Source organism: Paraburkholderia sp. BGA-UO-ETr-F21 (assembly GCF_059567925.1).
In genome coordinates this window covers 1,086,770-1,200,903 of the sequence record NZ_JCAQOY010000040.1, presented here as the reverse complement: position 1 = coordinate 1,200,903, position 114,134 = coordinate 1,086,770, and the positions used below count along the sequence as shown (strand labels likewise).

Sequence of the window (114,134 nt, the reverse complement as noted above, 5' to 3'; positions counted from 1 at the left end):
GGTCAAGCACCAGCGCGAAGTGGGCACGGGCTACTTCGATGCCGTCACGCAAACGGTCGAACGCGAAGCCTCGACGACCGCGCTGCACGGCTCGACGGAAGACGAACAGTTCTTCGACAAGCGGGTCGCGTAATTTACCCGCAGGCCGATCGCAGCAACAGGGCAACAGACGGACTACGGCTTTCGTCAGAGAGCCGCCGTCACAGGGAGAGCAAGGCCGCCGGGGCGCCGGGTCGTGAACGGTTAGCGCCGACGGCTTGAATCTGGGAGAGATCGCAGCAGTGCAGAGAAAGCCAGCGCAACAGATTGCGCGGCGAACACAGCGCGCGCCGGCCTCACCGCCGGCGCGTTTTTTGTGGGCTTCCGGTTTCGGCTCAGCGATACACGATGACTGGAATCTTGGTATGCGTGAGCACCCGCTGCGTTTCGCTGCCGATCAGCAGGCTGCCCAGACCACGGCGCCCATGCGACGCCATGAAGATCACGTCGCAGCCGCCCTGCTCCGCCGCTTCGATGATGCCGAGATACGGCGCCGGGTGCACGCTGGTCCGGCTGTCGACGGTCACGCCGACACGGCGCGCCGCCATTTCCACTTCTCGCAGATGCACCCGCGCTTCGCGCTCGCTGCGCTGCAGAAATTCGGAGGGCGGCTCGACCACCACGTCGGAGAACGGCGAGTAAGGATATTGCGGCAGACACGCGTAGGCGGTCACGCGCGCGTTGACGGCTTGGGCGAGATCGATGGCGCCGTCGATCGCCTTGCGTGACAGGTCTGAACCGTCGGTCGGAACCAGGATGTGCCTGAACATGATGCCCTCCGTCGCCGGCTTCGCGCAGCGCGGCGTGAGCGTCCAACAAGGCGCGGCGTGAAAGCCGCTTCAATCGATTGTAGGTCGCGGAATTGAGCGTATGAATCTGCCAAGGGTCTGTCCGCATATCGGAAACCCCGTATTGCCGGCGACGCAATCGCCGGGCGCGCCCTCGCGAGCCCGGCCGGCGTCAGCCCCAGTAACCGGGATGCCCGTACGTATGCTTGAGAAAATCCAGGAACAGTCTCACCCGCAACGGCAAATGTCGGCGCTGCGGAAACACCGCATGAATGCCGATGGGCGGTGCGGCGAATTCGTCGAGCACGCTGACAAGCCGTCCGGCCGCGATATCCGTGCCGACCTCCCACCACGAGCGCCACGCGAGACCGTAGCCTTCGAGGCACCACTCGTGCAGCACCGCGCCGTCCGAGCATTCCATCGTGCCGGACACCTTGATCGACACCACCTTGTCGCCCTGCTGGAACATCCAGCCGCGCTGCTGGTTGGCGCTCGCGCCGAGCGCGAGACAGTTGTGATGCGCGAGGTCGGCGAGGCTGTGCGGCGCGCCACGCCGGCTCAGATACGACGGCGACGCCACGCAGACGCGGCGGTTCTCGCCGAGCTTGAGCGACACCAGCGACGAATCCGGCAATTCGCCGAGACGCACCGCGCAATCGAAACCCTCGTTGACCAGATCGACGAGGCGGTCGGACAGGTCGAGCGTGATCGACACGTCCGGATGGGCGACCGTGAACGACGGCACGAGCGGCGCGACGTGCCGGCGCCCGAAGCCCGCCGGCGCGGAGAGCCGCAGATGGCCGCTCGCCTTGACGCCGCCCGCCGACACGCTGGCTTCCGCGTTCTGCATGTCGTGAATGATGCGCTGGCAGTCTTCGAGAAAGGCCGAGCCTTCGAAGGTCAGCGTGAGCTTGCGCGTGGTGCGCACCAGCAATTTGACGCCGAGGCGCTCTTCGAGCGCGTCGATGCGGCGGCCGATGATAGCCGGCGCGACGCCTTCCGCCGTAGCCGCGGCAGACAGGCTGCCTTTGGCCGCGACGGTCACGAAAGTCTCGATCTGCTTGAAACGGTCCATAAGCGATTGAAGCCGCGCCGTCCCAGTACGGAAATTTCGTTGAGAAGCGACGCGCAATGGTGGTCGGTGCGCGTCAGATTAGGTGTATGAAAGTAAAAGATCAAGTGATGTTTAGCCTCTTTTTTAGCACAGAGCATCACTAATACAATCCATCCTGACCTCTGATAGGAGCGCACGGCAATGTCGGCCACAACGACACACTCCCCTAAAGCAGTGATTTTCGACGCCTACGGCACGCTCTTCGACGTGCATTCGGTGATCGCTGCCGCGGAGCAGATGTTTCCGGGCCACGGCGATGCGCTCTCGCAACTGTGGCGCCAGAAACAGATCGAATACACGCAGCTGCGCACGCTTGCCGCCCCGGCTGCCACACCCGGCGCGCACTACCGGCCGTTCTGGGACATCACGCTCGACGCACTGCGTTTCGCCGCGAAAAAACTTCAGCTCACGCTCGGCCGCACGGCCGAAAAACGTTTGATGGACGAGTATGCGTGCCTGTCCGCTTTCCCCGACGCCGTGCCCGCGTTGCGCCTCTTGCGCCTGTCGCGCGGCGAGTCTTTGACCTCGCAGGCATCCGCCAGTGGCGAATCCGCTTCCCGTGCGCGCCTCGCGATTCTCTCGAACGGCAATCCGCAAATGCTCGACGTCGCCGTGAAGAGCGCCGGCATGACGGGCCTGTTCGACCACGTGTTATCCGTCGACGCCGTGCGCGCCTACAAACCCTCGCCTGCCGCTTACGCGCTGGGCACGCAAACCTTCGACGCCGAACCGCGCGAGATCGTCTTCGTGTCGTCGAACGGTTGGGACGTGGCCGGCGCGGCGTGGTTCGGCTTCACGACTTTCTGGCTCAACCGGCAAAACGCACCAGCCGAAGAACTGGGCGTCACGCCGCATGGCGCGGGCGGAGGCATGACCGATCTGCTCGCTTTCCTGAAAACCCTCGCGTCGCCCGGCCGCACCAGCGGCTCCGGCGGCAGCCGCACACGCCACAGCCCTGGCGCGTAACGGCTACTACTGGACTACGCGACGCACACCAACCGCTTTTCAACATTTGCATCTTTGCAATCTGACCGACCAAGGAGAAAACATGGCGAACCCGCAGTCATCGCATTCATCGTTGCAGTTGCCGCAAGGCATGGAAATCAAGGCTGAGATCGAGCCGGGCTATGAAGCGATTCTCACGCGCGAAGCGCTCGAACTCGTCGCCGCGCTGCATCGCACTTTCGAGCCGCGCCGTCAGCAGTTGTTGCAGGCGCGCGCGGAACGCACCGAGCGCCTCGACGCCGGCGAGCGTCCCGACTTTCTCGCGGAAACGAAAAACGTGCGTGACGGCGACTGGAAAATCGCGCCGCTGCCGCAGGACCTGCAATGCCGCCGCGTGGAAATCACCGGGCCGGTCGAACGCAAGATGATCATCAACGCGCTGAATTCGGGCGCGGATTCCTACATGACCGACTTCGAAGATTCGAATGCGCCGAGCTGGGACAACCAGATCACCGGCCATATCAATCTGAAGGACGCGGTACGCCGCACGATTTCGCTGGAACAGAACGGCAAGTCGTACACGCTGAACGACGAGGTCGCCACGCTGATCGTGCGTCCGCGCGGCTGGCACCTCGACGAGAAGCACGTGAAGGTGGACGGCAAGCGCGTGTCGGGTGGCATCTTCGACTTCGCGCTCTTCATGGTGCACAACGCGAAGGAACTGGTCGCGCGCGGCTCCGGCCCGTACTTCTATTTGCCCAAGATGGAGAGCCATCTCGAAGCGCGTCTGTGGAACGACATTTTCGTCGCCGCGCAGGAAGCGGTCGGCGTGCCGCGCGGCACGATTCGCGCGACGGTGCTGATCGAAACGATCGTCGCCGCTTTCGAAATGGACGAGATCCTGTATGAACTGCGCGAACATAGCTCGGGCCTGAACGCCGGCCGTTGGGACTACATCTTCTCGGCGATCAAGAAGTTCAAGGCCGACCGTGACTTCTGCCTCGCCGACCGCTCGCAGATCACCATGACCTCGCCGTTCATGCGGGCCTACGCGCTGCTGCTGCTGAAGACCTGCCATCGCCGCAATGCGCCGGCAATTGGCGGCATGAGCGCGCTGATTCCGATCAAGAACGATCCGGCCGCGAACGAGAAGGCGATGGCCGGCGTGCGCTCGGACAAGGCGCGCGATGCCGGCGACGGCTACGACGGCGGCTGGGTCGCGCATCCGGGCCTCGTGCCGATCGCGATGGAAGAGTTCGTCAAGGTGCTCGGCGACAAGCCGAACCAGATCGGCAAGCAACGCGACGACGTGCTCGTCACGGCAACCGACCTGACGGACTTCCGTCCGGAAGCGCCGATCACCGAAGCCGGTCTGCGCAACAACATCAACGTCGGCATCCACTACCTGGGCGCATGGCTCACGGGCAATGGCTGCGTGCCGATTCACAACCTGATGGAAGATGCCGCCACGGCGGAAATCTCGCGTTCGCAGGTATGGCAATGGATTCGCTCGCCGAAGGGCAAGCTCGAAGACGGCCGCAAGGTCACGGCCGAGCTGGTGCGCGAGTTGTCGGCGCAGGAACTCGACAAGGTGAAGCAGGCCGTGGGCGGCGATACGAAGCCGTATGAGCGCGCGGCGCAGATCTTCGAGGAAATGTCGACCTCGGAACAGTTCACCGATTTCCTGACATTGCCGCTGTACGAAGAAATCTGAGGCCGGCAACAGGCCTCACGCAGCAGATGCATCGATAACGGACGACGCAGTAGCAAGCCCGCCTTCGCGCGTCACGGACAGCGCGCGAAAGCGGCTTGAGTCGCAAGGCTGACCGACCGGGCGGCCCGACAGGCGTATGCTTGCCGGGCCGCTTTTTTTATGTGCGCATGGACGGGTTCAGTCGGCGCTGCGGGCAGCACTGCAGGCAGCACTCAAGTCAGCGCGTGCTGCGGTACTCGACCCAGTCACCCGATCGGATTTCGGGCAAGCCTTTCACCGCACCCGGCGCAACGGGATAGAAGCGGCAGTTCACGACATTGCCGTCGACTTTCACCATCACTTCGCGAGCGAGGAAACGATCCTCGACACCCGGATAGACCGCTTCGATTTCGTCGAGCACGGCGACCAGCTGATCGTCGATCTCATACACGTCGCCGATCACGTCGACACCGGCTTCGTCGACCACGAGGCCCGGGTACAAGCCGAAATCGAAAAGATGGCCGCGGACCGTGGCCGTGCCGAGCAGATTGGGGGCGTCGATCTCGTTGCGCGCCGCCGCCTGGCTGATGTCGTTCACTTCACCGGCGCGCAATGTGCCGTATACAAAGACGGTCTGCATCGTCGTTTGTTCTCCTTGAATGGGGGTTCGGGTGGCCTGTGATTCCGTTCGAGCCTGAGTCCAGCCCGAGGTTCAGTTCAGCGCCGCGCTCGCCACGAGCACGCCGTCGATATCCGCGTAGATCCACTCACCGGGATGCACCAGCGCGCCGGGCAACTGTACCGCCACGTCACGCTCGCCGGTGCCGCGCTTCTGGCCACGCCGCGGGCAGGTTGCCAACGCCGCGATGCCGACGTTGACTTCATTCAGTTCCAACGTATCGCGCACACAGCCGTTCAGGACGATGCCCGCCCAGCCATTCCGTTGCGCAATCTGCGCAAGGTTGCCGCCCACCAGCGCGCACCGCAGGCTGCCGCCGCCGTCGACCACCAGCACACGGCCCGCGCCCTGCTCTTCGAGCGTGGCCCGCACGAGTGCATTGTCTTCGAAGACCTTCAACGTCACCGCCTCACCGCTGAAACACTCGGCGCGGCTGAACAGGTGAAAGACCGGCTCGAGCACGCGCAACGTGCCGAGCGCCAACTGATCCTCGTGCGCGTCGCACAAGTCCGCGATAGCAAAGCTCATGAAGTTCTCCTCGTGTCCGGGTAATCGGGACATTATGCAACGCCGGGTGCCACGCAACACCTACAATGAGAAGCCCGCGGCGGTTTGCCGTAGCGGGCTTCTCATTGCGGCGTCACCGGACTACTTTGCGGGTCCGCGCTTCTCGTGTTCCGTTTTCGGGATCGATCTTCATCATGACTTCGTCCGTCGACTCAGACCTGTCGAGCTTCGTGCGCTTCGCCGACATTCCGCCCGAGTTCCAGCCGACCGAAACGCATCCCATCCGCGTACGCTCCCGGCAAATGCCGTCGGGCTGGCGCATCGCGCGTCACACCCACGCGTGGGCACAGGTGGCCTACGCGTCGCGCGGCGTGCTGCGGGTCGCGACCACCGGCACGACGTGGATGGTGCCGCCATCGCGCGCAATCTGGGTGCCGCCGCACGTGACGCACGAAGTGGTCGCCGTCGAAGACGCCTTCCTGCGCACCCTCTACATCACCGAAAGCACGGTGCCGGCCGGGCTCGATACACCGCGCGTGGTCGAAGTCTCGGACCTGCTGCGCGAAGTGATCGCCGCGCTCGACACGCCCGGCATCTCGGCCACGCGCGAGCAGTTGCTCGGCGCGCTCGCACTCGACGAATTGACACGCTCGGAGCCGTTGCCGCTCTCCGTGCCGATGCCCAACGAAAAGCGGCTGCGCGCGTTGTGCGAAGCGGTCATTGCGGATCCGACGCATGGTGAATCGCTCGAGCAATGGGCGTCCAGCGTGGGCGCGAGTACACGCACCATTGCGCGGCTGTTTCGTCAGGAGTTGGGGGTGAGTTTTTCGCAGTGGCGCCAGCAAGCGATTCTGGCGCGTGCGATTCCGCTGTTGAGTCAGGGGCGCCCGCTCTCGCATGTCGCGTTGGAACTGGGCTATCAGAGTCAGAGCGCATTCTCCGCGATGTTCCGCCGCGCGTTCGGCGAAAGTCCGCGCGCATTCATCGAGCGTGGCTCGGAGCATCGGGTGGAGCATGGAGAGCATCGCGACGCGGAGACGGACAGCGAGACGGCGGCGCAGGACCGCGCGGATGCCTCGCATAATGCCGAACGCTGATTGAGTGAATAAAACGCGCGCATCGAATCCAAGCTTTGCCAACTGCCGCACCTGAGACCGTGCGCCTCACACGCGGCCACTAAACTCGTCGCGCCAGATGACGGATCGCGCCCAGTTGCGCAAGCCGCGGCCCGGTCAGCTTATAGCCTTTGCGTTGATAGAGCCGCGCGGCGGGGTTGTCGACGAACACGCGCAGTTGCAACTCGCGCAACCCACGCTCGCGCGCCCATTGATGCGAGACATCGAGCAGATAGGTGCCGGCGCCGAGCCGGCGATGGCCTTCGGCAATCTGCACGTCGCGGATATGCAGCGAATCGCCCTCTTGCGTGATGCGCAACACGCCGATCGGCGTGCCGTCCACTTCGAGAATGAAATTCTCCGATTCGCGCCAGCTACCGAGAAACAGATCGCCACGCCAGACCAGATGGTGTCGACGGTAATAGCCGCCCATGTTGTTGCGAGTCAGCGCCTCGGCGAACTCGAAATCGTCCATGCTGGCCTTGCGCAGATGAAACGGCAACGGAGCTTCGGTGGGATCGAACATGGCGGAGCGACGAAGATGAGTCGGGTCAACGGTAAAACAGGCCGTGCGCGCTGGCAATGGCTGTTTGTCCCGAGCATACCCAGGCGCAATGGAGAGCGGAATAAAAAAAGCCCACTTCTTTCGAAGTGGGCTTTCTCAAATCTGGCGGAGCGGACGGGACTCGAACCCGCGACCCCCGGCGTGACAGGCCGGTATTCTAACCAACTGAACTACCGCTCCAGATTTTTTGCACCGCGATCAATGAGACTGACTCACTGACCACTGCATCGCTCAAACTTCCAACCGAACGACGCCGATATACTGGCGTCCCCTAGGGGATTCGAACCCCTGTACTCACCGTGAAAGGGTGATGTCCTAGGCCTCTAGACGAAGGGGACAACGTACTGCTTACACCTTTAATGAAAAAGCCCGTTCAAGTTTGGATGAACGGGCTTTGTCTGGCGGAGTGGACGGGACTCGAACCCGCGACCCCCGGCGTGACAGGCCGGTATTCTAACCGACTGAACTACCACTCCAGTCTTTACACCCTAGCTTGCGAGCGTCGGTTATTTCTCTGCAAGCTGCGCTACCTTACTGCCAACCGAGTTGAACTCGGAACACTAAAGCGACGCTGATGTTTGGCGTCCCCTAGGGGATTCGAACCCCTGTACTCACCGTGAAAGGGTGATGTCCTAGGCCTCTAGACGAAGGGGACATAATCTTTTCAGATCTGTCTTTATCTTGCTGCTAATTCACGCTAACTTCTGTTTCGCCAGCAGCAAAGTCCGATATTCTAACTACGTTACAGCCGTTTGTGAAGTCTTTTTTGCTACAAGTTCCAGACTTCGGAACAACTTCACTCTGCTCTGATGGTGGAGGTAAGCGGGATCGAACCGCTGACCTCTTGCATGCCATGCAAGCGCTCTCCCAGCTGAGCTATACCCCCCTTGCAGAACAGAAACGAGATTCTAGAGGCCAATTTGCGCTTTGTAAATACCCTTTGAGCAATTGCATGCGACTTTTTTCACAAGTCGCATGCAAACCCGCTCAAGGCACGCGCGAACGCAGTTAGCCCAGCGCTTTTTCGATACGGCCGACAACGACAGCACGCCCAAACAGCATCAGGACGCTGTCGATCGACGGCGTATGCGTGGTGCCCGCCACCAGCAGACGCACCGGCATGGCCAACTGCGGCATCTTCAGCTTGTGCGCGCCGAGTGTTGCCTTCAATGCCGCAGCGATCGCTTCCTTGGTCCACTCCACGCTCTTCAGCGCGGTGGCCAGATCGGCGAGCGCCGGACGCACGGCGTCGGTGACGTGTTGCGCGACGGACTCGGCATCAGGCGCCGGTGCGCGATAGAACATCGCGGCATTCTCTGCGATCTCCTTCACCGTGGATGCACGATCCTTCAGCAAGCCCACGACGGCTGTCAGATCTGCGCCTTGGGCGAGCGCGGCTTCGTCGATACCCAACTCGACGAAGAACGGCTTGGCCAGCTCCGCGAGACGCGCGTTGTCCGCTTCCTTGATGTAGTGCGCGTTCAGCCAGTTCAGCTTGTCGTGGTCATACTGGGCCGGCGACTTGCCCAGATGCTCCAGATCGAACCACTCGATGAACTGTTCACGCGTGAAAATCTCCGCGTCGCCATGCGACCAGCCGAGGCGCGCCAGATAGTTGACCACCGCCTCCGGCAGGAAACCGGCGTCGCGATAACCCATCACGCTCATCGCGCCGTGGCGCTTGCTCATCTTCTCGCCCTGCTCGTTCAGCACGGTCGGCAAGTGCGCGTAGACCGGCGGCTCGCCACCGAGCGCGCGCAAAATATTGATCTGGCGCGGGGTGTTGTTGACGTGATCGTCGCCGCGAATCACGTGCGTGATGCGCATGTCCAGATCGTCCACCACCACGCAGAAGTTGTAGGTCGGCGTGCCGTCCGGACGCGCGATCACGAGGTCGTCGAGTTCTTCGTTCGAGATCTCGATGCGGCCCTTCACCGCGTCGTCCCACGCCACCACGCCGGTGAGCGGGTTACGGAAGCGCAGTACCGGCTGCACGCCCGCGGGCGGCTGCGGCAGCACCTTGCCCGGTTCCGGACGCCACGTGCCGTCATAGCGCGGCTTTTCGCCGGCTTCGCGCTGACGCTCACGCAACGCGTCGAGCTCTTCCGTCGACATGTAGCACGGGTACACCAGCCCGGCGTCCTGCATCTGCTTGAGCACTTCGCGGTAACGGTCCATGCGCTGCATCTGGTAGAACGGACCTTCGTCGAAATCGAGGCCGAGCCACCCCATGCCTTCGAGAATGGCGTCGACGGATTCGGAAGTGGAACGCTCCACGTCGGTGTCCTCGATTCGCAGCACGAAGGTCCCTTTCATCTTGCGCGCGAACGCCCACGGGTAGAGCGCGGAGCGAATGTTGCCGAGGTGGATGAAGCCGGTGGGACTCGGTGCGAAACGGGTACGAACGGAGGTGGTCATTAGCGGTTACTCGGAAGACAGGCGCCGGCGCCCGGGCGGACATCACCCGTGAAGCGCGGCAGCGGACCGCGCCCATGCGGCAGGCAGGCGCCGCGCATGGACACGAAGGAATTAAATGCGAGAGGCGAATTATACCTTCCGCCAGCGGGTTGCCTGCCCTCGTCCGAACGGCCAATACGCCCGGCATGCCGCGCCTTGCGGGACCCGAGGGCTTCCTCTGCAACGTTTCATTACCACGCCGCCGCATGCGTTGAGCTTTGATTTATGATGTGCGCGCGCTGCGGCCGGAGTTGGATCCACAGCGCATGGAATCGCCGCCGGCGATTCTGTCGTCTGACTATCAGCCTGATCGCGGCCAGGGTGACGTTTTTCGCGTTGCCCAAGCCGTTGCTGGAGAACTCGTTGAAGCCCTCATCGCCCCGCCTCGCCCGCCGCCATTTTTCACTGGCCGCCGCATCCGCCGTGCTGGCCGCCTGCACCACGACCGGCAGTAAAACCGATCTCGCGTCTGTCGCCGCCACCCCTGCCACGCCGACCACGAATACGCCGCCGCTCGACAAGCCGCAGCGGCCGCTGCGCGTCGCGCTCGCCCTCGGCGGCGGCGCCGCGCGCGGCTTCGCGCACATCGGCGTGATCAAGGGCCTCGAGGCGCGCAATATCCAGATCGATCTGGTGGCCGGCACGAGTGCCGGCTCGGTGGTCGGCGCGCTGTACGCGTCGGGCATGAACGGCTTTGCGCTGAACAAGCTCGCCTTGACCATGGACGAAGCGTCGATCAGCGACTGGGCCATGCCGTTTCGCACGCGCGGCTTCCTGCAAGGCGTCGCGCTGCAGAACTATCTGAACACGACGCTCAACAACCGTCCGATCGAGAAAATGGCCAAGCCGCTCGGCGTGGTCGCCACCGACCTGAAGAGCGGCCAGCCGATCCTGTTCCAGCGCGGCAACACCGGCGTCGCGGTACGCGCGTCATGCAGCGTGCCGTCGATTTTCGAGCCGGTGAAGATCGGCGGGCGAGAGTATGTGGACGGCGGCCTGGTGAGCCCGGTGCCGGCTTCCTTCGCGCGCAAGATGGGCGCGGATTTCGTGATCGCCGTGGATATCTCGCAGCGCCCGGAAAGCGGCCTGACGGCCAGCTCGTTCGACGTGCTGATGCAGACCTTCACGATCATGGGTCAGACGATCAAGGCCTACGAACTCGACAAATACGCGGACATCGTGATCCGGCCAAATCTGGCCGCCATGAGCGGCAGTGATTTCTCCCAGCGCAACGCCGCGATTCTGGCCGGCGAAGAAGCCGTGGCGAAGATGATGCCGGAACTACAACGCAAGTTGGCAGCGAGCCGCGCCGCGGTGTAAGCGGACCCGAACCGCGGACCTGCAACGGATTCCGACGCGGAAGCCACCCCGTCAGCCGCTTCGCTCAAATGCAAAAAAGCCTGCTTCATTCGAAGCAGGCTTTTTTACGCAGAACCACCGCGACGCAGGCCGCGTGATCCGCACAATCCGTTACTGATTGCCGCCGATTGCCGCGTTCACGCGCTTGCGCAGATCCTGACCGTCCTGATAGGACGTCTCGATCCGGCGCGCGCCGGTGAAGCGCTTTTCCCAATACCCGCTATCCATGTCGTCGACGCGGATCGTGCTGCCCGTGGAAGGCGAATGCACGAACTTGTTGTCGCCGATGTAGATGCCAACGTGCGAGAACGTACGGCGCATGGTGTTGAAGAACACCAGATCGCCCGGCTTCAGATCGCTCACGCGAACCTTCTCGCCGACACGACTCATTTCCTCGGCCCGGCGCGGCAGCGCCATACCGAGCGTGTCCTGGAACACGTAGCGGACGAAGCCGCTGCAATCGAGCCCGGAATCCGGCGTGTTACCGCCCCAGCGGTAACGCACACCGATCATATTCAACGCACCGACGACCACGTCGCCCGCTTTTCCGGCCATGCCGGAGAGGAACGATTTGGCGCCGCTATCGCTATCGGGAGCGGTGGCTTGCGAATTGGGAGTGGACAAAGAATTCGACCCGTTGAGGGTCGAATATGAGGCATTCTGATTGAAACTGCTTACTTCGTCGGCGAACGCGCCGGGAGCTGCTGCCATCAAGACGCCAATGAACATCCCGGCGACGACGCGCGTGCAAGCCTGGGTTAGGTTTCTATCCTGCATTGGTCGGTATTTTTTGCCTAAAAATCAGAGGGCTACGGAAAAAGTTTGGTCGATACTAGCCAGTAAGTATTCACGTGTCAAAACAAATAGAAAAATTCAATCGGGACACGCACCCAATTGGTGAAAGGGTGAAAAATCAATGGTCAAGGGCTGCTTTCAGTAGCTTTCGAGTGTAGGGGTGGGCGGGGGTCGCAAAAATCTTCTCAACCTCCCCCGTTTCCACGATCGAACCGTTTTGCATGACCGCGACACGGTGCGCCATTGCCCCGATCACAGCCAGATCGTGGCTGATGAAAACGAAGCCCAGGTTGTACTTGTGTTGCAACCCCGCGAGCAGTTTCAGCACTTGCTGCTGGATGGAAACATCGAGCGCGCTGGTCGGTTCGTCGAGGATCAGAATGCGCGGCTCCAGCACGAGCGCGCGCGCAATGGCGATTCTCTGCCGCTGGCCGCCGGAGAACTCGTGCGGATAGCGTTGCAGCACCGTGCGGTCGAGGCCGACTTCGCGCAACACCGCGATCACCTTGTCGCGCCGCGCTTGCGGCATCATGTCCGGCCGGTGCAGCGCGAGCCCTTCACCGACGATCCGCTCGATGGTCTGGCGTGGCGAAAGCGAACTGAACGGGTCCTGAAAGACGACCTGCATGTTCGAGCGCAAGGCGGTCTGTTCGGCGCCGCGGTAGCTGCCGAGCGGCCTGCCCTGAAACTCGATCTCGCCATGCGTGGTGCGTTGCAGACCGAGCAACGCCATCGCCAGCGTCGATTTGCCCGAACCCGATTCGCCGACGATTCCCAACGTCTCCCCCTGGCGCACGGACACATTCGCGTCCGCGACCGCGCGAAACCGCCCCGAGCGGAACCAGCCGCTAAAGCCTGGCAGCTTCGTTTTGAAATCGACCGAGATTTCGCGCGCTTCGAGCAGCACCGGCGAAATCGGCAGCACGGGCACGACCGTGCGTTCAGGGCGGCTCGCCAGCAAACGCTGCGTGTACGCATGCTGCGGCGCCCCGAACACCTGCTCGACCGGGCCGCTTTCCACCAGGACGCCCTTCTCCATCACCGCGATGCGTTGCGCGAAGTGGCGCACCAGATTCAGATCGTGCGTAATCAGCAGGACCGCCATGCCGCGTTTCTCCGCTTCATCGCGTTGCAACTCCAGCAGCAGTTCGACGATCTGCGCGCGAATCGTCACGTCGAGCGCCGTGGTCGGCTCGTCGGCCAGCAGTAGACGCGGGCGGCACGCCAGCGCCATGGCGATCATCGCGCGCTGGCGCTGGCCGCCGGAAAGCTGATGCGGATAGCTGTTCACGCGCTTGCCCGGCTCGGCGATGCCGGTGCGCCCCAGCAGCGCCACCGCGCGTTTGCGCGCCTCGTGTGCGCTCACGCCGTCGTGCACGACGATGGTTTCCGCGATCTGGTCGCCGACCGTATAGAGCGGATTGAGCGCGGTCATGGGCTCCTGGAAGATCATCGCGATGTCCGAGCCGCGCATGCCGCGCATTTCGCGCTCGCTTTTGGCAAGCAGGTCTTCGCCGTCGAAACGGATCGACCCGCTCACCTGCGCGTCGCTCAGGAGGCGCAGGATCGACAGCGCGGTCACGCTCTTGCCTGAACCTGATTCGCCAACCAGCGCGACCCGTTCGCCGCGCTGGATCGCGAGCGTGACGTCGCTCACCGCGACCGTATTGCCGAAGCTCACGTGCAGATGCTCCAGTTCGAGCAGCGGCGCGGTGGCCTGTGGTGCTTCGTTCTGCAAGGAGGCGCTCATTGATTGCCTCCGGCGCGCATGGCATCGGAGATGCGGGTATCGAGCGCGTTGCGCAGCGCATCGCCCATGAAGGTCAGCAGCAGCAGCATCGCCACCAGCACGCCGAAGGTGGACAGCGAGATCCACCAGGCGTCGAGATTCGCCTTGCCTTGCGCGAGCAGCTCACCGAGGCTCGGTGTCGGCGACGGGACGCCCAGGCCGAGAAAGTCGAGGCTCGTCAGCGCGAGAATCGCGCCACTCATGCGAAACGGCAGGAACGTGATCACGGGCGTCAGGCTATTGGGCAGCACATGCCGCCACATGATCTGCCAGTTCGACAGCCCCATGGCGCGCGCCGCGCGCACATAGTCCTGATGGCGATTGCGCAGAAACTCCGCGCGCACGTAATCGGACAGGCCGATCCAGCCGAATAGCGAAAGGAGCACGATCAACAGAATAAAGCCCGGCTCGAAGATCGACGAAAAGATGATCAGCAAATAAAGCTCGGGCATCGCGCTCCAGATTTCGATCAGGCGCTGCCCGATGATATCCGTACGTCCTCCGAAATAACCCTGCACGGCGCCTGCGGCGATACCGAGAATCGTACCGATCAGCGTGAGCACCAGCCCGAACTCCACCGAGACGCGAAAACCGTACAGAAGACGCGCGAACAGGTCGCGCCCGCGGTCGTCGGTGCCGAGCCAGTTGTCGCGCGATGGTGGCGCCGGATTGGGCGCCTTCGAAAAGTAATTCAACGTGTCGTAGTAGTAGCGATTCGGCGGATACAGCGCGAAGTTGCCTGGCGTGTCGAAACGCTGCTTGACATACGGATCGAGATAATCGGCCGGCGTCGGGAAATCACCGCCGAACGTGGTCTCTGCGTACGTCTTGAACATCGGGAAATACAGGTTGCCGTCATAGCGCACCACGAGCGGCTTGTCGTTCGACCACAGCGGACCCGCCAGGCTCGCCGCAAACGCCACGACGAACACGATCAGGCTCCAGTAGCCCAGACGCTGCTGGCGAAAGCGCTGCCACACACGGCGCGCGGGCGAAGGCGAGACGAACGCGCGCGCGGTCTCGGCGCGCGCCGACGCATCGGCGGAAAGACGGGCTCGATTCATCAGCGCTCCAGTTGTTCGAATTGGATGCGGGGATCGACCCACACATAGCAAAGATCGGAAATCAGCTTGGTCGCAAGACCGATCAGCGTGAACAGATACAGCGTGCCGAGCACGACCGGATAGTCGCGCCGCACCACCGATTCGTACGACAGCAACCCGAGGCCGTCGAGCGAAAACAGTGTTTCGATCAGCAGACTGCCGGTAAAGAACGCGCCGATAAACGCGGCCGGAAAACCGACGATCAGCGGCAACAGCGCATTGCGGAACACGTGCTTCCACAGCACACGCTTTTCGGACAGACCTTTGGCGCGCGCGGTCAGCACGTATTGCTTGCGGATCTCGTCGAGAAAGGCGTTTTTCGTCAGCATGGTGACCACCGCGAAACTGCCCACGACCGAGGCCGTGATCGGCAACGCGATATGCCACAGATAGTCGAGCACCTTGCCGGCGACACTCAACTGCGCCCAGTTGTCCGACGTGAGATTGCGCAGCGGAAAGAGTTGCAGGAACGTGCCGCCGCCGAACAGCACGAGCAGCAACACGCCCAGCACGAAGCCCGGAATCGCGTAGCCGATCAGCACCACGAGGCTCGTGGCGACGTCGAAGCGCGAGCCATTGCGGATCGCCTTCGCAATGCCGAGCGGCACCGAGATCAGATAGGTCAGAAAGAACGTCCATAAGCCGATACTGATCGAGACCGGCAGCTTGGAGACGATCAGCGACCACACGCTTTGGTGGCGGAAATAGCTCTGGCCGAGATCGAACGTCGAGAAGCGTTTGAGCATCAACACATAGCGCTCCAGCGGCGGTTTGTCGAAGCCGTAGAGCGCTTTGAGTTGCGCGATCTGCTGCGCGTCGACGCCGCTATGCGCGCGCAGCCCGAACGGCGCGCCGCTCTCCGCGCCTTTGCGCAACTCGTGCTGCATCTGCTCGACCGGGCCCCCGGGGACGAACTGGATCACGGCGAAGGTCAGCGTCAGCACGCCGAGCAAGGTCGGGATCATGAGCAGCAGACGCTTGAGGATGTAGCTCCACATGGCGGCGTTTCCGGTGCGAAGGCGATGAATGAATGATGCGTTAGCGCGGCTGGGCCTGGGCCTGGGCCTGGGCTTGCGGCTGCGGTTGCGGCTGCGCGAACCACCACATCGACGTGATCCAGCCTTCCGCTGAATAGTACAGGGGCAATGTTTTCGGCCACGCAAGCCCGCGCTTGAACGCCACCCGATGCGTCGCGCTGTACCAGTGCGGCACGACATAGTAGCCATGCATCAGCACGCGGTCGAGCGCGTGCGTGGCGTCGATCAGTTGCTCGCGCGTCTGCGCGTGCACGAGCGCGCTCAGGATGGCATCCACGGCGGGCGACTTCAGCCCGATCATGTTGTCAGAACCTGGCGTAGCCGCCGCCTTGCTGCCGAAGCGCTCGATCTGCTCCGAACCCGGCACCTGCACGTCCGGCATGCGAATGGTGGTGGTGTCGAAATCGAAGCTGTCCAGACGCTTCTGATAGACCGCGAAATCGGACACGCGGAACGTGGCCTCGATGCCGAGCTTCTGCAGATTGCGGATGAACGTCGCGACGATCGGCTCCATCTGCGCGGACGAGCCGGAGTCGTCGAGAATCTCGAAGCGGAACGGCTCGCCTTTGGCGTTGCGCAATGCGCCGTCGCGGTAGTTCCAGCCGGCCTGTTGCAACAATGCGCGCGCCTGCAGCAGATTGGCGCGCAGCGAGCCGGGCGGATCCGTGTCCGGCTGCTTCGGTGGCGGGCCGAACACCGCCGGGTCGAGCTTCGCGCGCCATGGTTCGAGCAACGCCAGCTCACCGGGCGTTGGCAGCCCCTTCGCCTGCAATTCCGTATTGGCGAAGAAACTGTCGATACGCGTGTACTGATTGAAGAACAACTGGCGATTGAGCCACTGAAAGTCGAGTGCGAGATCGAGCGCCTTGCGCACGCGAACGTCCTGAAACAACGGGCGCCGCGTGTTCAGCATGAAGCCCTGCATGCCGGTGCCGTTATGTTGCGGAAACACCTGCTTGATCAGCTCGCCGTTATCGAACTTCTTGCCGACGTCACGTCGCACCCAATTGCGCGCCACATACTCGACCAGCGCGTCGTATTCGCCGGCCTTGAAGGCCTCGAGGCGCGCGGTGCTGTCCGAATACAGCTTGTAGACGATGCGATCGAAGTTATTCATGCCGACACGCACCGGCAGCCCCGCGCCCCAGTAATTCGGGTCGCGACGGTACGTAATCGTGCGGCCGTTGTCGTACTGTTCGATCAGATAAGGGCCGCTGCCAATCGGCTTCTCGAACGCGAGTTGGTCGAACGGAATCCGGTTGCCGTCCGACTTCATCCCCCACTTACGCGAGAACACCGGCATGCCGCCCGCGAGTAGCGGCAGCTCGCGATTGCGCTGGTGAAACTCGAAGCGGATCGTGTGTGGGTCGACCACCACCGCGCGGGTGATCTCGCCGAAGATCGATGCGAACTGCGGCGCGGCCTGCGGGCTTTTCAACGTATCGAGCGAAAACTTGACGTCGTCGGCGGTGACCGCATCGCCGTTCGAAAAACGCGCGCGCGGATTGATGTGGAACGTGACGGACAAGCCGTCCGGCGCGATGTCGATGTCGTCGGCAAGCAGCCCGTAGGCGGACGCCACCTCGTCGCTGCTGCCAGTGGTGAGGCTTTCGAACATCAGGTCCACACCGGGCGCGGTATTGCCGCGCAGCGTGAACGGATTGAATTTATCGAAGCTAGTGAGGCGGCTCGGATTGGCCAGCACCAGCGTGCCGCCCTTCGGTGCGTCCGGGTTCACGTAGTCGAAGTGCTTGAAATCCGCCGGATATTTCGGGTCGCCGTATTGCGCGATCGCATAGACCGCGTGCGCGCGCGGCGCCACGAGCAAACCGGCCAAGGCCAGCACGGTGCACATCATGGCGGCGCAGGTGGAGCGCCAGGACCGCGGCACAATCGCGAGGCCGGCGCGCGAGGGTCTGTGAATCACGCGGCACCGAGGTGCGCGAGGCGTTGGAACCCGTCGCGAGCCAGTTGTCATAAGGGCCTTGTTGGTCAGTGGGACAAGTGCAGTGTGAGAGAATTCTACCCAATAAACCCGCGCGATCCGCACGTACCTTGCACACAGCGTCGAGGTGCGCGGCGCGCTGATCCGATCAGGAGATACCATGGGCTTCCTCGCTGGCAAACGCATCCTGCTAACCGGCCTGTTGTCGAACCGCTCGATCGCCTACGGCATCGCGCAGGCCTGCAAGCGCGAAGGCGCCGAACTGGCGTTCACCTATGTCGGTGAGCGCTTCAAGGAGCGCATCACAGAGTTCGCCGGCGAGTTCGGCAGCGACCTGGTGTTCCCCTGCGACGTCGCCGACGACGCGCAAATCGACGCCCTCTTCGCCTCGCTCAGGCAACATTGGGACGGCCTCGACGGTCTCGTTCATTCGATCGGCTTTGCGCCGCGCGAAGCGATCGCCGGCGATTTCCTCGACGGCATGACGCGCGAAAATTTCCGCATCGCGCACGACATTTCCGCGTACAGCTTCCCCGCGCTCGCCAAGGCCGCGCAGTCCATGTTCACGCCGGACGCGTCGTTGCTCACGCTCAGCTATCTCGGCGCCGAGCGCGCGATTCCGAATTACAACACCATGGGTCTCGCCAAGGCTTCGCTCGAAGCGAGCGTGCGCTATCTGGCGGTCTCGCTCGGCGCGAAAGGCGTGCGCGTCAACGGCATTTCGGCGGGTCCGATCAAGACGCTGGCCGCGAGCGGAATCAAAGGGTTCGGCAAGATTCTCGAGTTCGTCGAACAGAATGCGCCGCTCAAGCGCAACGTGACGATCGAACAGGTGGGCAATACAGCGGCTTTCCTGCTGTCGGATCTGGCGGCCGGTGTGACGGCGGAAATCGTGCACGTCGATAGCGGGTTTAGCGCGGTGGTGGGTGGTATGGCTGCTGTTGCGGAGTGAGCGCGTCTTTCGCGTGAGCGATGCGTGGCGTGGCGTGGCGCCGTTGTTCGTGCCGTCGCGTTTTTGAGCCTGTTGCAGAAGCCCAAAAAGAAAACCGCCCTCACGGGCGGTTTTCTTTGACTTTGCGCTTCGATCAATCGCGGTCTGAAAGCTTAGTGCCAGCCGCGGTGATTGTCGTAGTGGTCGCGGCCATAGTCGTAACGGCCCGGGGGATGATGGCGGTACCAGTCATCGCGCGCCCAGTAGCGGCGACCATCCCAATAGCGGTCGCCATGCCAGCCGATCACGATCGCCGGGCCACCGTAGTACACAGGGGCCGGTTGATAGACGACCGGCGGCGGAGGCGGCGGAGGCGGTGCATAAACCGGTGCCGGCGCAACATAAACCGGTGCGGGAATGCCGATGTTGACACCAATGTTGACGCCGCCGGCCATTGCTGCACCCGACGCGCCCAACGCGAAAACCCCGATCAGAAGCGGAACAAGACGAGCGGACTTCATCGATCACCCTTTAGAAGAATGTGTTGTTGGCGGAAATATAGCGCAAGGTGCCGTTCCGCGTATTTCAACTTTGTAATAACTGATGCATAAGATCGCGCTCACGACAGACCGGTTACGTCTCGTTACATTGGACGAGGTTTTGGTGAAGAAGTGGGGGTGTTGTAATCGGCGCGTGCGGCCGTAGCAGCGGACGGTCCGCCATGTGCGGCGCGATGCATGGAAACCTCGTTGCCTGCCCGTCCGGCCACCGGATATCCGGCCGACGGCAGTATGGACGGTCCGCAACGCATGGCACCAGACATCAACCATGCAGACTACGATACGCAGGATACCCAATCATTCTTTGGTTTCGATCCTGCTCTGTCAGCGCATGCAAATGCTCACGCTCGGACTGCGCTCTAACGAGATATCGGCAATAACGAAACCACCGGAAACCCATTCGACTTTGCCTGCCGGCGCAGCGAAAAACGCGCCAAAAAACAAAAACCCCGCAGAGCCTAAACTCTGCGGGGTTCTCTCTACCACTTCTGGCGGAGACGGAGGGATTCGAACCCTCGATCCAGGTTTTGGCCCAGATGCTCCCTTAGCAGGGGAGTGCCTTCGACCTCTCGGCCACGTCTCCCAAACTTTCGGTCGCGCAGGGAGTCAGCGCGACGAAGCCAAGATAATAGCGGGCCGAACCACGAAGGTCAATGTCTGGCGAACATTTTTTGTGCCAGTTTTGTCATTGACGACGCAATTTATTCACATCGACCACGCAAAACAAACGGAGCGCTCTTGTACGCCCCGTTGTTCAAAGCAAATTACGCTTGATCCAGTTCGAACGCTTTATGCAGCGCGCGCACGGCGAGCTCCATATACTTCTCGTCGATCAACACCGAGATCTTGATTTCGGAGGTCGAGATCATCTGGATATTGATGCCCTCTTCCGACAGCGTGCGGAACATCGTGCTTGCGATACCGACGTGCGAGCGCATACCCACGCCGACCACCGACACCTTCGACACCTTCGGATCGCCCAGCACCTGCTCGGCCTGCACGTGGCCCTTCACCTGGCCCGTGAGGATGTCCATGGCGCGTTGATAGTCGCCGCGGCCAACCGTGAACGTGAACGCCGTTTTGCCTTCCACGCTCTGGTTCTGGATGATCATGTCGACGTCGATATTCGCGTCCGCCACCGGGCCGAGAATCTGGTACGCAATGCCCGGCTTGTCGGGCACACCCATCACGGCGATGCGAGCTTCGTCGCGCTGAAACGCGATGCCCGAGATGACTGCTTTTTCCATGGTCTCGTCTTCTTCAAAAGTAATCAGGGTGCCCGACTTCATTTCAGCGTCGAGCGGTATCAGCGGATCGGTCAGGCTCGACAGCACACGCGTCTTCACCTGATATTTGCCGGCGAATTCCACCGAGCGGATCTGCAGCACCTTCGAACCCAGGCTTGCCATTTCCAGCATTTCTTCGAACGTCACGCGATCGAGCCGGCGCGCTTCTTCCACCACGCGCGGGTCGGTCGTGTACACGCCGTCGACGTCTGTGTAGATCAGGCACTCATCGGCTTTCAACGCAGCCGCGACCGCGACCGCCGACGTATCCGAACCGCCACGGCCGAGCGTGGTGATATTGCCGTCAGGGTCCACGCCCTGGAAGCCGGTGATCACCACCACTTTGCCCGCGTCGAGATCGCGCAGCACGCGCTCGCCGTCGATTTCGCTGATACGCGCCTTCGTGAATGCGCTATCCGTTTTGACCGGCACTTGCCAGCCGGCGTAGCTGACCGCGTCGACGCCGGCTTCCTGCAGCGCGATGGCGAGCAGTCCCGAGCTGACCTGCTCGCCCGTAGCGGCGATCATGTCGAGTTCGCGCGGGCTCGGTTGAGCCGCGATGTCTTTCGCGAGACCGAGCAAGCGGTTGGTTTCGCCGGACATCGCCGACGGCACGACGACCATCTTGTGGCCAGCCTTGTGCCATTTCGCGACGCGCTTGGCGACGTTCTTGATGCGCTCGACCGAGCCCATCGAGGTGCCGCCGTATTTGTGTACGATGAGTGCCATTGTCGTTCTGAACTGGAGGAGAAACCGCGCTGGCGCGCTGGAGACGACCGCACAAAAGCACAGGAGCGCAACGTCTTGTGAACGACGGCAAAATGTGTGGCGGCGTAAATGCAGCACGCGTGCAGCACGCGCGGATTTGCCCGGGAATGATCGCTGATGGCTTATCGGAAACGACGGATCACGATCGCAGACCGGTAAAAGCGACGGCAAAAGCGGGTCGGGCAAACAAGCTAAATTACCTGATCGAGCGTAAAAAGACAAGCCGCAAAGGCCATCGAAATGCGCTGAATAAGGGCCGCAAAGGCTTGTTTCAGGCCAATTTGCGCCCTGTTTGCGGAATCGCAGGTTAGCTAGCCCAAGTGTCCGACCGGCCGGTCAGGCGATCAGCAAATCGTCGCGCCATACGATCCTGACGTGGGATTCGCCCTCGCCGGCCTGCTCGGGCAACACCGAGCGATTCACCCCAAGCAAGGGCACGAACAGCAGATCTTCGCCGCTGTAGAGCAACGGCACGTCGCGTTTCCACGCGGGAATACCGCGTTCCTGGAACAGGTTTTTCAACGTGCGGCTCGGCGCATCGTGAGCCGCGCCCGTGCGCATCCGTTCGCCGCCGCTACGCGAGCGAGCGCTCAACACGGCGCGCCGCAGAACGCTGACGGGAATCGCGTCGGGGTCGCCCGCGGCTGCGTCGGCGAACACGAATGTGCCGCGCCATTGCGGCAAATGCCAGACCGGCTCGCCCTGCCATGCGAGTTCGCTGGGCGCGCGCGCGGCGAGCGCCGTTTCATCGGCGGGATCGCGGCTGTCGCCCTTTTCCCAGTACACGAGGCCGCGATAGCTGCGCAATGCATGACCCGCGTGATCGACGCGCAGAGCATGGCCCTCGCCCGCCGCGCCAATTTCGCGCAGTTGACGCAGCGCATCGCCAAGACGCGCGCTCGATGCGGCGACAAGGCCGAGCGTGCGCATCCAGTAGCGTATGAGGTTGAGCGCCCGGTCGTCGTCGAGCGCGAGCAACGCATCATGCGAGAGCGCTCGTCCTTCGTCGCGTGACGCAGCCTGCATATCCATGCGCGCGAGCGTGTCGAGTAGCCGTTGTGCGGACGCGGCGTGCGCCGCCGTGCGAGCCAGCGCGTCGCGAAAGCCGGGAAAATGGACAGCGAGCGCCGGCATCACGTCGTGGCGCAAAGCGTTGCGCGCATAACGCGTGTCCGCGTTCGATTCGTCGTCGATCCAGCGTAATACATGCTCGCTCGCATATTGTTCGAGTTGCGCACGCAGCAGATGAAGCAAAGGCCGCACGCGCGTGGCCGACGCGTTCGCGGGCAAATACTCCGGCGCCATCGCGGCGAGCCCGGCGAGGCCGGCGCCGCGCAGCAATTGCAGCAGCACGGTTTCCGCCTGATCGTCCGCATGTTGCGCGAGCCAGAGCGTGGCGATGCCGCGCGTCGCGCACATGTGGTCCAGCGCGCGATAACGCGCATCGCGCGCGGCGGCCTCGACGCTCACACCCGCGTCGCGCGAAACCTCGACGCGCTCCGCTGCGAACTCGACGCCACGCGCCTGCGCGAACGCCTCGCAATGCGCGAGCCAGGCATCCGCGTGAGGACTCAGGCCGTGATGCACATGCAGCGCCACGCAACGCGCCGCGCCCGCGACACGCACCGCGGCATCGAGCAGCACACTCGAATCCACCCCGCCACTGAACGCGATCGCGATACGCGCGTCAGTGGCGAGTGCGGACAGCGAAACGCCGACCGCCTCGATAACGAGGCGGTCGGCGGGCGTTTCGGCGGTGGAAGTCACGTCGCTAGCGCGTGAAGCGCTGAAGGACGAAAGAGAACGCGCGCGGGCTTAGGCACCCGGCGTCGTTTCCTTGAACTTGCCGTACGACATCAGCCGTTCAAAACGGCGTTGACGCAGGTCGTTGATGCTCATGCCCTGGAACTGGCGCAGCGAATCGGCAAGCGCACGGCGCAGCATGGCGGCCATGCCCTTCGGATCGCGATGCGCGCCGCCGAGCGGCTCATTCACGATCTTGTCGATCAGGCCAAGCGCCTTCAGACGATGCGCGGTCAGGCCAAGCGCTTCCGCGGCTTCCGGCGCTTTCGCGGCGCTCTTCCACAGAATCGATGCGCAGCCTTCCGGCGAAATCACCGAATAGGTCGAGAATTGCAGCATCAGCACGCTGTCGCCCACAGCAATCGCCAGCGCGCCGCCCGAACCGCCTTCACCGATGATCGTCGCGATCAGCGGCGTTTTCAGCTCGGCCATCACATACAGATTGCGGCCGATCGCTTCCGATTGACCACGCTCTTCCGCGCCGATGCCTGGATAGGCGCCCGGCGTGTCGATGAACGTGAAAATCGGCAAGCCGAATTTTTCGGCGAGACGCATCAGACGCTCGGCCTTACGATAGCCTTCCGGACGCGGCATGCCGAAGTTGCGCAGCGCGCGCTCCTTCGTGTCGCGACCCTTCTGATGGCCGATCACCATGCAGGCCTGGCCATTGAAACGCGCGAGGCCGCCGACAATCGACAGGTCGTCCGCATAGTTGCGGTCGCCGTGCAGTTCGTGGAAATCCGTGAACAGCTCGTTCACGTAGTCGAACGTGTACGGGCGTTGCGGATGACGGGCGATTTGCGAAACCTGCCACGGCGTGAGGTTCGCGTATAGATCTTTGGTGAGCTGTTGACTCTTCTTGGACAGCCGCTCGATCTCTTCCGAAATGTCGACGGCCGAATCGTCCTGCACGAAGCGCAATTCTTCGATCTTCGCTTCGAGTTCAGCGATCGGCTGTTCGAAATCCAGAAAGGTGGTCTTCATTGGTTGTAATCCTTGGACTTACCGGCAGCGCGTATTCTAACCGCGCTCGCCGATGTCAAAACCATCTCGCAACTATCAAACTTTAACAATCGATAGTTTTTGATCTGATCCCGTTTCTTGTTCTTCAGTAGTCGACCGGCAATGGGTCAAGACTACGCCACATATACCAGGTGGCGACGGTACGCCACGGCTCCCAGTTGGCGGCGACCTCGCGCGCTTCGCTTCGCGTGACAGGCTCGCCGCTGAAATAATTGACGCTGATCGCGCGGATCAGACCGAGGTCGTCGAGCGGCAAGACGTCCGGACGCGAAAGATTGAAGATCAGGAACATCTCCGCGGTCCAGCGGCCGATGCCGCGAATCTGCGTGAGCTCGGCGATCACCGCCTCGTCTTCCATCGACGTCCATTTGCCGACGTGCAGCGCACCCGAAACGAAATGCTGCGCGAGATCGAGCACGTATTCGGCCTTGCGTTTGGACAGGCCGCACGCGGTCAGTTTTTCCAGACCGAGCTTGATGAACTGCTGCGGCACGAGCTTTGGACAGGCGGCCTCGACTTTCGCCCAGACCGCTTGCGCGGACGCCACCGAAATCTGCTGCCCGACCACCGAGCGCGCGAGCGTGACGAACGGATCCCCGCGGCTCAGCAGATGCACCGGACCGAACTTCGGAATCAGTTTCTTCAGAATGCGATCGCGCTTGACGAGGTCGGCACATGCCTTGTCCCAATACGCGGGCCGCGTGACTTCAGGCGTGAGCCCGCCGATCTGCACCGGCGCCGCGGCTTCGTTCGCGCTCGACGCTTCGCCGCCCGCGGCGGTGGACGCGCGCGTCTTGCGCACGACTTCGCCTTCGTGGCCCTCGGCCGTGACGCGCGCGAGCTCCTGCACGTCGCCGGCCAGTTCAGCCGGCAAGGCGCCATTGCCCTTCGTACGCGTCGCCTTAGCGCGCTTCACAACAGGCGCATGTGCCGACGCACCGTTGAGCGCGCGTTTGACCGCGGTCTTTTTCGCTGCGCCCGCTGCGGTCTTGGCCACCACCCCGGCGGCTTTCGACGATGCTTTCTTTACCACGCTGCTGCTCGCGCGAGCCGACGTGCGTGTCGACTTTCCCGCGGCTGCCGCGTTTGTTTGAGACGCGGCTCGTTTAGCCGGCGTCTTCGTGGCCGTTGCCATCCTGCCTCCTGCCTGGCGAGTCGATCAAAGGGACGGTCGAGGTGCGCTCACACGCGCCGCCACTCAGTCAACCCACCGGGTTTGTCTTCAAGTGCAACGCCGGCCTCGAGCAATTCGGACCGGATCCGGTCTGCTGCCGCAAAGTCCTTCGCCTGCTTGGCGGCCGTGCGCGCGGCAATCTTCGCTTCGATCGCGTCGGCCTCGAGCGCGTGAGCGGCGGCTGCCCCCGCTGCCTGCTGCAGGAAGGCGCGCGGTTCGCGGCCGAGCAGTCCGATCACAGCGCCAAGCGAGCGCAATTGACGGGCCAGCGCAGGATCGCGCGTGCGGTTCACTTCAGTTGCCAACTCGAACAACACCGATACGGCAACCGGCGTGTTGAAGTCGTCGTTCATTGCTGCCTGGAAACGCTGCGCATACGCTTCGTTCCAGTCGAGTTCCGCGCCATCAGGCGTGACGTCTTTCAGCGCGGTGTACAAACGCGTGAGGGCGTTGCGCGCGTCGTCGATATGCACGTCGCTGTAATTCAGCGGCGAGCGGTAATGCGCGCGCGCGATGAAAAACCGCACGACCTCGGCATCGTACTGCGCCAATACTTCGCGAATCGTAAAGAAGTTGTTCAACGACTTCGACATCTTCTCATTGTCGATCTGCACGTAGCCGTTGTGCATCCAGAAATTGACGAAGGTTTGACCGGTAGCGGCTTCACTTTGCGCAATCTCGTTTTCGTGGTGCGGAAACTGCAGGTCCTGCCCGCCGCCGTGAATGTCGAAATGGTCGCCGAGCAACGTGCAGCCCATGGCGGAGCATTCGATATGCCAGCCCGGACGGCCACGCCCGTACTTCGAATCCCAGCCGGTATCGGCGGGCTCTTCCGGCTTGGCCTGCTTCCACAGCACGAAGTCGAGCGGATCCTGCTTGGCGTCGTTCGCCGCGACGCGTTCGCCCGCGCGCAGATCCTCGAGCGACTTGCCCGAAAGCTTGCCGTAGTTCGCGAACTTGCGTACCGCGTAGTTCACGTCGCCGTCGCTCGCCTGGTAGGCGTAGCCGTTCGCTTCGAGGCGCTCGATCATGCCGAGCATCTGCGGAATAAAATCGGTCGCGCGCGGCTCGACGTCGGGGCGCTGGATGCCGAGCGCGTCCGCGTCTTCATGCAGCGCGTTGATGAAGCGGTCGGTCAGCGATTTGATCGTTTCGCCATTCTCCACTGCGCGCCGGATGATCTTGTCGTCGATATCGGTGATGTTGCGCACGTAGGTCACGTCGTAGCCGAGCGTGCGCAACCAGCGCTGCACGATGTCGAACACAACCATCACCCGCGCATGACCGACGTGACAATAGTCGTACACGGTCATCCCGCAGACGTACATCCGCACGACACCGTCTTGCAGCGGCACGAAGGTTTGCTTGTCACGCGCGAGCGTGTTGTAGATGCGCAGTGATTCCATAGAGAACGGTGCGTGGGCCGAAAGAAATCCGCAATGTGTTTCAAGCGCGCCGCGCCCAGCGAACAGACGGCGGGAGCGTCGCGTACAGCAAAACCGGTGCAACGGGTGCGGCGGTCAGGCTGCGATCAAGGCGGAGACGACCACGAGTGGCGAAAAGACAGTTTGCGGTTCGACGGAACGCGCAGACCTTTTGTTAGAATGGGTCGGAGTATAACATCCAGACCTGAGCCTATGAAACCTTCAAGCGGCCGCGCGCGCAGCGCTGCGACCCTCGCCGCGACGGCCTTCGGCGGTGTCGTGCGTGGCATGACGCACGGCGTGATCCGCGGCGTCGCTCTCAACGCCACGCGCGCCCTCACGTTGCGCGCGGCCGTCGCGGTCGCGCTCGCAGCCGTACCTGCTGCGGCAGCGTTTGCGCAGAAAACCGCCACGCTGCCGCAAGGCCCGGCCGTGCGCGACAACACGCCGGAAATCGACGCGTCGATCGCGCAGAAAAACTGGGCGGCCTCATTGACGCAGCTCGACGCGCGCATCGCCTCGAATCCGCGCGACGCGCAAGCGAAATTCAAGCGCGGAACGGTGCTCGCGCACCTGGGCCGCGACGACGAAGCCATCACCGCGTTCACCGAACTCACGCAGACCTACCCCGAGTTGCCCGAACCGTATAACAACCTTGCCGCGCTCTATGCGAAGCAGGGTCGTTATGCCGAAGCGCGCGCCGCGCTCGAAACGGCAACCAAGGTCAATCCGGGCTACAGCCTTGCATACGAAAATCTCGGCGACCTGTATCTGCGCATGGCCAACGAAGCCTATCGCCGCGCGCAGAGCCTGGGCAAGGTGAGCCCCACGACTACCCAGCGCCTCGCGGACATCCAGAAAGTCATCTCGCCGACCACGGCCAAACCGCAAACGTCGGCGAGGCAAGCCGCCAGCGCGGAAGACGACTACACTGCCCGCGCCACGTCGAACATGACGCAGACGCCGAGCTTCCAGTACGGCGGCGCGAACGGCTCGCTCGCCATGCCGCCTTACATGGCGCCGTCGAAATAGCGCCGCGACGCGCGGTTACGCGCAGTCAGGTTTACGCGCAACACGTTTTTCCAACCCTGAGGATCTTCATGAAATGGTTGATGTTGGCGCTCGGCAGCGCCGCCCTGATCGCAAACGCCCCCGCCTTTGCCCAGTCCGGTTCGCAAGCCGCGCATCCGTCCGTCCTCTTCAAGACATCGGAAGGCGACATCCGCGTCGAGTTGTATCCTGAGAAAGCGCCGAAGACGGTCGCCAACTTCCTCGACTACGTGAAGGCCGGCCAGTACAGCGGCACGATTTTCCATCGCGTGATTCGCGGCTTCATGATTCAGGGCGGCGGTTACACGCAAAGCTTCGCGGAGAAACCGACGCGCGCGCCGATTCCGCTCGAAAGCCGTAACGGTCTGAAGAACACGACCGGCACGCTCGCCATGGCGCGCACCAGCGATCCGAACTCGGCCACCGCGCAGTTCTTCATCAACACGGTGGACAATGCCGGCCTCGACTATCCGAATCCGGACGGCAACGGCTATGCGGTATTCGGCAAGGTCACGAGCGGCATGGACGTCGTGAAGAAAATCGAAAGCACCCCCACCACCTCGCGCGGCCCGATGGGCGACGTGCCGCAAAAGCCGATCGTGATCGAGTCGGCAACGGTGGTCGGCAAGTAATTGCAGCAAACGAGGCGCGCGACACATAGCGCGCCCGAAAAGAAGCGTCAGCGCTCAATCACGCCCCGGCGCGGCCCGGCGTCAATTCACGACGACTCGCCGCGCCTTTTACCCACCCCGTTCATCAAAGGATTCCATCATGGTTGAACTGCATACGAACCACGGCGTCATCAAACTCGAACTGGACGCTGAAAAGGCGCCGAAGTCGGTTGAAAACTTCCTCAACTACGTGAAAGCCGGCCACTACGACAACACGGTGTTTCACCGCGTAATCGACGGCTTCATGATCCAGGGCGGCGGCTTTGAACCCGGCATGAAGCAGAAGCCGACGGCCGAGCCGATCACCAACGAAGCGAACAACGGCCTGAAGAATGTGAACGGCTCGATCGCCATGGCGCGTACGAACGACCCGCATTCGGCCACGGCGCAATTCTTCATCAACGTGAACGACAACGACTTCCTGAACCACTCGTCGCCGACGCCGCAGGGCTGGGGCTACGCCGTGTTCGGCAAGGTGGTCGAAGGCATGGACATCGTTGAGAAGATCAAGAAGGTCAAGACGGGTTCGAAGGGCTTCCATCAGGACGTGCCGGCGGACGACGTGGTGATCGAAAAGGCCGTGATCGTCGACTAAGCGCGAGCTAAAGGTCGACCCGTTCGAACTGATATCAGGCACCTTCAATGCTGCAAGAAACGCCGCTGCGAAGCGTCGCCGCGGGCGTGCCTGGCGAGGGCAAACGCCCGCACGCCGCACGCCCGTTTTTTTTCCTCTCCGATATTCACTTGAGCGAGGCGATCCCGCATACGGTCGCCGCGTTCGAGCATTTCATCCGCGTCACGGCCGAGCAGGCCGATTCGGTTTTCATTCTCGGCGATCTGTTCGAGTACTGGATCGGCGACGACATGCTCGTGGAGCCGTTCGTCGCACGCATGGCCGCGCTGCTGCACACCTTGTCCGAGCGCGGCATTGCGCTTTACATCATGCATGGCAACCGCGATTTTCTGCTGGGCAAGCGCTTCATGAAAGCGGCAGGCGCGATCTGGCTACCCGATCCGTTCGTGATCACGGCATTCGGCACGCGTATCGCGCTCGCTCACGGCGATGGCTTGTGCACCGCGGACCGCGGCTATCAGACGTTTCGAAGTTTTGCGCGCAGCCGTTTCGCGCAGATGCTGTTTCTCGCGTGGCCGTTGCGCTGGCGCCAGAAGCTGGCCGAGAACATGCGCTCGAAAAGCGACGAAGGCCGCTCGCGACCGGTTTCGCCGAAGTATGACGTGACGGCGGCGGCCGTGGCCGCGTTGTTCAAGTCGTCGAAGACAGCGACCATCATTCATGGGCACACGCACAGGCCGGCGCGGCATCGCGAGCCGGACGGCACGCGTTGGGTTCTGCCGGATTGGGATCTCGACCACGGCGAGCGCCGTGGCGGATATCTGCGTATCGATGCCGACGGAATACGGGCGCTGCCGTTGGGTTGAATGCGGCGTTAGCGTTGGATGACAGCGCTGCCGCCGGGCCTCGTTAAGGTCTTCGCGCCGTGTGCGGCGTTGGTGGGCCAGCCTTTCCTCGTGCCACGCAAAAGTGTCAGCGCAGGCGCTGACTGCGCGCGATCGGCTTCGGCTTCGGCTTCGGCTTCGGCTTCCGCAAAATACCTCAACGCTCCGCCACCGCCCCATCCACCTTGCCTGCGATCGCCGCCGACAAACGCCGCAGATCGAGCAACGCCGCATCCGCGCCTTGCAGACCTTCGAGACTCGTACCCAGCCGCTCCAGCGCGTCGACGATTTCGTCGATGCGCTTTGCCTGCGTGGCGGCGTGATCGATCAGGCCATGAATTGCCAGCGAGACGGGATCGTCCGCATTCGGCGTGATGCCGTACGCGCAAAATCCGCTGGTTACCGCAGATGCCGCAGAGCGTTTTGCATCGCGCGCGGCGCTGCCGGCACCGGAATTCGCCGCAACGGAAGCCTCTTCCGATGCCACAGCCGCCGCCGGCACGATGATCCGCGCCGGATTGCCCACCGCCGTGCCACGCGCCGGCACGGGCTTGGTCACCACGGCATTCGAGCCGATCTTCGCGTCCGCGCCGATCGTGAAACCGCCGAGCACCTTCGCCCCCGCGCCCACGATCACGCCGCGCTCGAGCGTGGGATGCCGTTTCGCCCCGCGCGTGAGCGACGTGCCACCGAGCGTCACGCCCTGGTAGATCGTGCAGTCGTCGCCGATCTGCGCGGTCTCGCCGATCACCACACCCATGCCGTGATCGATGAACACGCGCCGCCCGAGCGTCGCGCCCGGATGGATTTCGATGCCGGTCATGAAGCGCGCCATCTGCGAGACAAACCGCGCTAGCCAGCGGCGCCTTGCGCGCCAGCATGCATGCGCGAGCCGGTGCAGCACGAGCGCGTGCAGACCCGGATAGCACGTGAGCACTTCCCAGGCGCTGCGGGCGGCGGGGTCGCGCTCGCGGATCGTGGCGATGTCTTCGCGAAGTCTCGTGAACATGGCAGGGACTGTGTTGTGGGAGAAAGGGCCGCACGCATGAGCTGGCACGCATGACGGCGTGGCTTGCCGCTTAGCACGACGGCAGCTTTGCTTAGAACGTTTCGGGGATTGTAGGGCGATTGCGCGAAATCCGCCGGAAGCCCACGCTGCCCGCGGGGTCGTCGCGGGGCGCGTGGGCGGCGCGGGCGGCGCGGGCGGCGCGGGCGGCGCGGGCGGCGTGGGCTGCGTGGGCTGCGTGGGCTGCGTGGGCGGCGGAAACGCTCAGGACGCGTCGCCGCCCTTCGGACCGGTCTTCAGCAGAATGTGTTTGGCGATGCCGCGTACGATATTCACTTCCTCACGCTCGAGACCGGAGCGCGCGAACAGGCGGCGCAAACGCGACATCAGCTTCTTCGGGTTGGCTGGATCGAGAAAGTCCAGCGCGACCAGCGCGCTTTCCAGATGCGAGAACATGCTTTCGATTTCATCGCTCGCGGCGCGCGCGCCGGCCGGCTCGCCCTGCCCCGCTGCCGCTGGAGGCGCGGCGTGCGCCGTGGTCGTTGCACTGTCGGTCGAGAGATACATGGTGCGCAACTCATACGCCAGCACCTGCACGGCCTGCGCGAGATTGAGCGAACTGTAGGCCGGATTGGCCGGAATATGCGCAAGTGCGCTGCACCGCTCGACATCCTCGTTCGACAAACCCGTGCGCTCGTTGCCGAACACCAGCGCGATTTCACCGTGCGCCGCCTGCTCGCGCGCCACGCCCGCCGCGGCACGTGGCGTCCACTGCGGCGGTCCGTATTCGCGCAGCCGCGCGGTCAGCGCGATCGACCAATGCACGCCGCTCAGCGCATCGGCGAGCGTCGGCACGACGTGCGCGGAGGCCAGCACGTCGTCGGCGCCGCTCGCCATGGCAATGGCCTCCGGATCGGTTTGCACGTGCGGCACGCGTGGCGACACCAGCACGAGCCGCGAGAAACCCATGGTTTTCAGCGCCCGCGCCGCAGCGCCGACGTTGCCCGGATGGCTCGGCTCGACAAGAATGAAGCGGGTCGAGGTGAAGCCGCCGCGCAACTCGGCGACGGCGGGATCGGAGGAATGGTGGGTGTGGTCCACGATGAAATTCGGCAACTAAAGACGCGTATGGTAGCGCCAACGCCGCGACCGGTCAGAATTGCGCGCGAATGCTCACGCACATGTGAATGTAAACGCACGCACAAATGCACATGCAAGCACGCGTGCGAATACCGGACCAAGCCGCATAAATACGCGCAAATGCCCTGCACAGCCCGCGGACTCTGCCGCGCCGCCCGGACTCAGGTAAAATACCAGTATTCGCGCCCAGCTTTGCCGTCCAGCTTTGCATGAGCGCCTCGTTCTTATCCAATTCGTCTCCGTCGGCGGAATGCGCACCGGTCCTGTACCGGGCGGGCGTTCCGTGCTGTTTCCGCGCCTCGCAGAGGGCGCCCAATTAGCGCAGGTTAGCGCTCATTTACCGGCCAGCAGCCGTGCTGCCCCGGCACAAGGATCCAGTCTCATGCATCCCATGCTCAATATCGCTGTGAAGGCCGCGCGCCGCGCTTCACAGATCATCACCCGCGCATCGCTCGACCTCGATCTCGTCCAGGTCAGCAAGAAACAGCACAACGATTTCGTCACGGAGGTCGACAAAGCATCTGAAGCGGCGATTATCGACACGCTGAAGACCGCCTACCCCGATCACGCGATCCTCGCCGAAGAATCCGGCGAGTCGGATAACGAGTCCGAATATCAGTGGATCATCGATCCGCTCGATGGCACCACCAATTTCATCCACGGCTTTCCTTACTACTGTGTGTCGATCGCGCTCGCGCACAAGGGCATCGTGACGCAAGCCGTGGTCTACGACCCGACCCGCAACGACCTGTTCACCGCCTCGCGCGGCCGCGGCGCGTTCCTCAACGATCGCCGCATCCGCGTGGCCAAGCGCGACCGTCTGGCCGACGGCCTGATCGGCACCGGCTTCCCTTTCCGCGAAACGGACGGCCTCGAAGCCTATGGCCGCCAGTTCGCTGAAATGACCCAGGCCTGCGCCGGCCTGCGCCGTCCGGGCGCGGCCGCGCTGGATCTGGCCAACGTCGCCGCCGGCCGCATGGACGGCTTCTTCGAGCAAGGCCTGAATCCGTGGGACGTCGCCGCGGGCAGCCTGCTGATCACGGAAGCCGGCGGCCTCGTCGGCAACTACACAGGCGATTCGGATTTCCTGCACATCGGCGAAATCGTCGCGGGCAACCCGAAGGTCTACGCACAGATGATTCCGATCCTGTCGCGCTACAGCCGTACGCGCCAGCAATCGGCCTAAGCCCTGCGGTGTAGCGCTGGCCCCTGACCGGCATGCGGAATGTGAAAAAGCGGCTTCGGCCGCTTTTTCGTTGGCGCGCCTGCATGCCGCGGGCGTTCGTGCTACAAAGCGGGAAGCCGCGCCGGCGTGCTCGATGACCGGCTGCATTTCGCGCGTTATTCGCTGCGCCCTGCTTTGCGCCTGACTTCTCGCGCAGCTTCCGATCCGCTTCATGAAAAAAGGCTTCTACACAATCATCGCGGCGCAGTTTGTTTCGTCGCTTGCGGACAATGCACTGTTGATCGCGGCCATCGCGTTGCTCTCCGTGATTCGCTCGGCCGCCTGGGTCACGCCGCTGCTGCAGATTTTCTTCACGGTTTCCTACGTGCTGCTCGCGCCGTTCGTCGGCGCTTTCGCCGACTCGATGCAAAAGCGGCACGTCATGTTCGTCTCCAACGCGTTGAAAGCGAGCGGTTGCCTGATGATGATCGCGGGCGTTCATCCGATGATCGCCTACGGCGTGGTCGGCTTCGGCGCGGCCGCATATTCGCCGGCCAAGTACGGCATCCTCACTGAGCTGCTGCCCGCGGAAAAACTCGTCAAGGCGAACGCGTGGCTCGAATCGGCCACCGTGCTGTCGACCATTGTCGGCACGATGGTGGGCGGCGCGCTGATCAGCACCTTCGCGGACAAATTCGTCGCCCATGCGCATCTGCCACTGATCCGCTCCTCCGCCGACCTCGCCATGTTCGCGACGATGGTGACTTACGCGATTGCCGCCGCGATCAATATCTTCATCCCCGACACCGGCGCGCGTTATGAAAACCGCCTGAAAGAACCGAAGAAGCTGGTCGGCGATTTCTATCATTGCTTTAACGTACTCTGGGCCGACAAACTCGCGCAGATCGCGCTGTGGGTGACGACCTTGATGTGGGGCGGCGCGGTGACGTTGCAGTTGCTGGTGCTCAAATGGGCTAACGTGAACCTCGGCTTGTCGCTCTCGAAAGCGGCGGTCATGCAGGGCGTCACGGGGCTTGGCATCGCGGTGGGCGCGGCGGCCGCTGCCGCGCTGATTCCGTTGCGCAAGTCGCTGCGGGTGTTGCCGGTCGGCATCCTGACCGGTGCGGTGGCGATCGCCATGGCGTTCTACAACAAGGATCTGTTTCCGCCGGGCTCGGGCATTCGCATCGGCTCCTACGTGCTGCCGTTTTACATTCTGCTCGCCTATCCGCTGATGATCCTGCTCGGCGCGCTGTCGGGCTTCTTTATCGTGCCGATGAACGCGATTCTTCAGCATCGCGGCGCGACGCTACTCTCCGCGGGGCATTCGATCGCGGTGCAGAATTTCAACCAGAACCTCGCCGTGCTGCTCATGCTCGGCGCGTACGCGCTGCTGCTCACGGCGAAGATGCCGGCGCAATGGATCATCGTCGTATTCGGCACGTTCATCACCTTCATGATGTGGCTCGCGAAACGGCGCAGCGCGGTGAATGAGCGCACGGTGGACATGCGGGCGATGGTGGAAGAGTGAGGCCGTGATCGAGACCAAGCCGGCACTGCGCGGGCCGCCGGCGGTTCATCGCACCGGCTTGGGGTTCGCCGTACGGATTGACCATCCGGCCAGGGTCCGTTCGCCCTGACGACAGGTTAAACTCACGCCCTGAACAGCTAACGCAAGAAGACACCGAGGATGGGCATTCAAACCGCAGCGGCCAACGACGTCGCACAACACACGCCGATGATGCAGCAGTATCTCCGCATCAAGGCGGATCATCCCGGCACGCTGGTGTTCTACCGGATGGGCGACTTCTACGAGCTCTTTTTCGAAGACGCGGAAAAAGCCGCACGTCTGCTCGATCTGACACTCACGCAGCGTGGCGCGTCGGCGGGCAATCCGATCAAGATGGCCGGCGTGCCGCACCACGCGGTCGAACAATATCTGGCCAAGCTCGTGAAGCTCGGCGAATCCGTCGCGATTTGCGAACAGATCGGCGACCCGGCTACGTCGAAGGGCCCGGTCGAACGCAAAGTGGTGCGCGTGGTCACGCCGGGCACACTCACGGACGCCGCGCTCCTCTCGGATAAGAACGACGTCTACTTGCTGGCCATGTGCGTCGCGCACAATCGGCGTGGCGTCGCGACCAGCGTCGGCCTGGCATGGCTGAATCTGGCAAGCGGCGCGTTGCGCCTCGCCGAAGTCGCGCCCGACCAGGTAGCGGCCGCGCTGGAGCGCATTCGTCCGGCGGAAATTCTGGTGGCCGACACGCCCAGCGACTCGGCGAGCTGGACACCTCCGGTCAATGCGGGCGCCCTCACCCGCGTGCCGGTCTGGCACTTCGACATCACCTCGGGCACGCAGCGCTTGTGCGACCAACTGGAAGTGGCCGGCCTCGACGGCTTCGGCGCGCATTCGCTGACCTGCGCATGCGGCGCGGCCGGTGCGTTGCTTCTGTATGCCGCCGCCACGCAAGGCCAGCAATTGCGTCATGTGCGCAGCCTGAAGGTGGAGTATGAATCCGAATATATCGGCCTCGACCCCGCCACGCGCCGCAACCTCGAACTGACTGAAACGCTGCGCGGCACCGAGTCGCCCACGCTATGTTCCCTTCTCGATACCTGCTGCACGACCATGGGCAGCCGTCTGCTGCGTCATTGGCTGCATCATCCGCCGCGCGAATCGGCGGTGGCGCAGGCGCGTCAGCAGGCAATCGGCGCATTGCTCGACGCGCCGCCGGGCGCCGGCGTCGACGCGTTGCGCGGCGCGTTGCGGCAAATCTCGGATATCGAGCGGATCACCGGGCGTCTCGCGCTGCTCTCGGCGCGGCCTCGCGATCTGTCGAGTCTGCGCGATACGTTTATCGCGTTGCCCGAATTGCGCGCGCAGCTCGCCGCCGTTTCGCCGAATGCCGATTCGCTCGCGCGCATCGACGCCTCGCTCGAACCGCCGCAAGCCTGCGTCGAACTGCTCAAGCGCGCCGTCGCGCAGGAGCCCTCGGCCATGGTGCGCGACGGCGGCGTGATCGCGCGCGGCTACGATGCGGATCTGGACGAGTTGCGAGATATTTCGGAGAACTGCGGGCAGTTCCTGATCGACCTCGAAACTCGCGAGCGCGCACGCACGGGCATCGGCAATCTGCGCGTCGAGTACAACAAGGTGCACGGCTTCTATATCGAAGTCACGCGCGGCCAGACCGACAAGGTGCCGGACGACTATCGCCGCCGCCAGACGCTGAAGAACGCAGAGCGCTACATCACGCCGGAGCTGAAAACGTTCGAGGACAAAGCGCTGTCCGCACAGGAACGCGCGCTCGCCCGCGAACGCTCGCTCTATGACGCGTTGCTGCAGGCGCTGCTGCCTTTTATCCCCGACTGCCAGCGCGTCGCTTCGGCGCTCGCCGAACTCGATCTTCTGGCGGCCTTCGGCGAGCGCGCCCGCGCGCTCGATTGGGTCGCGCCCACGTTCTCGCCGGACGCGGGCATTGAAATCGAGCAGGGACGGCATCCGGTTGTCGAGGCGCAGGTCGAACAGTTCATTGCCAACGACTGCACGCTCACGCCCGAGCGCAAACTGCTGCTGATCACCGGCCCGAACATGGGCGGTAAATCCACCTTCATGCGGCAGACCGCGTTGATCGCGCTGCTCGCTTACGTGGGCAGCTATGTGCCGGCGCGGCGCGCCGCCTTCGGCCCGATCGACCGTATCTTCACGCGTATCGGCGCTGCGGACGACCTGGCCGGCGGCCGTTCCACCTTCATGGTCGAGATGACCGAAGCCGCCGCGATCCTGAACGACGCCACGCCGCAAAGTCTCGTGCTGATGGACGAGATCGGCCGCGGCACTTCAACGTTCGACGGGCTCGCGCTGGCGTGGGCCATCGCGCGGCATCTGCTTGCGCACAACGGCTGCCATACGCTCTTTGCCACCCACTACTTCGAACTGACGCAGCTGCCGGCCGAGTTTCCGCAGGCGGCCAACGTACACCTGTCGGCGGTCGAGCATGGGCACGGCATCGTGTTCCTGCACGCGGTCAGCGAAGGTCCGGCGAATCAGAGCTACGGTCTGCAGGTCGCGCAACTCGCAGGCGTGCCAAACGCGGTGATTCGCGCGGCGCGCAAGCATCTTGCGCATCTCGAACAGCAATCGGCCGCGCAACCCGCGCCGCAACTCGATCTGTTCGCCGCCCCCATGCCGATGCTGCTCGAAGACGCGGATGACGAGCGCGAATCGAACGCGGCACAGCCTGTATCGCCTGCCATGCAGGCGCTTGTGGAGCGTTTGCGCGGCATCGATCCGAACGATCTGCGGCCGCGCGAAGCACTCGATCTGCTGTACGAATTGCATGAACTGGCCGCCGCGCCGGATGCGGATCATTGACGCACACAGGCGCCCGCAGCGTCCGCGCAAACTTCGCGCGGCGCTGACTCTCGCCCTCACGCTCTCGGGCAGCGGCGTGCTGAACGCGGGACTCTTCGCGGGGCTGTCCGCAGTGATGTCAGTGGGATTAGCGGCGGGGTTATCAGCCTACGCGCCGGCGGCCTACGCCGACACGCCGCGCTACACGTTCGCGGTCATCGCCAACACGATGCAAAGCCCCGCCGACGAAGCGCCGACGCAGCGGCTGATCGACGCGATCAGCCACGAGCGCGACATGTCGTTCATCGTGTACGACGGCAATCTGAAGGGCGCCAAAGAGGCCTGCCGCGATGCGCTCTACGAACGTCGCCACGCGTTGCTGGAAGCGTCGCGACCCGCCCTCTTCTTCATTCCCGGCCAGCATGACTGGGCCGATTGCGGCACGGCCGAGGCCGGCGGCTTCGACCCGGTTGAACGGCTCGATCAGTTGCGTCAGACACTCTTCAGCGACGCCACGTCGATGGGCCAGAACCCGATCGCGTTGACGCGTGAAAGCGAAGTCTCGCGCTTTCGCCCCTATCGTGAGAACGTGCGCTGGCAAGTGGGCGATACGGTGTTCGTCGGCCTGAACGCGCCGAGTCCGAACAATCACTATCTCACTGCCGGCGGGCGCAACGGTGAATTCGAAGATCGCGTGATCGCCAATGCGTTCTGGCTGGAACACGCCGGCGAATATGCGAAACGCCGCGACGCGCGCGCAATTGTCGTGTTCATTCAAGGCGACCCGGATCCTGAACGTTACGAACGGCCCGACCGTTTCGCATGGCTGCGTTTTGCGCGCAATACCCGCCGCGACGGCTTCCTGGAATTCAAGCGCAGCCTCGTCAAGCTCGCGCAGATTTTCCGCGGGCCAGTGCTGGTGATTCATTGCGACGACGAACGTGCGAGCGCCGGCTTCGTCATCGATCAGCCGCTACGCAATGACAAGGGAATGCTCGTGACGAATCTCACGCGTGTCGCGCTCGCGCCGCATGATCGTCTCAATCAGTGGATTCAGGTGGAAGCGGATCTCGGCAGAAAACCGCCGTTCCGCGTGAGTGTGCGCGACGTGCCGAAGCAGATGCCGATGCCCACGGCGCAGCCTGTTATGCCACGCGACGAACCTGCCGCATCCATGCCGGCTGTACCCGCGCTCGGACCCGCATCGGAATTGCCGCCGCTGTTGCAATCGCCCGGGGACTCGCAACTGGATCAGCAGCCGCGCATACCGGCCGATCAGGGCGGCGGAGGATACGGGCCGGCCACCTCGACCCCGCCCGCCTCCGCTACGCAGCCGCGCACGCCGGGCGCTTCTTCAAGCATGCCCGGCGTGCCCGCCAGTTCAGTGCAGCGTGGGCCCTGACTTGTCCTCTTCGTCGTCCTCGTCATCGTCGAGGACTTCGAGGCCGTCGGCACCGTGCGCGTGTTCGTGCTGGATTTCGTCCTCGGTAGCCGGGCGCACGTCTTTCACGGTCAACGCAAAACGCAGCGCCATGCCGGCAAGCGGATGGTTGCCGTCGAGCACGACTTTGTCTTCCGCGACGTCGGTCACCACGTAGACGAGCGAGTCGAGGTCCTCGTCGCCTTCTTCGGGTGTGCCTTCGAATTGCATGCCGACCTCGAGCGGTTCCGGGAAGCGATCGCGCGGCTCGATCTTCACGAGATCGGGGTCGTACTCGCCGAACGCGTCTTGCGGCTCGAGCTGGATCTGGGTCTCGAAGCCGGCCTCATGGCCGTCGAGCTCTTCCTCGATCTTGGGGAACGTGCCATCATAGCCGCCGTGCAGATAGACCATCGGCTCGTCGCTTTCCTCGATCAGATTGCCCTGCGCATCCGACAGCTTGTAAGCGACCGACACGACGGTGTTCTTTGCGATTTTCATTCGATTCTCCAGAATACAACTCACATTATACGATGCCCAAGCGGCCCACTGACCACCCGGCCGACGCTGCATCGGCACGGAATTCGTCGCCGGCTTCAAAGCCGGCTCTGTCCGCTCTTCCGGTTCTGCCGCCCGCGCCGGACACGCCTACACCGCTGCTCGGCAATCTGACGCCGTCGCAATTCATGCGCCGCTATTGGCAGAAGAAGCCGCTGCTGATTCGCCAGGCGATCCCGAATGTCGAGGCGCCGCTCTCGCGAGAAGAATTTTTCGAGCTGGCCGATCAGGACGAAGTCGAAGCACGTCTGATCACGCATTTCCGCAATAAATGGCAACTGGAACACGGTCCGTTCGCGCCTGACGAACTGCCTTCGCTGAAGCAGCGTGCATGGACGCTTCTCGTGCAAGGTGTGGATCTCTACGACGATCGGGCGCGCGCCCTGCTCGACCGCTTCCGCTTCGTGCCGGACGCACGTCTGGACGACCTGATGATCTCGTATGCAAGTGACGGCGGCGGCGTAGGCCCCCACTTCGATTCCTACGATGTGTTTCTTTTGCAAGTAAAAGGCAAGCGGCGTTGGCGCATTAGCGCGCAGAAAGATCTGACACTGCAAGCCGGCCTGCCTTTGAAAGTTTTACAGAATTTCCAGGCCGAAGAGGAATGGCTGCTCGAACCGGGCGACATGTTGTACCTGCCACCGCACATCGCGCACGACGGAGTCGCTGAAGGCGAATGCATGACCTGCTCGATCGGTTTTCGCGCCCCGTCCGCAAACGAATTGACCGCGCAGTTCCTCTATCATCTGGCCGAGCGCGGCGAGTCGTCGGGCAATGCGGGAGCGCTCTACCGTGATCCGCAGCAGCCCGCTGTGGAACGTCCGGCTGAATTGCCGGCGGCGCTCGTTGAAAGGGTTGGCGCAATCCTTGCTGGCATTAAGTGGAATGAGCAGGATATTGCGTCGTTCCTTGGCACGTATCTCAGCGAACCTAAGCCGAGTGTCGTCTTTGATCCGCCGCAAAGGCCGCTTAATGAAGCACGTTTCATCAGTCAGGCTTTGAAGTCCGGCATTCGGCTGGACCGCAAGACCAATTTGTTGTACAACCGCCGTTTTTTCTTCATAAATGGAGAGGAAACGTCATTCGATGGCGCAAAAAAGTGGTTGTTTGACCTCGCAGATCACCGCTGTATGAGTGCGAAACGCTTTGTAACACTCTCACACGATTCGTCGGTGACAGCACGGCTACACGAGTGGTATTGTGCGGGCTGGATACAAGTGGGCGAGCTTGCGTAACTCCGCCTACCTGCTATACCGTACAGTGAAATTTTGTATGAGAAAGACAACGTATTGACCCCGGATTTATGGATTGTCAGTACGAAAGTGCATATAATTTCCGCCCAAGCCGTAGGGAAGATTCCAGCTCGTCAAAAGAGCGTCTCCACCAGCGGCCCAGGTCGGTGTTGGAGCACATTACCGGTTTTATTTTGCGCTGTTGCTTACCTTTAAACCATAAAAGGACGTGATCATGAAGAAATCCCTCCTCGTAGCATCCCTGTTGGCAGCTGTGGCACTGGCTGCATGCAACAAGAGCAACGACCAAGCCGCTGCCCCGGCTAGCGACGCAGCTGCTGCTTCGGCACCGGCTGCTGCAGCTTCGGATTCGGCTGCTGCTGCTTCGGGTGCTGCTGCTGCTGCGAGCGACGCTGCTGCTTCGGCTACGACCGCTGCTTCGGACGCAAGCGCTGCTGCTTCGGACGCTGCTGCTTCGGCTGCTGCTCCGGCTTCGGGCGCAAGCCAGTAAGCTGCTGCATAGGGTTCGCCTCTGGGCGAAAACTGCATCGGGAAATCTTCGCGATTTCCCGGGCAGTAAAGCAAAACGCCACGGATTCACATCCGTGGCGTTTTGTCATTTAAGCGCCGCTTTTTACAACGGCGCTCATTGATTCCGATTGGCTTATTAACCCGCTGTTTGATTCTCTTCAAAGAACTCGCGCACGACTTCGATCTCACGTGTGCGTTTAAATGGCGGCAGGCTCTGCCAGATACGGCGTCCATACGGTTTATCGACGAGACGCGTGTCGCAGATCATCAGCACGCCTCGATCGGTCTCAGCGCGAATCAGGCGCCCTGCGCCCTGCTTCAGCGTAATCACGGCCTGCGGCAACTGATGCACGGCGAACGGGCTCAAGCCCTTCTTGGTCAGCGCGTCGAGACGCGCGGACAGAACCGGATCGTCGGGCGGCGCAAACGGCAGCTTGTCGATCACTACCAGCGACAATGCGTCGCCGCGCACGTCCACCCCTTCCCAGAAGCTCTGACTGCCCACCAGAATCGCGTTGCCGTAAGACCGGAAACGCTCCAGTAATTCGGTGCGGCTTGCATCGCCCTGCACGAGCAGCGGATAGTCCCAGCCACGCGCTTCGATCGTGTCGCGCAGCTTGGCCGAGATGCGGTCCACGGCGCGCAGCGTCGTGCACAACATGAAGACGCCGCCGCCCGATGCCTCGATCGCCGGCAACGCGGCGTCGAACACGGCGTCGGTGAACATCGGCGAGGACGGCTGCGGCAAATTGCGCGGCACGTACAGCAGCCCTTGCGTTGGGTAATCGAAGGGGCTCGGCAGCGTCATGGAGCGTTTCGCGTTCAGGCCCATTTGCGCGGCGTAGTGCGTGAAATCGCCACGCACCGACAGCGTGGCCGATGTGAAGATCCACGCGCGCGGCACGCCGGCGCGCTGCTTCGCAAAGATCGGCGCAACCGACAATGGCGTTTCGTGCAACTGCACGGTATGCGAGAAAACTTCGATCCAGCGCACCTTTTCATTCGGGTCGGCGCGCTCGGCTTTGCCGTCGGCTGACGTAGCGTCGGCGGCCTCGCGCTCGGTCTGCGTGGGCGGCGTGGTCCACCCGGCAAGTACACCCTGCAGTTCGCGCGCACGGCGCAGACACGCGCCGATCGATTCGGCGCGCTCGGCCTGACCCGCCAGCGCGGACGCGAGCGCGTCGAGTTCGGTTTCGAGCGTTTCGAGCGCGGGGAACAGCGGGTGGTCGTCCGGCAACTGGCCGATCGACAGACGCACCGAGTCTTCCTTGAACGCGAGCCGCACGTCGCGCGCTGCGCGTTCGAGCGTCGAGCCCAGCGTGACCCAGTCGACCGTTTCACGCGCATGGCCCAAACCTTCGGCCACCGAATCACGAGCAAGCTCGAGAAACTGCGTGGTCGAAAGCGTCTCGCCGAAAAAGAGCGTCGCCGTTTCGGGTAACTGGTGCGCTTCGTCGAAAATGATGGTGTTGGCGGTGGGCAGCAGTTCCGCCATACCCGTATCACGCAACATGATGTCGGCGAAAAAGAGATGGTGGTTGACCACCACGATATCCGCCTGCTGCGCCTCGCGGCGTGCCTGCATTACGAAGCAGTCCTTGTAATGCGGACACTCCTGGCCGAGACAGTTTTCGCGCGTCGATGTGACCATCGACCACACCGCCGCCGTTTCGGGCACGCTGGCGAGTTCAGCCTTGTCGCCGGTGCGCGTGATCTTCGCGAAACGCACGATATCCTGCAGATACGAGGTTTCCTGGCGCGACGGCAGACGGCCATTATCCGCGGTGCGCTGCAGATAGTAGTGGCACAGGTAATTCGCGCGGCCCTTGAGCATGGCGACCGATACCGGCACCGCGAGCGCATCGCGCACGGTCGGAATATCGCGCTGAAAGAGCTGGTCCTGCAAATGCTTCGTGCCGGTGGAGACGATCACCTTGCCGCCCCACAGCATGGCCGGCACGAGATACGCGTAGGTCTTGCCCGTGCCTGTACCCGCTTCGACGATCAGCGTGTTTTCGCTGCCGTCGAGCCCGCCCGATTCGGCGCTCTCCGCAGACTCGGCGGAGGCATCCGCGCCCGGTGCCTGTAGACGCCGTGCCGGCCGCTTCTGCGCCTCGAACATCGCGGGCTCGGGCATTGCGCGGCCCGACGCTTCCATGGCCGCGGCCACGGCGCGCGACATTTCGATCTGCGACGCCCGCGAGCGGTAGCCGTCGATCTGACGGGCCAGCAAGCCGTTGTCGGCGAAGATCTCGTCCAGTTCGGCGACGCGGCGCGGATTCAGCGACGCGCTCAGTGCGGACGCGACAGGACGCGGCGCCGGCGCATTGGCTCCGGCTGCGTCGTCGCCCGGCGTGGCACGGGATGAAGTTTCAAGCGGTGAATTCAAGGCAAGCGTTTCCTGCAAAGTCCGGCTCGCGCGGCGCGCGCCCGGCGCCTGCCAGGCCGCGAACTCAGGCGCGTGCGTCCGGTTCGAGCTGCAACTGCAGCAAGATGATGGTGTCCTTGACCTTGAGTTTGCGCTTTTTCAGGCGCTGCAACTCGAAGTCGTCGATGCCGGGCTCATCCGACATTCGGTCGATCAGGCGATCGAGCCCACTATGCTCCGATTCCAGTTGCAGAATACGGTCGCGAAGTGTGTCCGCGTTGATGACGTGATGTTGATCGCGCATACTCGCCTCCTCTCGTCTACGGAGCGGGCGGCGTGTGCAGCCCGATACCTGAGGTTGCTGTCCGGCTTAAAACGCGTTACGGCGACTACGGCCCTGCCACACACGCTCAGGGCCCATTCCAGCACGCTTACTGCTGTTGTTGCTGCTGCTTTTGCTGCTCTTCGAGCTGCTGCTGTTTCAACGCGTCCTGACGTTTCTGCTCGGCTTTCTCCGCCGCCTGCTTCTGACGCGCTTCCACATCGGCCTTGTGCTGCGCCGCGTCGGCCTGCTTCTTCTCGAAGCTCTGCTGCTTCTGCACGCGCTCCTGCGCCTTCTGCGCACCTTGAGCACGCGCCTCGTCGAGCTTGCGCTGGAAGTCGGCCTGCTTCTGATCGTACGCCTGCTGGTTGGCGGCGGCCTGCGACGGGCTGACGCCGCGCTGCGCCTGATCCAGCGCATGCTGACGCTGCTTCTGCTGATAGGCCTGCTCATTCGCGCTGCGCTGCGGCGCCTCGGCGGCGCGCTGCGCCTGATCGAGCTGATGCTGGCGCTGCTTGTCCTGGTATGCCTGCGCGTTGCGCGCGTCTTCGGCGGCGCGTTGCGGCGCGCCCGCTTCTTCCTGGGCACGCTTGAGCGCGGCCTGCTCGTCACGGTCGCGGGCACGCTGCGTGCGCTGCTCACCGTCGAGCGCAAGTTGTTCCTTGCGGATGTCGGCCTGCACCGAGCGCATGCTGTCGCGCGCCTTGTTCAGGCAGTAGTTGACGAAGAACTTGCTGTAGCAGTCGTGTTCCGCGACGCCATAGCGATAGTTGTTCTCCTCCGTGCGCTGATCCAGGACTTTCTGCCGGGCGTCGAAGCCACTGTTCGGCGAGGCCGCATTGCCGGCGCTGTCCGTACCGCCGGCGTTCGTCCCGCCCTGCGCATTCGTGGCGCTCATGGCCCCCACGCCCGACGCAGCGGCCGGGGCGAGCGCGCCCGCGGGCCGCGCAGCGCTGCTGCTTGCCGGCGGCACGGACTGCGCCACGGCCGGAATAGGCGCGGCCAGCGCGGCGGCGAGAACGCACGACGCACACGACGCGAGCAATACGCCATTAGAAAGGAACGCGGACCTGAACACCGGGCGCGAAGCCGCCGCGAGCGAGCCGAGCGGTGAGCGCAACGAACGCGCCGAAAAACGCGGCATGGAACGCAGCACGGAACGCGTCAGCGAGCGCGATAAGAAACGCGACGATAAAAACGGCGGCAATGGAGTCAAGCGCGATGCCAAGCGCGGTGTCAAGCGAGAGACCAAGCGGGAGCCCAGGCGGTTGAGGGACAAGGAGATCGGCAACGTCGTAGAGGGTCAGCGGAACATGCCCGAAATTCTATCACCCTGCGGTTGAGCCCTTTTGCATTTATGGCAAAATGCCCCGCTCCAGCAACCTGGTCGCAGCGCGCACGCCCGGCGTGCCCGGACGTGCCCCACGTGCCTCATTTGCCCTAACGTGCCCGCATGTGCGGTTAGCGCGCGGCCCCTGAACTGAGTCCGCAGGAACACCAAGACCTTATGACGGAAACCGTAGCACTCAAGATCGTACAGCGCATCGCCGCCGAACTGTCCGTCCAGCCGCGCCAGGTCGCGGCCGCGGTGCAACTTCTCGACGAAGGAGCGACTGTTCCGTTCATCGCCCGCTACCGTAAGGAAGTGACCGACAATCTCGACGACACGCAACTGCGTAACCTCGAGGAACGCCTGCTGTATCTGCGCGAGCTGGAAGACCGGCGCGCCGCGATCATCGCCAGCATCGACGAACAGGGCAAGCTCACCGACGAGCTGCGCGCGGCGATCGAAGGCGCCGACAGCAAGCAGGTGCTGGAAGACCTGTATCTCCCGTACAAGCCTAAGCGCCGCACACGCGCGCAGATCGCTCGTGAAGCCGGCCTGCAGCCGCTCGCCGACGCGCTCCTCGCCAATCCGCTGCTCGACCCGCAAACCGAAGCCGCCACCTACGTGGACGCCGAAAAAGGCGTCGCCGACGTCAAGGCCGCGCTCGACGGCGCACGCGACATTCTCTCCGAACAGTTCGGCGAAACGGCCGAGTTGCTCGGCAAGCTGCGCGATTACCTGTTCAATCAGGGCGTGGTGTCGTCGAAAGTGGTGGAAGGCAAGGAAAACGCCGAAGAAGAAAAATTCCGCGACTACTACGACTACGCGGAAACCATCCGCACCGTGCCGTCGCATCGCGCGCTGGCGCTGTTCCGCGGCCGCAATGCGGGCGTGCTGATGGTCAAGCTGGGCCTCGGTGAGGAACTCGACGCGCAGGTGCCGCATCCGGGCGAAGCGCTGATCGCGCGCCACTTCGGTATCGCCAATCAGAACCGTCCGGCCGACAAGTGGCTCTCCGACGTGTGCCGCTGGTGCTGGCGCGTGAAGGTGCAGCCGCACATCGAAAACGAACTGCTGACCAATCTGCGCGACGAAGCCGAGCATGAAGCGATTCGCGTGTTCGCGCGCAATCTGAAGGACCTGCTGCTGGCCGCGCCCGCCGGACCGAAGGCCGTGATCGGCCTCGACCCGGGCATGCGCACCGGCGTGAAGGTCGCCGTGGTCGATCGCACCGGCAAGGTGCTCGCCACCGACGTGATCTATCCGCACGAGCCGCGCCGCGACTGGGACGGCTCGATCGCGAAACTCGCGCGCATCTGCGCGCAGACGCAGGCCGAACTGATCAGCATCGGCAACGGCACGGCGTCGCGTGAAACGGACAAGCTCGCGAGCGAACTGATCGCGCGTCATCCGGAATTCAAGCTGCAGAAGATCGTGGTGTCCGAAGCCGGCGCGTCGGTGTACTCCGCCTCCGAACTCGCGGCGAAGGAATTCCCCGACATGGACGTGTCGCTGCGCGGCGCGGTGTCGATCGCGCGCCGTTTGCAGGATCCGCTCGCGGAACTCGTGAAAATCGAACCGAAGGCGATCGGCGTCGGCCAGTATCAGCACGACGTGAACCAGCGCGAGCTGGCCCGTTCGCTGGATGCCGTGGTCGAAGACTGCGTGAACGCCGTCGGCGTGGATGCGAACACGGCGTCCGTCGCCCTGCTCGCCCGCGTCTCGGGTCTGAATGCCACGCTGGCGCGCAACATCGTCGATTATCGCGATGCGAATGGTCCGTTCCCGTCGCGCGAACATTTGCGCAAGGTGCCGCGTCTGGGCGACAAGACGTTCGAGCAGGCAGCCGGGTTCCTGCGCATCAACAATGGCGAGAATCCGCTCGACCGCTCGTCGGTTCACCCGGAAGCGTATCCGGTCGTCGAACGCATGCTCGCGAAAATCAGCAAGCACGTCGGCGAAGTGCTGGGCAACCGCGACGCGTTGCGCGGGCTGTCGCCCGCGGAATTCGTCGACGATCGTTTCGGCCTGCCGACCGTGCGCGACATTCTGCTCGAACTCGAAAAGCCGGGCCGCGATCCGCGTCCCGAGTTCAAGACGGCGACCTTCCGCGAAGGTGTCGAGAAGGTCAGCGACCTGACGCCGGGCATGGTGCTCGAAGGCGTCGTGACGAACGTGGCTGCGTTCGGCGCGTTCATCGACATCGGCGTGCATCAGGACGGTCTGGTTCACGTATCGGCCATGTCGACCAAGTTCATCAAGGACCCGCACGAAGTCGTCAAGGCCGGCCAGATCGTCAAGGTGAAGGTGCTCGAAGTCGACGTGAAGCGCCAGCGCATTGCGCTGACCATGCGCATGGACGACGAAGTCGGTGCGGCTTCGGCGCGCAGCGGCGGCGGTGCCCAGCAGGATCGCGGCGCGGGTCGCTCAGGCGGCGGACGCGGCGCGCCGCAACAGCGTTCACGCGAACCGGAAGCAGGCGGCGCGATGGCGGCTGCATTCGCCAAGCTCAAGCAGAAGTAAGATCGCTGGTTAAGCGCGTGATTTTTTCATGCGCTTGTAGTGCACGTTGCGCTTGTCGAGCACGGTAAACCGAGGTGCAGAGCACTGCGCAATTTGACTCAGCCGAACATGCGGCACATAAAAAAACCCACGCATTCGCGTGGGTTTTTTTTCGCCCCGGCATCTGGGGCGTTCATGAATCAACGGCGACCGTCAGATCTCGATCTTCGTCCCCAACTCCACCACCCGGTTGGCCGGAATACTGAAGAAGTCCGTCGGCTTCGCGGCATTCTGGTGCATCCACGCGAACACGCGCTCTCGCCACACCGACATGCCCGGCAACTGAGTCGGCACAACCGTTTCGCGCGCGAGGAAGAACGACGTGTCCATCAATTCGAAGGTCATGTCATGCGTGCGGCCGACTTCGAGCAGCACCGCCTTCACGTCCGGCGTTTCGTTGAAGCCGTAGGCCGCCTTGACGAGATACAGGCCACCGTCGATATCCTTGACCGTCACACGTTCCGCGTCGTTCACGTACGGAATATCGCGCGTCACGAAGGTCAGGAAAATGGTGCGCTCGTGCAGCACCTTATTGTGCTTCAGGTTGTGCAGCAGACTCACCGGCACGAGCGAATCGCTGCCGGTCAGATAGATCGCCGTGCCCGATACGCGATGCGGCGGATGCGCGAGCAGCCCCTGCAGGAAAGGCATGAGCGGAATACCGTCGGCCGCCGTGCGTTCCTTGACGATCATGCGCCCCTTGTACCAGGTCATCAGCAAAAAGAACAGCAACGCGCCGATGCCGAGCGGCAGCCAGCCGCCCTCCTCGACCTTCAGCAGATTGGCGCCGAAAAAGCCCAGATCGACGGTCATGAATACGCCGATGATCAGCGCCACCAGCAGCTTGTTCCAGTTCCACACTTTCACCATCACGACGCAGGCGAGCACCGTGGTGATCACCATGGTGGCCGTCACCGCGATACCGTACGCGGCCGCGAGATTGTCCGAACTCTTGAACGCAATCACGATGCACAGAATGATGAACAGCAGCATCCAGTTCACCACCGGCACATAGATCTGGCCGATCGCCAGTTCAGACGTGTGCAGAATCTTCATGCGCGGCACGTAGCCGAGCTGGATCGCCTGGCTCGTGAGCGAATAGGCGCCGGAAATCACCGCCTGCGAGGCAATCACCGTCGCGACGGTGGACAGCACCACGAGCGGCAGCAACGCCCAGTCCGGCGCGAGCAGGAAGAACGGATTTTCGATCGCTTTCGGATCGTGCATGAGCAGCGCGCCCTGGCCGAAATAGTTCAGCACCAGCGACGGCATCACGAGCACGTACCACGCCATGCGAATCGGCTTCGCGCCGAAGTGGCCCATGTCGGCGTACAAAGCTTCGGCGCCGGTCAGCACCAGCACCACCGAGCCGAGCACCACGTAGGCCTGCAGCACGTGCGCGGCCATGAAGCTGTAAGCGTAGTACGGGTTCAGCGCGCGGATCACGTTCGGCGACTGCAGGATATGCCACAGGCCGAGCGCCGCGAGCACCACGAACCACAGCACCATGATCGGACCGAACAGGCGACCGACCATGGCCGTGCCGTGCCGCTGGATCCAGAACAGCAGGATGAGGATCACGATGGTCAGCGGCAACACCAGATGCGACAGATTTGGCGCCGCGATCTCCAGACCTTCGACCGCCGAAATCACCGAAATGGCCGGCGTGATCACCGCGTCGCCATAGAACATGCAGGCACCGAAGATGCCGAGCATCATCAGCAAGCCGGCCATTTTCGACTTCTCGTCGAGCGAGCGCAGCGCCAGCGCCATCAGCGCGAGAACACCGCCCTCGCCGTTATTGTCCGCGCGCATCACGAACAACACGTACTTGATGCCGACCACGATCACGATCGCCCAGAACAACAGCGAGATCACGCCCAGAATGGATTGCTCGGTCAGCGGAATGCCGTGGGATGGACTAAAGGCTTCCTTCAGCGAGTACAACGGGCTCGTGCCGATATCGCCGAATACCACTCCGATCGCAGCGATGGCGAGGGAAGGCAGAGGCTGTTTGTGCTCGTGATTGTTATCTGTCATAAACGCGAGGAAATCCGTTCCCTGGGCGAAAAAGCGACCGCTATTCTAAACTGCCCGCCTGGCGCCGCCCGGCTTGTTGTGGATACACCACGAGATGGTCCGCGAAGTGTAGCACCGCGATATGGGCGCGTCTGCTGGGCGGGCCGTATTAGCGGCATCGCCGATGCGCGGTTTGCGAAGCACGCGCGCACGGCGCGCACATAAAAAAACGGAGCCCAATGAGCTCCGTTTTGCGAGACAACGCGGGGGACGACGCAACGATTTCGGCGCCGACGTTCGCATCACTTCTCCGACGACTCCTGCGCTTGTGCCGTGCCACGCTTGATCCATGCGCCGAGGTTGTGCGGACGAACCGTGTCCCATTCCTCAAACGGCTGATGAATCCACGGATTGGTGGGCAGGTACTGCACGTGGTAGTCGGGCTTCACCTTCGAGCAGCCCTTGTACCAGAGCACCGCCGAACGCACCGCGGTGATCGCCGGATAACGCTCTTTCAGATGCTGCTGAACACGTGCGAGCGTCACGCCCGAATCCACCAGGTCATCGACCAGCAGCACGTTGCCGTGCAGTTCGCCACGCGTCATGGTGATGTATTGCGCGATATCGAGTTCGCCCTGCTCCGTGCCGGCCGCTTCACGATACGAACTCGTGGCAAGAATCGCCAGCGGCAGATCGTAAATGCGCGAGAGCTGATCGCCGACGCGCAAACCGCCGCGCGCGAGGCACAGGATCTTGTCGAATTTCCAGCCCGACTCGTGCACCTGCAACGCGAGCATTTCGATCAGCCGGTGATACTCGTCCCAGCCGACCCACAGGTTCTTGTCGTCGTTGCGCGGATCTTTCATCGCAATCATGGGTACACCTTGCACCATGGCTTAAACCTTGAATGGATGACGAAGCAGAATGGTTTCGTCGCGATCCGGACCGGTCGACACCATGTCGATCGGAATGCCCGCGACTTCCTGCACACGCGACAGATACGCACGCGCGTTCGCCGGCAGCTTGTCCCACTCCTTGATACCAACCGTGCTTTCCTTCCAGCCCGCGAACGTTTCGTATACCGGCACGCAGCGAGCGACTTCCGACGAACCACGCGGCAGCAGGTCGACATGCTGGCCGTCGACCGTGTAGCCGACGCACAGCTTCACTTCGTCCAGACCGTCGAGCACGTCGAGCTTGGTCATGCACAGACCCGACACGCCGTTGATCTGGATCGAGCGGCGCAGCGCGGCGACGTCGAGCCAGCCAGTGCGGCGCGGACGGCCGGTGACCGAGCCGAATTCCTTGCCGACGGTGGCCAGTTCGAGGCCGATCGCTTCCTGACGGGCGGCGTTGTCCGCGTCGTACAGTTCGCTCGGGAACGGGCCCGAGCCGACGCGCGTGCAATACGCCTTGGTGATGCCGAGAATGTAGTTCAGCTTTTGCGGACCGACGCCCGCGCCCGCCGTGGCTGCGCCGGCCACGCAGTTGCTCGACGTGACAAACGGATACGTGCCGTGGTCGATGTCGAGCAGCGTGCCTTGCGCGCCTTCGAACAGCAGGTTGCTGCCGTTAGCGTTCGCGTCGTACAGGCGGCGCGACACGTCCGTCACCATTGGCTTCAGACGGTCGGCATAGCTGAGCATCGTGTCGAGCGTTTGCTGGAAGTCGACAGCGGCGACACCCAGGTATTGCGTCAACACGAAGTTGTGATAGTCGAGGTTCTCACGCAGACGTTCGGCGAAGGTCTCCGGCTCGAACAGGTCCTGCACGCGCAAACCGCGGCGCGCCACCTTGTCTTCGTACGCCGGGCCGATGCCGCGGCCGGTCGTGCCGATCTTGCCCGCGCCACGGCGCGCTTCGCGGCCCTGGTCGATGGCGATGTGATACGGCAGGATCAGGGTGGTGGCTTCGGAAATGAAGAGTCGATTCTGAACATCGACCCCGGCGGCTTCGAGCTCGCCGATTTCCTTGAAGAGCGCTTCCGGCGACAACACGACGCCATTGCCGATGTAGCACGCGACGCCGGGATGCATGATGCCCGACGGAATCAGACGCAAGATGGTTTTCTTGCCGCCGATGATAAGCGTGTGACCGGCATTGTGACCGCCCTGGAAGCGAACGACGCCTTGAGCGTGGTCCGTCAGCCAGTCGACGATCTTGCCCTTGCCTTCATCACCCCACTGGGTCCCCACGACGACGACGTTACGCCCGGGGTTCACATTCACTGCGCTGGCAGACATGTTGTTTCGTAAGCTGGTTAAAAACGTATTCTACCTATGTTCGCGGAACCTTCCGAATTTTTCCGTTTCCGCTCAACGGTATGCACGTTATGTTGGGTATGGCGAAAGTAGCGCGGCCACTGGCCGCGCCCTGCTTCGGCGACACATTCGACGCCGTCTGACATGCCCTGAGGATCGCCCTCGGGCGGGTCTGCCGGAACGCGCTCAGGCGCGCGGTTCGACGACCCAATTACCGTTGCGCTCGACCAACACACGGTCGAACGCGAATTCGTCGAGATCGTGCTCATGGCCGGGCAGCGCCTGAATCACCACCTCGCCGGCATCTCGCAACGCGGCGACGCTCACGCGCAGCGCCTCGTCATGCTGCCACGGCGCGAGAATCGCGCTGCTGCGCGCTTCGACCGGTGAAATCCGCGCCACCTCGCGCAGATCGAGCGAAAAGCCCGTGGCCGCCCGTGCGCGGCCGTACGCTTGACCCACGTGGTCGTAACGGCCGCCGCGCGCTACTGCATTCGGCACGCCGTCCACATACGCCGAGAACATCACGCCGCTGTGATAAGCATAGCCGCGCAGATCGGCGAGATCGATCATCACTTCGGCGCCCTCCACCTGGCTCGCGAGGAACGCGAGATCGTCGAGCGCGCGGGCAATGGCCGGCATATTCGGCAAGCGCGCGCGGGCTTCGTCGAGCACGGACGCGTCGCCGTACAGCGTGGGCAGCGCGCGCAACGCGTCGCGAATCGCCGGCGTGAGGATCGCCGTGAGTTCGACGAGGCGCGGCACGTCTTTGCCCGCGAGCGCGTCGTAGAGCGACTGCCCGAGCTCGGCCGCGGCCGGTTCGGCTTCGATCAGCGCGGCGAGCACGCCGGCGTGGCACAGATCGAGGCGCACTTTCGCGAGGCCCGCCAGACGCAGTGCGTCGAGCATCAATTGCTGGATTTCCAGGTCCGCTTCGAGACCGGCGTGGCCGTAGATTTCCGCGCCGATCTGAATCTGCTCGCGCGTGGCGTGCAGGCCGCGCGGCCGCGTATGCGCGACGTTGCCCGCGTAGCAAAGGCGCGTCACGCCCTGGCGATTCAGCAGATGCGCGTCGATTCGCGCGACCTGCGGCGTAATGTCCGCGCGCAGACCAAGCGTGCGTCCCGACAGTTGATCGACGAGCTTGAAGGTGCGCAGATTCAGATCGTGACCGCCGCCCGTGAGCAGCGACTCGAGGTACTCGAGCAACGGCGGCATGACCATTTCGTAGCCGTACGAACGGAAACGGTCCAGCAAATGGCGCCGCAACTCTTCGATCTTGCGGGCTTCCGACGGCAGCACGTCGGCAATATTCTCGGGAAGTAACCAGGTCGACATCGATACAGTCCTACGACGTTGAACACGGCGTCTGGGTGCGCCGGTAAGTGAGTGTGAATGGCGGGCGGCGGCTCGATTTTGGCGGCTGTCGCGGGCGTTGCGCGGTCGTTGCGTGGTCGTTGCACGGTCTCTGCAATTACCTGCGGCGACCGCTTGCGGCTTTTGGCCGCTGGGCGCCGCACTACGCGGCGTTCAGAACTCTCAGGCACTGGCACGCAACGGCGCACATTTGCACTCGAGCGCGGGCAGCCTGCGCAGCCTGTCAGCCCGCCCGCAAAAGCAGGCGCCTTCAGGTCACGATAAACAGCAGGATCAGCCCGAGCACCATCACGATCAGGCCGCCCACACGAATCTGATGCGGCGGACGTTCCGCTATTTTACGGAACGTGTCGCTCCAGGCGCTCGGAAAAACGAAGGGAAACATGCCTTCGATAATCAGCATCAACGCGATCGCGAGCAGTAACGAGCCGGCTATATCCATGCGAATGAAGGTGCCGCGATGCGGATGCCGCGGCGCTCCGGTTATCAGTGTTTGCGCGGGACCGCGGGAGCGTCCGGGGCTGCGCCGCCGGTCGGGCTACGCATGAAGCGGAAGAACTCGCTGCTCGGGTCGACCACGATCACGTCGCCCGGCTTGAAGGTGTTCTTGTACGCCTGCATGCTTTGGTAGAACTGGTAGAACTGCGGGTCGGCGCCGTACGCTTCGGCGGCGATTTCCGCGGCCTTGGCATCGCCCTCGCCCTTGATGGTCTGCGCCTGACGATAACCGTCCGCGAGAACCGCCTGTTGCTGGCCGAGCGCGTCCTGCCGGATCTTGTCGGCCTCGGCCGTGCCCTTCGCACGTTCGTCGGCCGCGATCTGCTGGCGTGCGGCGATCATCCGTTTGTAGACGGAATCGGCCATCGACGCAGGGAAGTCGACACGCGTGAGTTGCACGTCGACCACCGACACGCCGAGCGACGCCGCGGCCTTGTCCATGGCGGCACGCGCTTCGTCGGCGACGGCCTGCTGACGGGCCAGCGCGTCGGACAGCGTGACCTTCGCGAACGCATCGCCGAGCGCGCTGCGCGACAGCAACGCGAGCCGGTCCGGCAGGCTCTGCGCATCTCCTCGCGTTTCGGCGAGCAGCTTGAGCGGATCGGTCACGCGGTATTTGACGACCGGGTTCGCCAGCAAATCGGTTTTATCGGACGTCACGTAGCGGTCTTCGTCCGGGGCGTCGAGCGACTGGATACGGTTATCGACCAGCGTGACCGTTTGCAACGGCGGCGGCAGTTTGACGTGCAAGCCGGGGCCGAGCAGGCTCGGCGCCTTGTCGCCATGCGACGACAGGACAGCCAGATGCCGCTGATCGACGACGAACACCATCGACGAAGCGGCAAACAGCACGATAACGATAGCGACGACGAGCGCAATGATCTTGTTCATGATGTGCGCTCCTTATTGAACGTCGTCTTCGCGCATACGGCTGCGGAAGGAGTCGCGTGAACGCAGCGCGTCGCTGCTGGCTGCGGCCTGGCTGGCGGGCGTGGCGACCGCCGCCGGCGCGGAGGCAGCGGTGCCGGTTGCTGAGGCAGACGGCGCGGCCGACGGCAACGCGGCAGCGCTCGCCGCTTGCGGCGCGGCAGCGGCCGCGGCGCCCGAAGCGGCAGCAGCCTCGGACACACGCTGGCGGGTCTGCTCGACCAGCTTGTCGAGCGGCAGATACAGCACGTTGCTGCCGCTCTTGCTATCCACAAACACCTTGGTCGTATTCGAATAGATCTGCTGCATGGTTTCCAGATACATGCGCTCGCGAATCACAGCAGGCGCTTTCGAGTACTGCGCGTAGACCTGCTTGAAGCGTTCGGCATCGCCTTGCGCCTGAGCCACCGTCTTGTCGCTGTACGTTTTCGCTTCGTCGATCTGGCGCGCCACGTCGGCTTGCGCGCGCGGCAACAGATCCGCGGCATAGGCCTCGGCATCGCGTTTCGCGCGCTCGTTTTCCTGACGGACTTTTGCGGCGTCGTCGAACGCGGCTTGCACCTGGCTGGGCGCCTGCACACCCTGGATCGTCACACCGGTCACGGCGAGTCCGGACTGATATTCATCCAGGGATTGCTGGATCGCCGCGACCAGTTGCTGGCGAATTGTTTCGCGATCCTGATAGAGAATGTCGTTGGTGCTGCGCGCGCCGACGATGCTGCGCACCGCCGCCTGAGCAGCCTGCATCACACCCTGATCGGGATCGACGCTGCGAAACAGGTAGTCGGTCGGCTTCTTCACCTGATACTGCACGGCGAAGCGCACGTCGACGATATCCGCGTCGTGCGTGAGCATCGACGCGTCTTTCACATTCGCGAGACGCACCACGTTGTTGCGGCCGATCTCAACCTGGCGGACCTGACCGATATTGACGAGCTCATGCGCTTCGAACGGATACGGCAGACGCCAGTGCACGCCCTGACCTGCCGTGTAGCGATACTTGCCGAACTGCATCACGACGCCGGCCTGGCCGTCCTGCACGACGAACACGCCGCTGCCGAGATAAATGGCCAGCAGCACGCCGATCACGATGCCCACGCCGATACGCGCGCCACGACCGTTGTCCGGCCGCCCGCCACCCGCGCCGCCACCCTTGCGACCGAACACGCGGCTCAAACGGCGGTTGAAATCGCGCCACATCTCGTCGAGATCGGGCGGGCCTTCACCGTCCTTGGTCGGTGGACGCTTGGGCTCGTTTGGACGTTGCCGCTCGCCATTGCCGTCCCCACGGCCCCAGCGCGGATCGTTCAGTGAAAGCATGGCGCGCATGCGCAGCCAGATACTCCGCTCGTTGTAATCGTTCACCTGTGTTCGTTCACCAGAGTAGACAGCGGGTCAGTGCAATTGGAACGGGTCAATGCCCGAGTTCTGGGACCTTGCGGTCGTCGCGTGGTGCTGCCGACCGGTCTTCTTCCGAGAGATCGACCAGCGTTTCGGGAAGAGGTTCGGCAGTAGCGATTTCAGCGATGGCAGCGCGCAGTGTGTCTAGCCCTTGCCCCGTGCGCGCGCTCAAAAAGACGCGCGAAATATTACCATACTCGTCCCTTTCAACCGCGTCCCCACGGGCCGCCAACTCCGGCACCGCGTCGATCTTGTTGAAGACGAGGACCTGCCGGATCGTGTCCGCACCGATTGCGTGCAACACCTCGTTGACCTGATCGATCTGGTCGAGCCGCACCGCGCTCGACGCGTCGACCACGTGCAGCAGCAGGTCGGCGTGAATCGTTTCTTCGAGCGTGGCGCGAAACGCCGCCACGAGCTGGTGGGGCAATTCGCGGATGAAACCGACCGTGTCGGACACCACCACCTGCCCCGCTTCGTCGCCGAGATAGACGCGCCGCGATGTCGTATCCAGCGTCGCGAACAACTGGTCGGCGGCGTACGCCTGAGCCTTGGTGAGCGCGTTGAAGAGCGTGGATTTGCCCGCGTTCGTGTAACCGACGAGCGACACGGACATGGTCTGATTGCGGCTGCGCGCGCGGCGCTGCGTGCCATGCTGACGGCGCAGTTTTTCGAGCCGCGTCTTGAGCGCCTTGATGCGCTCGCCGATCAAACGGCGGTCCGTTTCGAGCTGCGTTTCACCCGGGCCGCGCAAACCGATACCGCCTTTTTGCCGTTCCAGGTGAGTCCATGCGCGGATTAGCCGCGTGGACAGATACTGCAGTTGCGCGAGTTCCACCTGCAGCTTGCCTTCGTGGCTGCGGGCGCGTTGCGCAAAAATATCGAGGATCAGACTGGTGCGATCGATCACGCGCCGATTAAGCGCTTGCTCCAGATTGCGCTGCTGCGCAGGCGCCAAAGCGTGATTGAAAATGACGAGTTCGATGTCGTTCGCCTCACACGCAAGACGCAGCTCTTCGGCCTTGCCGCTGCCGACGAACATCTTCGCGTCGGGACTGGACCGGCGCCCGGTGAGGGTGACTAAGGGATTCGCGCCCGCGCTTTGCGCGAGCAGGCTGAGTTCTTCTAGGCTGGCTTCGAAATCGATCTTACCGAAGTCGATGCCGACAAGCGCTGCATTGATCAAATTGGAGGGTATCAAAATGAGGCGGCCGGAAGTAATCGCCAACGGGCGACGTTACGCCGGCCGCGACGGGGGTTAGGACTGTTCGGAATCCGGGTGGAAATTCACCGGGCGGGCTGGCACGACAGTCGAGATTGCGTGCTTGTAGACCATCTGGGTGACCGTATTCCGGAGCAACACGACGTACTGGTCGAACGATTCGATGTTCCCTTGAAGCTTGATGCCGTTGACCAGATAGATCGACACCGGCACATGCTCTTTACGCAGTGCGTTCAAAAACGGGTCTTGTAACAATTGCCCTTTGTTGCTCATAGCAAACTCCGTATTTTTTTGCAGGTTGACTTAATTGACGACGAAGAAAAAGAGATCCGCCGTCAACCGCTACACTATAGCCGATTTTCATTTTTGCGCGAGCGACCTGGCCAGGCGGCCAAAGCCAGCACACACGCGGGTTTCAGCCTGGATTTAGCCTTTATCCGCGTAAGGGTTCGTCGACGATCTGAACTCTATGCGCAATGGAGTCCCAGTCAGCTTGAAAGTTTCCCGGAAGCGGTTTTCGAGGTAGCGTTTGTACGTTTCGGTGATCGCGTCGAGCGCATTGCCGTGAATCACGATGATCGGCGGATTCTGTCCGCCCTGGTGCGCGTAACGAAGTTTCGGGCGCACCGGACCACGCCGGCGCGGCTGCTGGAATTCAACGGCATCGATCAGCGCGCGCGTGAGCTTCGGCGTCGGCAGCTTGGCCATGGCGGCTGCGTACGCGTCGTCCACCGAGCGCATCAATGGGCCGATTCCGGTTTTTTCCGCAGCGGAAATGAAATGGAATTTGGCGAAGTCGAGAAATTTTAGTTTGCGCTCGAGGTCGGCCTTGGTGCGCTCGCGCACATGCGGATCGAGCCCGTCCCACTTGTTCACGCCCACCACCAGCGCGCGGCCCTGCTCCACCACGAAGCCCGCAATGTGCGCGTCCTGCTCCGAGATGTCCTGGCGCGCGTCGAGCAACAGGATCACGACGTTCGCGTCGGAGATCGATTGCAGCGTCTTCACCACCGAGAATTTCTCGATCGCTTCGAACACTTTGCCGCGGCGGCGCAAGCCGGCGGTGTCGATCAGCGTGTACGGCTTGCCGCCGCGCTCGAAATCGACATAGATCGAATCGCGCGTGGTGCCGGGCATGTCGAACGCGATCACGCGCTCTTCGCCCACCAGCGCGTTGATCAAGGTCGACTTGCCGACATTGGGACGGCCGACGATCGCGATCTTCACGCCACGCGTTTCTTTCTCTTCGTCGCTTTCTTCCGGCTGACCGGCGTACGCGACTTCGAGTGCCTCGTTGATCATCTCCGTCACGCCGTCGCCGTGCGCCGCGGAAATCGCGCGCGGGTCGCCCAGACCGAGCTCGTAGAAGTCGGCGGCGACCGTGCTGTACTTCATGCCCTCGGCCTTGTTGACGACGAGGAAAATCGGCCGGCCGACCTTGCGCAGGTAGTCCGCAATCGACTTGTCCTGCGGCGCGAGGCCATTGCGACCGTCGACGATAAACACGACGATGTCCGATTCCTCGACCGCCTGGCGGGTTTGACGCGCCATTTCGTGCAGGATGCCGTCTTTCGCGACCGGCTCGAAACCGCCGGTATCGACGACCAGATACGGCCGGTCGCCGGCGCGCCCTTCGCCGTAATGGCGATCGCGAGTGAGACCGGGCAGGTCGGCAACCAGCGCATCACGCGTGCGCGTGAGACGGTTGAACAGCGTGGATTTCCCCACATTGGGGCGCCCGACGAGGGCAATAACGGGTTTCATCAGATGTTGTTCACGGTGAAACGCGGGATCGAAATCGACCGTCCGCGTAGCGACGCCATGCGGCCGCTACACGGCAGCGTTTGACGAAAATTATCACGAATTCGGCCAGCCCCGGATGTGCTGTCAATATGCGCACCCGGGCGGACGGGGGTTTGGCTGTATGGGGCGGCGCCAAGGGGCCGCCAGGTCTGGTCTTTCCTGCTCGACGGCTCGCACGCCAATTCGAATACGACGCTCCGCGATATTTGCGAAGATACCGCCGATGGTGGCGCCGCAAGCAGCCACCGATGGCCACGTGGGCCCGTGTGCCATGTCTGATCCGACTTGCCGGACCAGCCAGTCCGGCGCAATTCTTCTACTTACTCTGCCCTGCAACACATTCTTCTAAAACGCGTACGGCCGGCGAAGCCGGCCTGCACGCTCAACGGCGATTGCCTCCCCGCGCGATCAGCGCGGGCGGTAGCCGTACAGATCGCCGTCGTGCGTCAGCACCACCAGCGTCTCGCCGGCCAGCACCGGTGCAGCGGTAATCGGGCTGCCGTCGGTCTTCAGGCGGGCGACGAGGGTGCCGTCGTCGCGGGACAGGAAGTGCACGTACCCCTGGTAGTCGCCCAGCACCGCTGCGTGACCCAGAATGAACGGCACGCTCAGGTCGCGATTCTTCAGCTTGTCGTTCTTCCACAGCGGCGCGCCGCTGCTGACGTCGAACGCCGACACCACCGACCAGTCGTCCGCCGCCACCACGGCGCGGTCATCCTGCGCCAGACCGCTCGTGCTGGAAAACGCCTTTTCCCACACCGCGCGGCCCGAGTTCGCGTCGAAACAGCCAATCTGGCCCTGGAACGTTACGGCGCAGGTTTCCGAACCGACCAGCGTGGGCGGTCCGGTCACGTCGTTGATACGCTCCACTTCCGTCACGCCCTTCGGATAGGACACCGGCGTTTGCCAGTAGTTGTCGCCCGTCTGCAGGTTGATCGCGGCGAACGCACCACCCGGGAACCCGGCCAGCACGGCTGCGTCGCCCGCGAACGTCATGCCCGACGACACGCGCAGGTTGAGCGGCACCGCGCGGTTGCGGTAGTTCCACTTCTGCTCGCCGGTTTGCGCATTGAACGCGACGATCTGGCCGTCGACCGTACGCACCACCACGAGTCCGTTGCCGACGAGCGGCGGCGAAATGATTTCGCCCGGCGCCTTGGCGGTCCAGAGTTGCTTGCCGTCCGCCCCGAGCACGTACACGTCGCCCTTCAGGCCGCCGACAGCAGTGAGCGTGCCGTCGCTGCCGACACCTGCCGAGAGGTCGTCGTGCAGCTTGACACGCCACACGTCCTGCCCGGTTTGCGCGTCGATCTTCGCCACCGAACCGTTCGCGCCAGCCGCGTACACCGCATTGCCAACCGCCACCGGCGAGAACAGATAGCGGCCCGCCTTACCGACGCTCGCCTTCCAGGCCTGCTGCACGTCGAGCACGGGTTTGAACTCGGTGAGCGGCGTCGGCACGCGGCGCTCGTCTTTCGTGGATGAGCAAGCCGCCATGGTAAGGACGGTCATCGCACAGGCAACGGGCACAGCGTAACGTTTCAGCAGATTCATCGGTGGACGAAGCATTCAGGAAATTAGTTAAAGGAGACCGGTTGGTCGTTACACGCGGCGCCGATTATGGCGCTTACATGCGGCGATCAGCCGCCCAGCGCGTCCAGCTTGAACTGAATCAACTGGCGTGCCGAGCTATCGTTTTTCGACAGCGAGTCGAGCGCAAGCTTGTAGGCCGCCCGCGCATCGTCGCGCTTGCCTTGAGCGGCGAGCAGATCGCCGCGGCCATTCGCCACGATGCCTTTGAACGCGTCGGACTGAGGTTCGGCGAGCAGCGCCAGACCCTGGTCGTAGGCCTTGTCGTCGAGTAGCAGCGAAGCGAGGCGCAGTTTGGCGATCTGCTTGAACTCGTCGTCTTTCGCGTGATCGATGGTCCATTGCAACTGCGCCTTCGCTGCGGGTTCGTCGCCGGCGGCGTACAGCGCCTTGGCCGCGCCCAGCGCGGTCATCTGCGCATACGCAGTGCGGCTGAACCTGTCTTCCATGTCGGCGGCGACGCGAGTGATCTTCGCCTTGTCGCCCGATGCCACGGCTTGCTGCACCTGGTCATACAGCACGGCGGCTTCCGCCGCCTCGCGCCGTTGCCAGAAATTCCAGCCGTTCCAGCCGGCCGCCGCCACCAGTGCCACCAGCACGATCCATGTGGTTGCATTGCCCCACTGCGTCCACCATGCCTTCAGACTTTCAATCGATTCTTGTTCGTCGTGGTAACTCATTGCCCGGCGATTTCCTCTTTCTTGCTACGTGTGCGTGTCGAGCCTGATTGCAAACCAACCGGCTCGACGACATCGCGATCAGTCGTCGCCGTCTTCGGCGGTTGCAACCATCGCATTGATTAGAAATTCGGTCAAGTCTTCGGCGGGCACGTTATGTTGCTCGTTTTTACCGCCGTTAGCATTTGTATCGCGCAGCGGTTTCACGCCGACCGTGCCGTTGGCGATCTCATCTTCGCCGAGCACCACGGCGAAGGCCGCGCCGCTCGCGTCGGCACGCTTCATCTGCGATTTGAAGCTGGCCGTCTGACCGTCGGCGCTGCAATGCAGGATCACGTCGAGGCCCGTATCACGCAGACGCTCGGCGATGATGAAGGCCTGCTCACGCGCCGCGTCGCCCTGATGGACCACGTACACGTCACAACCTTCGTCTTCCGGCACGAGTTGCTCTTCTTTCAGCAGTTCGAGGATCCGCTCGACGCCCATTGCCCAGCCACATGCTCCCGTGGGCTTGCCGCCGAGTTGTTCGATCAACGGATCGTAACGGCCGCCGGCCGCAACCGTACCCTGAGCGCCGAGCTTGTCGGTCACCCATTCGAACACGGTCAGATTGTAGTAATCGAGACCGCGCACGAGGCGCGGATTGATCGTGAACGGAATGTTGTTCGCTTTCAGAATGCGCTGCAGACCTTCGAAGTGCGCGCGCGATTCTTCGCCGAGAAAATCGATCAGCTTAGGCGCGTTCTGCGCGACTTCCTGCATGGCCGGATTCTTCGTATCGAGCACGCGCAGCGGGTTCGTGTAGAGACGGCGCTTCGCCTCTTCGTCGAGCACGTCCATGTGCTTTTCGAGGTACGCGATCAGTTCGACGCGATGCGCCGCGCGTTCCTCGGCGAGGCCCAGCGAATTGAGTTCGAGCTTGATGCCCATCAACCCGAGATCGTCCCACAGCCGCTGGCACATCATGATGATTTCAGCGTCCGCGTCCGGACCGGCAAAGCCCAGCGCTTCCACGCCGACCTGATGGAACTGGCGATAGCGGCCGCGCTGCGGACGCTCGTGACGGAACATCGGGCCGATGTACCACAGGCGCTTCGGGCCGTCGTACAGCATGTTGTGTTCGATCGCCGCGCGCACCACCGCCGCCGTGTTCTCCGGGCGCATGGTCAGATTTTCACCGTTGAGCGCGTCGGTAAAGCTGTACATCTCTTTCTCGACGATGTCGGTCACTTCGCCGATGCCGCGCTTGAACAGCTGCGTATGCTCGATGATCGGCGTACGAATATTCTGGTATCCATACGAACGCAGCATCGACTTGACGGTCGTTTCGAAAAATTCCCACAGCCCGGCTTCCTGCGGAAGGATGTCGTTCATGCCCTTCACGCCGGACAGCTTGTCGAGCTTTTTCTTCTGTTCAGTCATCTGTATGTCGAGAGCCGATATTTAGTTGGCTACCGTGGCGCGGCCATAGCTGCGCTCAACGTAGTCACTCACGATTTGCTGGAATTCTTGCGCGATGTTATCGCCGCGCAACGTCTTCACTTTTTCGCCGTCGATGAACACCGGCGCGGCGGGATTTTCGCCCGAACCCGGCAGGCTGATACCGATGTTGGCCTGCTTCGACTCACCCGGACCGTTGACGATGCAGCCCATCACCGCGACGTGCATCTTCTCGACGCCAGGATATTGATCGCGCCACACCGGCATCTGCGTGCGCAAGTAGGTCTGGATTTGCGACGCCAGTTCCTGGAAAAGCGTGCTGGTGGTACGGCCGCAACCCGGGCACGCGATCACCATCGGCGTGAACGAGCGCAGACCCATGGTCTGCAGAATTTCCTGGCCGACGATCACCTCGCCGGTGCGCGATCCGCCCGGTTCCGGCGTCAGCGAAATACGGATCGTGTCGCCGATCCCCTGCTGCAACAGCACGGACAACGCCGCGGTCGATGCCACGATGCCTTTCGAGCCCATGCCCGCCTCGGTCAAGCCGAGATGCAGCGCGAAATCGCAACGGCGCGCCAGTTCACGGTACACGGCGATCAGATCCTGCACACCGCTGACCTTGCACGACAGAATGATCTGGTTGCGCGACAGGCCGAGTTCGACCGCCCGCTCCGCCGAGCCGATCGCCGACTGGATCAGCGCTTCGTACATCACGCTTTGTGCTTCCCACGGCGTGGAACGCGCCGCGTTCGCGTCCATCATCTTCGCGAGCAGATCCTGGTCGAGACTGCCCCAGTTGACACCGATACGGACCGGCTTGTCGTACTTCACCGCGGCTTCGATCATCTGCGCGAACTGCGTGTCGCGCTTCGCGCCGTGGCCCACGTTGCCCGGATTGATCCGGTACTTGGACAGCGCCTCTGCGCACGCGGGGTAATCGCGCAACAGCAAATGGCCGTTGTAGTGGAAGTCGCCGACGAGCGGCACCGACACGCCCATGCGGTCGAGCTGCTCGCGCACGGCCGGCACGGCCGCGGCCGCTTCCGGCGTGTTCACCGTGATACGCACCAGTTCCGAGCCGGCTTGCGCGAGCTCCTTGATCTGGATTGCGGTGCCGATGGCGTCCGCGGTATCCGTGTTGGTCATCGACTGGACGCGCACGGGCGCGTCGCCACCGATGGTGACGAGCTGGCCGCCCCAACGGACGTCGACCGCATGCGACTTGCGCCGCGCGGCCTGGCCGCCGAACACCGGCTCGTCGGAAATAATCTTGCTACCAGATTGGGATTGAGCTTCGGAATGCATCGAAAAACCCATTTACGCCGCATGCGCCACACAAAAGACGTGGCGCCTGAATTGAAAAAGCGCCGCGGACCGGTTGGCCGCGGCGCATACCGTATTTGTCAAGGCAGCGCGAAACGCGCCACGTTACCTTTGGCAGCCGAATATTTCGACGGATCGACCGGCTGGCCATCGAGCGTCAGCGATTCAAGACCGGCTTTATTACCAACCGTGATCTTGAACGGCGCCGCGCCCGTCACTTCCTTCGTATCGCCCGCGTGCACGAGGCCGGAGAACACCTCCTTGCCATCCTTGCTACGCACACTGAACCAGCTGTCCTGTGTCACACGCAATGCGACGACTGAGTCACCGGCAGCCGGCGCCACCGTTGCCGCCGACGCGCCCGCAACCACCGCCGCCGACGCACTCGCGCCCGGCGCTGCGGCCACCTGGGCCTGCGAGCCTGCCTTGGGCGCAGCCATTGTTGCCGTGACCGCCGGCGCCGATGACGGCGTCGTGCCAGTGGCAAGCGGCGCGGGCATCGGCGTAGCCGACGCTGCGTTCTCTGCTGCCTCCTGTGCCTCCGGCGCTGACGCAGACTCAGCCGCCGTTGCTTCGGAACCCGCTGATTGACCTTGCGCCACCGTACCCGAGGCGCCCGTCACACCACCAGCGGCACCGTTCGCGCTCGCTTTCAAACGCGCAAGCCATGCAGACGAATCGCCACCGTTGGTGTGCCACATGCCGAGCGCGATCACCGCGACGATCACCGCCGCCACGCCCCACAACCATGAGCGGCTTTTTTGTCCGCTGCCGCCCAGCGACAGCGACACCCGCCCGCGCGGCAAATCTTTTCCCGACGACGCCGGCATCGACAGATCCGGCGCGGCCACACCCTTCTCGCGGCGCAGCACCGCCGTGAACGGCGCGGGATCGGCGCCGAGCATCTTCGCGTAGCTACGCATTACACCCAGCGCGAAGGTCGTGTCCGGCAAGTGGCTGATGTCGCCCGATTCGAGCGCGCGCAACTTGATGACTGACACTTTCAAACGCGCCGACACGTCGTCGACCGTCCAGCCTTTCGATTCACGCAGCTGGGTCAAGCGCGCGCCCACCGCCGCCAACGAATCCATGCCCGGCTGCACGGCGGGCTGCACCACCGCCCGTGCGACCGGCGCCGGATGGCCTTCGTTCGTGTCTGTGTCCTGCGGCTGCGGGTGCTGCGGCTCACTCATCCCAAATCCTTTCGCGTCGATTCTTTTTTACTCGTGCAAGCCGGACGGGCTCAAGCCTCACGTCCGAATCGCAGACCGTTTATAACAAAATGTGCGGCCTTGTGTGCCGCTTCCGATCGATTCTGCAAACTTTCTTTTCAATCGACGCCGGCACCGCAGGTTTTCGCGCTTTCGGGGAGCTTTCCCGACCATCGGCGCCCTGCGGTCCCCGCGCGATTACACGGCGCGAACCTCGATGATCTTCGCTGCCTTCCCGGTGCGTTCAGCAAGGCGAGTGCGGTCTTTTACCGCACCGGCCAACTGACCGCAGGCAGCGTCGATATCATCGCCGCGTGTTTTGCGCACCGTGGTGACGACGCCTGCGTCCATCAACACTTGTGCAAACCGCTTGATCTGTTCCGGCTTCGAGCGGATGAGGCCCGATTCGGGGAACGGATTAAACGGAATCAGATTGAACTTGCACGGCACGTCGCGCGTAACGGCGAGCAACTCGCGCGCTTGCGCCTCGCTGTCGTTCACGCCGTCGAGCATGCAATATTCAAACGTAATGAAGTCGCGCGGCGCGACTTTCAGATAGCGCTGGCAAGCCGCCATCAGTTCGCGCAGCGGATATTTCTTGTTCAGCGGCACGAGCATGTCGCGCAGCGGATCGCTAGGCGCATGCAGGGAGACCGCGAGCGCCACCGGCAGATCGGCGCCGAGCCGGTCCATCATGGGCACGACACCCGAAGTGGACAGCGTGACGCGGCGGCGCGAGAGGCCGTAAGCGTTGTCGTCGAGCATCAGGCGCATGGCGGGCACGACCGCGTCGTAGTTGAGCAGCGGCTCGCCCATGCCCATCATCACGACATTCGTGACGACGCGCTCGCCCTTGCCGTCGCCGCCCGTGGCGCGACCGCCATCCACACCGCGCGACGCGCGCAGCGCGAACTCGGCCATGCGCAACTGGCCGATGATTTCGCCGGTGGTGAGATTGCGGGAAAAACCCTGTTTACCGGTCGAACAGAAACGGCAATTGACCGCACACCCGGCCTGCGACGACACGCACAGCGTGCCACGCGTTTCTTCGGGAATGTAGACGGTTTCAACCGCGTTGCTGTTACCGACGTCGATCAGCCACTTGCGCGTGCCGTCGGTCGAAATATGGTCGCTGACGATGCCGGGCATCGAGATCGTGGCGCGCCCTTTGAGCTTTTCGCGCAAGGACTTCGCCAGATCGGTCATGCCGTCGAAGTCGGCAGCGTTGTACTGGTGAATCCAGCGCTGCAATTGCTTGGCGCGAAACGGCTTCTCGCCCAGGCTGTCGCAGTAGGCGACGAGCCCTTGGGCGTCGAGGTCGAGAAGGTTGACGGTGGGACTGCTCGTCATATCGAATCCTGCCATTTCAGTGCGAGACTACGTTCATGCAACAAGCTGCATGAACGCAATGCCGTTCGCGCCCATTCCTGCTGCTTTTACCTTACTACTTTGCCGGGCGATTCGTGCGATAAATCCAATCGGCTGCACGAACCGCGCAGGGCAAGTCCTGCTTAACGCGAGTAGACGTTCACTTGCGGGAAGAAGAACGCGATTTCGACTGCTGCCGTTTCAGGCGCATCGGAACCGTGCACTGCGTTCGCGTCGATGCTGTCTGCGAAATCGGCGCGGATCGTGCCCTTTTCCGCCTTCTTCGGGTCCGTTGCACCCATCAGGTCACGGTGCTTAAGAATGGCGTTTTCGCCTTCCAGCGCTTGCACGACGACCGGGCCCGAGATCATGAAATCGACCAGGTCCTTGAAGAACGGACGCGCAGCGTGCACGGCGTAGAACTTCTCTGCGTCGGCGCGCGACAGGTGAACCATGCGCGAAGCCACGATCTTCAGACCAGCGTTCTCGAAACGGGTATAGATCTGGCCGATCACGTTCTTGGCCACTGCGTCCGGCTTGATAATCGACAGGGTGCGTTCGATCGCCATAAAAACTCCAAAAAATTAAGAGGTTACAGATTCAAATGAATCCGCTATTGTAGCATGTTCCCGTGTATGATTGCGATTGAACCCTTACAACACTGAAAGACTCCAAGCAGGAGTTTCCGAATACTGGTAGCGTTGGCCGTGTGGGTGCCAAGTCAGTATTTTCAGGGCATTGAAACTCCCTGCCTGCGCGCCAATCTTAGGGAAGAGAGCGCCGCGCCGGTGACAGGAATTCCACGGCTCGGCTCGCTACAACCCGCTTCACAACCATACGCAACTTGCTTCTGAGGTAAGGAGAGACCATGAACGATCATCCGTATAGCTTTGGCCGCAATGGCGCGGTCAGCACGGTCGAAACGCGTAACCGCGTGCTACGGAACACCTACTGGCTGCTCGCGCTGTCCATGATTCCGACAGTGCTCGGCGCGTGGGTGGGCCTCGCCACGGGTTTCTCGCTGTTCGCCGCCACGAGTCCCGCCATGAGCATGCTGGCGTTCTTCGCGATCGCCTTCGGCTTCATGTTCGCCATCCAGAAAACCAAAGACAGCGCGGCCGGCGTGTTCGTGCTACTCGGCTTCACGTTCTTCATGGGCCTGATGCTGTCGCGTATCCTGAGCTTCGTGCTCGGTTTTTCGAACGGCCCGTCGTTGATCATGCTCGCCTTCGGTGGCACTGGTGTGATCTTCGCGTCGATGGCAACCATCGCCACGGTCAGCAAGCGCGACTTTTCGGGTCTCGGCAAGTGGTTGTTCATGGGCGTGATCGTGCTGCTGCTCGCATCGGTCGCGAACGTGTTCCTGCATCTGCCGGCGCTGATGCTCACGGTGTCGGTTCTCGCCATCGTGATCTTCTCGGCCTACATGCTGTTCGACGTTCAGCGCGTCGTGAACGGCGGTGAAACGAATTACATCACCGCCACCCTCGCGATCTACCTTGACCTGTACAACGTGTTCGTCAACCTGCTCGCGCTGCTCGGAATTTTCGGCGGTAACCGCAACTAAGGGTGGCAACCAAGCCTGATTCAGGGCGTGGCATTCCAAATGTCCCGCCTTGAAGAAAAAGCCCATAACGAGTAATCGTTATGGGCTTTTTTCATGGAATCGCGGCGCCTGGCGCGCGGGGCAAGCATCAGGAATCAGGCGCGGATCAGACGCTCAGCCACGCAAACCCGTCGTCCTGCGAAGCCACCACCACTTCTGTAGGCGCCGCGCCCAGCACGCCGGCCATAGCGGCCTGCGCCAGTTCAGGCGAATTATTCTGCTGACTCAGGTGCGCGGCGACCAGGTGGCGCAATCTCGAACGATCGAGCGAAGCCAGAATTTCAGCCGCCGCGTCGTTGTTCAGATGCCCATGATTGCCGCCGATGCGCGCTTTCAACGATTGCGGATAGCGGCTGCCGGCCAGCATCCGTACATCGTGATTGCATTCGAGCACCAACGCGTCGCATCCGCTCAGCACCGAGCTGATATGAGGCGTGGACGTGCCGACGTCCGTCAGCACACCAAGCCGGCTCGCGCCGTTCGAGAGCACGTATTGCAGCGGCTCGCGGGCGTCGTGCGGGACGGTGTAGGGGAGAATGCTGAGGTCGCCGATCGCCACCGCTTCGTCGCCCCAGAGCACCTGCAGGTCCACGTCGGCTTCGTCGGCGCCTACCGCGCGAGCGGTGCCCCAGCTCATGTACAAGGGAATCGACCACTTGCGCGCCAGCGTCAGCGCACTGCCAATGTGGTCGCCATGCTCATGCGTGATCAGAATCGCGTCGAGACCTTCGACGCTCGCGCCAAGCCGCGTCAGCCGCCGCTCGACTTCCTTGGCCGAAAAACCGCAGTCGAGCAGCACACGCGTGGTGGTCGCGCCGCTTTGCGCTTCCACCAGCATGGCATTGCCTTCACTGCCGCTGCCGAGACTCGCGAACCTCACGGTCCGCTTAGTTCAGCTGTGCGTGCAGCAGCGTCACGATGCGCTGCGCGTCGGACGAATTGTCCACCTGTCCGTTCGCGTTCAGCACGGCCACCTGCGTCACTGCATCGCCCTTCGAGCGAACGTTGACGAGGAATTCCTGACCCGGCTTCTTCGCCGTATTGCCGCTGTAGAACAGCTTGCCGAACAGCCCTTCTTTCTTCAGCTCCTGCATCGAATCCGCGTAGCGCACGTAGTAGATGCCCTTCGCACGATCGCGGTTGTCGACGGTGAAGTTGGTGCGGTCGAGCGCGAGGCCCACGCGCAGCCATGCGCGGTCGAACGACTCCTGCAGATCGAGCGTGGACGCGCCCGCGCTCTGGTCGAGCGTGGTCGGCGCCACCGCCGGACGCGCGTCGGTCAGCAACTGCTTCGACTGCGCTTCGGTCAGACCGAACTTCTGCATCAGCTTGGTCAGGAACAGCGCTTCCAGGGCCGGATCGCGAGGACGCTCTTCCCAACGCGAGGACGTCTTGTCCTGCCCCGTCATCACTTCTTCCATCGCGCTGTGCGTGATGGAAATGTCCGTTGTTTCGCCCGGCGCGCGCGACACGAGCGTGCGGAAGCTGTCACGCGTACCCGACGAATACGCGAAATCGATGACCTTGCCGACCGTGCGGCGGAACCAGTCGTCCGGAATGTTGGCGCGGTTTTCAGCCCAGTCGGTCGTCATGATGCCGGTAGCCGGCGCGTCGGTCTTCAGCGCAAAGCCGTTCTCCTGCCAGAACTCCTGCAACTGCGACCAGAGTTGTTCCGGCGTGCGGCCGTCGACCACCAGCCAGCGGCGATCGCCGTCACGTTCGATATGCATGCCGAACGGATCCTGCGCGTTCGGCTGACCTTCGGTCGAATTGCCGGCGGCCGTGACCGCGCGCTGCTGCGCGCCGCCCAGCGCCAGATTGGCCGGCGGTGCGACATAGCGCTGATCGGTCGGCGTGGTGCTCAGATCGCCGGGAACGGCGAGCGCCGGCGCGCTGCCCGCGCCCTTGTAGTTGACGCGGTCGGAAGCAAACCAGTCGTTCAGCGTGTCACAGCCGGCGAGCGTCGTGAGGGCAAGCGCCAGCGCCGCCATGCGGGTTGCGTGGAGGGAAAGTGCGGAACGTTTCATGAGGTCCTTCGTGATGCTGGAACGCGGTGCCTTGGTTCTGTGTGCCGGGAACGTGGGCTGGATCGACGTCGGTTAAGGGAGTGCCGGTGGCAGGCTTTCGTTGGCGCTGGGGGTGCCGCGGACGCTGTCCGCCTAGCCCAGCAGGCCCGCTTCGCGCAGCGCGCCGCGCACCACTTCGTGGTATTGCGGATCGAGCGGCGTGAGCGGCAGGCGGATTCCGCCCTGCACACGACCCAATTGCTGCAGCGCCCATTTGGCCGGAATCGGATTCGATTCGATGAACAGGTTCTTATGCAGCGACAGGAGTTTCATATGAATCTCGCGCGCGGTCTTAGCGTCCGCGGCGAGCGCAGCCTTGCAGAGATCACTCATGGCGCGCGGCGCGACGTTGGCGGTGACCGAAATATTGCCGTGGCCGCCGAGCAGCATCAGCGCGATGGCGGTGGGATCATCGCCGCTGTAGATGCCGAAGTGCGACGGCGCGGACTTGATCAGATGCGCGGCGCGATCGATATTGCCGGTCGCTTCCTTCACACCGATGATGCCAGGCACCTGCGCGCAACGCAGAATGGTTTCGTTGCTCATGTCCGCAACGGTGCGGCCCGGCACGTTGTACAGGATCACCGGCAGATCGACGGTTTCGGCGATCTTCGCGAAATGGCGGTAAATGCCTTCCTGCGTCGGCTTGTTGTAGTAAGGCACGACCTGGAGCGTGGCGTCGGCGCCGACTTCCTTGGCCTGCTGGGTGAGTTCGATCGCCTCGGTCGTGGAATTGCCGCCCGAGCCCGCGATCACCGGAATCCGGCCCGCCGTATGCTCGACCGCGGTCTTGACCATCAGCACGTGTTCCTCGACCGACAGCGTGGCCGATTCGCCGCTCGTGCCGACCACGACGAGAGCGTTCGTGCCCTCTGCGATATGCCAGTCGATCAGTTTGCGAAACGCCGGCAGATCCAGGCTGCCGTCTTCGAGCATCGGGGTGATGATGGCAGGAATGCTGCCGCGAATCTGAACGCCGTCGTTGCTGCCTTGGTTGCTGCCTTGGTTGCCGTTAGTCATGAAACGCCATGAATTTGATCAGGTAAACCGCGATTGTAGCGGATTAGCCAGCCAACTCGTAACAAGGCGGAGCTGCCGCCTGCGCGGGGTCGACTGAGCGCTCCGCCTCCAGAATTGCGCAGATCCGCTGGACGTAGGCCGGGCGCGGCTGCGCGAGAAACCCATCTTGAAATGCGACCACCCGGAGCTGGCCGCGCACGCGCTCGAGCAGCTCGCCGGGCGCCAGTAGAAACGCCGGATTAGAGGGTTTGCCGACCCTTTCGTTTCCTTGCGCGAAGGTCTCGTAAACCAGCACGCCGCCGGGCGCGAGCGCGCGCAAAAGCTGCGCAAAGAGCGGGCGGTGCAGGTAATTCGTCACCACGACGGCGGCGAATTTCGACTCGGCGGGCAACGGCCACGCGGCGCCTTCGAGGTCGGCTTCGACTGGCGTGACGAGCGGCTCGCCACGCAGCATGCCGAGCGCCGCCGCGTCGCGGTCGATGGCGGTCACCGGATGCCCAAGCGACGCAAAGAACCGCGCATGCCGGCCCGCGCCGGATGCGACGTCGAGCACCGCGCCGCCCGGCGCGACCAGATGCGCCCAATCGCGCACCCAGGGGGACGGCTCGCCCAGTCCGTGCATGGCGGCAACGGGCGTGCTCATCGACTTGCCCGCCGTTCAGCACGGCTCACCGGTTGGGTCACTTGCGTCAGCTGCTTCACTTGCGTCAGCTGCTTCAGTTGTAAGACAGGCCCATGGCCTCGCGTACGTCGCGCATCGTTTCCGTGGCGAACTTGCGGGCCTTGTCGCAGCCGTCGGCGACGATCGCGCGCAACAGCGACGGGTCGTCCATGTACTTCTGCGCGCGCTCGAGCATGGGCTGCTGCTCGCGCAGAATGCCCTCGATCACCGGCTGCTTGCACTCGAGGCAGCCAATGCCGGCCGACCGGCAGCCCTTCTCCACCCAGTCGTGAGTGGCTTTGTCGGTGTAGACCTGGTGAAGCTGCCACACCGGGCACTTGTCGGGGTCGCCCGGATCGGTGCGGCGCACGCGAGCCGGATCGGTCGGCATGGTGCGGACTTTCTTCGTGATCGTCTCCGCGTCTTCACGCAGGCCGATCGTGTTGCCGTACGACTTCGACATTTTCTGACCGTCGAGACCCGGCATGCGCGACGCCTCGGTCAGCATGGCTTGCGGCTCGACCAGAATGATCTTGCGCGAACCTTCGAGGTAGCCGAACAGACGCTCGCGATCGCTCATCGACAGGCTCTGTGATTCCTGCAACATGGCGCGCGCCTGTTCGAGCGCTTCGTCGTCGCCTTCCTGCTGGTAGGCATTGCGCAGTTCGTGATAGAGCTTGGCGCGCTTGCCGCCGAGCTTTTTCGCCGCCTCGTTCGCCTTCTGCTCGAAACCCGGTTCACGGCCGTACAGATAGTTGAAGCGGCGCGCGATTTCGCGCGTCATTTCGACGTGTGGCACCTGGTCTTCACCAACCGGCACGAGCGAGCCGCGATACAACAGGATGTCCGCCGCCATCAACACCGGATAGCCGAGAAAGCCGTAAGTGGACAGATCCTTGTCCTTCAGCTTCTCCTGCTGCTCCTTGTAGGTCGGCACGCGCTCGAGCCAGCCCAGCGGCGTGCTCATGCCGAGCAGGAGCGCCAGTTCGGCATGCTCGGGCACCTTGCTCTGAATAAACAGCGTGGCCTGCGCCGGATCGATACCCGCTGCCAGCCAGTCGGTCAGCACATCCCAGACGTTCTTTTCGATCACTTCGGGCGTTTCGTAATGCGTGGTCAGCGCATGCCAGTCGACCACGCAGAAGAAACACGGGTACTCGGACTGCAGCCGCACCCAGTTTTTCAGCACGCCGTGATAGTGGCCGAGGTGCAACGACCCGGTGGGCCGCATGCCGGAGAAGATACGGTCTGGGAACATGATTATTTAGAAAAGCGAAACAAGAGGAGTCAGAATGGCGGTGATCGCGCTGTAGCCGATCGTGACAAGCGGATTCAGCCAGTAACGCGTCAGCGTGCCCGTCATGACGAGCGCCATTACGATGAAAAAACCGTACGGCTCGAGGCGCGACAGCGTGATGGATTGCCGCGGCGGCAGCAGCGCCATTAGCACACGGCCGCCGTCGAGCGGCGGCAGCGGAAACAGGTTCAGCACGCCGAGCACGAGATTCACGCCCACGCCGGCTCCCGCCATGCGCGTGAAGAACGGCTCGTCCACATTCATTACCGCGAGCGCGACACCGAACAGGCCCCAGATCAGCGCTTGCACGAAGTTGCAGGCCGGACCCGCGGCCGCGACCCACAGGCTGCCCCAGCGCGGATTGCGCAGGTTGCCGAAGGCGACCGGCACCGGCTTGGCGTAGCCGAACATGAACGCGCCGCTGGTGGCGAAGTACAGCAGCAAGGGAATCGCGATCGTGCCGAGCGGGTCGATGTGCCGCATCGGATTGACCGACACGCGGCCGAGTACGTAGGCCGTGTTGTCGCCGAGCCAGCGCGCCACATAGCCATGCGCGGCTTCATGCAGCGTGATGGCGAAAATCACGGGCAACGCGTATACCGCAATGGTCTGTATCAGGGAAGAATCCATAACTCGCTATTGTAACAACGCGATTGCGTGCGTCTGTCCGCTTTCACTCATGCCGTCTCTTCGAGGCCGAACGGCGCGAGAGAGCCGCGCCCTGCCCGCACCAGCACCGGTTCCGCGCCCGTCAGATCGATCACCGTGGACGGCTCGCACACGCAGGGGCCGCCGTCGATCACCAGATCCAGCTGCTTTTCCAGGCGCGCGCGGATTTCTTCCGGGTCGTTCATTGGCTGGGTTTCCCCCGGCATGATCAGCGTCGAGCCGAGCAGCGGCTGGCCGAGTTCTTCGAGAATCGCCAGCGTGATCGCATGATCCGGCACGCGCAGGCCGATGGTTTTGCGCGACGGGTGCGAGAGGCGCCGCGGCACCTCCTTGGTAGCCTGCAAGACGAATACATAGGGGCCGGGCGTCACCGATTTGATCAGCCGGTACTGCCGGTTGTCCACCATCGCGAAATTCGAGAGTTCGGACAGATCGCGCACCAGCAGAGACAGAAGCTGCTTCTCGTCCAGTCCGCGAATGCGGCGCAGACGCTCGACCGCGTCCTTGTCGTCCAGATGGCAAGCGAGCGCGTAGCTGGAATCCGTCGGCAGCGCGACCACGCCGCCATCGTTGATGATCTGCACGGCCTGCTTGACGAGGCGCGGCTGCGGGTTATCAGGATGAAGCCGGAAGTATTGGGACATGGCTAACGTTGGCTGACGAATGAACTGCGGCTGAACGGTAAATGAACTGCGGCTGAAGACCGGCCGGAAGATCGCGCCCAAGCCTGGAGCCAGGCGCGTGCCGCGCGCCGCGCCCCGCCGACTTTCGCGCTCGACGTGCCGCTACGGCACGGCGCGCTCACAGCCAGCGTTCCCAGACGGGCTTCAGATCGGAGGGCAGCGGCGGCAACGTGCCGAGGTCGACACGGCCTTCGCCGGGTGCGTGGAAGTCGGACCCGCGCGACGCCTCGAAGCCGAAACGGCGCGCGACATCCGCGTATTCGCGATACTGGTCGGGCGTATGGCTGCCCGTCACCACTTCGATCGCCTTGCCGCCGAGATCGATGAATTCGGCAAAAAACGCGTCGAATTCGACCGGCGAGTAAGCATACCGACCCGGATGCGCAATGACGGCTTCGCCGCCGGCAGCCTGGATCCAGCCGACCGCGTCGGCCAGTTTGGCCCACCGGTGCGACACGTAGCCGGGCTTGCCGTCGCCCAGATAGCGAGTGAACACGTCTTGCGTGGAAGTGGCGTAGCCGTTTTCAACCATGAACCGCGCGAAATGCGTGCGCGAAATCATGTCCGGGTTCGATACGTATTTGAGCGCGCCCTGATAGGCGTCGGGAATGCCGAGCGTGGCCAGTTGCTCGCCGATGGCTTCGGCGCGCGCGGCGCGGCCGTTGCGGGTGCGCGCGAGACCGTCGATCAGGATCGAACTGGTCGGATCGATGCCCAGCCCGACGATATGCACCGTGCGCGACGCCCACGTCACCGAAATTTCGACGCCGCTCAGATAGCCCATGCCGAGCGCTTCGGCGGTGTTTTTCGCTTCGTGCTGGCCGCCGAGTTCATCGTGATCGGTGAGCGCCCACAGCGTCACGCCGCCCGCGTGCGCGCGGCGCGCAACTTCGGCCGGCGCGAACTGGCCGTCGGAAACGGTGGAATGACAGTGGAGGTCGGCGTTCATCGTTGTCTTGAAAAGGATCTGCACTCATTTTACTGCAACGCAGTAAGTGGACGCAGAGCTATCTCGCGCAACCGCCGCCCGGAGGCAGTTCCCATGCGGGGCGTTCCGAAGGAAGCACCCTTTGCGATTCCTCCGCCTTTCGAGAACGCTACGCGCAGAACCCTTCGATCAGCGCGGCCACCTGCTCCGGCTGGTCGTGGTGAACCATGTGCCCTGCTTCGTCGATGATCTTCTCGCGCCAGTTCGGGAACGCCTGAAAGCGCGCCTTGAACTCGTCGAGCGGAATTTCGCCGGCGATCTGCGCAAGCGTCGGCGAGTTGGCGGCTTCCACGTGCAGCACCCTGGCGCTCACCTTGCGCCACGTCGCCATCACTTCGTCGAGACGGTACAGCGCGGGGCCGCGCAGTTTGTGCGCTGGGTCGGCGAGCAGCATGAAGCGCCCTTCGCCATCCGGCTTCGACCAATGCTGCGCGAGGAACTGCGCGCGCAGCGGATCGAGGCGCGGATTGGTCTTGATGAGACGCGCGGCGACGTCCTCGAGCGACGCGTAGCGCTTCAGTTGCGGCGGATCGCGCAATTCGTCGAGCCAGTTGCGCAGACGTTTGGGCGCCTGCGCCGCGTGCGAAGGCGCGAGGCCGAACCCTTCAAGGTCGACCACGCGCCGCACCCGCTCCGGCCGCACGCCCGCATAAACGCAGGCAATGTTGGCGCCCATGCTGTGGCCGACAAGATTCACTTCGCCGGTCGGCGCGTAGTGGTCGAGCAAGGCGTCGAGATCGGCCAGATAGTCCTGAATCCAGTAATTGCCGCCGCCGCGCTCCGCTACCGGCCAGTCCGACAGGCCGAAACCACGCATGTCCGGCGCCAGCACCTGCCACTCGCCGCCCAACGCGTCGACGACAAACTGGAACGACGCCGCCACGTCCATCCAGCCGTGCAGCATGAACAGCATCGGCGCATCCGGGTTGCCCCAGCGGCGCACATGCAGACGGATGCCGCGCACGGCGACGAATTCAGACTGGGAAGAGTTCATGAACGGCACGTCCAAAAAAGAATGGTCGTTCGATTATAACGAGATAGGCCGGCAACGCGCGGCGCCGGATTGCGAAGGAAACCTCAGTCGGCGGCGGACGGCGGCACCGCCTGCGGAGCGTCGAGGCCCGCGAGGGCTGTCAGCTCGGCCAGTTCTGCTTCGTCGAAGCCGGCTTCACGGCGCGCCTCGAAATTGAACGGCCCACGTAATTTCGGTGCGTGATACTGGTCGGCAAGACGCGTGTACGTGTCGTGAGGGTCGAATCCGCTGGCGTCGCACAGGTGCCGGAACCAGCGGTTGCCGATCAGCACGTGGCCGATTTCGTCGCGCAGGATCACGTCGAGAATTGCCGCCGATGCCTGATCGCCCGCCTGCAGCAGGCGCGCCCGAATCGGCGGCGAGGCGTCGAGGCCGCGCGCTTCGAGTGTGCGCGGCACCAGCGCCATGCGCGCCAGCACGTCGCCGCGCGTGCGCTCGCACATGTCCCACAAGCCGTCGTGGGCCGGGAAGTCGCCGTAGACGTGGCCGTACTGCGCGAGGCGCGCGGCCAGCAGCGAGAAGTGATAGGCCTCTTCGGCGGCGACTTTGAGCCAGTCCGTGTAGAACGCCGCGGGCATGCCAGCAAAGCGCCAGACCGCGTCCAGCGCGAGATTGATGGCGTTGAATTCGATGTGCGCGAGCGCATGCAGCAGAACCGCGCGCCCTTGCGGCGATTGCATGCTGCGCCGCTTCAACTGGCGCGGATCGACCAGTTCGGGCCGAGCGGGACGGCCCGGTAGACCGGCCGGTTCGACGAGTTCGAGGTCTGCGGCGCACACCATGCGGCCTTCGAGTACCGCCGCGTAGAGCCTTCGGGCCGCGGCGGCTTTGGCGGCCGGATCGGCTTCGCACAATGCGTGGAGCGCGGCGGCGCGCGCGCAATGCGCTTGCCGTCCGGAATCGGCGACGGATGGATCAGACGGAGCGGACGGAGCGGACGGAGCGGCAGACATCATGGCAAGCGGATCGACAAAGGAAGCAGCAAAAAGAGCCGAAGGCGCGGAGGCCAGGGAAACGGCAGGGCGAGCCGCGGCCGATACATCGACCCGCGGCCTTCAAAGCATGAGCCGCGGCACGACCACGCATCCGGCAGCCCCAGGAGCGAAGCGGCGTATCGCGCCGCCGTATCAAGCGGCTCAAGCACACAACCGTTTACAATACTCGATTCGACGACCATCCAACGTGACCAAAGCCTTGGCGTGGCGGCACAGCCCGGCGGCGCAAGACATGCCGGCCCGTTTCGCGCCCTATTCCGCGCACGTAGCGACCGATCAAGAGGAGACACTGTGACCATTTACAAGCTTGGCGATGCCGCCCCGACCATCCATGAAAGCGTGTTCGTAGCGGATTCAGCGAGCATCATCGGCAACGTCACGCTCGAAGAGAACGCCAGCGTCTGGTTCGGCGCGACGATTCGCGGCGACAACGAACCCATCACCATTGGCACGGGCAGCAACGTGCAGGAAAACGCCGTGCTGCACACCGACCCCGGTTTTCCGCTGACGATCGAGCCGAACGTCACGATCGGCCACCAGGTCATGCTGCACGGCTGCACGATCAAGGAAGGTTCGCTGATCGGAATTCAGGCCGTGGTCTTGAATGGTGCGGTGATCGGCCGCAACTGTCTGGTCGGAGCGGGCGCCATCGTCACCGAAGGCAAAGTGTTTCCCGACAATTCGCTGATTCTCGGCGCGCCCGCCAAGGTGGTGCGCGAACTGACCGAGACGGATATCGCCAACATGCAGCGCGGCGCGGCAACCTATGCCGAGCGCCGCGAATATTACAAGGCGCAGCTCGTGCGCATCGGCTAGCCAGCCGGTGCGCACGCCGCGCACGACGCGGCATCACGCTGCGTCATTTGACCGAGGAAAAGTTGTGAGCGACCAGTTGCAAAAATTCATGTTCAGCGCGGCGCCGGTGCGCGGCGAGATCGTTTCGCTGCGCAATACGTGGCAGGAAGTCCTGACACGCCGCGATTATCCGGCGCCGGTGCGCACGGTGCTGGGCGAAATGATGGCCGCGTGCGCGCTGCTGTCGGCGAACCTCAAGTTCGACGGCACGCTCATCATGCAGATTTTCGGCGACGGCCCGGTCAAGATGCTGGTGGTGCAGTGCGGCTCCGATCTGTCGATGCGCGCCACCGCCAAGCTGTCAGGCGAAGCGGCCAACGTGATCGGCGAGACGACCAGCATGGTCGACCTGTTGAACGCGAGCGGCCACGGCCGTTGCGTGATCACGCTCGATCCGGCCGACAAGCAGCCCGGTCAGCAACCGTATCAAAGTATCGTGCCGCTCTCGGGCGTGGACGGCCCGCTCAACTCGATGTCCGAGGTGCTCGAGCATTACATGCACCACTCGGAGCAGCTCGACACGCGCCTGTGGCTCGCGGCGAACACCGAACGCGCCGTCGGCATGCTGCTGCAAAAACTGCCGGGAGACGGCGGCATCGTCCCGCATCCGGGCGATCTGGACGCGGACACGTGGGAACGCGTCTGCACGCTCGGCGGCACGATGTCGCAAGACGAGTTGCTGAAGGAAGAACCGGAAACGATTTTCCGGCGCCTGTTCTGGCAGGAGAACGTTCAGCATTTCGAACCGGCAAAGACGCGCTTCGAGTGCACGTGTTCGCGCGAAAAGGTCGGCGGCATGCTGAAGATGCTGGGCCGCGAAGAGGTGGACGGCGTACTCGAAGAACGCGGTCACGTGGAGATTCATTGCGAGTTCTGCAACCAGCGTTACGAGTTCGATCCGGTCGATGTCGCGCAACTTTTTGTCGCCGAGGCGCTCTCACAAGGTGTGACGCCCGCGGCTGAACAGCGGCACTGAACGGGCCCGCCGGCGCGCGGGCTCCATGCGCGCCGAACGCCGGTCCATCACGCTTGTGTCACGGCAGACAATACCGTGTCGCCCGCTGCCTTTTCAGGGCTCGGGCGGCACAGCATCGTCGAACATTGCGTTGAATCATTGGCGGGCCGAGGCGGCGCATGATTTGCTTAGGCATCCGACCGATGGAGATCGAACATGAACCACCCTGCTTCGTTGATGCCGATGCTGCGTCACGCACGCACGGCCGCCGTGCTGGCTATCGTCGTCGGCAGTGGCATGCTGGCCGGCTGCATGATGGACCCGCCGGGGCCGTCGCCGATCTATAGCCGCCTGCCCGCCGACCAGTCGGGCATGGCCGGCACCGCCCAACCGCTGACACCCGCAGAGCGCCAGCGCTATGACGCGATCGACCAGCAGGTCATGGCCGAGCAGAATCAGGCGATTGCCGCCGAAAACGCGGCGCAAGCCTGGTCGCGTTACTACACGCCGCCAGTCAGTGTGTACGGCAGCTACTACGGTGGTGGTTGGGGGCACGGCTGGGGTACGGGAATTGGCGTCGGTTACGGGCCGTACTGGGGTTGGTGAGCGGCGGCAAGCCCACGCGCCGCGAGAATCCGACCGGACGAGCGAGCTTAAAGAAAAAGGCACGGTTCTCGCCGTGCCTTTTTTACGTCTTTCGTATTGAGCCCTTGAGCCCCAACGAAGCTCAGTGCGCAGGCTTCTTCTCGTTCGCAGCACCTTTGCCGCCGTGCTTGCGATCCGGCTTCGCGCGCGATTCCGGATTCGGCACCACATGCAGCGGCGCCGCCGACATCTCACCGCGCGTGGACGTGGTCACCGATGGCGTGTTCGCCGTCGGCAACGGCGCATTCGGCGATACGAACTGCACGAACACTTCGCCGTCCTTCACCATGCCCATTTCATAGCGCGCCCGCTCTTCGACCGCGGCCGTGCCGTTCTGCAAATCCTGTACTTCACCTTGAATGCGCTCGTTACGTAGCTTCGAGTCGGCATTCTTTTGTACCTGCTGCGCCAGTTGCTGCTGCAACTCGTGGACGCGCAGCCAGCCGCCATGCCCCCACCAGAGCGGGTACTGGATCAGCGCCAGTAGAACGATCAGGACAGCAGTGACAAGCCGCATGAAGTAAGCACAATAAATACACGCCGCCCTGCGCTATACGCAGGGCGGCGGGGTCAATCAGAAACGAAGGATGACCGGCTCATCGGTCAGCGCCAGCACAACAGCCATTAGCGCAGATTGTAGAACGCCGACTTGCCCGGATAGCTGGCGATATCACCGAGGTCTTCTTCGATGCGCAGCAACTGGTTGTACTTCGAGATGCGGTCCGAGCGCGACAGCGAACCCGTCTTGATCTGACCGGCGTTCAGGCCGACGGCGATATCCGCAATCGTCGAATCCTCGGTTTCGCCCGAGCGGTGCGAGATCACGGCCGTGTAGCCCGCGCGCTTGGCCATTTCGATCGCCGCGAAGGTTTCCGTCAGCGTGCCGATCTGGTTGATCTTGATCAGGATCGAGTTGGCGATGCCCTTCTCGATGCCTTCCTTCAGGATGCGCGTGTTGGTGACGAACAGGTCGTCGCCCACGAGCTGGACCTTCTTGCCGAGCTTGTCGGTCAGAATCTTCCAGCCGGCCCAGTCACTTTCGTGCATGCCGTCTTCGATCGAGACGATCGGGAATTTGTCGGCCAGGTTCGCGAGGTAATCCGCGAATTCCGTCGACGACAGTTGCAGGCCTTCGCCAGCCAGCTGGTACTTGCCGTCGTGGTAGAACTCGCTCGCTGCGCAGTCGAGCGCGAGCAGCACGTCTTCACCGGCGCGGTAGCCTGCTTTCTCGATGGCTTGCAGGATGGTCGACAGGCATTCGTCGTTGCTGCCGAAGTTCGGTGCGAAGCCGCCTTCGTCGCCCACTGCCGTGCTCATGCCGCGATCCGACAGGATCTTCTTCAGCGCGTGGAACACCTCGGCGCCGCAGCGCAGTGCTTCGCGGAAGGTCGGCTGGCTGACCGGCACGATCATGAATTCCTGGATGTCCAGGCTGTTGTTGGCGTGCGCGCCGCCGTTGACGATGTTCATCATCGGCACCGGCAGTTGCATCGCGCCCGAGCCGCCGAAGTAGCGGTACAGCGGCAGGCCGGCTTCTTCAGCAGCGGCTTTGGCGACGGCCATCGAGACAGCCAGCATTGCGTTCGCGCCGAGGCGCGACTTGTTGTCGGTGCCGTCGAGTTCCAGCAGCGTCTTGTCGAGGAACGCCTGCTCGGAAGCGTCCAGACCCATGATCGCTTCGGAGATTTCGGTGTTGATGTGCTCGACGGCCTTCAGCACGCCCTTGCCGCCGTAACGGCCGGCTTCGCCGTCGCGCAGTTCGATCGCTTCGCGCGAACCCGTCGACGCACCCGACGGCACCGCAGCGCGGCCCATCGTGCCCGACTCGAGCAGCACGTCGCATTCGACGGTGGGGTTGCCTCGCGAATCGAGAATCTCTCGACCGATGATATCTACGATAGCACTCATGGTTTCCTCAAGAAATGACGTTGAATTCTTTACTGTGACACTGTATCTGGCGCAGACCGGTCTCCCCGGCAAACTGCTTGCGCGCCGATACGTTCGACGACCATTGTGTGCATTCGCCGCGTGCCGATTGTGCAATCCGATCGTGACACGCGGTGAATGCCTGAATCAGTTGAAATCGCTTTCGAGGAACGGCGCGCGCTTGACGGCCTGATCGAGCGTAACCAGCGTCTCGAGCAGATCGGCCATGCGATGAAGCGGCACCGCGTTCGGACCGTCCGATTTGGCTTCGGCCGGATTCGGGTGAGTCTCCATGAAGAGTCCCGACACGCCCACCGCCACCGCAGCACGCGCCAGCACCGGCACGAACTCACGCTGGCCACCCGAGCTCGTGCCCTGCCCGCCCGGCAACTGCACCGAGTGGGTGGCGTCGAACACGACCGGCGCGTTGGTTTCGCGCATGATCGCGAGCGAGCGCATGTCCGACACGAGATTGTTATAGCCAAACGACACGCCGCGCTCACACGCCATGAAACGGTCTTCCGACAGACCCGCTTCACGCGCCGCATCACGCGCCTTGTCGATCACGTTCTTCATGTCGTGCGGTGCGAGAAACTGGCCCTTCTTGATGTTGACCGGTTTGCCCGAACGCGCGCAAGCGTGGATGAAGTCCGTTTGACGGCACAGGAAAGCCGGCGTTTGCAGCACGTCGACCACCGAGGCGACCTGCTCGATCTCGTGCTCGGCGTGAACATCGGTCAGCACGGGCAGACCGAGTTGACGCTTCACTTCGGACAGGATGCGCAAACCTTCGTCCATGCCCAGACCGCGGAACGACTTGCCGCTGCTGCGGTTGGCCTTGTCGTACGACGATTTGTAGATGAACGGAATATTCAGCTTCGCGCAGATTTCCTTCAGCCGGCCGGCTGTGTCGATCGTCATCTGTTCGGATTCGACGACACAGGTGCCTGCGATCAGGAAAAACGGCTTGTCGAGCCCGATTTCGAAATCGCCCAGTTTCATGCTTTCTCCCCGACTGCGGTCGCCGTGCTTGCCTCGTGGTGCGCGAGCGCTGCTTCGACGAACGACTTGAACAACGGATGGCCGTCACGCGGCGTGGACGTGAATTCCGGGTGGAACTGCACGCCGACGAACCACGGGTGCATGCTGCGCGGCAATTCCATCATTTCGGGCAGATCTTCACTCGGGGTACGGGCGCTGATGATAAGGCCGCCCGCTTCGAGTTGGGGCACGAAGCGGTTATTGACTTCATAACGGTGGCGATGGCGCTCGTTCACGTCCTTGCCATAAATCTCTTCGGCCATCGTGCCGGGTTTGATCGGGCAGCGTTGCGAGCCGAGGCGCATCGTGCCGCCCAGATCCGACTCTTCCGTGCGCTTCTCGACGCGGCCTTCGCGGTCGTACCATTCGGTGATCAGCGCGACCACGCGGTTCGGCGTTTCCTGATCGAACTCGGTGCTGTTCGCGTCTTTCAGACCCACCACGTCGCGGGCGAATTCGATCACGGCGAGCTGCATGCCGAGGCAGATGCCGAGATACGGCACCTTCGCTTCACGCGCATAACGGATCGCGGCGATCTTGCCTTCGGTGCCACGACGGCCGAAGCCGCCCGGCACGAGGACCGCGTCCAGATGCTTGAGGCTTTCGACGCCTTGCGTCTCGATTTCTTCCGAGTCGATGTATTCGATGTTGACCTTGGTCGACGTATGCATCGACGCATGGCGCAGCGCTTCGATCAGCGACTTGTACGACTCGGTCAGATCGACATACTTGCCGACCATGCCGATCGTGACTTCATTCTTCGGATGCTGCAGCTTCTCGACCAGATCGGACCACATGGACAGATCGGCCGGCTTCGGCGTGAGCTTGAGCTCTTCGCAGATGATCGCGTCGAGGCCCTGATCGTGCAGCATCTGCGGAATCTTGTAGATGCTGTCCGCGTCCCACACGGAGATCACGGCGTCTTCCGGCACGTTCGAGAACATGGAGATCTTCGCGCGCTCGTCGTCCGGAATGCGGCGGTCGGCACGGCACAGCAGCACGTGCGGCGAGATACCGATTTCGCGCAGCTTCTGCACGCTGTGCTGCGTGGGCTTGGTCTTCAGTTCGCCGGCCGTGGCAACCCAAGGCACCAGCGTGAGGTGCACGAAGCACGCGCTGTTGCGGCCCATGCGCAGGCTCATCTGACGCGCGGCCTCGAGGAACGGCAGCGATTCGATATCGCCCACGGTGCCGCCCACTTCGACGATGGCGACGTCCGGCTCACCGCACGTTGCGGAAGCCGCACCGCGTTCGATGAACGCCTGGATTTCGTTCGTGATGTGCGGGATGACCTGCACCGTCTTGCCGAGATAATCGCCGCGGCGTTCCTTGCGGATCACCGATTCGTAAATCTGGCCCGTGGTGAAGTTATTGGCCTTGCGCATCTTCGTGCTGATGAAGCGCTCATAGTGGCCGAGGTCGAGGTCGGTCTCCGCTCCGTCTTCCGTCACGAACACTTCGCCGTGTTGAAACGGGCTCATCGTGCCGGGGTCGACATTGATGTAGGGATCGAGCTTGAGGAGGGTGACTTTAAGACCGCGCGATTCGAGGATCGCGGCGAGGGAAGCGGCGGCAATACCCTTGCCGAGGGAAGATACTACGCCGCCGGTGACGAAAACATATTTGGTCATCGCTGGATGCTCGCGGGAAAAACGGATTATACCGTAAAGCAGGGTCTCAACCCAGCAAAATCCGAGCGATGTCTGCGCACGCATATGCCACCGCGGCGGCCGTCGCCGCAGGTCGATCATGCACCGTTTTTTGCGGCGCGGGCGCGGCGGCCATGCGCCGCACTCAACGCGGCGTCAGGCGCGCCGCTCCAGTTCATGCAACATGCGTTGCACCGCGCGCGCGGTTTCGAGCGGTTTTTCCATCGGGTACAGATGACTGCCCTCGATCCATTCCACATGACCGCCGGTCGCGCGGCGGGTGGCCGCGAGACCGGCCTGGCGAATTTCCTTCGAACGCGTGCCGGCGATGAAACCTACCGGCACCGGTGCGCCCCGGGCGAGCCGCGAGCCGAGCGTATGCGGCAAGGTTCTATAGATCTGATACTCGGTGCGGCGATCGAACGCCAGCGAACGCGAGCCGTCCGGCGAAGTTTGCGGAATCCCGAAGTCGATGTAGTCGGAGAGCATGCGCTCATCCCAGCGCGCGAATGCCGGCTTCGAATGGAAATGCCGCCACGCTTCGTCGCGGCTCGCCCACTGGGTGCGGCGCGTACGGGTGGCGGCCGCGGGCGAGAGACGCTCGTCGAGGCCGGTCCATTGCGACACCCGCAGCATGCTGCTGCGCCAGCCGGCGATCACCGGCGAATCGAGCATCACGACCCCTCTCACCCACTGCGGCTTTTTCAGCGCGGCCATCAGCGACAGATAGCCGCCGAGCGAATGTCCCACCAGCCACACCGGGTGTTCGTACGTTCTGCCGATGTCGTCGAGCAACTGCTCGACCAGATGCGGCCAGTCCTGCGTCACCGGAAAGCGCGCGTCGTGACCGATCCGCTCGATGGAGCGCAGTTCGTAGTCGTCGGCGAGTTCGGCGAAGATCGTCCGGTAGGTCGACGCCGGAAAGCCGTTCGCGTGCGAGAAGTGGATGATGTTTTTCAACTGCGGCTATCTCCGTTCTGTTTTTTGCGGGCGGGGGCTTCCGTGCGCGCTTGCGCGCAGGCACTCTGCCCAGCAGCGCGCTTCTTGTGCGGTCCTGCTGCGTTCATCCATCCATGCCGGCCGGCATTTCGCCGACAAGCCTGCTAGCGGTCCATCCAGTAGCGGCGCTGCGTGTCGCGATAACGCTCGAGCGTGAGCCCGGCACTTTCGCTCGTGGCGCGAGGATTCGACCCGGCGCCCGGGTTCACCTCGACCCGCACCGCACCGTCCGTATCGCTGCGGCCAAGTTCGATCTGCCGTGCCTTGTAGCGCTCGAACACACCCGCATGCGGATGATGAAAACGGTTGCGATAGCCTACCTGAAATAGCGCGACGAGCGGGTCGATAGAGTCGAGGAACGGCTCGGTCGACGAGGTCTTGCTGCCGTGATGCGGCACGACCAGCACCTGCGCCTGCAATGCGCCGCGGTCACGCGCGAGCAGAACACGTTCGACCGGCGCCTCGATGTCCGCTGTGAGCAGGGCGGTCATGACCGGCGGCGTTGCTTGAACGCTTTGAACGGTTTGAACGCCCGCGGTCGGCTGGCCGGTGGCGGGCGGCAATGTGCTGACCCGCAGCACGCAGCAATGCGCGTTCGGCTTGCCTTGCAGCGGACCGGCGTCGGGCCAGAGCATCGTGAACTCGACGCCGTCCCACTGCCAGCGCTGCCCCGCCGCGCAGGGCAGCGTGTCGGCGCCGTGCCGGCGCGCGTTCGACCACAGCGTATTCGACGGCGCCAACGCCGCCACCATTTGATGCACCTCGATCGCGTCGAGAACGGCGGGCGCGCCGCCCGAATGATCGGAATCGGCGTGGCTGACGATCAGCGTATCGAGTGCGTTCACACCGTGCGCCTGCAAGAACGGCACGACCACCCGCTCGCCCGCGTGAGTCGACTCCGGTCCCGGGCCCGTATCGAACAGCAACGTGTGACGCGCCGTTTCCACCAGCACGGACGTACCTTGACCGACGTCCAGCGCCGTGAGGCGGAAGCTGCCGTGCGGTGGCCCGGACGGCGCCGGCATGACGAGCGGCAGCCACGTCAGCGGTGCGGCCCAGCGCAACGGCCAGCCGCGCGGCGCGAGACACCAGAGCACGCCGAGCGCGGCGGCGGCCAGCGTCCACGCATCCGGTTGCGGCAGGCGCCAGAGCGCCCAGGCGGGACCCGACAGCCGCTGCAAGCCCGCAGCCAGGCATTCCAGCAAAGCATGCGCGACATGCCACGCGTAGACGTCGAGCGGTGCGGGCAGCGCGACGCCCGCCAGTACCGACGGCGTCACCAGCAGGCTCACCCACGGAATCGCGAATGCATTCGCGAGCGGACCGATCAGCGGAATCTGCGCGAACCAGTAAACGGTGAGCGGCGCGAGCGCGACTGTCACGGCGAACTGCACCTGCGCCGCACTGCGCAGTCTTTCGCCGGCGCCGCGCACGCGGCGCGGCAATCCGGCACGCAGCCTCGATAGCCAGGACGGTGCCTCACCGTTCTCGTTCGCATCGTCGTGGTGCTGTTCGTGGTCCTGCACTTGCGGGCGTCCCGACATGGCGAACAGGATCGCCGCGACCGCGCAGAAGGACAACCAGAATCCCGCCGACACGACCGCCCAGGGATCGATCAGCAGCACGAGCCCCAATGCCCATGCAAGCACCGCGGATCGCGCCACATTGCGCCCGCTGACGAACGCGAGCGCGACCACAGCCGCCATCCATAGCGCGCGCTGCGCCGGCACATTGAAGCCGGCCAACGCGGCGTGCAGCGCGGCGAACAGCGCACCGCCCGTCATCGCGACGACTTGTGCGGGCAGCCGCAAGGGCCAGTCGCGGCCGATCCAGCCGGTGCGCCGCCACAGCGCTCCCGCGAGCCAGCCCGCGAGGCCCGCGACGAAGCCAATGTGCAGTCCCGAAATCGCCACGAGATGACTCGTCCCCGTGCCGCGCATCAGCAGCCAGTCCGCGGCGCTGACTTCGTCCTGCGCGCCGATGGCGAGCGCCACGACGATCCCGCGGTGGGGCGCATCCCCGAGCACCGCGAGGATCCGCGCGCGCAGCGCCGCTCGCCAGCGGTCCACCGTCACGCCGATCCCGCGTGCGTGGCCACCCAATCGCACCGCGCGAGCCGGCGCGCTCACGTAGCCGGTGGCCCGCACGTTGCGGGCGAGCAGATTGGCCTCGGCATCCCGCACGCCGAAGTTGGCGTTGCCATGCGGACGTTTGAGCCGGACGGTCAACTGCCAGCGTGCGCCGGGTTCGAGGATCGGCGGCGGCGCATCTTCGGCAATCCACGATAGCTGGATCACACGCGGGAAATTGGCAATAGGCGCGTCGGCCGATTCGACGTCGAATAGAAAACGCGCGCCGTTTTCGTCGCGTGACGGCAAGCCTTTGATCGTGCCGGAGACTTCGATATCGCGGCCTTCCCATGCAGTCGGCAAGCTCACCGCGAGGCGCATCTCCGCGCGCAGGGCGGCGTAGCCGAAGCCCGCGCACAACGCGGCGCACCACAGGGCGCCCCAACCGGCGACTGAACGCAGGCGCGGGGTAAAGCGGACGCGAGTTATGAGTGAAGCGAGCTTCGCGGCGCGAGCGTACGCGCCAAACGTAGGCGCGGCGGTTGGCGGCGGCGACGACGCCGACGCCGACGCCGACGCCGGAGCTAAACACTCCTTCGCGCCAGCAGCCAAACCGGCTGCCGCACCCACCGCCCCATGCCCCTCCACCAACCCCTCAGCCCCGCCCAACCCCCACACCGCCACGACAACCGCAGCGCACACGACCATCACCAGCCCGCACATCGCCACCCAATCCGGCAGCGCCGCCTGCCGCTGCAGCCAGACCACTCCCAACGCAAACCCGCACCACCATGCCCGCATCCGCCCTCCGCCAGCAGACGCCGGACGACACAACGCCTACGCGCGGGCGTCAACGAACCCGCCGGACGTGGGTGTCGCCCGGCGCGAACCACTCAGACCATCGAGTTCAATTATGCAGAGGAAAGTGCGAGCCGCGGCAGCGCGGCGAGCGCGTTAGCCGTTGTGCCTAGGGCTGCTTCATCGGCTGTCATGCCGCGCAGTTCCGCGAGGCCCGCGCCGATCGCTGGAATCTGCTCCGGCGAGTTGCGCTGCTTGTAGATCCAGGCCGGCGCGATGTCCGGCGCATCGGTCTCGACGACCAGTGCGTCGAACGGCAACTGTTCGGCGAGGCGGCGGATTTGCCGCGCCCGCTCGAACGTCAGATTGCCGCCGAAACCGAGATGCATGCCCTGGTCGATATACGCCTGAGCCTGCTGAAAACTGCCGTTGAATGCATGCGCAATGCCGCGATGAATCTGATGCCGCCGGAGTCCCTTGATCACCTGATCCTGCGATTTGCGCACATGGCAGATCACCGGCAGATCGAATTCGCGTGCGAGTTGCAATTGAGCGTTGTAGAAGAACTGCTGGCGCGCGTCGTCGAGACCGTCGACGAAATAATCCAGCCCGATCTCACCGATACCGACAAACAGCGGATCGTCGAGACTCGCCTCGATTTCCATGCGCAACAAATCAAGATCGCTCTCTTGCGCCGACGGCGTGAACAACGGATGGATGCCGAGCGCATACGCGCCGCCGGCGACCCGGTGCGCCAGTTCGCGCACCCTGGCGAAATTCTCGCGTCCGATCGCCGGAATCACGATCCGCCCCACGCCCGCGCGCTGCGCCGCCGCCGCGACCTGCGCGCGGTCGGCGTCGAATTCCGAAGCATCGAGATGACAGTGCGTATCGATCCACATGGCGTGCCTCGCTAACGGCTCAGCCCAGGCTCCCGGTGTCCGGCAATCAGACCGGCACCACCGGCTCTTCGTGCAGCACGCCGTCGCGCAGCCGCATGATGCGGTCACAACGCCCCGCCAGTTCCGGATCGTGAGTGACGATCACGAAGCTCGTTTCAAGCGTTTGCGACAGTTCGAGCATCAGGTTGAACACGGTGTCGGCGGTGCCGCCGTCGAGATTGCCGGTCGGTTCGTCGGCCAGCACGCAGGCGGGCTTCGTCACCAACGCGCGCGCAATCGCGACACGCTGACGCTCGCCGCCCGACAACTCGCCCGGACGATGCTTCGCGCGATGCCCCATACCGACGCGCTCCAGCACCGCGAGCGCTTCGCGGCGCGACGCTTCGGTGGACATGCGGCGGATTCGCAGCGGCATCGCGACGTTATCGAGCGCGGAAAACTCGGGCAGCAGGTGATGGAACTGATACACGAATCCCAGCGCGCGGTTACGCAGGTCGTTGCGCTCGCGCTCGGAGAGCTTGGTGAACGGTTTGCCCATGACGGAGACATGCCCGGCGCTCGGGTCGTCGAGGCCGCCGAGCACATGCAGCAGCGTGCTCTTGCCGGACCCCGACGCGCCGACGATCGCCAGCTTCTCGCCGCGCCGCACGTTCAGTTCCGCGTTGTTGAGCACCGTCACGTTCAGACCGCCCTGCACGAACGACTTGGAAATGCCGGTCGCTTCCAGCACATAGGGATGCAGCACGGTATCTGAAGAAGCCATGGATAGAGTAGCGGAACGGTCATTCATAGCGCAGTGCCTCCGCGGGACGGACTTTCGCACCACGCCAGCTCGGGTACAAGGTTGCCAGCGCCGACATCACGAAGGCGATGATGCCGATCCGCGCGACGTCGGCCGGAATCAGTTCGGACGGCAATTCGCTGATGAAATACACCGACGGCGGCAGGAACTGCACGCCGAGCATGTGCTCGATCATGGGCACGAGCCACGGAATGCTCCACGCGATCAGGCAACCGAGCGCGACGCCGGTGGCCGTGCCGATAAAACCGATCGTTACGCCCTGCACCACGAAGATCTTCATGATCGAGCCTGGCTGCGCGCCGAGCGTGCGCAGAATCGCGATGTCGGCCTGCTTGTTGGTCACCGTCATGACGAGCGACGAGACCAGATTGAACGCCGCCACCGCGATGATCAGCGTGAGGATGATGAACATCATGCGTTTTTCGATCTGTACCGCCGAGAACCAGGTCTTGTTCTGCTGCGTCCAGTCGCGAATGTACAGATCACCGGACAGCGTGCGCGCGAGCTGATGCGCGACTTCCGGCGCTCGCTGCATGTCGGTCAGCCGCAGCCGCACGCCGGTCGGCGCGGGCAGCCGGAACAGCGCCTGCGCGTCCTTGATGTTGATCAGCGCGAGCGTGCTGTCGTATTCGTAATGCCCCGACTCGAAGATGCCGACCACCGTGAACTGCTTGAGCCGTGGCAGCATGCCGGCGGGCGTGATCGTGCCTTCCGGCGCGACCAGCGTGATCTTGTCGTTGACCGTGACGCCGAGACTGGTGGCGAGATCGGCGCCGAGCACGATGCCGAAATCGCCCGGCACCAGCGCGTTCAGACTGCCGCCTTTCATCTCCTTGCCGATATCGGACACCTGCGGCTCGAGCGACGGCTCGACGCCGCGCAGCGCCACCCCGCTCACCGCGTCCTGACGCGTGAGCAGCGCCTGCGCTTCGACATACGGCGCCGCGCCGATCACTTCCTTGTTCTGGCGGGCTTCCTGGGCGGTCAACTGCCAGTTGGGCATCGACCCGGTCGGCGAGAAAATTTCCACGTGCGCAAGCACCGACAACATCCGGTCGCGCACCTCTTTCTGAAAACCGTTCATCACGGACAACACGACGATCAGCGCCGCGACGCCGAGCGCGATGCCCGACATCGAGACGAGCGCGATGAAGGAAATGAAGCCGTTGCCGGTCGTGCGTTTGCCGGCGCGGGTGTAGCGCCAGCCAATCTGCCATTCGTAGGGAAATTTCAAGCGAATCCTTTTCTGCGTTTCTTCGGCTTTGTGCCGCGCACGAAGGCGTGAAGCGCCTGCCGTGCGGCCCGAGCGTCGTGATTATTGGTGTCGTTGCGCAGCGGATGGTTCCGGCATGACGCGCCATGCCCATAGCAATGGGCGCGCCACCCCGATCCGCGGCGGTCTGGAAGACGCCCGCCGCCGCTGGCACCGCGACTGCCACCACCAATCAAGCGCGAAGTTTGCCATACAATGCCGCCGACTCGCGCAAAGGCAGTCTGCAGCGGCGCGCAGGCGCAATGGCCGGCCGCGAAACGCACAACTATTCCACCTACCGCAGGTTGTAACGCCCGCGCAGTTCATTGATGATGTCCGCTGCGGCGCTGTTGGCCGCCTCGCGCACGTCGGCGTCCTTGCGGTCGCGGTGCAGATGGCTGATATCCCAGTTGCAGCCGGTCTCGTCGTCCACGGTTTCGTGAAAACCGGTTGGAATCCAGCCGGCCGTGGCCGGATTGGCATCGAGCGCCTTGACGACCAGCGCCAGCAGTTCCTGTTCGGTTTTGAGTTCACGCGACATGACGGTCTCCATCGTCGTCTGCGCGGTGCCGCCGCGCGCGGCTGTTGCTCCACGCTTCAGGCCCGGGTCTGACCAGGCCAGGCTGATACGGCGGCGAACGCATGGCCCGCCGCCGCGGCTTCAGCAAGCGGGAGCTGATGGACGGAATACTCGCACTCTTTGCCCTACAATGCGCAGCATCATGCTCGCCAACCGCCTCCATCTTCTCCTGCCCTTCGCGCTGCCCGCCGCAGCGGACGCCGCAACCGCCCTTCACGATATCCGCAGTCCCGCCCTCGACCGGCTGATTTCACGCGCGACGCTGGTGGAGCGCGTGATCGGCGAAGACTTTCAGCGCACGCTGCCGCACGAGCGCTGGGTAGCGCGCCAGTTCGGCGCGCTGCCGAGCGGCGCGGCCGCCGCCGACGAAGCGCCGCTCGCGCCCTACATGCTGCGCGCCGACGGCGGTGAACCCGGCAACGCGACATGGGCCTGCGTGCAGCCGGTGCATGTGCGCATCGCGCACGACCATCTGGTGCTCATCGATCCGGCCTCGCTCGATCTGTCCGATGCGGAAGCCGGCGCCCTGCTCGCGGTCGCGCGGCCGCTGATCGAGGAACTCGGCGTGCGTATCGAAGCGCCGCGGCCCGCGCGCTGGTATCTGTCGGGCGAAGGGTTCGGCACGTTGGCTGGCGCGTCGCCGTTGCGCGCGAGCGGGCGCAACATTGAAATCTGGCTGCCGCACGAGGCGCATTCCGGCGAGCGTTCGCGCGCCTGGATGAAGCTGCAGAACGAAGTGCAAATGGCATGGTTCGAACATCCGGTCAATGAAGCGCGCGAAGCGCGCGGCCTGCCGGCCGTCAACTCGATCTGGTTTCACGCGCAAGGCGCGGCGCAACCGGTGCGCAGCCCGTTTGCACGGGTGTTCTCCGACGCCGCCGCCACACGTGGCCTCGCGATGACCTCGGGCGTCGCGGCGGCTGCGCCGCCGGCGTCGTTTGCGGCGCTGCGGGCGGCGGGCGCGACGCGCGGCGCTGTGGATAACGCGCTGCGTGGCACGTCGGGCGGCGCGCCAGCGCTCAACGCCAACTCGAATGCAAACACGAACACGAGCGGCTCCACGCTGGTCGAACTCGATCCGTTCTCCGCGGCCTACATCGAGCAGGACTGGGCGCGCTGGAACGACGCCTTCGCCGCCTTGCAAACAGACTGGTTCGAACCGGCGCTCGCCGCGCTGCAATCCGGCGAGCTCGGCGAACTCGGCCTGACCCTGTGCGGCGACACCGGCTCGGTGACGCTCTCCGTTACGCGCGGCGATCTGCGCAAATTCTGGCGGCGGCGCGTGCTCGCCTCGCTGTTCATCGAATGAATGATCGAATGACCCAACGAATGATCCACGGCCTTTCCGAATGACTCGAATCGTTACGCGCGCCTGCTCTCCCGTCGACGCTGAAATTCTCACCCGCCACGGCCTGCATCCGGTGCTCGCGCGCCTCTACGCGGCGCGCGGTGTGTGCATGCCCGACGAGATCGAAACGGGCCTCGCCCGGCTCGTGCCGCCGGTCGCGCTCAAAGGCTGCGAAGACGCCGCCGCCTTGCTCGCCGACGCGATCCAGAACCAGCGTCGCATGCTGGTGGTCGCCGACTACGACTGCGACGGCGCTACCGCCTGCGCGGTCGCCGTGCGCGGCCTGCGCATGTTCGGCGGCCGGATCGACTACCTGGTGCCGAACCGTTTCGAATACGGCTACGGCCTGACGCCGGAGATCGTCGCGCTGGCGGCGCGCAATCCGTCGGGCAAACCGGACTTGCTGATCACGGTGGATAACGGCATCGCCAGCGTGGACGGCGTGGAAGCGGCCAACGCGCTCGGCATCGACGTGCTGGTCACGGATCACCACCTGCCCGGCGACGAACTGCCGCCCGCCCGCGCGATCGTCAATCCGAACCAGCCGGGCTGCACGTTTCCGAGCAAGTGCATTGCGGGCGTCGGCGTGATGTTTTATGTGCTGCTCGCGTTGCGCGCGGAATTGCGCCGCCGTGGCGCGTTCAACGATAACTTCCCCGAACCGCGCCTCGACGGTCTGCTCGATCTGGTCGCGCTCGGCACGGTCGCGGACGTGGTCAAGCTCGACGGCAATAACCGCGTGCTGGTCGCGCAAGGGTTACAGCGCATCCGCAAAGGCAAGATGCAGCCGGGCATCGCCGCGCTCTTTCGCGCGGCCGCGCGCGACGCCCGCAGCGCGTCGGGGTTCGACCTCGGCTTCGCGCTCGGGCCGCGCCTGAATGCGGCGGGCCGCCTGTCGGACATGTCGCTCGGAATCGAATGCCTGACGACCGACGACATCGGCCGCGCCTGGGACCTCGCGCAGCAACTCGACACGATGAACCGCGAGCGCCGCGAAATCGAAGCCGGCATGCAGCAACAGGCGCTCGACGACCTCTCGGCGATCGACCCGGACGGCAGGACCACCATCACGCTCTTCAATCCCGACTGGCACCAGGGCGTGATCGGCATCGTCGCAGGACGGCTGAAGGAGAAATTCCACCGGCCCTCTTTCACTTTCGCGCTCGCCGACGACAGCGGCCAGACCGTCAAAGGCTCGGGCCGCTCCATTGCGGGCTTCCATCTGCGCGACGCGCTCGACCTGATCTCGAAGCGCGAGCCGGGCCTGATCGTCAAATTCGGCGGCCACGCCATGGCCGCGGGCCTTACGCTCGCCGCCGCGGACGTGCCGCGCTTCACCACCGCGTTCGAAGCGGTCGGCCGCGAATGGCTGTCCGAAGAGGCGCTCTCGCGCACGGTGGAAACCGACGGCGAGCTCGAAGACGCGTACTTCACGCCGCAATTCGTCGAAATGCTCGACGCCGCCGTGTGGGGTCAAGGCTTTCCGGCGCCCGTGTTTTCGGGCGAATTCGATATCGCGTCCCAGGCGCTGGTGAAGGACAAGCACCTGAAACTGCAACTCGTGCGCGGCCGCCAGCGCTTCAACGCGATCTGGTTCAACCACACGGACACCCTGCCCGCCCGCACCACGGTCGCCTACCGTCTCGCGAGCGATACGTGGAACGGCGTATCGCGCGTGCAGTTGATCGTCGAGCACGCGGCGAGTTGAGGCTACGGACTGCAGGTGGCGCGGAAGAAAAGAGACCGAAGGCGAGGTGGCGACCTGACGCGGCGAGTTGAAGCTCGCGCAGCGCGCCGGTGTCCGGTGTCCGGCGTCCTGAAAACGTCGAAAATCTCCACAAAATCAATCCCAAACACGCGCCGGATCGCTCAAGAGCCTCCGGCGCGGCGCGCCGATCGGCTATAATTTCGTCTTTTTACGAAGCTATAAAAGATCGACATGGAAGCGGAACGTCTCAACGCGATCGAAGCCTCACTGGCGGACCTGCGCACTCGCGCGGACTCGCTACGGGGGTATCTTTGACTACGACGACAAAGCACTGCGTCTAATCGAAGTCAACCGGGAACTCGAAGACCCGGACGTCTGGAACGACTCGAAGCACGCCCAGGCCCTCGGCCGGGAAAAGAAGCTGCTCGACGACACGGTGGGCAAGCTCACGTCGCTCGATAACGACCTGCGCGACGCGCAGGACCTGTTCGACATGGCCCGCGAAGAAGACGACGAGGAAACCCTCCTCGCCTGCGAAGCCGACGCGCAAGGCATCGAACAGCGCGTGGCCGACATGGAATTCCGCCGCATGTTCGCGAACCCGGCCGATCCGAACAACGCGTTCCTGGACATCCAGGCCGGCGCCGGCGGCACCGAGGCGTGCGACTGGGCGTCCATGCTGCTGCGCCAGTATCTGCGCTACTGCGAGCGTAAGGGCTTCAAGACCGAAGTGCTGGAACAGACCGACGGCGACGTCGCAGGCATCAAGAACGCCACGATCAAGATCGAAGGCGAATACGCGTACGGCTTTCTGCGCACCGAAACCGGCGTGCACCGCCTCGTGCGCAAGTCGCCGTTCGACTCGTCGGGCGGCCGTCACACGTCGTTCTCCTCGGTGTTCGTGTACCCGGAAATCGACGACTCGATCGAAGTGGACATCAATCCGGCCGATCTGCGGATCGACACGTACCGCGCGTCCGGCGCGGGCGGTCAGCACATCAACAAGACCGACTCCGCGGTGCGTATTACGCACATGCCGTCGGGCATCGTCGTGCAGTGTCAGAACGACCGTTCGCAGCACCGCAACCGTGCCGAAGCCATGGCCATGCTGAAATCGCGCCTGTACGAAGCGGAAATCCGCAAGCGTCAGGAAGAGCAGGACAAGCTCGAAGCCGGCAAGACCGATGTGGGCTGGGGTCATCAGATCCGCTCGTACGTGCTGGACAACAGCCGTATCAAGGATCTGCGCACCAACGTCGAAATCAGCAACACGAAGAGTGTGCTCGACGGCGACCTCGATCCGTTCATCAGCGCCAGCCTGAAACAGGGCGTCTAAGCGCAATCGGCGCGGCCTGAAAAAGCCGCGCCGCATCTTCGCCGTCTTCTGCTGCTTCTTTCTGTTTCTTCGCTGTTTCTTTACACCGCCTGAGGTTTTTACTGACTGGCCACCCGCAAGCGCGCCACTCGCGTGCGGGCCACCGAATACCAAATCATCATGACCGAACCGACCCAGCCTAATGCGGCCCAGCAAAATGTCGTGCCCGAGGTGGACGACAACAAGATCATGACCGAGCGCCGCGAAAAGCTGCGCGAGTTGCGTGAGCAAGGCGTCGCCTATCCGAACGATTTCCGCCCCTCGCACCACGCCGAAGATCTGCAGTCGCAATACGAGCACGCCGACAAGGAAGCGCTCGAAGCGAATCCGCTCGAAGTCGCGATCGCCGGCCGCATGATGCTCAAACGCGTGATGGGCAAGGCAAGCTTTGCGACGGTGCGCGACGGTTCGGGTCAGATCCAGTTCTTCATTACGCCTGCCGACGTTGGCCAGGACACGTACGACGCCTTCAAGAAGTGGGACATGGGCGACATCGTCGCGGCGCGCGGCGTGCTGTTCCGCACCAACAAGGGCGAACTGTCGGTGCGCTGCACGGAACTGCGTCTGCTGTCGAAGTCGCTGCGTCCGCTGCCCGACAAGTTCCACGGTCTGGCCGACCAGGAAATGAAGTATCGCCAGCGCTATGTCGATCTGATCGTCACGCCGGAAACGCGCAAGACGTTCGTCGCGCGCACCAAGGCGATTTCGTCGATCCGCAAGTTCATGTCGGACGCCGACTTCATGGAAGTCGAAACGCCCATGCTGCACCCGATTCCGGGCGGCGCGGCGGCCAAGCCGTTCACCACGCACCACAACGCGCTCGACATGCAGATGTTCCTGCGTATCGCGCCGGAGCTGTATCTGAAGCGCCTCGTGGTCGGCGGCTTCGAGCGTGTGTTCGAGATCAACCGTAACTTCCGCAATGAGGGCGTGTCCGTGCGCCACAATCCGGAATTCACGATGATCGAGTTCTACGCCGCGTACACCGACTACAAGTGGCTGATGGATTTCACCGAGCAGCTGATCCGCCAGGCGGCGATCGACGCGCTGGGCACGGCTACCATCACGTATCAGGGCCGCGAACTCGATCTGGCGAAGCCGTTCCATCGCCTCACGATCACGCAAGCCATCCAGAAATACGCGCCGCAATACACGAACGAGCAACTCGCCGACAGCGCTTTCCTGCGCACCGAGCTGAAGAAGTTCGGCGTGGATGCGTCGCAGCCGCAGTTCCTGAACGCGGGCGTCGGTTCGCTGCAACTGGCGCTGTTCGAAGAAACCGCCGAGTCGCAATTGTGGGAGCCGACTTACATCATCGATTATCCGATCGAGGTGTCGCCGCTCGCGCGCGCGTCGGACAAGGTTGAAGGCATTACGGAGCGTTTCGAACTGTTTATCACCGGCCGTGAAATCGCCAATGGCTTCTCGGAACTGAACGATCCGGAAGACCAGGCAGCGCGCTTCAAGAAGCAGGTCGACCAGAAAGACGCCGGCGACGAAGAAGCGATGTTCTACGACGCGGACTATATTCGCGCGCTGGAATACGGCATGCCGCCGGCCGGCGGTTGCGGCATCGGCATCGACCGCCTTGTCATGATGCTGACCGACAGCCCGAGCATCCGCGATGTGATTCTGTTCCCGCATCTGCGCCGCGAAGACTGATCGCCGCGCGGTCGAAGTTGCGGTTGAACACACCCCAAGCGCCCGGCATGAGCCGGGCGTTTTTCTTGCTGCTCCGAAGACGTGTGGCGGCTCGCCGCAAGTTTGTAACCATCGGTAAAAACTGCCCACCCTGCCGGGCCAGGCTGTATGGGATCACCATTCGAGCACGTGCCTCCAACGCGGCGCCGTCAGGATGATTGCCCGGAAATCGTTACAAATTGAAACCCTTGCGGAATCGATTTGTCAGACACTTTGCCTTACTAAAAGTCGACTCTGCTAAAGACGGAGGCCAAAATGGACAATCCCAACACGCAACCCACCACGCAATCCCAACAGCCTGCGCAACAACGCCGGATACACCCGCTGGTCGCGACCGCTGCCGGTGCGGTGATCATCGCGAGCCTGGCCGCCACGGCGGCCGTTACGGGCCTGTTTCCGAAAGCGTCCAGCAACGGCACGCAAAACGATCAAACTCAGGCGGCGCAAGTCTCTACGCAAGGCACACAGCCGGGCGTAGTCGATTCGGCAGCGCCCGCCAACCCCACGGCGCAGCAGGCTGCCCAACAGCAGGCGGCTCAGCAACCGCAGCCGGCACCCACCCCCACGCCCGCCCAGCAGCAGCAATACGCGCAGCAGCAACAGGCTCGACCGGCACCTGATTACGCCCAGCAACAGCCCGCACAACCGGCCTACTGCTCGACATGCGGCACGGTCGAAGCCATCTCGGCGGTACGTCAGGAAGGTCATGGCACGGGTATCGGTGCAGTCGGCGGCGCGGTAGCCGGCGGCGTGGTCGGCAATCAGTTCGGCAGTGGCAACGGCCGCACCGCGATGACCGTTCTCGGCGCGCTCGGTGGCGGCCTTGCCGGCAACTCGGTCGAAAAACATATCCGCAGCACCACGTCGTACTCGGTGCGCGTGCGGATGGAAAGCGGCAAGACGCGTTACTTCACCTACCATGAAGCGCCGCCGTTCCAGCAGGGTCAGCGCGTTCGTGTTGAGAACGGCACACTCGTGGCAAGCTAGACACCCACTGAATACGTTTTCGATAGACGCAAAAAAGGCGATTCCAATGGAATCGCCTTTTTCTTTGCCGCAACCGGAGGCGCGAGCAGAAAGCCGGCCGGCGCCGGAAAACTCAGTGACGCTCAGTAATCCGCGTCTTCAATCCATGCAGCCTGAATCGCCTCGAGGATCTTTTCGTTCGAACGGTTAGGATCGTCGTCGAATCCTTCCAGTTCGGTAACCCAACGGTGCAAGTCGGTGAAGCGCACCTGTTGCGGATCGATGTCCTGGTGCTTGTCAGTCAGGGCCATCGCGATGTCTTGCGTATCGGTCCACTTCATGGCTGCATCCTCCTGTTAGTGGTTTTCCTTCGCGTGATTGATCGAGTAGCGAGGGATTTCGACAACCAGATCCTGCTCGGCCGGCACCATGGCCTGGCATGACAGGCGCGAGGTCGGTTCGAGCCCCCATGCCTTGTCCAACAGATCGTCCTCGTCTTCCTCGGATGGCGTCAAGGCGGCGAAACCCTCACGCACGATCACATGGCAGGTCGTGCAGGCGCACGACTTCTCGCACGCGTGCTCGATTTCAATGCCGTGCTCGAGCAGGCTGTCGCAAATGCTCTTGCCGGGCACGGCATCGATCACCGCGCCTTCCGGGCACAGTTCGACGTGAGGCAGCACAACGATTTGAGGCATACATTTTCCGTTTGGGTCTGAGGCACGGCGGCCTCAAACAGGCTCCGTACCATTTTACTGGCGACGCGAGGACTTTTTAAGTCCACGCGGCGCGATTCGAATTTTTGCAGCGGCGGACAAAGCAGGCCGCGTACCGCTGCAGCAAGGCTCAGCTCTCGCTCAGATCTCGTCGAGCTTGCGGCCGGCAAGCGCGCGGCGAATGCCCTTGTTCATGCGGCGGGCGGCGAATTCGTCGGTGCCTTCAGCGAGGGTTTTCGTGGCGGCTTCGATTGCATCCACGTCGTCGCTCTGCGCGACATTGCGCAATGCATCGAGCAGCGTGTCGAGTTCGGCGCGCTCGCTGTCGTCGAGGAGCTCCGCGTCGGCGGCGAGCGCCGCGTCGGTGGCTTCCACGAGACGCCGCGCTTCGACTTGCGCTTCGCGCAGCGCCCGTGCCCGCATGTCGACCTCGGCGGTCGAGAAGCTCTCTTCGAGCATTTTCGCGATGTCGTCGTCGGCGAGACCGTAGGACGGCTTGACTACCACCGACGCTTCCACCCCCGAGCCCTGCTCACGTGCGAACACGGACAGCAGGCCGTCGGCGTCCACCTGGTAGGTCACGCGAATGCGCGCGGCGCCCGCGGCCATCGGCGGAATGCCGCGCAGCTCGAAACGCGCGAGCGAGCGGCAGTCGCTGACGAGTTCGCGCTCGCCCTGCACGACGTGGATCGCCATGGCCGTCTGGCCGTCCTTGAAGGTCGTGAAGTCCTGCGCGCGGGCGACCGGAATCGTCGAATTGCGCGGGATGATCTTCTCGGTCAGCCCCCCCATCGTCTCGACGCCGAGCGACAGCGGAATCACGTCGAGCAGGAGCCACTCGTCGCCGTCCGCGCCGCGGTTGCCCGCGAGCAGGTCGGCCTGGATCGCCGCGCCGAGCGCGACGACCTGATCCGGATCGAGATTGATCAGCGGCGGCTGGCCGAAGAACGACTCGACCGCGCGGCGGATCACCGGCATGCGCGTCGCGCCGCCGACCAGCACCACGCCTTTGATGTCTTGCGTCGTGACCTTGGCGTCGCGCAGCGCCTTTTTCGTCGGGCCGAGCGTGCGCTGAACCAACGCCTGCGTGATGGCCTCGAAAGTGGCCTCGGCGATCGTCAGATCGACCCGGGTGCCGCTCGAGAGCGTGACCTGCAGCTTCGCATCCGGCGCGTCCGACAGCGCCTCCTTGGCCACACGCACGCTGTCCAGCAGCAGGCGGACGTCTTCGGGTGCGAGCGTTTGCGGCGCGATGCCCACCTGCTCCAACACATGGCGATACAGCGCGTGATCGAAATCGTCGCCGCCGAGCGCGGAATCGCCGCCCGCCGCGAGCACTTCGAACACGCCTTTGGTGAGCTTGAGAATCGACAGGTCGAAGGTGCCGCCGCCAAGGTCGTACACGGCGTACAGCCCCTCGGAACCGTTATCGAGGCCGTAGGCAATCGCGGCCGCCGTCGGTTCGTTCAGCAGGCGCAGCACATTCAGGCCGGCCAGACGCGCGGCGTCTTTGGTCGCCTGACGCTGGGCTTCGTCGAAGTAAGCCGGCACCGTAATGACCGCGCCGACGAGTTCATCGCCGAGCGTGTCCTCGGCGCGCTGGCGCAGCGTCGCGAGAATTTCGGCCGACACTTCGACGGGGCTCTTCACGCCGTCCACGGTGCGGATCTGCACCATGCCGGGTGCGTCGACGAAATCGTACGGCGCGTTTTCGGCGCCTTCCACTTCCGCCTTGCCACGGCCCATGAACCGCTTGACCGAAACGATGGTGTTGCGCGGATCGCTCGCCGCCTCGGCCTTGGCCGTACGGCCGATCCGGCGGCCGCCCTTTTCCAGGTAGCGCACCACCGACGGCAGCAGCGCATGGCCGTCTTCGTCGGGCAGCACGTCGGGCACGCCGCTGCGCACGGCGGCGACGAGGGAATTGGTGGTGCCGAGATCGATGCCGACCGCCAGACGCCGCTGGTGGGGTGCCGGCGCCATGCCGGGTTCGGAGATTTGCAGTAAGGCCATCTGGGTCTTCTCGGGGCCGCTCGGCCCCGTCCTGAATTTTCGCGTTGCTGGATATAAAGCTACGGCTCGGCTGGCGAACGTGGCCGCGCTCCCGCTGCTGCGCGCGGCGCGGGCTCGCTAGGAGTCGAGCCGCTCGATCTGCGTACCGATTTCCGACGCCACCCGCTCGATGAACATCAACTGCCGCACGGCCTCGCCTGCGGCCTGATTCGCGCCGCTGTCGAGCAACGCGCCTAGCTTGTCGAAACGCATGCGCTCTTCGTCGCGCAGTTCCGTGAGCAAGGCGTCGAGCGCGTCGACGTTCTTCGCCGCGGCCGCGTCTTCGATCCCTTCGCGCCATTCCATTTGCTGCATGAGGAACGCCGGCTCCATCGCCGTATTGTTCTCCGCGCCGACGTCGATACCACGCAGATGCAGCAGATAAGTGGCGCGCTTCAACGGATCGCGCAGCGTCTGATACGCCTCGTTGGTGCGCGTCGCCCACTGCATCGCAATGCGCTTTTGCGCGTCGCCGGCCGCCGCGAAGCGGTCCGGATGCACTTGTGCCTGGACCGTGCGGTAGGCGTGATCGAGCGCCGCCGCGTCGAGCGCGAATTGCGCCGGCAGGTCGAACAGGTCGAAGTGGCTGTCGTTCAGCGAGGCCATCGGATAGAAGAAGTCCGTTCAGGAAAGCGCACCGGAGTGCAGTCTAAAAACTCGGCTCGGTGGAGCGTGAAGGCGGCGTCGCGACGTCGCAGCGCAGGCGAATGCGCGGATCAAACTAAAAAGGCGGCCCGCGCCGCCTTTGATCCGCTGCACGCGGAAATGTCCGGAATTACACGCGGAACGATTCGCCGCAACCGCATTCGTCCTTCACGTTCGGGTTGTTGAACTTGAAGCCTTCGTTCAGCCCTTCACGTGCGAAGTCGAGCTCGGTGCCGTCGATATAGGCGAGGCTCTTCGGGTCGACAATGATCTTCACGCCGTTGCAATCGAAGACTTCGTCTTCGGGCGCGAGTTCATCCACGTACTCGAGCTTGTAGGCCAAGCCGGAGCAGCCGGTGGTGCGCACGCCGACGCGCAAGCCGACGCCTTTACCGCGCCGGGTCAGATACTTCTGGACGTGCTGTGCTGCCTTTTCGGTCAACGTAATTGCCATAGCGTTTCTCATTGCGCAGTGCGTGCCGGCCGTTCGTCTGCCTTCTCACGCGCTGCTACCCTGCCTGCATCAAATATCGCTCGTGTCGGACGGTTGCGTTGAATTCGCGCCGTCCGTTTCCATTCACCTGAAACCGCGCCGCAACCGCCGCTTAGGCGTGTTGCTTCTCGTCCGCGACGACCGCTTCACCGTGACGTTGCTTGTAGTCGGCGACCGCTGCCTTGATCGCGTCTTCCGCGAGGATCGAGCAGTGGATCTTCACCGGCGGCAGCGCCAGTTCTTCGGCGATCTGCGTGTTCTTGATCGACATGGCCTGATCGAGCGTCTTGCCCTTCACCCATTCGGTCACGAGCGAGCTCGACGCAATCGCCGAACCGCAGCCATACGTCTTGAACTTCGCGTCTTCGATAATGCCGTCCGCGCCCACGCGGATCTGCAGCTTCATGACGTCGCCGCATGCGGGCGCGCCGACCATGCCGGTACCGACCGCATCGTCGTCCTTCGCGAAGGAACCGACGTTGCGCGGATTTTCGTAATGGTCCAGAACCTTGTCGCTATAAGCCATGATGACACTCCTTGATTCGTTTCAACCTGCAATTCGTGCAATTCGCAATTCGATAGATTCGACGTAATCCAAACGGCGCATCAGTGCGCTGCCCATTGGATCGTCGAAATATCGATCCCGTCCTTGTGCATTTCCCACAGCGGCGACAAGTCGCGCAGCTTCGAAATCTTGGTCTTCAGCAGGTTGATCACGTAATCGACATCCTGCTCGGTCGTGAAGCGGCCCACCGTGAAGCGGATCGAGCTGTGCGCCAGTTCGTCGTTACGGCCCAACGCGCGCAGCACGTACGACGGTTCCAGCGAAGCCGACGTACACGCCGAGCCCGACGACACCGCCACGTCTTTCACCGCCATGATCAGCGACTCGCCTTCGACGAAATTGAAGCTGATGTTCAGGTTGTGCGGCACACGCTTTTCCATGTCGCCATTCACATATACCTCTTCCATTTCCGACAGGCCGCGCAGCAGACGGTCGCGCAACATGCGGATACGTTCGTTCTCCGTCGCCATTTCTTCACGCGCGATACGGAATGCCTCACCCATGCCGACGATCTGGTGCGTAGCCAGCGTGCCCGAGCGCATGCCGCGCTCGTGACCGCCGCCGTGCATCTGCGCTTCGATGCGGATGCGCGGCTTGCGGCGCACGTACAGCGCGCCGATGCCCTTCGGTCCGTACGTCTTGTGCGCCGAGAACGACATCAGGTCGACCTTCAGCTTTTGCAGGTCGATCGCGATCTTGCCGGTGGCTTGCGCGGCGTCGACGTGGAAAATAATGCCCTTTTCACGGGTGATCTCGCCGATCGCCTCGATGTCCTGAATCACGCCGATCTCGTTGTTGACGGACATGACCGACACCAGAATCGTGTCCGGACGCAGCGCGGCCTTGAACTTCTCGAGGTCGATCAGGCCGTCGTCCTTGACGTCCAGATACGTGACTTCGAAGCCTTCGCGTTCGAGTTCGCGGCAGGTGTCGAGCACGGCCTTGTGCTCGGTCTTCACCGTGACGATGTGCTTACCCTTGCTCTTGTAGAAGTGCGCGGCACCCTTGATCGCCAGGTTGTCCGACTCCGTGGCACCCGAGGTCCAGATGATTTCGCGCGGGTCGGCGTTCACCAGCGCGGCGACATTCTCACGCGCTTCTTCGACTGCGCGCTCCGCGTCCCAGCCATACGAGTGGCTGCGCGATGCGGGGTTGCCGAACTGCTCGCGCAGATACGGAATCATCTTGTCCACCACGCGCGGATCGATCGGCGTCGTCGCGCTGTAGTCCATGTAGATGGGCAGATGGAGAGTGTCGTTGTTCATCAATTGCTCCGGGGACGTCATGTGCTCTGGCTTCTGGGTTTCTGATCAGGCTGCGGTTTCTGCTCGATACCGCGCCTAGGAACCGGCCATGTTGAAAACGGAATTCGGCCCTTTCGGCGCCACGCGGACAGGTTCGACCGCTGGCGCCTCGTTGCGCCTGTCGCGCAATACGGCCGGCGCGCCTTCGCGCGAACGCTGCTGGTCGACCAGATCCTTCAGGGAGACCGAATCGAGGTACTCGACCATTTTCTGGTTCAGCGTGGACCACAGTTCATGCGTCATGCAGTGGCCGTCGTGCTGCTTGGTACCCTCGCAGGAGCCTTTGCCGCCGCACTGGGTGGCGTCGAGCGGCTCGTCGACCGCGATGATGATGTCGGCCACGGTCACGTCTTCAGAGCGACGGGCCAGATTGTAGCCACCGCCCGGTCCGCGCACGGACTCGACGATTTCATGACGACGCAGCTTGCCAAACAGCTGCTCGAGGTACGACAGGGAGATATGTTGGCGCTGGCTGATACCCGCAAGCGTCACCGGGCCCTGCTCCTGGCGCAGCGCCAGGTCAATCATCGCCGTGACGGCGAAACGGCCTTTCGTGGTGAGTCTCATATGTAGGGGAACCGCAATTCTCGACAAGTTTTGTCAAGTATAAATACATGAGCGATTTAGTCAAGTATCCCTATCGCGATTTGGGTCATTCGCTTAATTGCGAGATAGGCTCGGCGCACTAACGCCCTCGGCCGCCAAACGCTTAAGCCAGCAAGTGCGGGCGCAACGCCGCGATCAGGCCACGGCAGGCCGCTTCGCACTGATCCAGCACCTGCTCGAAACCTTCCGCGCCGCCGAAATACGGATCCACGACTTCGCGGGCGCCGCCCCAGCGGACGTCCGCCTCGGGCACGAACTCCATCAGCAGACGAATCTTGTCGTGCTGCTCTGGCGCGCAGACCTGACGCAGGGCGGCGACGTTTTTGTCGTCCATTGCGATCAGCAGATCGAAACGCTCGAAGTCCGCAGCGGCGATCTGGCGGCCGCGCAACGCGGCTAGTTCATACCCGCGCCGGCCGGCCGCGTGCTGCGCGCGCTCGTCAGGCGGCTCGCCGATGTGCCAGTCGCCCGTGCCTGCGGAATCGATCAGAATGCGCTCCGCGAGCTTCGCCTCGCTCACCAGATGGCGCATCACACCTTCCGCAGTCGGTGAACGGCAGATGTTGCCGAGGCAGACAAAGCAGATCGACACGGTTTTCATCAGAGGCTTTTCCGGCGCGCCAGCGCTTCGGCCGACGGTTAGCAAACAGGTGCCGCGATTATACAAAGCCGGCCGGAATTTCGCCGGAAGCCCGGCGCGCGGCAGTTTGGGATGGCGCGGCGCTACGCGGCGATCCCACTTGCGCCGCTGCGGTCGCGCGTACCTTGTGCTTACCTTCGGTGTTTACGACGCTTCCGCGAGCGGCATCGCGGTGACAGCTCGCATCGGTTTCGCCGGCAGCGCCGAGGCGGCATCGACCATGCCGTACGAGACTGCGCGAGCGAGTTCAGCCGTCAGTTGATCGGCAGCGAGCGGGGCTTGCGACGCGTGCGATGCGGTGTTTCCGCAAATGTGCAGATAGGCAGCCGCAGCGAGCGGCACAACGATGGCTAGTGGCCAGTACACCGATATTGTCTTTTTCATGATGTCGTTTCTTCCGATTGTGGGCGGATGAGCTTGTAGCCCACTATGCCCAGTCCAAATCCTATAGGAATACGCAATCGGGAAAAACCCAACGCCGCGAGACAGATCGTTGCTCTCAATGAAACAGTCGATCGGCTGTTTGCGGCGCGCGTCGCGGGCGCGCGGCTTGCGACCGGAAAAAGAAATCCTTACAAACGCATACAAAGCTCTTGTGACGGATGGCGATAATAGCGGTCTTAAATACATGCCCTCGTACTGGTCTATCTCACATGAAACGCTTCGCACCAATCGTCTGTCTCGCGGTCGCCGCCCTGCTCGGCGGCTGTGCGGTGTACCCGGACGGCACGCCGATGTACGGCAATGCCAATGGCGGATACAACGGCTATAACGCCTATGACGGGTACGACGGATACGCCACCGGCGTGCCGGTCGTGCCGCAAACCAACGTCTACATGGGCTACGGCAACTACTCGGGACCGGGCTACTACGGCGGCCCGGGACGTTATTACGGCCCCGGACCCGGCTATGGCGGCTATCCCGACCACGACCGGCCGCACAACGGCAACTATGGAAATAACGGCAACCACGGCGACAACGGCGGCTGGCATGGCCAGCCCGGTGGCGGTGGATCGCACGGCGGACCACCGCCACAAGGCGCGGCGGGCGGACCGCGGGGGCCGAGCGGATCGAATGCGCCGCGCCCGGGAGCCGGCGCGCCGCCACCTCCTCCGCCGCCGCAACAGGCAGGCAACGGCGGCCATGGCAACGGCAACAATGCGGCACCCGTGCGCGGGGTGCCGGGCCGACAGTCCGGTCAGATGACGGACCACTGAGTCAAGCGTTCGCGTTGGAGTTCCGACGCGGGCGTGCGAATCCGCCAGGCAACAGCGCTGCAATTGACGGCCACGGGAGCGCACGGGAGCCACTTCTGCGACTCTGGCTGAGTTCATTCGAAGCGCCAGCCAGAACGCGACATGAGCAATCAGACAGCGCGATGCCGGAATTTACGGCTCGCGCCCAATGCCGCGAGACTCCGGAACTACGACACCGCACCCTGCCTGCTGCGATCCGCTCAGCCGATATGACTGCGTTGCGCGGCGTACAACTCCCTGAACGTGCGTCCGACCGGCGCGGGCATATCCCGCGTATCGGTCCAGCCCGCGCCACCTAACGGCAGCCTGGCAATCGACCGGTTCGTGCCACCCATGCGCTCCAGCACCCGCACGGCCAGCTTCGTAAAGAGCGCATAAGCATCCGGATGCAGCGCCAGAAAACCCCACACGGCGAGCCCCACGCGTTCTTTCCAGGGGCGCAGCCGCCGCTCCACCTGCTTCTCGCGCAGCTTGCGCAACAGATCCGATAGCGGGATCCCCACCGGGCACACGCTATTGCACTCGCCGCACAAGGTCGCGGCCTGCGGCAAATCCAATGCCTTGTCGATACCGACATAGCTTGGGGTCAACACCGAACCCATCGGCCCTGGATACACCCAGCCGTACGCGTGGCCGCCGACCTTCTGGTACACCGGACAGTGGTTCATGCACGCGCCGCAGCGGATACACCTCAACATTTCCTGGAAGTCGCCGCCGATCAGCCCCGTGCGCCCGCCGTCGACGAGCACTACGTACATATGTTCGGGACCGTCCTGATCGCCCTCGCCGCGCGGCCCGGTCAACACGGAAAAATAGTTCGAGGTCGCTTGCCCGGTCGCCGAGCGCGGCAGCAGACGCATGGCCGTAGCCAGATCCTCGAGCGTGGGCAATACTTTCTCGATACCGGTCACGGCCACATGCACGCGTGGCATGACCGTGCACATGCCTTCATTGCCCTCGTTCGTGACCAGCACGACCGAGCCGGTTTCCGCCACCACGAAATTGCCGCCTGTCACACCCATGTCCGCCGTCATGAAATGCGGACGCAGAATCTCGCGCGCTTCGCGCGTCATGTCGGTGATTTCGGTCAGGCGCGGCCGGTTGTGAGTCTTTGCGAACAATTCGGCGATTTCGTCCTTATCTTTGTGGACGACCGGCGCGATGATGTGGCTCGGCGGCTCGTTGTCGTTGATCTGGAGGATGTACTCGCCCAGATCCGTTTCGATGGATTGCACGCCCATTTGCCCGAGCACTTCGTTCAGGCGCATTTCTTCGGTGACCATCGACTTGGTCTTGATCACCTTCTTTACCTCGTGACGACGGGCAATGTCGCCGACGAGCCGCGCTGCCTCCTGGGTCGTCTCGGCGAACAGGACGGTCACGCCACGCCGGGCCGCCTCGCGCTCGAAGGTTTCCAGCCACACGTCGAGATTGTCCAGCGCGCGATTGCGGCGCTCCTTCAGCGCGGCGCGCGTGGCCGGAAAGTCAATCTCGGTCATGGCCGAGGCGCGGGACGTGACGAATTTGGTCGACAGCTTGGTCAGGTTCTGCTGCAAGCGCTGATCGGCGAGCTTTTGACCAGCGCGCGCCTTGAATTGCATGGATTGGACTTGCATGGCGGCCTTATGCGGAATCGGGCAAAACGCGCCTGAAAGCTGAAGCGCGAATCTGAAACGGCGGGAATGCGGCGAGCAGCATTACACGTCGCCGGCCAGTACCTGGGCGATGTGCAGCACCCGCGTGGTGACGTCGCCGGTACGCCGCAAACGGCCTTCGATATTCAGCATGCAGCCCAGGTCGCCGAGCACCACCGTGCCGGTTTCGCTCGCCCGGATATTCGCGCATTTTTCGTCGACGATCGCCGTGGAAATTTCGCCGTACTTGAGCGCGAACGTGCCGCCGAAGCCACAGCAATGCTCGCAGTCCTTCATCTCGCTCACCGTCACGCCAACCTGCGCCAAAAGCGCGCGGGGCTGCGCTTTCACGCCTAATTCGCGCAACCCTGAGCAGGAATCGTGATACGTGACGCGACCCGCGAACTCACCCGGCTGCAACTGCACTTTGGCCACATTCACGAGGAAGTCGGTCAGTTCGAACACTTTGGCGCGCAGGCGGCCGAAGCGGTTCATCAGTTCGGGATCGTCGGCGAAAAGGTCGCCGTAATGCGTGCGGATCATGCCGCCGCACGAACCGGACGGCACCACGACGTAATCGAACTGTTCGAACTCGCGCAGCGTTTTCTCGGCCAGATCGCGCGCGATGCGCCGCTCCCCTGAGTTATAGGCCGGCTGCCCGCAACAGGTTTGGGCAGGTGGCACCATCACCTCGAAACCCGCGGCTTCGATCAGCTTGATGACCGAAAACCCGATCTCGGGACGCATCAGGTCGATCAGGCAGGTAACGAACAATCCGACTCGCATGAGCCCTCCTTCGGGAAAACGTCCCTGATTATCCGCTGTTTGGCGCACAATACCAACGGCCGGAAGGCATAGGACACAGATCAAATCTGATTGGAATAGCGCCTCCAACCGCTTTCTTTTTTTTCACAATACGGGATACAATCAATTTCCGCTGTTTGACGCGTCAACCGATTCCTCCCCATGAGCGATACGAACCCGGATCCCAAGACTTCGATCCAGGTGATCGAACGCATGATGCGCTTGCTCGATGCCCTTGCTGCGCATAGCGACCCGGTCAGCCTGAAAGAACTCGCCATCCGCACCGAGTTGCACCCTTCCACCGCCCACCGCATCCTGAACGACATGGTGATGTGCCGGCTGGTGGACCGGTCCGACCCCGGCACTTACCGTCTGGGCATGCGCCTGCTCGAGCTCGGCAATCTGGTGAAAGCCCGCCTGTCGGTACGCGACGCGGCGCTCACGCCGATGCGTGAATTGCATCGCCAGACCGGCCAGACGGTGAACCTGTCGGTACGTCAGGGTGATGAGATCGTCTATATCGAGCGTGCTTATTCCGAGCGTTCCGGCATGCAGGTGGTGCGCGCCATCGGCGGGCGGGCGCCGTTGCATCTGACGTCGGTCGGCAAGCTGTTCCTCGCCGCAGACGAATCCACGCGCGTGCGGGCGTACGCCACCCGCACCGGCCTGTCGGGCCACACGCAGAACAGCATCACCGACCTGACGAAACTGGAGCGCGAACTCTCGCACGTGCGTCAGCAGGCCTGCGCGCGTGATAACGAAGAACTGGAACTCGGCGTGCGCTGCATCGCCGCCGGCATTTACGACGACACCGGCAAGCTGGTCGCCGGTCTGTCGCTGTCCGCGCCGGCAGACCGTCTGCAGGACTCCTGGCTTGGCCAACTCAGCCAGACCGCGCTGATGATCTCCGAGTCGCTCGGCTACCGGCCGCAACCGGCGCAAGACCATTCGCATAGCCATCACGCGTAAGCCGGCGCCTGACTTTCAGCGCAATAAAAAAGCCTCGCATTTGCGAGGCTTTTTTGTACGGGCCGATCCGGAAACCGGCCGCTCACGAGCCGCTTCAGGTACCCGAACCGCCGGCGTCCGCGCTGGTAATGCGCGGCTGGTCGCCGCCGTTGTCCAGCCACGTGCGCAGACGCGTTGCGTCCGCGAACCGCGAGTACTTACCCGACGAGTCGAGCAGCACCATGATCATCGGACGGCCGTGAATGGTCGCCTGCATGACGAGGCACTCACCCGCTTCGTTGATGAAGCCGGTCTTTTGCAGACCGATGTCCCAGGTCGGGTTACGCACCAGCGCATTCGTGCTGTTGTACGCCAGCGAACGCTTGCCGGTGTACACCTCATAGCTGTGATCGGTCGAGAACTTGCGAATCACCGGATATTGATACGCGGCGTTGACCATCTTCACGAGGTCACGCGCGCTCGATACGTTCTGGCTCGTCAAACCCGTCGGGTTTTCAAAGTGCGTGTCGGTCATGCCGAGTTGCTTGGCCTTCGCGTTCATGGCCGCGAGAAAGGCGGGACGGCCGCCCGGGAAGTAACGCGACAGCGCTGCCGCCGCGCGATTTTCCGATGCCATCAGCGCGATATGCAGCATGTCTTCACGCGAGAGCACGGAGCCCACCGACAGACGCGAGCCGGTGTTCTTTTCGTAGTCGCGGTCTTCGTCGGTGACTTCGATCTGGTCGGTCATCGGCTCTTTCGAGTCGAGCACCACCATCGCCGTCATCAGCTTCGTGATCGACGCGATCGGCACCACGGCGCGCGAATTCTTGTCGAACAGCGGTTCCCCGGAGTTCTGATCGATCACGTAGGCGACGCTGGATCGCAGCATGAGCGCGTCCGGCGTTTCGTGCAGGCCGAAAGCCTGGCCGACGCTCGGCGAACGCGGTTCATACGCGACACGGCGCACCACCGAGTGGTGACGGCCATTCGACGTATAGGTTACGCGCTTGCGCTTGACGCCCGCGCGTGGCGCGTCGTCCTCAGCGGCGACCGACTTTGCAGCCGCCGCTTTCGATGCCTTCGACACCTTGGCGGGGGCGGCAGCCGGCTTTTTGGCTGCTTTCGCGTGTTTGGAGGTTTTTGCAGGTGCAGCGGGCGTGGCGGCAAAAGCGCTCACAGGCGTGGCGAACGCCGCTGCGATGACCATGGAGGCGGCCACCGACAGAGCGGTGCTGCGGGCCGCGCCGTGGATCACTTTTAGCGACGAAAACATGTCGGTTTTCATGGGTGTTCGGTAGGGAGCGGCGAGAGGTTTTCCGCAAGTGTAGTAAAACAACGAAAAATTAGCAATTTGAAGCACTTATACGCGCTCCTTAAACCGGCTTGTAAGCTCCGATCGCAAAAACACGAATAAGTGCCACGCCTCGATCGAAAAAAACGATCGCCCAGGCGTTTCGCCTCGCGGCTGCCGCCATACGCCAGAATCGAGGTGATTCTTCCAGCATAACGGCAATTTCGAGACAACCTTGATCAGGGGAAATACGGTCAGAGCACGGGCGGACGGACGCTGCCAGTGCAACAGTACGAAATTGGGATCGATCCACGGGCGTGTTAAACGTCCACTGGAAACCGCCAACGCGCATTCGACCGGATTCAGTCATTAACGTTCCGTGACACTTTCCGGTTTACATCGATTTGCATTTGCGGCGTTTTGTTAATTGTCGGATGTTACCGGCTTCCCTTGCTGGCGTGTGATGGGAGGTCGAAATGCCCGACAACGCGGCAATAAATACAGTATTTTGTTCGCACCAGCGCGGTGCAGCGCTCAATTTGACCTGCGTCACGCGAACGTCATGCCCAACGCATAACATCTTGTTTTATCAGTGGTTTCTTAATATGGTGCGACGCACAAAAAACACTTGACATTCGTCGTAGCCATCCTAAAATGGGAACCATTGCTGCGATGCACCATACATCGCGGTCCGGCGGGACGCACCAATGTGTCTCACCACCCACCAATGCGGTCCGCACAGACAGACCGCGATCCAGGAGCGTAAACCATGACTCTGCTGACCCCTGAGCAATTCGCCGCAGCCCAGAAAGCCAACTTTGAAACGCTGTTCGGCCTGACGACCAAAGCATTCGAGGGCGTCGAAAAGCTGGTTGAGCTGAACCTGCAGGTCGTGAAATCGACGCTCGCGGAAAGCCAGGAAAATGCTCAACGTGCGCTGTCGGTGAAAGACGCGCAGGAACTGCTGGCACTGCAGGCAAGCCTTGCACAGCCGGTAGCCGAAAAGGCGCTGTCGTATGGCCGTCACGTGTATGAGATCGTTTCGGCAACGCAAGGCGAATTCGCCCGCGTCGCTGAAGCGCAATTCGAAGAGCAAAACCGCAAGGTTCAATCGCTCGTCGAAAACGTTGCCAAGAATGCCCCGGCTGGTTCGGAAACCGCTGTCGCCGTGATGAAGTCGGCTATCACCGCCGCCAACACCACGTACGAAACGGTTCACAAGGCAACCAAGCAAGCGGTCGAAATCGCTGAAAGCAACTTCAATGCAGCCGCAACAGCTGCATCGAAGGCAGCTTCGCAAGCTGCAGCACAAGCGTCGCGCTCGGCCAAGAAGGCCGTCTAAGCTTCCGTCTCAAGCATCACCTCTGCAGGCAGCATTCAACGCCGGCACGGCTCACCGCTGTGC

General features: G+C 63.3%; 104 protein-coding genes and 6 tRNA genes (1 of these 110 cut by a window edge). 31 read left to right on the top strand and 79 right to left on the bottom strand.

The window, feature by feature from the left end; all coding sequences use genetic code 11:
• On the top strand, window positions 1-133 hold the end of the coding sequence (gene aceA, locus AC57B1_RS37815; protein ID WP_496420218.1) for an isocitrate lyase. Its footprint begins 1,172 nt before the window's first position; only the last 133 of its 1,305 coding nucleotides appear in the window; the start codon falls outside the window, past its left edge; it ends in the stop codon at window positions 131-133.
• Window positions 134-374: 241 nt separating this feature from the next.
• Here aceA and AC57B1_RS37810 read toward each other — a convergent pair whose 3' ends face one another.
• On the bottom strand, window positions 375-809 hold the full coding sequence (locus tag AC57B1_RS37810; protein WP_091793288.1) for a universal stress protein: 435 nt from the start codon (window positions 807-809) through the stop codon (window positions 375-377).
• Between the two features lie 190 nt (window positions 810-999).
• Window positions 1,000-1,902, bottom strand: a complete 903-nt coding sequence (locus tag AC57B1_RS37805) for a LysR family transcriptional regulator (protein ID WP_091793287.1) — start codon at window positions 1,900-1,902, stop codon at window positions 1,000-1,002.
• A gap of 180 nt (window positions 1,903-2,082) precedes the next feature.
• Between AC57B1_RS37805 and AC57B1_RS37800 the strand changes: the two genes are divergently transcribed.
• A complete protein-coding gene (locus AC57B1_RS37800) occupies window positions 2,083-2,907 on the top strand; it encodes a haloacid dehalogenase type II (RefSeq protein WP_408354025.1) in 825 nt (274 codons plus the stop codon).
• An 82-nt stretch (window positions 2,908-2,989) separates the two neighbouring features.
• Window positions 2,990-4,600 (top strand): malate synthase A, encoded by a 1,611-nt coding sequence (gene aceB / locus AC57B1_RS37795; RefSeq protein WP_496420217.1) that lies wholly within the window; start codon window positions 2,990-2,992, stop codon window positions 4,598-4,600.
• A 217-nt stretch (window positions 4,601-4,817) separates the two neighbouring features.
• Here aceB and AC57B1_RS37790 read toward each other — a convergent pair whose 3' ends face one another.
• On the bottom strand, window positions 4,818-5,219 hold the full coding sequence (locus AC57B1_RS37790; RefSeq protein WP_091793281.1) for a gamma-glutamylcyclotransferase family protein: 402 nt from the start codon (window positions 5,217-5,219) through the stop codon (window positions 4,818-4,820).
• A 72-nt stretch (window positions 5,220-5,291) separates the two neighbouring features.
• On the bottom strand, window positions 5,292-5,786 hold the full coding sequence (rraA, locus tag AC57B1_RS37785; protein WP_496420216.1) for a ribonuclease E activity regulator RraA: 495 nt from the start codon (window positions 5,784-5,786) through the stop codon (window positions 5,292-5,294).
• Window positions 5,787-5,959: 173 nt separating this feature from the next.
• Between rraA and AC57B1_RS37780 the strand changes: the two genes are divergently transcribed.
• Entirely contained in the window at window positions 5,960-6,862 is a 903-nt protein-coding gene (locus AC57B1_RS37780) for an AraC family transcriptional regulator (RefSeq protein ID WP_408354034.1), read from the top strand.
• Window positions 6,863-6,941: 79 nt separating this feature from the next.
• Here AC57B1_RS37780 and AC57B1_RS37775 read toward each other — a convergent pair whose 3' ends face one another.
• The 7 genes from AC57B1_RS37775 to gltX form a co-directional block, all read right to left on the bottom strand.
• Complete coding sequence (locus tag AC57B1_RS37775) at window positions 6,942-7,406, bottom strand: GNAT family N-acetyltransferase (protein ID WP_091793277.1); 465 nt, start codon at window positions 7,404-7,406, stop codon at window positions 6,942-6,944.
• Between the two features lie 142 nt (window positions 7,407-7,548).
• A tRNA-Asp gene (locus AC57B1_RS37770) sits at window positions 7,549-7,625 on the bottom strand.
• A gap of 82 nt (window positions 7,626-7,707) precedes the next feature.
• A tRNA-Glu gene (locus AC57B1_RS37765) sits at window positions 7,708-7,783 on the bottom strand.
• Between the two features lie 61 nt (window positions 7,784-7,844).
• Window positions 7,845-7,921 (bottom strand) — tRNA-Asp (locus AC57B1_RS37760).
• Window positions 7,922-8,024: 103 nt separating this feature from the next.
• Window positions 8,025-8,100: transfer RNA gene (locus AC57B1_RS37755), tRNA-Glu, on the bottom strand.
• 155 nt (window positions 8,101-8,255) lie between these two features.
• Window positions 8,256-8,331: transfer RNA gene (locus AC57B1_RS37750), tRNA-Ala, on the bottom strand.
• Window positions 8,332-8,453: 122 nt separating this feature from the next.
• On the bottom strand, window positions 8,454-9,863 hold the full coding sequence (gene gltX / locus AC57B1_RS37745) for a glutamate--tRNA ligase (protein ID WP_496420215.1): 1,410 nt from the start codon (window positions 9,861-9,863) through the stop codon (window positions 8,454-8,456).
• Between the two features lie 264 nt (window positions 9,864-10,127).
• Here gltX and AC57B1_RS37740 point away from each other — a divergent pair, with 264 nt between their 5' ends.
• Window positions 10,128-11,222 (top strand): patatin-like phospholipase family protein, encoded by a 1,095-nt coding sequence (locus tag AC57B1_RS37740; protein ID WP_408354040.1) that lies wholly within the window; start codon window positions 10,128-10,130, stop codon window positions 11,220-11,222.
• 150 nt (window positions 11,223-11,372) lie between these two features.
• Here AC57B1_RS37740 and AC57B1_RS37735 read toward each other — a convergent pair whose 3' ends face one another.
• The 5 genes from AC57B1_RS37735 to AC57B1_RS37715 all read right to left on the bottom strand — a co-directional run bounded on the left by AC57B1_RS37735 (window position 11,373) and on the right by AC57B1_RS37715 (window position 17,843).
• Window positions 11,373-12,038 carry a C40 family peptidase gene (locus tag AC57B1_RS37735; RefSeq protein WP_091793274.1) on the bottom strand — a complete coding sequence of 222 codons (666 nt, stop codon included), beginning with the start codon at window positions 12,036-12,038 and terminating at the stop codon, window positions 11,373-11,375.
• 136 nt (window positions 12,039-12,174) lie between these two features.
• Complete coding sequence (locus AC57B1_RS37730) at window positions 12,175-13,806, bottom strand: ABC transporter ATP-binding protein (protein WP_496420214.1); 1,632 nt, start codon at window positions 13,804-13,806, stop codon at window positions 12,175-12,177.
• Window positions 13,803-14,909, bottom strand: a complete 1,107-nt coding sequence (locus tag AC57B1_RS37725; RefSeq protein WP_091793272.1) for an ABC transporter permease — start codon at window positions 14,907-14,909, stop codon at window positions 13,803-13,805. Before AC57B1_RS37725 ends, AC57B1_RS37730 begins: the two co-directional genes overlap by 4 nt.
• On the bottom strand, window positions 14,909-15,946 hold the full coding sequence (locus AC57B1_RS37720; protein WP_496420213.1) for a microcin C ABC transporter permease YejB: 1,038 nt from the start codon (window positions 15,944-15,946) through the stop codon (window positions 14,909-14,911). Before AC57B1_RS37720 ends, AC57B1_RS37725 begins: the two co-directional genes overlap by 1 nt.
• Window positions 15,947-15,986: 40 nt before the next feature.
• Complete coding sequence (locus tag AC57B1_RS37715) at window positions 15,987-17,843, bottom strand: extracellular solute-binding protein (protein ID WP_496420212.1); 1,857 nt, start codon at window positions 17,841-17,843, stop codon at window positions 15,987-15,989.
• A gap of 247 nt (window positions 17,844-18,090) precedes the next feature.
• Here AC57B1_RS37715 and fabI point away from each other — a divergent pair, with 247 nt between their 5' ends.
• The gene (gene fabI / locus AC57B1_RS37710) at window positions 18,091-18,882 is read left to right on the top strand and encodes an enoyl-ACP reductase FabI (RefSeq protein ID WP_408187817.1); all 792 of its coding nucleotides are present in this window, start codon (window positions 18,091-18,093) and stop codon (window positions 18,880-18,882) included.
• A gap of 152 nt (window positions 18,883-19,034) precedes the next feature.
• Here the strand turns inward: fabI and AC57B1_RS37705 are convergent, their stop codons facing one another.
• The 3 genes from AC57B1_RS37705 to AC57B1_RS37695 all read right to left on the bottom strand — a co-directional run bounded on the left by AC57B1_RS37705 (window position 19,035) and on the right by AC57B1_RS37695 (window position 21,436).
• Window positions 19,035-19,382: a hypothetical protein gene (locus tag AC57B1_RS37705; RefSeq protein WP_091793263.1), complete on the bottom strand. Its 348-nt coding sequence runs from the start codon at window positions 19,380-19,382 to the stop codon at window positions 19,035-19,037.
• A gap of 528 nt (window positions 19,383-19,910) precedes the next feature.
• A tRNA-Ser gene (locus AC57B1_RS37700) sits at window positions 19,911-20,004 on the bottom strand.
• A 181-nt stretch (window positions 20,005-20,185) separates the two neighbouring features.
• On the bottom strand, window positions 20,186-21,436 hold the full coding sequence (locus AC57B1_RS37695; RefSeq protein WP_091793261.1) for an aspartate kinase: 1,251 nt from the start codon (window positions 21,434-21,436) through the stop codon (window positions 20,186-20,188).
• A 77-nt stretch (window positions 21,437-21,513) separates the two neighbouring features.
• Here AC57B1_RS37695 and AC57B1_RS37690 point away from each other — a divergent pair, with 77 nt between their 5' ends.
• On the top strand, window positions 21,514-21,786 hold the full coding sequence (locus AC57B1_RS37690) for a hypothetical protein (RefSeq protein WP_143048297.1): 273 nt from the start codon (window positions 21,514-21,516) through the stop codon (window positions 21,784-21,786).
• Between the two features lie 25 nt (window positions 21,787-21,811).
• On the opposite strand, the gene tilS is transcribed toward AC57B1_RS37690, so the two are convergent.
• The 4 genes from tilS to cysS form a co-directional block, all read right to left on the bottom strand.
• The gene (gene tilS / locus AC57B1_RS37685; RefSeq protein WP_496420211.1) at window positions 21,812-23,242 is read right to left on the bottom strand and encodes a tRNA lysidine(34) synthetase TilS; all 1,431 of its coding nucleotides are present in this window, start codon (window positions 23,240-23,242) and stop codon (window positions 21,812-21,814) included.
• A 48-nt stretch (window positions 23,243-23,290) separates the two neighbouring features.
• Window positions 23,291-24,262 carry an acetyl-CoA carboxylase carboxyltransferase subunit alpha gene (locus AC57B1_RS37680; RefSeq protein ID WP_007181378.1) on the bottom strand — a complete coding sequence of 324 codons (972 nt, stop codon included), beginning with the start codon at window positions 24,260-24,262 and terminating at the stop codon, window positions 23,291-23,293.
• A 124-nt stretch (window positions 24,263-24,386) separates the two neighbouring features.
• Window positions 24,387-25,436, bottom strand: a complete 1,050-nt coding sequence (locus AC57B1_RS37675) for a DNA-3-methyladenine glycosylase family protein (protein ID WP_091793257.1) — start codon at window positions 25,434-25,436, stop codon at window positions 24,387-24,389.
• A gap of 47 nt (window positions 25,437-25,483) precedes the next feature.
• Window positions 25,484-26,881, bottom strand: a complete 1,398-nt coding sequence (cysS, locus tag AC57B1_RS37670) for a cysteine--tRNA ligase (protein WP_408347819.1) — start codon at window positions 26,879-26,881, stop codon at window positions 25,484-25,486.
• A gap of 231 nt (window positions 26,882-27,112) precedes the next feature.
• Here cysS and AC57B1_RS37665 point away from each other — a divergent pair, with 231 nt between their 5' ends.
• The 4 genes from AC57B1_RS37665 (at window position 27,113) to AC57B1_RS37650 (ending at window position 30,060) form a co-directional block, all read left to right on the top strand.
• Window positions 27,113-27,931: a tetratricopeptide repeat protein gene (locus AC57B1_RS37665; protein ID WP_496420210.1), complete on the top strand. Its 819-nt coding sequence runs from the start codon at window positions 27,113-27,115 to the stop codon at window positions 27,929-27,931.
• Between the two features lie 68 nt (window positions 27,932-27,999).
• Window positions 28,000-28,581 carry a peptidylprolyl isomerase gene (locus AC57B1_RS37660; RefSeq protein WP_091793251.1) on the top strand — a complete coding sequence of 194 codons (582 nt, stop codon included), beginning with the start codon at window positions 28,000-28,002 and terminating at the stop codon, window positions 28,579-28,581.
• A 139-nt stretch (window positions 28,582-28,720) separates the two neighbouring features.
• The gene (locus tag AC57B1_RS37655) at window positions 28,721-29,215 is read left to right on the top strand and encodes a peptidylprolyl isomerase (protein WP_007181373.1); all 495 of its coding nucleotides are present in this window, start codon (window positions 28,721-28,723) and stop codon (window positions 29,213-29,215) included.
• 47 nt (window positions 29,216-29,262) lie between these two features.
• Window positions 29,263-30,060 carry a UDP-2,3-diacylglucosamine diphosphatase gene (locus AC57B1_RS37650; RefSeq protein WP_496420209.1) on the top strand — a complete coding sequence of 266 codons (798 nt, stop codon included), beginning with the start codon at window positions 29,263-29,265 and terminating at the stop codon, window positions 30,058-30,060.
• Window positions 30,061-30,235: 175 nt separating this feature from the next.
• Here the strand turns inward: AC57B1_RS37650 and cysE are convergent, their stop codons facing one another.
• On the bottom strand, window positions 30,236-31,087 hold the full coding sequence (gene cysE, locus AC57B1_RS37645; RefSeq protein ID WP_496420208.1) for a serine O-acetyltransferase: 852 nt from the start codon (window positions 31,085-31,087) through the stop codon (window positions 30,236-30,238).
• Window positions 31,088-31,348: 261 nt separating this feature from the next.
• Window positions 31,349-32,185, bottom strand: a complete 837-nt coding sequence (locus AC57B1_RS37640; RefSeq protein ID WP_408301822.1) for an RNA methyltransferase — start codon at window positions 32,183-32,185, stop codon at window positions 31,349-31,351.
• Between the two features lie 421 nt (window positions 32,186-32,606).
• Between AC57B1_RS37640 and AC57B1_RS37635 the strand changes: the two genes are divergently transcribed.
• From AC57B1_RS37635 to AC57B1_RS37620, 4 genes are all read left to right on the top strand, one after another.
• Window positions 32,607-33,410, top strand: a complete 804-nt coding sequence (locus AC57B1_RS37635; protein WP_408301820.1) for an inositol monophosphatase family protein — start codon at window positions 32,607-32,609, stop codon at window positions 33,408-33,410.
• A 211-nt stretch (window positions 33,411-33,621) separates the two neighbouring features.
• Window positions 33,622-34,920 (top strand): lysophospholipid transporter LplT, encoded by a 1,299-nt coding sequence (gene lplT, locus AC57B1_RS37630; RefSeq protein WP_408187890.1) that lies wholly within the window; start codon window positions 33,622-33,624, stop codon window positions 34,918-34,920.
• Window positions 34,921-35,079: 159 nt separating this feature from the next.
• Window positions 35,080-37,764: a DNA mismatch repair protein MutS gene (gene mutS / locus AC57B1_RS37625; RefSeq protein WP_496420207.1), complete on the top strand. Its 2,685-nt coding sequence runs from the start codon at window positions 35,080-35,082 to the stop codon at window positions 37,762-37,764.
• Entirely contained in the window at window positions 37,751-39,145 is a 1,395-nt protein-coding gene (locus AC57B1_RS37620; RefSeq protein ID WP_496420344.1) for a hypothetical protein, read from the top strand. Before mutS ends, AC57B1_RS37620 begins: the two co-directional genes overlap by 14 nt.
• On the opposite strand, the gene AC57B1_RS37615 is transcribed toward AC57B1_RS37620, so the two are convergent.
• Complete coding sequence (locus AC57B1_RS37615; RefSeq protein WP_011488927.1) at window positions 39,125-39,664, bottom strand: FKBP-type peptidyl-prolyl cis-trans isomerase; 540 nt, start codon at window positions 39,662-39,664, stop codon at window positions 39,125-39,127. The genes AC57B1_RS37620 and AC57B1_RS37615 overlap by 21 nt on opposite strands.
• 32 nt (window positions 39,665-39,696) lie before the next feature.
• On the opposite strand from AC57B1_RS37615, the gene AC57B1_RS37610 reads away from it, so the two are divergent.
• Window positions 39,697-40,956, top strand: a complete 1,260-nt coding sequence (locus AC57B1_RS37610) for a JmjC domain-containing protein (RefSeq protein ID WP_496420343.1) — start codon at window positions 39,697-39,699, stop codon at window positions 40,954-40,956.
• Between the two features lie 232 nt (window positions 40,957-41,188).
• Window positions 41,189-41,464 carry a hypothetical protein gene (locus AC57B1_RS37605; protein ID WP_091792954.1) on the top strand — a complete coding sequence of 92 codons (276 nt, stop codon included), beginning with the start codon at window positions 41,189-41,191 and terminating at the stop codon, window positions 41,462-41,464.
• Window positions 41,465-41,620: 156 nt separating this feature from the next.
• Here the strand turns inward: AC57B1_RS37605 and yoaA are convergent, their stop codons facing one another.
• The 3 genes from yoaA to AC57B1_RS37590 all read right to left on the bottom strand — a co-directional run bounded on the left by yoaA (window position 41,621) and on the right by AC57B1_RS37590 (window position 45,318).
• Window positions 41,621-43,873 carry a DNA repair helicase YoaA gene (yoaA, locus tag AC57B1_RS37600; protein ID WP_496420206.1) on the bottom strand — a complete coding sequence of 751 codons (2,253 nt, stop codon included), beginning with the start codon at window positions 43,871-43,873 and terminating at the stop codon, window positions 41,621-41,623.
• A gap of 64 nt (window positions 43,874-43,937) precedes the next feature.
• Entirely contained in the window at window positions 43,938-44,156 is a 219-nt protein-coding gene (locus AC57B1_RS37595) for a DUF465 domain-containing protein (protein WP_007181361.1), read from the bottom strand.
• Window positions 44,157-44,283: 127 nt separating this feature from the next.
• Window positions 44,284-45,318 carry a hypothetical protein gene (locus AC57B1_RS37590; protein ID WP_496420205.1) on the bottom strand — a complete coding sequence of 345 codons (1,035 nt, stop codon included), beginning with the start codon at window positions 45,316-45,318 and terminating at the stop codon, window positions 44,284-44,286.
• Here AC57B1_RS37590 and AC57B1_RS37585 point away from each other — a divergent pair.
• Complete coding sequence (locus AC57B1_RS37585) at window positions 45,317-45,517, top strand: hypothetical protein (RefSeq protein ID WP_496420204.1); 201 nt, start codon at window positions 45,317-45,319, stop codon at window positions 45,515-45,517. The genes AC57B1_RS37590 and AC57B1_RS37585 overlap by 2 nt on opposite strands.
• Before the next feature lie 164 nt (window positions 45,518-45,681).
• A complete protein-coding gene (locus AC57B1_RS37580; RefSeq protein WP_496420203.1) occupies window positions 45,682-48,024 on the top strand; it encodes a Tex family protein in 2,343 nt (780 codons plus the stop codon).
• A gap of 192 nt (window positions 48,025-48,216) precedes the next feature.
• On the opposite strand, the gene AC57B1_RS37575 is transcribed toward AC57B1_RS37580, so the two are convergent.
• The 17 genes from AC57B1_RS37575 to ndk form a co-directional block, all read right to left on the bottom strand.
• Window positions 48,217-50,103 (bottom strand): potassium transporter Kup, encoded by a 1,887-nt coding sequence (locus AC57B1_RS37575; protein WP_091792946.1) that lies wholly within the window; start codon window positions 50,101-50,103, stop codon window positions 48,217-48,219.
• A 281-nt stretch (window positions 50,104-50,384) separates the two neighbouring features.
• Entirely contained in the window at window positions 50,385-50,975 is a 591-nt protein-coding gene (locus AC57B1_RS37570) for a phosphoribosyltransferase (RefSeq protein WP_091792944.1), read from the bottom strand.
• A gap of 3 nt (window positions 50,976-50,978) precedes the next feature.
• Window positions 50,979-52,325: an adenylosuccinate synthase gene (locus tag AC57B1_RS37565; RefSeq protein ID WP_091792942.1), complete on the bottom strand. Its 1,347-nt coding sequence runs from the start codon at window positions 52,323-52,325 to the stop codon at window positions 50,979-50,981.
• Window positions 52,326-52,529: 204 nt separating this feature from the next.
• Entirely contained in the window at window positions 52,530-53,681 is a 1,152-nt protein-coding gene (locus AC57B1_RS37560) for an ATP phosphoribosyltransferase regulatory subunit (RefSeq protein ID WP_408347792.1), read from the bottom strand.
• Between the two features lie 289 nt (window positions 53,682-53,970).
• On the bottom strand, window positions 53,971-54,162 hold the full coding sequence (locus AC57B1_RS37555) for a DUF2065 domain-containing protein (protein ID WP_012433522.1): 192 nt from the start codon (window positions 54,160-54,162) through the stop codon (window positions 53,971-53,973).
• Window positions 54,163-54,206: 44 nt separating this feature from the next.
• Window positions 54,207-55,109 carry a protease modulator HflC gene (hflC, locus tag AC57B1_RS37550; RefSeq protein ID WP_408347789.1) on the bottom strand — a complete coding sequence of 301 codons (903 nt, stop codon included), beginning with the start codon at window positions 55,107-55,109 and terminating at the stop codon, window positions 54,207-54,209.
• 12 nt (window positions 55,110-55,121) lie between these two features.
• On the bottom strand, window positions 55,122-56,510 hold the full coding sequence (hflK, locus tag AC57B1_RS37545) for an FtsH protease activity modulator HflK (protein WP_496420202.1): 1,389 nt from the start codon (window positions 56,508-56,510) through the stop codon (window positions 55,122-55,124).
• A gap of 49 nt (window positions 56,511-56,559) precedes the next feature.
• Entirely contained in the window at window positions 56,560-57,774 is a 1,215-nt protein-coding gene (hflX, locus tag AC57B1_RS37540) for a GTPase HflX (protein WP_177204955.1), read from the bottom strand.
• Between the two features lie 30 nt (window positions 57,775-57,804).
• Window positions 57,805-58,041: an RNA chaperone Hfq gene (gene hfq, locus AC57B1_RS37535; protein WP_006051315.1), complete on the bottom strand. Its 237-nt coding sequence runs from the start codon at window positions 58,039-58,041 to the stop codon at window positions 57,805-57,807.
• Between the two features lie 153 nt (window positions 58,042-58,194).
• Window positions 58,195-59,532, bottom strand: coding sequence for a ribosome biogenesis GTPase Der (gene der / locus AC57B1_RS37530; protein ID WP_091792934.1), 1,338 nt, complete (start codon window positions 59,530-59,532; stop codon window positions 58,195-58,197).
• Between the two features lie 447 nt (window positions 59,533-59,979).
• Window positions 59,980-61,125, bottom strand: a complete 1,146-nt coding sequence (gene bamB / locus AC57B1_RS37525) for an outer membrane protein assembly factor BamB (protein WP_091792932.1) — start codon at window positions 61,123-61,125, stop codon at window positions 59,980-59,982.
• Between the two features lie 86 nt (window positions 61,126-61,211).
• Window positions 61,212-61,841, bottom strand: coding sequence for a YfgM family protein (locus AC57B1_RS37520; protein ID WP_091792930.1), 630 nt, complete (start codon window positions 61,839-61,841; stop codon window positions 61,212-61,214).
• A gap of 78 nt (window positions 61,842-61,919) precedes the next feature.
• Entirely contained in the window at window positions 61,920-63,260 is a 1,341-nt protein-coding gene (gene hisS, locus AC57B1_RS37515; RefSeq protein WP_091792928.1) for a histidine--tRNA ligase, read from the bottom strand.
• A gap of 21 nt (window positions 63,261-63,281) precedes the next feature.
• Window positions 63,282-64,598: a flavodoxin-dependent (E)-4-hydroxy-3-methylbut-2-enyl-diphosphate synthase gene (gene ispG, locus AC57B1_RS37510; RefSeq protein WP_091792926.1), complete on the bottom strand. Its 1,317-nt coding sequence runs from the start codon at window positions 64,596-64,598 to the stop codon at window positions 63,282-63,284.
• A gap of 86 nt (window positions 64,599-64,684) precedes the next feature.
• On the bottom strand, window positions 64,685-65,797 hold the full coding sequence (locus AC57B1_RS37505; RefSeq protein ID WP_496420201.1) for a helix-turn-helix domain-containing protein: 1,113 nt from the start codon (window positions 65,795-65,797) through the stop codon (window positions 64,685-64,687).
• Between the two features lie 216 nt (window positions 65,798-66,013).
• Window positions 66,014-67,165, bottom strand: a complete 1,152-nt coding sequence (rlmN, locus tag AC57B1_RS37500; protein ID WP_007181344.1) for a dual-specificity RNA methyltransferase RlmN — start codon at window positions 67,163-67,165, stop codon at window positions 66,014-66,016.
• A gap of 161 nt (window positions 67,166-67,326) precedes the next feature.
• The gene (ndk, locus tag AC57B1_RS37495) at window positions 67,327-67,752 is read right to left on the bottom strand and encodes a nucleoside-diphosphate kinase (RefSeq protein WP_007181343.1); all 426 of its coding nucleotides are present in this window, start codon (window positions 67,750-67,752) and stop codon (window positions 67,327-67,329) included.
• A gap of 299 nt (window positions 67,753-68,051) precedes the next feature.
• Here ndk and AC57B1_RS37490 point away from each other — a divergent pair, with 299 nt between their 5' ends.
• Entirely contained in the window at window positions 68,052-68,750 is a 699-nt protein-coding gene (locus tag AC57B1_RS37490) for a Bax inhibitor-1/YccA family protein (protein WP_007181342.1), read from the top strand.
• Between the two features lie 145 nt (window positions 68,751-68,895).
• Here the strand turns inward: AC57B1_RS37490 and AC57B1_RS37485 are convergent, their stop codons facing one another.
• From AC57B1_RS37485 to AC57B1_RS37440, 10 genes are all read right to left on the bottom strand, one after another.
• The gene (locus AC57B1_RS37485) at window positions 68,896-69,669 is read right to left on the bottom strand and encodes an MBL fold metallo-hydrolase (RefSeq protein ID WP_091792922.1); all 774 of its coding nucleotides are present in this window, start codon (window positions 69,667-69,669) and stop codon (window positions 68,896-68,898) included.
• Between the two features lie 7 nt (window positions 69,670-69,676).
• The gene (gene bamC / locus AC57B1_RS37480; protein ID WP_091792920.1) at window positions 69,677-70,816 is read right to left on the bottom strand and encodes an NlpB/DapX family lipoprotein; all 1,140 of its coding nucleotides are present in this window, start codon (window positions 70,814-70,816) and stop codon (window positions 69,677-69,679) included.
• A 132-nt stretch (window positions 70,817-70,948) separates the two neighbouring features.
• Window positions 70,949-71,875, bottom strand: a complete 927-nt coding sequence (gene dapA, locus AC57B1_RS37475) for a 4-hydroxy-tetrahydrodipicolinate synthase (protein ID WP_091792918.1) — start codon at window positions 71,873-71,875, stop codon at window positions 70,949-70,951.
• Window positions 71,876-71,918: 43 nt separating this feature from the next.
• A complete protein-coding gene (locus AC57B1_RS37470; RefSeq protein ID WP_408347773.1) occupies window positions 71,919-72,518 on the bottom strand; it encodes a class I SAM-dependent methyltransferase in 600 nt (199 codons plus the stop codon).
• A gap of 73 nt (window positions 72,519-72,591) precedes the next feature.
• Window positions 72,592-73,794 carry a tryptophan--tRNA ligase gene (locus AC57B1_RS37465; protein ID WP_408347770.1) on the bottom strand — a complete coding sequence of 401 codons (1,203 nt, stop codon included), beginning with the start codon at window positions 73,792-73,794 and terminating at the stop codon, window positions 72,592-72,594.
• A 6-nt stretch (window positions 73,795-73,800) separates the two neighbouring features.
• Window positions 73,801-74,463, bottom strand: a complete 663-nt coding sequence (locus AC57B1_RS37460) for a site-2 protease family protein (protein ID WP_408185446.1) — start codon at window positions 74,461-74,463, stop codon at window positions 73,801-73,803.
• 47 nt (window positions 74,464-74,510) lie between these two features.
• Window positions 74,511-75,146, bottom strand: a complete 636-nt coding sequence (locus AC57B1_RS37455) for an L-threonylcarbamoyladenylate synthase (RefSeq protein ID WP_091800294.1) — start codon at window positions 75,144-75,146, stop codon at window positions 74,511-74,513.
• A 157-nt stretch (window positions 75,147-75,303) separates the two neighbouring features.
• Window positions 75,304-76,134: a 3',5'-nucleoside bisphosphate phosphatase gene (locus AC57B1_RS37450; RefSeq protein ID WP_496420200.1), complete on the bottom strand. Its 831-nt coding sequence runs from the start codon at window positions 76,132-76,134 to the stop codon at window positions 75,304-75,306.
• A 148-nt stretch (window positions 76,135-76,282) separates the two neighbouring features.
• Window positions 76,283-77,167 (bottom strand): alpha/beta fold hydrolase, encoded by an 885-nt coding sequence (locus tag AC57B1_RS37445; RefSeq protein WP_408347763.1) that lies wholly within the window; start codon window positions 77,165-77,167, stop codon window positions 76,283-76,285.
• Between the two features lie 83 nt (window positions 77,168-77,250).
• Entirely contained in the window at window positions 77,251-78,162 is a 912-nt protein-coding gene (locus AC57B1_RS37440) for a ferritin-like domain-containing protein (RefSeq protein WP_496420199.1), read from the bottom strand.
• Between the two features lie 330 nt (window positions 78,163-78,492).
• Here AC57B1_RS37440 and AC57B1_RS37435 point away from each other — a divergent pair, with 330 nt between their 5' ends.
• The 3 genes from AC57B1_RS37435 to AC57B1_RS37425 all read left to right on the top strand — a co-directional run bounded on the left by AC57B1_RS37435 (window position 78,493) and on the right by AC57B1_RS37425 (window position 80,617).
• A complete protein-coding gene (locus AC57B1_RS37435) occupies window positions 78,493-79,017 on the top strand; it encodes a gamma carbonic anhydrase family protein (RefSeq protein ID WP_408185444.1) in 525 nt (174 codons plus the stop codon).
• Window positions 79,018-79,081: 64 nt separating this feature from the next.
• Window positions 79,082-80,032: an Hsp33 family molecular chaperone HslO gene (hslO, locus tag AC57B1_RS37430; RefSeq protein ID WP_091792907.1), complete on the top strand. Its 951-nt coding sequence runs from the start codon at window positions 79,082-79,084 to the stop codon at window positions 80,030-80,032.
• 195 nt (window positions 80,033-80,227) lie between these two features.
• Window positions 80,228-80,617, top strand: a complete 390-nt coding sequence (locus tag AC57B1_RS37425) for a hypothetical protein (protein WP_408347757.1) — start codon at window positions 80,228-80,230, stop codon at window positions 80,615-80,617.
• 121 nt (window positions 80,618-80,738) lie between these two features.
• Here the strand turns inward: AC57B1_RS37425 and ftsB are convergent, their stop codons facing one another.
• The 10 genes from ftsB to AC57B1_RS37375 all read right to left on the bottom strand — a co-directional run bounded on the left by ftsB (window position 80,739) and on the right by AC57B1_RS37375 (window position 92,635).
• Window positions 80,739-81,173, bottom strand: a complete 435-nt coding sequence (gene ftsB / locus AC57B1_RS37420) for a cell division protein FtsB (protein WP_091792905.1) — start codon at window positions 81,171-81,173, stop codon at window positions 80,739-80,741.
• A 107-nt stretch (window positions 81,174-81,280) separates the two neighbouring features.
• Window positions 81,281-82,564 (bottom strand): phosphopyruvate hydratase, encoded by a 1,284-nt coding sequence (eno, locus tag AC57B1_RS37415; protein WP_054038196.1) that lies wholly within the window; start codon window positions 82,562-82,564, stop codon window positions 81,281-81,283.
• 165 nt (window positions 82,565-82,729) lie between these two features.
• Entirely contained in the window at window positions 82,730-83,584 is an 855-nt protein-coding gene (gene kdsA, locus AC57B1_RS37410) for a 3-deoxy-8-phosphooctulonate synthase (RefSeq protein ID WP_091792904.1), read from the bottom strand.
• Window positions 83,581-85,254 (bottom strand): CTP synthase, encoded by a 1,674-nt coding sequence (gene pyrG, locus AC57B1_RS37405; protein WP_091792903.1) that lies wholly within the window; start codon window positions 85,252-85,254, stop codon window positions 83,581-83,583. The genes kdsA and pyrG overlap by 4 nt, the downstream gene beginning before the upstream one ends.
• A 174-nt stretch (window positions 85,255-85,428) precedes the next feature.
• Window positions 85,429-86,232: an alpha/beta fold hydrolase gene (locus tag AC57B1_RS37400; RefSeq protein ID WP_091792902.1), complete on the bottom strand. Its 804-nt coding sequence runs from the start codon at window positions 86,230-86,232 to the stop codon at window positions 85,429-85,431.
• Between the two features lie 143 nt (window positions 86,233-86,375).
• Window positions 86,376-89,141 carry a DNA internalization-related competence protein ComEC/Rec2 gene (locus AC57B1_RS37395; protein WP_496420198.1) on the bottom strand — a complete coding sequence of 922 codons (2,766 nt, stop codon included), beginning with the start codon at window positions 89,139-89,141 and terminating at the stop codon, window positions 86,376-86,378.
• Window positions 89,142-89,251: 110 nt separating this feature from the next.
• A complete protein-coding gene (locus AC57B1_RS37390; protein ID WP_496420197.1) occupies window positions 89,252-90,040 on the bottom strand; it encodes a TatD family hydrolase in 789 nt (262 codons plus the stop codon).
• A gap of 46 nt (window positions 90,041-90,086) precedes the next feature.
• Window positions 90,087-90,830: a lipoprotein-releasing ABC transporter ATP-binding protein LolD gene (lolD, locus tag AC57B1_RS37385; RefSeq protein WP_408347745.1), complete on the bottom strand. Its 744-nt coding sequence runs from the start codon at window positions 90,828-90,830 to the stop codon at window positions 90,087-90,089.
• The gene (locus tag AC57B1_RS37380; protein WP_408185440.1) at window positions 90,823-92,076 is read right to left on the bottom strand and encodes a lipoprotein-releasing ABC transporter permease subunit; all 1,254 of its coding nucleotides are present in this window, start codon (window positions 92,074-92,076) and stop codon (window positions 90,823-90,825) included. Before AC57B1_RS37380 ends, lolD begins: the two co-directional genes overlap by 8 nt.
• 313 nt (window positions 92,077-92,389) lie before the next feature.
• The gene (locus AC57B1_RS37375; RefSeq protein WP_496420196.1) at window positions 92,390-92,635 is read right to left on the bottom strand and encodes a hypothetical protein; all 246 of its coding nucleotides are present in this window, start codon (window positions 92,633-92,635) and stop codon (window positions 92,390-92,392) included.
• A gap of 169 nt (window positions 92,636-92,804) precedes the next feature.
• Here AC57B1_RS37375 and AC57B1_RS37370 point away from each other — a divergent pair, with 169 nt between their 5' ends.
• The 5 genes from AC57B1_RS37370 to AC57B1_RS37350 all read left to right on the top strand — a co-directional run bounded on the left by AC57B1_RS37370 (window position 92,805) and on the right by AC57B1_RS37350 (window position 99,793).
• On the top strand, window positions 92,805-93,983 hold the full coding sequence (locus tag AC57B1_RS37370) for a regulator (protein ID WP_496420195.1): 1,179 nt from the start codon (window positions 92,805-92,807) through the stop codon (window positions 93,981-93,983).
• A 40-nt stretch (window positions 93,984-94,023) separates the two neighbouring features.
• Complete coding sequence (gene recJ / locus AC57B1_RS37365; RefSeq protein WP_496420194.1) at window positions 94,024-95,730, top strand: single-stranded-DNA-specific exonuclease RecJ; 1,707 nt, start codon at window positions 94,024-94,026, stop codon at window positions 95,728-95,730.
• A 231-nt stretch (window positions 95,731-95,961) separates the two neighbouring features.
• A protein-coding gene (gene prfB, locus AC57B1_RS37360) for a peptide chain release factor 2 (RefSeq protein ID WP_143048276.1) occupies window positions 95,962-97,066 on the top strand; the annotation gives its coding sequence in 2 pieces (ribosomal slippage) (window positions 95,962-96,042 and window positions 96,044-97,066; 1,104 coding nt in all).
• Between the two features lie 159 nt (window positions 97,067-97,225).
• The gene (gene lysS, locus AC57B1_RS37355; protein WP_408347734.1) at window positions 97,226-98,767 is read left to right on the top strand and encodes a lysine--tRNA ligase; all 1,542 of its coding nucleotides are present in this window, start codon (window positions 97,226-97,228) and stop codon (window positions 98,765-98,767) included.
• 294 nt (window positions 98,768-99,061) lie between these two features.
• Complete coding sequence (locus AC57B1_RS37350; RefSeq protein WP_496420193.1) at window positions 99,062-99,793, top strand: glycine zipper 2TM domain-containing protein; 732 nt, start codon at window positions 99,062-99,064, stop codon at window positions 99,791-99,793.
• A 122-nt stretch (window positions 99,794-99,915) separates the two neighbouring features.
• Here the strand turns inward: AC57B1_RS37350 and iscX are convergent, their stop codons facing one another.
• The 10 genes from iscX to AC57B1_RS37300 form a co-directional block, all read right to left on the bottom strand.
• A complete protein-coding gene (gene iscX, locus AC57B1_RS37345; RefSeq protein ID WP_007181290.1) occupies window positions 99,916-100,113 on the bottom strand; it encodes a Fe-S cluster assembly protein IscX in 198 nt (65 codons plus the stop codon).
• A 15-nt stretch (window positions 100,114-100,128) separates the two neighbouring features.
• Window positions 100,129-100,470: an ISC system 2Fe-2S type ferredoxin gene (fdx, locus tag AC57B1_RS37340; protein ID WP_091792893.1), complete on the bottom strand. Its 342-nt coding sequence runs from the start codon at window positions 100,468-100,470 to the stop codon at window positions 100,129-100,131.
• A 159-nt stretch (window positions 100,471-100,629) separates the two neighbouring features.
• On the bottom strand, window positions 100,630-102,501 hold the full coding sequence (hscA, locus tag AC57B1_RS37335; protein WP_496420192.1) for a Fe-S protein assembly chaperone HscA: 1,872 nt from the start codon (window positions 102,499-102,501) through the stop codon (window positions 100,630-100,632).
• 117 nt (window positions 102,502-102,618) lie between these two features.
• Window positions 102,619-103,146, bottom strand: coding sequence for a Fe-S protein assembly co-chaperone HscB (gene hscB, locus AC57B1_RS37330; RefSeq protein ID WP_091792891.1), 528 nt, complete (start codon window positions 103,144-103,146; stop codon window positions 102,619-102,621).
• A 169-nt stretch (window positions 103,147-103,315) separates the two neighbouring features.
• Window positions 103,316-103,639, bottom strand: a complete 324-nt coding sequence (iscA, locus tag AC57B1_RS37325; RefSeq protein WP_028199494.1) for an iron-sulfur cluster assembly protein IscA — start codon at window positions 103,637-103,639, stop codon at window positions 103,316-103,318.
• A gap of 151 nt (window positions 103,640-103,790) precedes the next feature.
• Window positions 103,791-104,204 carry a Fe-S cluster assembly scaffold IscU gene (gene iscU / locus AC57B1_RS37320; RefSeq protein WP_007181285.1) on the bottom strand — a complete coding sequence of 138 codons (414 nt, stop codon included), beginning with the start codon at window positions 104,202-104,204 and terminating at the stop codon, window positions 103,791-103,793.
• Between the two features lie 80 nt (window positions 104,205-104,284).
• Window positions 104,285-105,508 carry an IscS subfamily cysteine desulfurase gene (locus AC57B1_RS37315; protein ID WP_091792890.1) on the bottom strand — a complete coding sequence of 408 codons (1,224 nt, stop codon included), beginning with the start codon at window positions 105,506-105,508 and terminating at the stop codon, window positions 104,285-104,287.
• A gap of 75 nt (window positions 105,509-105,583) precedes the next feature.
• Entirely contained in the window at window positions 105,584-106,114 is a 531-nt protein-coding gene (iscR, locus tag AC57B1_RS37310) for a Fe-S cluster assembly transcriptional regulator IscR (RefSeq protein ID WP_091792889.1), read from the bottom strand.
• Between the two features lie 142 nt (window positions 106,115-106,256).
• On the bottom strand, window positions 106,257-106,754 hold the full coding sequence (locus AC57B1_RS37305; RefSeq protein ID WP_091792888.1) for a low molecular weight protein-tyrosine-phosphatase: 498 nt from the start codon (window positions 106,752-106,754) through the stop codon (window positions 106,257-106,259).
• A gap of 183 nt (window positions 106,755-106,937) precedes the next feature.
• Window positions 106,938-107,177 (bottom strand): hypothetical protein, encoded by a 240-nt coding sequence (locus AC57B1_RS37300; protein WP_091792887.1) that lies wholly within the window; start codon window positions 107,175-107,177, stop codon window positions 106,938-106,940.
• A gap of 269 nt (window positions 107,178-107,446) precedes the next feature.
• Between AC57B1_RS37300 and AC57B1_RS37295 the strand changes: the two genes are divergently transcribed.
• The gene (locus AC57B1_RS37295) at window positions 107,447-108,010 is read left to right on the top strand and encodes a hypothetical protein (RefSeq protein WP_408347722.1); all 564 of its coding nucleotides are present in this window, start codon (window positions 107,447-107,449) and stop codon (window positions 108,008-108,010) included.
• A 239-nt stretch (window positions 108,011-108,249) separates the two neighbouring features.
• Here the strand turns inward: AC57B1_RS37295 and AC57B1_RS37290 are convergent, their stop codons facing one another.
• Both AC57B1_RS37290 and AC57B1_RS37285 read right to left on the bottom strand, forming a co-directional pair.
• Complete coding sequence (locus AC57B1_RS37290) at window positions 108,250-109,665, bottom strand: lactate utilization protein B (RefSeq protein ID WP_408347719.1); 1,416 nt, start codon at window positions 109,663-109,665, stop codon at window positions 108,250-108,252.
• Window positions 109,666-109,746: 81 nt separating this feature from the next.
• Entirely contained in the window at window positions 109,747-110,469 is a 723-nt protein-coding gene (locus AC57B1_RS37285) for a (Fe-S)-binding protein (RefSeq protein ID WP_496420191.1), read from the bottom strand.
• Between the two features lie 180 nt (window positions 110,470-110,649).
• Between AC57B1_RS37285 and AC57B1_RS37280 the strand changes: the two genes are divergently transcribed.
• Complete coding sequence (locus tag AC57B1_RS37280) at window positions 110,650-111,456, top strand: IclR family transcriptional regulator (protein ID WP_091792884.1); 807 nt, start codon at window positions 110,650-110,652, stop codon at window positions 111,454-111,456.
• 94 nt (window positions 111,457-111,550) lie between these two features.
• Here the strand turns inward: AC57B1_RS37280 and pbpG are convergent, their stop codons facing one another.
• Window positions 111,551-112,723 (bottom strand): D-alanyl-D-alanine endopeptidase, encoded by a 1,173-nt coding sequence (pbpG, locus tag AC57B1_RS37275; protein ID WP_091792883.1) that lies wholly within the window; start codon window positions 112,721-112,723, stop codon window positions 111,551-111,553.
• 775 nt (window positions 112,724-113,498) lie between these two features.
• On the opposite strand from pbpG, the gene AC57B1_RS37270 reads away from it, so the two are divergent.
• Entirely contained in the window at window positions 113,499-114,071 is a 573-nt protein-coding gene (locus tag AC57B1_RS37270; RefSeq protein ID WP_007181275.1) for a phasin family protein, read from the top strand.
• The last annotated feature ends 63 nt before the right edge of the window (window positions 114,072-114,134 follow it).

Excerpts from the sequence above, each read along its gene's own strand:
- AC57B1_RS37705 (WP_091793263.1), bottom strand. The coding sequence starts at position 19,382 with ATGAAGTCCGCTCGTCTTGTTCCGCTTCTGATCGGGGTTTTCGCGTTG.
- AC57B1_RS37460 (WP_408185446.1), bottom strand. The coding sequence starts at position 74,463 with ATGGATTCTTCCCTGATACAGACCATTGCGGTATACGCGTTGCCCGTG.
- AC57B1_RS37735 (WP_091793274.1), bottom strand. The coding sequence starts at position 12,038 with ATGCAGGATAGAAACCTAACCCAGGCTTGCACGCGCGTCGTCGCCGGG.
- iscU (WP_007181285.1), bottom strand. The coding sequence starts at position 104,204 with ATGGCTTATAGCGACAAGGTTCTGGACCATTACGAAAATCCGCGCAAC.
- AC57B1_RS37790 (WP_091793281.1), bottom strand. The coding sequence starts at position 5,219 with ATGCAGACCGTCTTTGTATACGGCACATTGCGCGCCGGTGAAGTGAAC.
- iscA (WP_028199494.1), bottom strand. The coding sequence starts at position 103,639 with ATGGCAATTACGTTGACCGAAAAGGCAGCACAGCACGTCCAGAAGTAT.
- AC57B1_RS37590 (WP_496420205.1), bottom strand. The coding sequence starts at position 45,318 with ATGCCGCGTTTTTCGGCGCGTTCGTTGCGCTCACCGCTCGGCTCGCTC.
- AC57B1_RS37390 (WP_496420197.1), bottom strand. The coding sequence starts at position 90,040 with ATGTGGATCGATACGCACTGTCATCTCGATGCTTCGGAATTCGACGCC.
- AC57B1_RS37620 (WP_496420344.1), top strand. The coding sequence starts at position 37,751 with ATGCGGATCATTGACGCACACAGGCGCCCGCAGCGTCCGCGCAAACTT.
- cysE (WP_496420208.1), bottom strand. The coding sequence starts at position 31,087 with ATGTTCACGAGACTTCGCGAAGACATCGCCACGATCCGCGAGCGCGAC.
- hscB (WP_091792891.1), bottom strand. The coding sequence starts at position 103,146 with ATGGCCTCGCTGAACGACAGCCACTTCGACCTGTTCGACCTGCCGGCG.
- der (WP_091792934.1), bottom strand. The coding sequence starts at position 59,532 with ATGAAACCCGTTATTGCCCTCGTCGGGCGCCCCAATGTGGGGAAATCC.
- AC57B1_RS37720 (WP_496420213.1), bottom strand. The coding sequence starts at position 15,946 with ATGTGGAGCTACATCCTCAAGCGTCTGCTGCTCATGATCCCGACCTTG.
- fabI (WP_408187817.1), top strand. The coding sequence starts at position 18,091 with ATGGGCTTCCTCGCTGGCAAACGCATCCTGCTAACCGGCCTGTTGTCG.
- AC57B1_RS37520 (WP_091792930.1), bottom strand. The coding sequence starts at position 61,841 with ATGAGTTACCACGACGAACAAGAATCGATTGAAAGTCTGAAGGCATGG.
- eno (WP_054038196.1), bottom strand. The coding sequence starts at position 82,564 with ATGAGTGCTATCGTAGATATCATCGGTCGAGAGATTCTCGATTCGCGA.
- AC57B1_RS37695 (WP_091793261.1), bottom strand. The coding sequence starts at position 21,436 with ATGGCACTCATCGTACACAAATACGGCGGCACCTCGATGGGCTCGGTC.
- AC57B1_RS37555 (WP_012433522.1), bottom strand. The coding sequence starts at position 54,162 with ATGGATATAGCCGGCTCGTTACTGCTCGCGATCGCGTTGATGCTGATT.
- AC57B1_RS37730 (WP_496420214.1), bottom strand. The coding sequence starts at position 13,806 with ATGAGCGCCTCCTTGCAGAACGAAGCACCACAGGCCACCGCGCCGCTG.
- AC57B1_RS37660 (WP_091793251.1), top strand. The coding sequence starts at position 28,000 with ATGAAATGGTTGATGTTGGCGCTCGGCAGCGCCGCCCTGATCGCAAAC.
- AC57B1_RS37285 (WP_496420191.1), bottom strand. The coding sequence starts at position 110,469 with ATGCGAGTCGGATTGTTCGTTACCTGCCTGATCGACCTGATGCGTCCC.
- AC57B1_RS37375 (WP_496420196.1), bottom strand. The coding sequence starts at position 92,635 with ATGTCGCGTGAACTCAAAACCGAACAGGAACTGCTGGCGCTGGTCGTC.
- AC57B1_RS37775 (WP_091793277.1), bottom strand. The coding sequence starts at position 7,406 with ATGTTCGATCCCACCGAAGCTCCGTTGCCGTTTCATCTGCGCAAGGCC.
- AC57B1_RS37715 (WP_496420212.1), bottom strand. The coding sequence starts at position 17,843 with ATGATGTGCACCGTGCTGGCCTTGGCCGGTTTGCTCGTGGCGCCGCGC.
- AC57B1_RS37560 (WP_408347792.1), bottom strand. The coding sequence starts at position 53,681 with ATGTCGACCTGGTTACTTCCCGAGAATATTGCCGACGTGCTGCCGTCG.
- AC57B1_RS37580 (WP_496420203.1), top strand. The coding sequence starts at position 45,682 with ATGACGGAAACCGTAGCACTCAAGATCGTACAGCGCATCGCCGCCGAA.
- hisS (WP_091792928.1), bottom strand. The coding sequence starts at position 63,260 with ATGACTGAACAGAAGAAAAAGCTCGACAAGCTGTCCGGCGTGAAGGGC.
- cysS (WP_408347819.1), bottom strand. The coding sequence starts at position 26,881 with ATGGAATCACTGCGCATCTACAACACGCTCGCGCGTGACAAGCAAACC.
- hscA (WP_496420192.1), bottom strand. The coding sequence starts at position 102,501 with ATGGCCTTACTGCAAATCTCCGAACCCGGCATGGCGCCGGCACCCCAC.
- iscR (WP_091792889.1), bottom strand. The coding sequence starts at position 106,114 with ATGAGACTCACCACGAAAGGCCGTTTCGCCGTCACGGCGATGATTGAC.
- AC57B1_RS37675 (WP_091793257.1), bottom strand. The coding sequence starts at position 25,436 with ATGGCAACGGCCACGAAGACGCCGGCTAAACGAGCCGCGTCTCAAACA.
- lolD (WP_408347745.1), bottom strand. The coding sequence starts at position 90,830 with ATGAATGACCGTTCCGCTACTCTATCCATGGCTTCTTCAGATACCGTG.
- AC57B1_RS37270 (WP_007181275.1), top strand. The coding sequence starts at position 113,499 with ATGACTCTGCTGACCCCTGAGCAATTCGCCGCAGCCCAGAAAGCCAAC.
- AC57B1_RS37780 (WP_408354034.1), top strand. The coding sequence starts at position 5,960 with ATGACTTCGTCCGTCGACTCAGACCTGTCGAGCTTCGTGCGCTTCGCC.
- AC57B1_RS37295 (WP_408347722.1), top strand. The coding sequence starts at position 107,447 with ATGAAACGCTTCGCACCAATCGTCTGTCTCGCGGTCGCCGCCCTGCTC.
- AC57B1_RS37290 (WP_408347719.1), bottom strand. The coding sequence starts at position 109,665 with ATGCAAGTCCAATCCATGCAATTCAAGGCGCGCGCTGGTCAAAAGCTC.
- ftsB (WP_091792905.1), bottom strand. The coding sequence starts at position 81,173 with ATGCGGCTTGTCACTGCTGTCCTGATCGTTCTACTGGCGCTGATCCAG.
- aceB (WP_496420217.1), top strand. The coding sequence starts at position 2,990 with ATGGCGAACCCGCAGTCATCGCATTCATCGTTGCAGTTGCCGCAAGGC.
- bamC (WP_091792920.1), bottom strand. The coding sequence starts at position 70,816 with ATGAAACGTTCCGCACTTTCCCTCCACGCAACCCGCATGGCGGCGCTG.
- AC57B1_RS37680 (WP_007181378.1), bottom strand. The coding sequence starts at position 24,262 with ATGAAGACCACCTTTCTGGATTTCGAACAGCCGATCGCTGAACTCGAA.
- AC57B1_RS37805 (WP_091793287.1), bottom strand. The coding sequence starts at position 1,902 with ATGGACCGTTTCAAGCAGATCGAGACTTTCGTGACCGTCGCGGCCAAA.
- AC57B1_RS37465 (WP_408347770.1), bottom strand. The coding sequence starts at position 73,794 with ATGTTCCCAGACCGTATCTTCTCCGGCATGCGGCCCACCGGGTCGTTG.
- AC57B1_RS37370 (WP_496420195.1), top strand. The coding sequence starts at position 92,805 with ATGCGCAGCATCATGCTCGCCAACCGCCTCCATCTTCTCCTGCCCTTC.
- rlmN (WP_007181344.1), bottom strand. The coding sequence starts at position 67,165 with ATGACGAGCAGTCCCACCGTCAACCTTCTCGACCTCGACGCCCAAGGG.
- lysS (WP_408347734.1), top strand. The coding sequence starts at position 97,226 with ATGACCGAACCGACCCAGCCTAATGCGGCCCAGCAAAATGTCGTGCCC.
- AC57B1_RS37425 (WP_408347757.1), top strand. The coding sequence starts at position 80,228 with ATGAACCACCCTGCTTCGTTGATGCCGATGCTGCGTCACGCACGCACG.
- rraA (WP_496420216.1), bottom strand. The coding sequence starts at position 5,786 with ATGAGCTTTGCTATCGCGGACTTGTGCGACGCGCACGAGGATCAGTTG.
- AC57B1_RS37445 (WP_408347763.1), bottom strand. The coding sequence starts at position 77,167 with ATGAACTCTTCCCAGTCTGAATTCGTCGCCGTGCGCGGCATCCGTCTG.
- AC57B1_RS37655 (WP_007181373.1), top strand. The coding sequence starts at position 28,721 with ATGGTTGAACTGCATACGAACCACGGCGTCATCAAACTCGAACTGGAC.
- AC57B1_RS37635 (WP_408301820.1), top strand. The coding sequence starts at position 32,607 with ATGCATCCCATGCTCAATATCGCTGTGAAGGCCGCGCGCCGCGCTTCA.
- AC57B1_RS37565 (WP_091792942.1), bottom strand. The coding sequence starts at position 52,325 with ATGTCTGCCAGCGCAGTGAATGTGAACCCCGGGCGTAACGTCGTCGTC.
- gltX (WP_496420215.1), bottom strand. The coding sequence starts at position 9,863 with ATGACCACCTCCGTTCGTACCCGTTTCGCACCGAGTCCCACCGGCTTC.
- kdsA (WP_091792904.1), bottom strand. The coding sequence starts at position 83,584 with ATGAAACTGGGCGATTTCGAAATCGGGCTCGACAAGCCGTTTTTCCTG.
- AC57B1_RS37740 (WP_408354040.1), top strand. The coding sequence starts at position 10,128 with ATGATGTGCGCGCGCTGCGGCCGGAGTTGGATCCACAGCGCATGGAAT.
- AC57B1_RS37470 (WP_408347773.1), bottom strand. The coding sequence starts at position 72,518 with ATGAGCACGCCCGTTGCCGCCATGCACGGACTGGGCGAGCCGTCCCCC.
- ispG (WP_091792926.1), bottom strand. The coding sequence starts at position 64,598 with ATGGGTTTTTCGATGCATTCCGAAGCTCAATCCCAATCTGGTAGCAAG.
- AC57B1_RS37610 (WP_496420343.1), top strand. The coding sequence starts at position 39,697 with ATGCCCAAGCGGCCCACTGACCACCCGGCCGACGCTGCATCGGCACGG.
- fdx (WP_091792893.1), bottom strand. The coding sequence starts at position 100,470 with ATGCCTCAAATCGTTGTGCTGCCTCACGTCGAACTGTGCCCGGAAGGC.
- AC57B1_RS37605 (WP_091792954.1), top strand. The coding sequence starts at position 41,189 with ATGAAGAAATCCCTCCTCGTAGCATCCCTGTTGGCAGCTGTGGCACTG.
- AC57B1_RS37615 (WP_011488927.1), bottom strand. The coding sequence starts at position 39,664 with ATGAAAATCGCAAAGAACACCGTCGTGTCGGTCGCTTACAAGCTGTCG.
- AC57B1_RS37455 (WP_091800294.1), bottom strand. The coding sequence starts at position 75,146 with ATGTCCCAATACTTCCGGCTTCATCCTGATAACCCGCAGCCGCGCCTC.
- pbpG (WP_091792883.1), bottom strand. The coding sequence starts at position 112,723 with ATGAAAACCGACATGTTTTCGTCGCTAAAAGTGATCCACGGCGCGGCC.
- lplT (WP_408187890.1), top strand. The coding sequence starts at position 33,622 with ATGAAAAAAGGCTTCTACACAATCATCGCGGCGCAGTTTGTTTCGTCG.
- hflC (WP_408347789.1), bottom strand. The coding sequence starts at position 55,109 with ATGAACAAGATCATTGCGCTCGTCGTCGCTATCGTTATCGTGCTGTTT.
- AC57B1_RS37300 (WP_091792887.1), bottom strand. The coding sequence starts at position 107,177 with ATGAAAAAGACAATATCGGTGTACTGGCCACTAGCCATCGTTGTGCCG.
- ndk (WP_007181343.1), bottom strand. The coding sequence starts at position 67,752 with ATGGCGATCGAACGCACCCTGTCGATTATCAAGCCGGACGCAGTGGCC.
- AC57B1_RS37450 (WP_496420200.1), bottom strand. The coding sequence starts at position 76,134 with ATGAACGCCGACCTCCACTGTCATTCCACCGTTTCCGACGGCCAGTTC.
- hfq (WP_006051315.1), bottom strand. The coding sequence starts at position 58,041 with ATGAGCAACAAAGGGCAATTGTTACAAGACCCGTTTTTGAACGCACTG.
- AC57B1_RS37315 (WP_091792890.1), bottom strand. The coding sequence starts at position 105,508 with ATGAACAACGACACTCTCCATCTGCCCATCTACATGGACTACAGCGCG.
- AC57B1_RS37585 (WP_496420204.1), top strand. The coding sequence starts at position 45,317 with ATGGAACGCAGCACGGAACGCGTCAGCGAGCGCGATAAGAAACGCGAC.
- AC57B1_RS37665 (WP_496420210.1), top strand. The coding sequence starts at position 27,113 with ATGAAACCTTCAAGCGGCCGCGCGCGCAGCGCTGCGACCCTCGCCGCG.
- AC57B1_RS37280 (WP_091792884.1), top strand. The coding sequence starts at position 110,650 with ATGAGCGATACGAACCCGGATCCCAAGACTTCGATCCAGGTGATCGAA.
- mutS (WP_496420207.1), top strand. The coding sequence starts at position 35,080 with ATGGGCATTCAAACCGCAGCGGCCAACGACGTCGCACAACACACGCCG.
- AC57B1_RS37505 (WP_496420201.1), bottom strand. The coding sequence starts at position 65,797 with ATGAGTGAGCCGCAGCACCCGCAGCCGCAGGACACAGACACGAACGAA.
- AC57B1_RS37725 (WP_091793272.1), bottom strand. The coding sequence starts at position 14,909 with ATGAATCGAGCCCGTCTTTCCGCCGATGCGTCGGCGCGCGCCGAGACC.
- AC57B1_RS37350 (WP_496420193.1), top strand. The coding sequence starts at position 99,062 with ATGGACAATCCCAACACGCAACCCACCACGCAATCCCAACAGCCTGCG.
- AC57B1_RS37575 (WP_091792946.1), bottom strand. The coding sequence starts at position 50,103 with ATGACAGATAACAATCACGAGCACAAACAGCCTCTGCCTTCCCTCGCC.
- AC57B1_RS37570 (WP_091792944.1), bottom strand. The coding sequence starts at position 50,975 with ATGGTGCAAGGTGTACCCATGATTGCGATGAAAGATCCGCGCAACGAC.
- AC57B1_RS37490 (WP_007181342.1), top strand. The coding sequence starts at position 68,052 with ATGAACGATCATCCGTATAGCTTTGGCCGCAATGGCGCGGTCAGCACG.
- AC57B1_RS37595 (WP_007181361.1), bottom strand. The coding sequence starts at position 44,156 with ATGCGCGATCAACATCACGTCATCAACGCGGACACACTTCGCGACCGT.
- pyrG (WP_091792903.1), bottom strand. The coding sequence starts at position 85,254 with ATGACCAAATATGTTTTCGTCACCGGCGGCGTAGTATCTTCCCTCGGC.
- AC57B1_RS37650 (WP_496420209.1), top strand. The coding sequence starts at position 29,263 with ATGCTGCAAGAAACGCCGCTGCGAAGCGTCGCCGCGGGCGTGCCTGGC.
- recJ (WP_496420194.1), top strand. The coding sequence starts at position 94,024 with ATGACTCGAATCGTTACGCGCGCCTGCTCTCCCGTCGACGCTGAAATT.
- AC57B1_RS37395 (WP_496420198.1), bottom strand. The coding sequence starts at position 89,141 with ATGCGGGCATGGTGGTGCGGGTTTGCGTTGGGAGTGGTCTGGCTGCAG.
- AC57B1_RS37440 (WP_496420199.1), bottom strand. The coding sequence starts at position 78,162 with ATGATGTCTGCCGCTCCGTCCGCTCCGTCCGCTCCGTCTGATCCATCC.
- iscX (WP_007181290.1), bottom strand. The coding sequence starts at position 100,113 with ATGAAGTGGACCGATACGCAAGACATCGCGATGGCCCTGACTGACAAG.
- dapA (WP_091792918.1), bottom strand. The coding sequence starts at position 71,875 with ATGACTAACGGCAACCAAGGCAGCAACCAAGGCAGCAACGACGGCGTT.
- bamB (WP_091792932.1), bottom strand. The coding sequence starts at position 61,125 with ATGAATCTGCTGAAACGTTACGCTGTGCCCGTTGCCTGTGCGATGACC.
- AC57B1_RS37305 (WP_091792888.1), bottom strand. The coding sequence starts at position 106,754 with ATGAAAACCGTGTCGATCTGCTTTGTCTGCCTCGGCAACATCTGCCGT.
- AC57B1_RS37810 (WP_091793288.1), bottom strand. The coding sequence starts at position 809 with ATGTTCAGGCACATCCTGGTTCCGACCGACGGTTCAGACCTGTCACGC.
- AC57B1_RS37800 (WP_408354025.1), top strand. The coding sequence starts at position 2,083 with ATGTCGGCCACAACGACACACTCCCCTAAAGCAGTGATTTTCGACGCC.